General features: G+C 69.2%; 108 protein-coding genes and 1 pseudogene (1 of these 109 cut by a window edge). 45 read left to right on the top strand and 64 right to left on the bottom strand.

Annotated features, from left to right (window positions below; genetic code table 11):
• The 3 genes from HOV77_RS03580 to pyrR all read right to left on the bottom strand — a co-directional run.
• Positions 1-1,218: dihydroorotase (locus HOV77_RS03580; protein ID WP_290857490.1), on the bottom strand; the 1,218-nt coding region annotated here is incomplete at its 3' end.
• Complete coding sequence (locus tag HOV77_RS03585) at positions 1,215-2,135, bottom strand: aspartate carbamoyltransferase catalytic subunit (protein ID WP_290857492.1); 921 nt, start codon at positions 2,133-2,135, stop codon at positions 1,215-1,217. The genes HOV77_RS03580 and HOV77_RS03585, both read right to left, overlap by 4 nt.
• A gap of 1 nt (position 2,136) precedes the next feature.
• On the bottom strand, positions 2,137-2,682 hold the full coding sequence (gene pyrR, locus HOV77_RS03590) for a bifunctional pyr operon transcriptional regulator/uracil phosphoribosyltransferase PyrR (RefSeq protein ID WP_290857494.1): 546 nt from the start codon (positions 2,680-2,682) through the stop codon (positions 2,137-2,139).
• Positions 2,683-2,931: 249 nt separating this feature from the next.
• Here pyrR and HOV77_RS03595 point away from each other — a divergent pair, with 249 nt between their 5' ends.
• Positions 2,932-3,429: a transcriptional regulator gene (locus HOV77_RS03595; RefSeq protein WP_253762227.1), complete on the top strand. Its 498-nt coding sequence runs from the start codon at positions 2,932-2,934 to the stop codon at positions 3,427-3,429.
• Between the two features lie 149 nt (positions 3,430-3,578).
• Here the strand turns inward: HOV77_RS03595 and nusB are convergent, their stop codons facing one another.
• From nusB to HOV77_RS03620, 5 genes are all read right to left on the bottom strand, one after another.
• A complete protein-coding gene (gene nusB, locus HOV77_RS03600; protein ID WP_290857830.1) occupies positions 3,579-3,986 on the bottom strand; it encodes a transcription antitermination factor NusB in 408 nt (135 codons plus the stop codon).
• A gap of 23 nt (positions 3,987-4,009) precedes the next feature.
• On the bottom strand, positions 4,010-4,567 hold the full coding sequence (gene efp, locus HOV77_RS03605) for an elongation factor P (protein WP_290857498.1): 558 nt from the start codon (positions 4,565-4,567) through the stop codon (positions 4,010-4,012).
• 64 nt (positions 4,568-4,631) lie between these two features.
• Entirely contained in the window at positions 4,632-5,087 is a 456-nt protein-coding gene (gene aroQ, locus HOV77_RS03610) for a type II 3-dehydroquinate dehydratase (protein WP_290857500.1), read from the bottom strand.
• Entirely contained in the window at positions 5,084-6,151 is a 1,068-nt protein-coding gene (gene aroB, locus HOV77_RS03615) for a 3-dehydroquinate synthase (protein WP_290857502.1), read from the bottom strand. The genes aroQ and aroB overlap by 4 nt, the downstream gene beginning before the upstream one ends.
• Positions 6,152-6,188: 37 nt before the next feature.
• Entirely contained in the window at positions 6,189-6,503 is a 315-nt protein-coding gene (locus HOV77_RS03620) for a hypothetical protein (RefSeq protein ID WP_290857505.1), read from the bottom strand.
• On the opposite strand from HOV77_RS03620, the gene HOV77_RS03625 reads away from it, so the two are divergent.
• Complete coding sequence (locus tag HOV77_RS03625; protein ID WP_290857507.1) at positions 6,496-6,801, top strand: hypothetical protein; 306 nt, start codon at positions 6,496-6,498, stop codon at positions 6,799-6,801. The two genes, HOV77_RS03620 and HOV77_RS03625, sit on opposite strands and share 8 nt — an antisense overlap.
• A gap of 23 nt (positions 6,802-6,824) precedes the next feature.
• On the opposite strand, the gene HOV77_RS03630 is transcribed toward HOV77_RS03625, so the two are convergent.
• The 3 genes from HOV77_RS03630 to HOV77_RS03640 form a co-directional block, all read right to left on the bottom strand.
• Entirely contained in the window at positions 6,825-7,331 is a 507-nt protein-coding gene (locus HOV77_RS03630; protein WP_290857513.1) for a shikimate kinase, read from the bottom strand.
• Complete coding sequence (aroC, locus tag HOV77_RS03635) at positions 7,328-8,506, bottom strand: chorismate synthase (RefSeq protein ID WP_290857520.1); 1,179 nt, start codon at positions 8,504-8,506, stop codon at positions 7,328-7,330. The genes HOV77_RS03630 and aroC overlap by 4 nt, the downstream gene beginning before the upstream one ends.
• Before the next feature lie 336 nt (positions 8,507-8,842).
• On the bottom strand, positions 8,843-9,151 hold the full coding sequence (locus HOV77_RS03640; protein WP_290857523.1) for a hypothetical protein: 309 nt from the start codon (positions 9,149-9,151) through the stop codon (positions 8,843-8,845).
• A 25-nt stretch (positions 9,152-9,176) separates the two neighbouring features.
• Between HOV77_RS03640 and HOV77_RS03645 the strand changes: the two genes are divergently transcribed.
• From HOV77_RS03645 to HOV77_RS03665, 5 genes are all read left to right on the top strand, one after another.
• Positions 9,177-9,785 carry a class I SAM-dependent methyltransferase gene (locus HOV77_RS03645; RefSeq protein WP_290857525.1) on the top strand — a complete coding sequence of 203 codons (609 nt, stop codon included), beginning with the start codon at positions 9,177-9,179 and terminating at the stop codon, positions 9,783-9,785.
• A 36-nt stretch (positions 9,786-9,821) separates the two neighbouring features.
• Positions 9,822-11,069 carry an MFS transporter gene (locus HOV77_RS03650; protein ID WP_290857527.1) on the top strand — a complete coding sequence of 416 codons (1,248 nt, stop codon included), beginning with the start codon at positions 9,822-9,824 and terminating at the stop codon, positions 11,067-11,069.
• A gap of 36 nt (positions 11,070-11,105) precedes the next feature.
• Positions 11,106-12,326 carry a multidrug effflux MFS transporter gene (locus HOV77_RS03655; protein ID WP_290857530.1) on the top strand — a complete coding sequence of 407 codons (1,221 nt, stop codon included), beginning with the start codon at positions 11,106-11,108 and terminating at the stop codon, positions 12,324-12,326.
• Between the two features lie 277 nt (positions 12,327-12,603).
• Positions 12,604-12,960 carry a VOC family protein gene (locus HOV77_RS03660; RefSeq protein WP_290857534.1) on the top strand — a complete coding sequence of 119 codons (357 nt, stop codon included), beginning with the start codon at positions 12,604-12,606 and terminating at the stop codon, positions 12,958-12,960.
• A gap of 87 nt (positions 12,961-13,047) precedes the next feature.
• A complete protein-coding gene (locus HOV77_RS03665) occupies positions 13,048-15,396 on the top strand; it encodes an excinuclease ABC subunit UvrA (RefSeq protein ID WP_290857542.1) in 2,349 nt (782 codons plus the stop codon).
• Positions 15,397-15,487: 91 nt separating this feature from the next.
• Here the strand turns inward: HOV77_RS03665 and HOV77_RS03670 are convergent, their stop codons facing one another.
• The 10 genes from HOV77_RS03670 to HOV77_RS03715 all read right to left on the bottom strand — a co-directional run bounded on the left by HOV77_RS03670 (position 15,488) and on the right by HOV77_RS03715 (position 27,714).
• A complete protein-coding gene (locus HOV77_RS03670; protein WP_290857550.1) occupies positions 15,488-16,294 on the bottom strand; it encodes a shikimate dehydrogenase in 807 nt (268 codons plus the stop codon).
• 105 nt (positions 16,295-16,399) lie between these two features.
• Positions 16,400-18,139, bottom strand: a complete 1,740-nt coding sequence (gene mltG / locus HOV77_RS03675) for an endolytic transglycosylase MltG (protein ID WP_290857551.1) — start codon at positions 18,137-18,139, stop codon at positions 16,400-16,402.
• Positions 18,136-18,633: a Holliday junction resolvase RuvX gene (ruvX, locus tag HOV77_RS03680; protein ID WP_290857552.1), complete on the bottom strand. Its 498-nt coding sequence runs from the start codon at positions 18,631-18,633 to the stop codon at positions 18,136-18,138. The genes mltG and ruvX overlap by 4 nt, the downstream gene beginning before the upstream one ends.
• The gene (gene alaS / locus HOV77_RS03685) at positions 18,630-21,314 is read right to left on the bottom strand and encodes an alanine--tRNA ligase (RefSeq protein WP_290857553.1); all 2,685 of its coding nucleotides are present in this window, start codon (positions 21,312-21,314) and stop codon (positions 18,630-18,632) included. Before alaS ends, ruvX begins: the two co-directional genes overlap by 4 nt.
• Positions 21,311-21,637: a hypothetical protein gene (locus HOV77_RS03690; protein ID WP_290857555.1), complete on the bottom strand. Its 327-nt coding sequence runs from the start codon at positions 21,635-21,637 to the stop codon at positions 21,311-21,313. Before HOV77_RS03690 ends, alaS begins: the two co-directional genes overlap by 4 nt.
• 2 nt (positions 21,638-21,639) lie before the next feature.
• On the bottom strand, positions 21,640-22,095 hold the full coding sequence (locus tag HOV77_RS03695) for a DUF948 domain-containing protein (RefSeq protein WP_290857558.1): 456 nt from the start codon (positions 22,093-22,095) through the stop codon (positions 21,640-21,642).
• 87 nt (positions 22,096-22,182) lie between these two features.
• The gene (locus HOV77_RS03700) at positions 22,183-22,773 is read right to left on the bottom strand and encodes a hypothetical protein (protein WP_290857565.1); all 591 of its coding nucleotides are present in this window, start codon (positions 22,771-22,773) and stop codon (positions 22,183-22,185) included.
• Positions 22,743-23,888 (bottom strand): hypothetical protein, encoded by a 1,146-nt coding sequence (locus HOV77_RS03705; protein ID WP_290857570.1) that lies wholly within the window; start codon positions 23,886-23,888, stop codon positions 22,743-22,745. The genes HOV77_RS03700 and HOV77_RS03705 overlap by 31 nt, the downstream gene beginning before the upstream one ends.
• A 1,177-nt stretch (positions 23,889-25,065) precedes the next feature.
• Complete coding sequence (locus HOV77_RS03710; RefSeq protein WP_290857831.1) at positions 25,066-26,424, bottom strand: replication-associated recombination protein A; 1,359 nt, start codon at positions 26,422-26,424, stop codon at positions 25,066-25,068.
• A gap of 156 nt (positions 26,425-26,580) precedes the next feature.
• A complete protein-coding gene (locus HOV77_RS03715) occupies positions 26,581-27,714 on the bottom strand; it encodes an acyltransferase (RefSeq protein ID WP_290857573.1) in 1,134 nt (377 codons plus the stop codon).
• Between the two features lie 122 nt (positions 27,715-27,836).
• Between HOV77_RS03715 and HOV77_RS03720 the strand changes: the two genes are divergently transcribed.
• On the top strand, positions 27,837-28,280 hold the full coding sequence (locus tag HOV77_RS03720) for a hotdog domain-containing protein (protein WP_290857575.1): 444 nt from the start codon (positions 27,837-27,839) through the stop codon (positions 28,278-28,280).
• Positions 28,277-29,152: an MBL fold metallo-hydrolase gene (locus tag HOV77_RS03725; protein WP_290857581.1), complete on the top strand. Its 876-nt coding sequence runs from the start codon at positions 28,277-28,279 to the stop codon at positions 29,150-29,152. The genes HOV77_RS03720 and HOV77_RS03725 overlap by 4 nt, the downstream gene beginning before the upstream one ends.
• Positions 29,153-29,201: 49 nt before the next feature.
• Here HOV77_RS03725 and HOV77_RS03730 read toward each other — a convergent pair whose 3' ends face one another.
• Both HOV77_RS03730 and asnB read right to left on the bottom strand, forming a co-directional pair.
• Positions 29,202-30,140 carry a PfkB family carbohydrate kinase gene (locus tag HOV77_RS03730; RefSeq protein WP_290857587.1) on the bottom strand — a complete coding sequence of 313 codons (939 nt, stop codon included), beginning with the start codon at positions 30,138-30,140 and terminating at the stop codon, positions 29,202-29,204.
• A 7-nt stretch (positions 30,141-30,147) separates the two neighbouring features.
• Entirely contained in the window at positions 30,148-32,091 is a 1,944-nt protein-coding gene (asnB, locus tag HOV77_RS03735) for an asparagine synthase (glutamine-hydrolyzing) (protein ID WP_290857596.1), read from the bottom strand.
• A gap of 150 nt (positions 32,092-32,241) precedes the next feature.
• Between asnB and HOV77_RS03740 the strand changes: the two genes are divergently transcribed.
• Both HOV77_RS03740 and HOV77_RS03745 read left to right on the top strand, forming a co-directional pair.
• On the top strand, positions 32,242-33,735 hold the full coding sequence (locus HOV77_RS03740) for an aminopeptidase P family protein (RefSeq protein ID WP_290857599.1): 1,494 nt from the start codon (positions 32,242-32,244) through the stop codon (positions 33,733-33,735).
• 72 nt (positions 33,736-33,807) lie between these two features.
• Positions 33,808-33,933, top strand: a complete 126-nt coding sequence (locus HOV77_RS03745; protein ID WP_290857604.1) for a hypothetical protein — start codon at positions 33,808-33,810, stop codon at positions 33,931-33,933.
• A gap of 419 nt (positions 33,934-34,352) precedes the next feature.
• Here HOV77_RS03745 and pulA read toward each other — a convergent pair whose 3' ends face one another.
• Positions 34,353-39,950 (bottom strand): pullulanase-type alpha-1,6-glucosidase, encoded by a 5,598-nt coding sequence (pulA, locus tag HOV77_RS03750; RefSeq protein ID WP_290857611.1) that lies wholly within the window; start codon positions 39,948-39,950, stop codon positions 34,353-34,355.
• A gap of 241 nt (positions 39,951-40,191) precedes the next feature.
• Between pulA and HOV77_RS03755 the strand changes: the two genes are divergently transcribed.
• Positions 40,192-40,491, top strand: a complete 300-nt coding sequence (locus tag HOV77_RS03755) for a hypothetical protein (protein ID WP_290857616.1) — start codon at positions 40,192-40,194, stop codon at positions 40,489-40,491.
• Positions 40,492-40,513: 22 nt separating this feature from the next.
• Here the strand turns inward: HOV77_RS03755 and HOV77_RS03760 are convergent, their stop codons facing one another.
• The 3 genes from HOV77_RS03760 to HOV77_RS03770 all read right to left on the bottom strand — a co-directional run bounded on the left by HOV77_RS03760 (position 40,514) and on the right by HOV77_RS03770 (position 42,875).
• Positions 40,514-41,341, bottom strand: a complete 828-nt coding sequence (locus HOV77_RS03760; protein WP_290857620.1) for a phosphoribosylaminoimidazolesuccinocarboxamide synthase — start codon at positions 41,339-41,341, stop codon at positions 40,514-40,516.
• A gap of 10 nt (positions 41,342-41,351) precedes the next feature.
• Complete coding sequence (mmuM, locus tag HOV77_RS03765; protein WP_290857638.1) at positions 41,352-42,194, bottom strand: homocysteine S-methyltransferase; 843 nt, start codon at positions 42,192-42,194, stop codon at positions 41,352-41,354.
• A 69-nt stretch (positions 42,195-42,263) separates the two neighbouring features.
• The gene (locus HOV77_RS03770; protein ID WP_290857648.1) at positions 42,264-42,875 is read right to left on the bottom strand and encodes a PadR family transcriptional regulator; all 612 of its coding nucleotides are present in this window, start codon (positions 42,873-42,875) and stop codon (positions 42,264-42,266) included.
• Positions 42,876-42,930: 55 nt separating this feature from the next.
• On the opposite strand from HOV77_RS03770, the gene HOV77_RS03775 reads away from it, so the two are divergent.
• The gene (locus HOV77_RS03775; protein ID WP_290857658.1) at positions 42,931-44,133 is read left to right on the top strand and encodes an FAD-dependent monooxygenase; all 1,203 of its coding nucleotides are present in this window, start codon (positions 42,931-42,933) and stop codon (positions 44,131-44,133) included.
• A gap of 32 nt (positions 44,134-44,165) precedes the next feature.
• Here HOV77_RS03775 and HOV77_RS03780 read toward each other — a convergent pair whose 3' ends face one another.
• Both HOV77_RS03780 and HOV77_RS03785 read right to left on the bottom strand, forming a co-directional pair.
• On the bottom strand, positions 44,166-45,005 hold the full coding sequence (locus HOV77_RS03780) for a septum formation family protein (protein ID WP_290857664.1): 840 nt from the start codon (positions 45,003-45,005) through the stop codon (positions 44,166-44,168).
• 86 nt (positions 45,006-45,091) lie between these two features.
• On the bottom strand, positions 45,092-45,976 hold the full coding sequence (locus tag HOV77_RS03785; protein WP_290857673.1) for a septum formation family protein: 885 nt from the start codon (positions 45,974-45,976) through the stop codon (positions 45,092-45,094).
• 96 nt (positions 45,977-46,072) lie between these two features.
• Between HOV77_RS03785 and HOV77_RS03790 the strand changes: the two genes are divergently transcribed.
• On the top strand, positions 46,073-47,659 hold the full coding sequence (locus HOV77_RS03790; protein ID WP_290857679.1) for a gamma-glutamyltransferase family protein: 1,587 nt from the start codon (positions 46,073-46,075) through the stop codon (positions 47,657-47,659).
• A 336-nt stretch (positions 47,660-47,995) separates the two neighbouring features.
• On the top strand, positions 47,996-50,332 hold the full coding sequence (locus HOV77_RS03795) for a discoidin domain-containing protein (protein ID WP_290857684.1): 2,337 nt from the start codon (positions 47,996-47,998) through the stop codon (positions 50,330-50,332).
• A gap of 47 nt (positions 50,333-50,379) precedes the next feature.
• On the opposite strand, the gene HOV77_RS03800 is transcribed toward HOV77_RS03795, so the two are convergent.
• The 3 genes from HOV77_RS03800 to HOV77_RS03810 all read right to left on the bottom strand — a co-directional run bounded on the left by HOV77_RS03800 (position 50,380) and on the right by HOV77_RS03810 (position 52,239).
• Positions 50,380-50,868, bottom strand: coding sequence for a glutathione peroxidase (locus HOV77_RS03800; protein WP_290857688.1), 489 nt, complete (start codon positions 50,866-50,868; stop codon positions 50,380-50,382).
• Between the two features lie 48 nt (positions 50,869-50,916).
• Entirely contained in the window at positions 50,917-51,804 is an 888-nt protein-coding gene (locus tag HOV77_RS03805; RefSeq protein ID WP_290857694.1) for a septum formation family protein, read from the bottom strand.
• Between the two features lie 75 nt (positions 51,805-51,879).
• Positions 51,880-52,239 (bottom strand): glyoxalase, encoded by a 360-nt coding sequence (locus HOV77_RS03810; RefSeq protein WP_290857699.1) that lies wholly within the window; start codon positions 52,237-52,239, stop codon positions 51,880-51,882.
• A gap of 186 nt (positions 52,240-52,425) precedes the next feature.
• On the opposite strand from HOV77_RS03810, the gene acnA reads away from it, so the two are divergent.
• From acnA to HOV77_RS03825, 3 genes are all read left to right on the top strand, one after another.
• Positions 52,426-55,170 (top strand): aconitate hydratase AcnA, encoded by a 2,745-nt coding sequence (acnA, locus tag HOV77_RS03815; RefSeq protein WP_290857703.1) that lies wholly within the window; start codon positions 52,426-52,428, stop codon positions 55,168-55,170.
• 196 nt (positions 55,171-55,366) lie between these two features.
• Complete coding sequence (locus HOV77_RS03820) at positions 55,367-55,732, top strand: group 1 truncated hemoglobin (RefSeq protein WP_290857707.1); 366 nt, start codon at positions 55,367-55,369, stop codon at positions 55,730-55,732.
• 208 nt (positions 55,733-55,940) lie between these two features.
• Complete coding sequence (locus tag HOV77_RS03825) at positions 55,941-57,725, top strand: glycosyl hydrolase family 18 protein (RefSeq protein WP_290857713.1); 1,785 nt, start codon at positions 55,941-55,943, stop codon at positions 57,723-57,725.
• Here the strand turns inward: HOV77_RS03825 and HOV77_RS03830 are convergent, their stop codons facing one another.
• Positions 57,726-57,896, bottom strand: a complete 171-nt coding sequence (locus HOV77_RS03830; RefSeq protein ID WP_290857719.1) for a hypothetical protein — start codon at positions 57,894-57,896, stop codon at positions 57,726-57,728.
• Here HOV77_RS03830 and HOV77_RS03835 point away from each other — a divergent pair.
• From HOV77_RS03835 to HOV77_RS03845, 3 genes are all read left to right on the top strand, one after another.
• Positions 57,895-58,449, top strand: a complete 555-nt coding sequence (locus HOV77_RS03835; RefSeq protein WP_290857725.1) for a hypothetical protein — start codon at positions 57,895-57,897, stop codon at positions 58,447-58,449. The two genes, HOV77_RS03830 and HOV77_RS03835, sit on opposite strands and share 2 nt — an antisense overlap.
• A gap of 70 nt (positions 58,450-58,519) precedes the next feature.
• Positions 58,520-59,611 (top strand): glycerophosphodiester phosphodiesterase, encoded by a 1,092-nt coding sequence (locus HOV77_RS03840; protein WP_290857729.1) that lies wholly within the window; start codon positions 58,520-58,522, stop codon positions 59,609-59,611.
• A gap of 42 nt (positions 59,612-59,653) precedes the next feature.
• Positions 59,654-59,896, top strand: coding sequence for a hypothetical protein (locus HOV77_RS03845; protein WP_290857735.1), 243 nt, complete (start codon positions 59,654-59,656; stop codon positions 59,894-59,896).
• A 75-nt stretch (positions 59,897-59,971) separates the two neighbouring features.
• Here HOV77_RS03845 and HOV77_RS03850 read toward each other — a convergent pair whose 3' ends face one another.
• From HOV77_RS03850 to HOV77_RS03860, 3 genes are all read right to left on the bottom strand, one after another.
• Positions 59,972-61,450 (bottom strand): HNH endonuclease signature motif containing protein, encoded by a 1,479-nt coding sequence (locus tag HOV77_RS03850; protein WP_290857738.1) that lies wholly within the window; start codon positions 61,448-61,450, stop codon positions 59,972-59,974.
• Positions 61,451-61,556: 106 nt separating this feature from the next.
• Complete coding sequence (locus HOV77_RS03855) at positions 61,557-62,213, bottom strand: HAD family hydrolase (protein WP_290857739.1); 657 nt, start codon at positions 62,211-62,213, stop codon at positions 61,557-61,559.
• Between the two features lie 42 nt (positions 62,214-62,255).
• Positions 62,256-63,101, bottom strand: a complete 846-nt coding sequence (locus tag HOV77_RS03860) for a carbon-nitrogen hydrolase family protein (RefSeq protein ID WP_290857740.1) — start codon at positions 63,099-63,101, stop codon at positions 62,256-62,258.
• A gap of 93 nt (positions 63,102-63,194) precedes the next feature.
• On the opposite strand from HOV77_RS03860, the gene HOV77_RS03865 reads away from it, so the two are divergent.
• Complete coding sequence (locus HOV77_RS03865) at positions 63,195-63,767, top strand: TetR/AcrR family transcriptional regulator (RefSeq protein WP_290857741.1); 573 nt, start codon at positions 63,195-63,197, stop codon at positions 63,765-63,767.
• Between the two features lie 149 nt (positions 63,768-63,916).
• On the opposite strand, the gene HOV77_RS03870 is transcribed toward HOV77_RS03865, so the two are convergent.
• Entirely contained in the window at positions 63,917-64,336 is a 420-nt protein-coding gene (locus tag HOV77_RS03870) for a hypothetical protein (RefSeq protein ID WP_290857742.1), read from the bottom strand.
• Between the two features lie 203 nt (positions 64,337-64,539).
• Here HOV77_RS03870 and HOV77_RS03875 point away from each other — a divergent pair, with 203 nt between their 5' ends.
• Positions 64,540-65,451 carry an RIO1 family regulatory kinase/ATPase gene (locus tag HOV77_RS03875; RefSeq protein WP_290857743.1) on the top strand — a complete coding sequence of 304 codons (912 nt, stop codon included), beginning with the start codon at positions 64,540-64,542 and terminating at the stop codon, positions 65,449-65,451.
• A 280-nt stretch (positions 65,452-65,731) separates the two neighbouring features.
• On the opposite strand, the pseudogene HOV77_RS03880 reads toward HOV77_RS03875, so the two are convergent.
• From HOV77_RS03880 to HOV77_RS03890, 3 genes and pseudogenes are all read right to left on the bottom strand, one after another.
• A pseudogene (locus HOV77_RS03880) lies at positions 65,732-67,621 on the bottom strand (ABC transporter ATP-binding protein); the annotation flags it as partial.
• A gap of 73 nt (positions 67,622-67,694) precedes the next feature.
• A complete protein-coding gene (locus tag HOV77_RS03885) occupies positions 67,695-68,423 on the bottom strand; it encodes an enoyl-CoA hydratase/isomerase family protein (protein WP_290857744.1) in 729 nt (242 codons plus the stop codon).
• A 100-nt stretch (positions 68,424-68,523) separates the two neighbouring features.
• On the bottom strand, positions 68,524-68,751 hold the full coding sequence (locus tag HOV77_RS03890; RefSeq protein ID WP_027343421.1) for a helix-turn-helix domain-containing protein: 228 nt from the start codon (positions 68,749-68,751) through the stop codon (positions 68,524-68,526).
• A gap of 395 nt (positions 68,752-69,146) precedes the next feature.
• Between HOV77_RS03890 and HOV77_RS03895 the strand changes: the two genes are divergently transcribed.
• The gene (locus tag HOV77_RS03895; protein WP_290857745.1) at positions 69,147-70,208 is read left to right on the top strand and encodes a hypothetical protein; all 1,062 of its coding nucleotides are present in this window, start codon (positions 69,147-69,149) and stop codon (positions 70,206-70,208) included.
• Between the two features lie 3 nt (positions 70,209-70,211).
• On the opposite strand, the gene HOV77_RS03900 is transcribed toward HOV77_RS03895, so the two are convergent.
• The gene (locus HOV77_RS03900) at positions 70,212-71,813 is read right to left on the bottom strand and encodes an ABC-F family ATP-binding cassette domain-containing protein (protein ID WP_290857746.1); all 1,602 of its coding nucleotides are present in this window, start codon (positions 71,811-71,813) and stop codon (positions 70,212-70,214) included.
• A 96-nt stretch (positions 71,814-71,909) separates the two neighbouring features.
• On the opposite strand from HOV77_RS03900, the gene HOV77_RS03905 reads away from it, so the two are divergent.
• The 5 genes from HOV77_RS03905 to trxA all read left to right on the top strand — a co-directional run bounded on the left by HOV77_RS03905 (position 71,910) and on the right by trxA (position 75,357).
• Complete coding sequence (locus HOV77_RS03905; RefSeq protein WP_290857747.1) at positions 71,910-73,031, top strand: neutral zinc metallopeptidase; 1,122 nt, start codon at positions 71,910-71,912, stop codon at positions 73,029-73,031.
• 128 nt (positions 73,032-73,159) lie between these two features.
• Positions 73,160-74,305, top strand: a complete 1,146-nt coding sequence (locus HOV77_RS03910) for a geranylgeranyl reductase family protein (protein WP_290857748.1) — start codon at positions 73,160-73,162, stop codon at positions 74,303-74,305.
• A 51-nt stretch (positions 74,306-74,356) separates the two neighbouring features.
• Complete coding sequence (locus tag HOV77_RS03915) at positions 74,357-74,563, top strand: hypothetical protein (RefSeq protein ID WP_290857749.1); 207 nt, start codon at positions 74,357-74,359, stop codon at positions 74,561-74,563.
• Between the two features lie 34 nt (positions 74,564-74,597).
• Positions 74,598-74,945 (top strand): MerR family transcriptional regulator, encoded by a 348-nt coding sequence (locus HOV77_RS03920; protein ID WP_290857750.1) that lies wholly within the window; start codon positions 74,598-74,600, stop codon positions 74,943-74,945.
• 67 nt (positions 74,946-75,012) lie between these two features.
• Positions 75,013-75,357, top strand: coding sequence for a thioredoxin (gene trxA / locus HOV77_RS03925; RefSeq protein ID WP_290857751.1), 345 nt, complete (start codon positions 75,013-75,015; stop codon positions 75,355-75,357).
• On the opposite strand, the gene HOV77_RS03930 is transcribed toward trxA, so the two are convergent.
• On the bottom strand, positions 75,326-76,177 hold the full coding sequence (locus HOV77_RS03930; protein WP_290857752.1) for an MHYT domain-containing protein: 852 nt from the start codon (positions 76,175-76,177) through the stop codon (positions 75,326-75,328). The two genes, trxA and HOV77_RS03930, sit on opposite strands and share 32 nt — an antisense overlap.
• Positions 76,178-76,281: 104 nt before the next feature.
• Positions 76,282-79,041: a DEAD/DEAH box helicase gene (locus HOV77_RS03935; protein WP_290857753.1), complete on the bottom strand. Its 2,760-nt coding sequence runs from the start codon at positions 79,039-79,041 to the stop codon at positions 76,282-76,284.
• A gap of 122 nt (positions 79,042-79,163) precedes the next feature.
• Here HOV77_RS03935 and HOV77_RS03940 point away from each other — a divergent pair, with 122 nt between their 5' ends.
• Positions 79,164-79,889: an HAD-IA family hydrolase gene (locus HOV77_RS03940; protein WP_290857754.1), complete on the top strand. Its 726-nt coding sequence runs from the start codon at positions 79,164-79,166 to the stop codon at positions 79,887-79,889.
• Between the two features lie 45 nt (positions 79,890-79,934).
• Here HOV77_RS03940 and HOV77_RS03945 read toward each other — a convergent pair whose 3' ends face one another.
• From HOV77_RS03945 to HOV77_RS03975, 7 genes are all read right to left on the bottom strand, one after another.
• On the bottom strand, positions 79,935-80,819 hold the full coding sequence (locus HOV77_RS03945) for a YegS/Rv2252/BmrU family lipid kinase (RefSeq protein WP_290857755.1): 885 nt from the start codon (positions 80,817-80,819) through the stop codon (positions 79,935-79,937).
• A gap of 274 nt (positions 80,820-81,093) precedes the next feature.
• Positions 81,094-81,987, bottom strand: coding sequence for a twin-arginine translocase subunit TatC (gene tatC, locus HOV77_RS03950; RefSeq protein ID WP_290857832.1), 894 nt, complete (start codon positions 81,985-81,987; stop codon positions 81,094-81,096).
• 73 nt (positions 81,988-82,060) lie between these two features.
• Complete coding sequence (tatA, locus tag HOV77_RS03955) at positions 82,061-82,327, bottom strand: Sec-independent protein translocase subunit TatA (RefSeq protein WP_363259620.1); 267 nt, start codon at positions 82,325-82,327, stop codon at positions 82,061-82,063.
• Positions 82,328-82,462: 135 nt separating this feature from the next.
• Positions 82,463-82,729 (bottom strand): hypothetical protein, encoded by a 267-nt coding sequence (locus HOV77_RS03960; protein ID WP_290857756.1) that lies wholly within the window; start codon positions 82,727-82,729, stop codon positions 82,463-82,465.
• Between the two features lie 31 nt (positions 82,730-82,760).
• On the bottom strand, positions 82,761-83,168 hold the full coding sequence (locus HOV77_RS03965) for a hypothetical protein (protein WP_290857757.1): 408 nt from the start codon (positions 83,166-83,168) through the stop codon (positions 82,761-82,763).
• 18 nt (positions 83,169-83,186) lie between these two features.
• Complete coding sequence (locus tag HOV77_RS03970) at positions 83,187-84,149, bottom strand: YafY family protein (RefSeq protein WP_290857758.1); 963 nt, start codon at positions 84,147-84,149, stop codon at positions 83,187-83,189.
• The gene (locus tag HOV77_RS03975; RefSeq protein ID WP_290857759.1) at positions 84,146-85,174 is read right to left on the bottom strand and encodes a WYL domain-containing protein; all 1,029 of its coding nucleotides are present in this window, start codon (positions 85,172-85,174) and stop codon (positions 84,146-84,148) included. Before HOV77_RS03975 ends, HOV77_RS03970 begins: the two co-directional genes overlap by 4 nt.
• A 133-nt stretch (positions 85,175-85,307) precedes the next feature.
• Between HOV77_RS03975 and HOV77_RS03980 the strand changes: the two genes are divergently transcribed.
• Positions 85,308-86,384 carry a DUF3866 family protein gene (locus HOV77_RS03980; RefSeq protein WP_290857760.1) on the top strand — a complete coding sequence of 359 codons (1,077 nt, stop codon included), beginning with the start codon at positions 85,308-85,310 and terminating at the stop codon, positions 86,382-86,384.
• 30 nt (positions 86,385-86,414) lie between these two features.
• Here HOV77_RS03980 and HOV77_RS03985 read toward each other — a convergent pair whose 3' ends face one another.
• The 4 genes from HOV77_RS03985 to HOV77_RS04000 all read right to left on the bottom strand — a co-directional run bounded on the left by HOV77_RS03985 (position 86,415) and on the right by HOV77_RS04000 (position 89,230).
• The gene (locus HOV77_RS03985; RefSeq protein ID WP_290857761.1) at positions 86,415-86,642 is read right to left on the bottom strand and encodes a hypothetical protein; all 228 of its coding nucleotides are present in this window, start codon (positions 86,640-86,642) and stop codon (positions 86,415-86,417) included.
• A gap of 64 nt (positions 86,643-86,706) precedes the next feature.
• The gene (pafA, locus tag HOV77_RS03990) at positions 86,707-88,065 is read right to left on the bottom strand and encodes a Pup--protein ligase (RefSeq protein WP_290857762.1); all 1,359 of its coding nucleotides are present in this window, start codon (positions 88,063-88,065) and stop codon (positions 86,707-86,709) included.
• A 32-nt stretch (positions 88,066-88,097) separates the two neighbouring features.
• Entirely contained in the window at positions 88,098-88,694 is a 597-nt protein-coding gene (locus HOV77_RS03995; RefSeq protein ID WP_290857763.1) for a dTDP-4-dehydrorhamnose 3,5-epimerase family protein, read from the bottom strand.
• Positions 88,691-89,230 (bottom strand): class I SAM-dependent methyltransferase, encoded by a 540-nt coding sequence (locus HOV77_RS04000; protein WP_290857764.1) that lies wholly within the window; start codon positions 89,228-89,230, stop codon positions 88,691-88,693. The genes HOV77_RS03995 and HOV77_RS04000 overlap by 4 nt, the downstream gene beginning before the upstream one ends.
• Positions 89,231-89,582: 352 nt before the next feature.
• On the opposite strand from HOV77_RS04000, the gene HOV77_RS04005 reads away from it, so the two are divergent.
• Positions 89,583-90,851, top strand: coding sequence for a lipopolysaccharide biosynthesis protein (locus HOV77_RS04005; protein ID WP_290857765.1), 1,269 nt, complete (start codon positions 89,583-89,585; stop codon positions 90,849-90,851).
• A gap of 180 nt (positions 90,852-91,031) precedes the next feature.
• Here the strand turns inward: HOV77_RS04005 and rfbA are convergent, their stop codons facing one another.
• The gene (gene rfbA / locus HOV77_RS04010) at positions 91,032-91,898 is read right to left on the bottom strand and encodes a glucose-1-phosphate thymidylyltransferase RfbA (RefSeq protein WP_290857766.1); all 867 of its coding nucleotides are present in this window, start codon (positions 91,896-91,898) and stop codon (positions 91,032-91,034) included.
• Between the two features lie 46 nt (positions 91,899-91,944).
• Here rfbA and rfbB point away from each other — a divergent pair, with 46 nt between their 5' ends.
• The 5 genes from rfbB to HOV77_RS04035 all read left to right on the top strand — a co-directional run bounded on the left by rfbB (position 91,945) and on the right by HOV77_RS04035 (position 95,951).
• Positions 91,945-92,931 (top strand): dTDP-glucose 4,6-dehydratase, encoded by a 987-nt coding sequence (rfbB, locus tag HOV77_RS04015; RefSeq protein ID WP_290857767.1) that lies wholly within the window; start codon positions 91,945-91,947, stop codon positions 92,929-92,931.
• Complete coding sequence (gene rfbD, locus HOV77_RS04020; RefSeq protein WP_290857768.1) at positions 92,928-93,776, top strand: dTDP-4-dehydrorhamnose reductase; 849 nt, start codon at positions 92,928-92,930, stop codon at positions 93,774-93,776. The genes rfbB and rfbD overlap by 4 nt, the downstream gene beginning before the upstream one ends.
• Positions 93,777-93,846: 70 nt before the next feature.
• Complete coding sequence (locus HOV77_RS04025) at positions 93,847-94,212, top strand: DUF2304 domain-containing protein (protein ID WP_290857769.1); 366 nt, start codon at positions 93,847-93,849, stop codon at positions 94,210-94,212.
• On the top strand, positions 94,199-94,900 hold the full coding sequence (locus HOV77_RS04030; protein WP_290857770.1) for a glycosyltransferase family 2 protein: 702 nt from the start codon (positions 94,199-94,201) through the stop codon (positions 94,898-94,900). Before HOV77_RS04025 ends, HOV77_RS04030 begins: the two co-directional genes overlap by 14 nt.
• A gap of 1 nt (position 94,901) precedes the next feature.
• Positions 94,902-95,951: a glycosyltransferase family 2 protein gene (locus tag HOV77_RS04035; RefSeq protein WP_290857771.1), complete on the top strand. Its 1,050-nt coding sequence runs from the start codon at positions 94,902-94,904 to the stop codon at positions 95,949-95,951.
• Positions 95,952-96,093: 142 nt separating this feature from the next.
• Here the strand turns inward: HOV77_RS04035 and prcA are convergent, their stop codons facing one another.
• The 5 genes from prcA to dop form a co-directional block, all read right to left on the bottom strand.
• Positions 96,094-96,888: a proteasome subunit alpha gene (gene prcA, locus HOV77_RS04040; RefSeq protein ID WP_290857772.1), complete on the bottom strand. Its 795-nt coding sequence runs from the start codon at positions 96,886-96,888 to the stop codon at positions 96,094-96,096.
• A 63-nt stretch (positions 96,889-96,951) separates the two neighbouring features.
• A complete protein-coding gene (gene prcB / locus HOV77_RS04045) occupies positions 96,952-97,707 on the bottom strand; it encodes a proteasome subunit beta (RefSeq protein WP_290857773.1) in 756 nt (251 codons plus the stop codon).
• A 64-nt stretch (positions 97,708-97,771) separates the two neighbouring features.
• A complete protein-coding gene (locus HOV77_RS04050; protein WP_363259600.1) occupies positions 97,772-98,392 on the bottom strand; it encodes an endonuclease VII domain-containing protein in 621 nt (206 codons plus the stop codon).
• Complete coding sequence (locus HOV77_RS04055; RefSeq protein ID WP_253762112.1) at positions 98,389-98,604, bottom strand: ubiquitin-like protein Pup; 216 nt, start codon at positions 98,602-98,604, stop codon at positions 98,389-98,391. The genes HOV77_RS04050 and HOV77_RS04055 overlap by 4 nt, the downstream gene beginning before the upstream one ends.
• A 106-nt stretch (positions 98,605-98,710) precedes the next feature.
• Positions 98,711-100,222, bottom strand: a complete 1,512-nt coding sequence (gene dop, locus HOV77_RS04060) for a depupylase/deamidase Dop (RefSeq protein WP_363259602.1) — start codon at positions 100,220-100,222, stop codon at positions 98,711-98,713.
• A gap of 108 nt (positions 100,223-100,330) precedes the next feature.
• Between dop and HOV77_RS04065 the strand changes: the two genes are divergently transcribed.
• Positions 100,331-100,501 carry a hypothetical protein gene (locus HOV77_RS04065; RefSeq protein WP_290857775.1) on the top strand — a complete coding sequence of 57 codons (171 nt, stop codon included), beginning with the start codon at positions 100,331-100,333 and terminating at the stop codon, positions 100,499-100,501.
• A 143-nt stretch (positions 100,502-100,644) separates the two neighbouring features.
• On the opposite strand, the gene arc is transcribed toward HOV77_RS04065, so the two are convergent.
• On the bottom strand, positions 100,645-102,411 hold the full coding sequence (gene arc / locus HOV77_RS04070; RefSeq protein WP_290857776.1) for a proteasome ATPase: 1,767 nt from the start codon (positions 102,409-102,411) through the stop codon (positions 100,645-100,647).
• Between the two features lie 158 nt (positions 102,412-102,569).
• On the opposite strand from arc, the gene HOV77_RS04075 reads away from it, so the two are divergent.
• Complete coding sequence (locus HOV77_RS04075; protein ID WP_290857777.1) at positions 102,570-102,890, top strand: ferredoxin; 321 nt, start codon at positions 102,570-102,572, stop codon at positions 102,888-102,890.
• Positions 102,891-102,909: 19 nt separating this feature from the next.
• Here the strand turns inward: HOV77_RS04075 and HOV77_RS04080 are convergent, their stop codons facing one another.
• The 3 genes from HOV77_RS04080 to HOV77_RS04090 are packed head-to-tail and all read right to left on the bottom strand — an operon-like array spanning position 102,910 to position 105,538.
• A complete protein-coding gene (locus HOV77_RS04080; protein ID WP_290857778.1) occupies positions 102,910-103,440 on the bottom strand; it encodes a hypothetical protein in 531 nt (176 codons plus the stop codon).
• On the bottom strand, positions 103,437-104,375 hold the full coding sequence (locus HOV77_RS04085) for a tRNA (adenine-N1)-methyltransferase (protein ID WP_290857834.1): 939 nt from the start codon (positions 104,373-104,375) through the stop codon (positions 103,437-103,439). Before HOV77_RS04085 ends, HOV77_RS04080 begins: the two co-directional genes overlap by 4 nt.
• A gap of 5 nt (positions 104,376-104,380) precedes the next feature.
• A complete protein-coding gene (locus tag HOV77_RS04090) occupies positions 104,381-105,538 on the bottom strand; it encodes a site-2 protease family protein (RefSeq protein ID WP_290857779.1) in 1,158 nt (385 codons plus the stop codon).
• Positions 105,539-105,647: 109 nt separating this feature from the next.
• Here HOV77_RS04090 and HOV77_RS04095 point away from each other — a divergent pair, with 109 nt between their 5' ends.
• The 6 genes from HOV77_RS04095 to HOV77_RS04120 all read left to right on the top strand — a co-directional run.
• On the top strand, positions 105,648-106,517 hold the full coding sequence (locus HOV77_RS04095) for a PD-(D/E)XK nuclease family protein (RefSeq protein WP_290857780.1): 870 nt from the start codon (positions 105,648-105,650) through the stop codon (positions 106,515-106,517).
• A gap of 67 nt (positions 106,518-106,584) precedes the next feature.
• The gene (locus HOV77_RS04100) at positions 106,585-107,253 is read left to right on the top strand and encodes a response regulator transcription factor (protein WP_290857781.1); all 669 of its coding nucleotides are present in this window, start codon (positions 106,585-106,587) and stop codon (positions 107,251-107,253) included.
• A 125-nt stretch (positions 107,254-107,378) separates the two neighbouring features.
• Positions 107,379-108,161 carry an ABC transporter ATP-binding protein gene (locus HOV77_RS04105; protein WP_290857782.1) on the top strand — a complete coding sequence of 261 codons (783 nt, stop codon included), beginning with the start codon at positions 107,379-107,381 and terminating at the stop codon, positions 108,159-108,161.
• 4 nt (positions 108,162-108,165) lie between these two features.
• The gene (locus HOV77_RS04110; RefSeq protein WP_290857783.1) at positions 108,166-110,694 is read left to right on the top strand and encodes an FtsX-like permease family protein; all 2,529 of its coding nucleotides are present in this window, start codon (positions 108,166-108,168) and stop codon (positions 110,692-110,694) included.
• A 284-nt stretch (positions 110,695-110,978) separates the two neighbouring features.
• A complete protein-coding gene (locus HOV77_RS04115) occupies positions 110,979-111,764 on the top strand; it encodes an ABC transporter ATP-binding protein (protein ID WP_290857784.1) in 786 nt (261 codons plus the stop codon).
• Positions 111,764-113,953 carry the 5' portion of an ABC transporter permease gene (locus tag HOV77_RS04120; protein WP_290857785.1) on the top strand. Its footprint extends 360 nt past the window's final position, so the window shows 2,190 of its 2,550 coding nt (coding positions 1-2,190); its start codon is at positions 111,764-111,766; its stop codon lies beyond the right edge, outside the window. The genes HOV77_RS04115 and HOV77_RS04120 overlap by 1 nt, the downstream gene beginning before the upstream one ends.

The raw sequence follows: 113,953 nt of genomic DNA on the forward strand, positions 1-113,953 counted from the left end.
CTCCATCCCCGCGTACGGGGTGTTGGCGCTGAGGCTGGCGAGCGCGGCCGGATCGACGGTGAACCGGGCCTGCGGATCGATCAAAGTGAAGGTCGCCGGGGAACCCGGGACCGGGGTATGGCCGTGCTCGTCGAGCCCGGCGATGCGGGCCGGCGTACGCGACATGCGGTCGGCGATGCCGTCCCAGCCCAACTCGTCACCGACCGTGTGCAGCACGATGGGCAGCGCCGTCTCCAGGCCGAGCATGCCCGGCCGGGCGTACGCCCACTCGCATTCCTTGTCGTGCGCGGCGTGCGGGGCGTGGTCGGTGGCGACGACGTCGATCGTGCCGTCGATCAGCCCCCGGCGGAGTGCCTGCACATCGGTGTCGGTCCGCAGCGGCGGGTTGACCTTGAACACGGGGTCGTAGGGGGCGGTGCCGTCGATCGCACCGCCGACCGCCTCGTCGGTCAGCAGCAGGTGATGCGGCGTTACTTCGGCGGTGACGCGTACGCCCCGGGCCTTGGCCTGCCGGATGATGTCGACGCTGCCCGCCGTCGAGACATGGCAGACGTGCAACCGAGCTCCCGTATGCGCAGCGAGCAGCACGTCGCGGGCGATGATCGCCTCTTCGGCGACCGACGGCCAGCCGGTCAATCCGAGGCGGGCGGAGACGTCGCCCTCGTGCATCTGCGCGCCCTGGGTGAGCCGGGGCTCCTCGGCGTGCTGAGCGATGACGCCGTCGAACGCCTTCACGTACTCCAGGGCCCGCCGCATGAGCCGGGGGTCGTGCACGCACATGCCGTCGTCGGAGAAGATCCGGACGTTGGCCGCCGAGTCGGCCATCGCGCCGAGCTCGGCCAGCTGCTCGCCGCCGAGGCCGACCGTGACCGCGCCGATCGGCTGGACGTCGACCAGTCCGGCCTCGCGGCCCAGCCGCCAGACCTGTTCGACGACGCCGGCGGTGTCGGCGACCGGGCTGGTGTTGGCCATGGCGCACACCGCGGTGTATCCGCCGAGCGCGGCCGCCCGCGAGCCGGTCAGCACCGTCTCGGCGTCCTCCCGGCCCGGTTCACGCAGGTGGGTATGCAGATCGACCAGCCCGGGCAGGGCGATCAGCCCGGCGCCGTCCATGACCTCCTCGGTGCCGTCGGCGCTCTCGGCGATGACGCCGTCGCGGACGACCAGGTCGACGGGAGCACCGCCCAGCACGCTGATGTTGCGGATCAGGTAGCTCACGAACGACCTCCAAGCAGCAAGTACAGACAGGCCATCCGAACGGAGACGCCGTTGGCGACCTGTTCGACGATGGTGGAGCGGGGCGAGTCGGCCACCTCGGGCGCGATCTCGACGCCGCGGTTCATCGGGCCGGGGTGCATGACGATCGCGTGGTCCGGCATCCGGCGCAGCCGGGCGCTGTCGAGCCCGTAGCGCTTGTAGTACTCGTGCGACGAGGGGAAGAACGCGGCGTTCATCCGCTCCTTCTGGACGCGCAGCATCATCACCACGTCGGCGTCGGGCAGCACCGAGTCGAAGTCGTAGCTGACCCGCAGGCTCGGCGTGAGGTTGGCGAACGCGGGCGGCACCAGCGTCGGCGGGCCGACCAGCGTCACCTTCGCGCCCAGCGTGTGCAGCAGCAGCGCGTTCGATCGGGCCACCCGGCTGTGCAGGACGTCGCCGACGACCGCCACGTTGAGTCCCTCGACCTTGCCCATGCGGGAGCGCATCGTGTACGTGTCGAGCAGCGCCTGGGTGGGGTGCTCGTGCGTACCGTCACCGGCGTTGAGGACGCTGCCGTGCACCCAGTGGGTGAGCCGGTGCGGCGCGCCCGAAGCGGGATGCCGGATGACCACCGCGTCGGCGCCCATGGCCTGCAACGTCCAGGCGGTGTCCTTGAGCGACTCGCCCTTCTCGACGCTGGAGCCCTTGGCCGAGAAGTTCACGACGTCGGCCGACAGCCGCTTCGCGGCCACCTCGAAAGAGGTCCGGGTACGCGTGCTGTCCTCGTAGAAGAGGTTGACCACCGTGCGGCCCCGCAACGTGGGCAGCTTCTTGACCTCCCGGCCCGCGACGGTCGCCATCTCGGCGGCGATGTCGTGGATCTGGGTGGCGGTCGCGGCGTCGAGATCGGCCGCGGAGAGCAGATGCTTGATCACTTCACGCCTCCGTCGTTTCGCCGGTCAGCCGGACTTCGTCCACGCCGTCGACCTCGCTGAGCAGCACCTTGACCTGCTCGACGAGGGAGGTGGGGATGTTCTTGCCGACGTAGTCGGCCCGGATCGGCAGCTGGCGGTGGCCCCGGTCGACGAGGACGGCCAGCTGGACCGCCGCCGGGCGGCCGAGATCACTGATCGCGTCGAGCGCCGCCCGCACCGTACGCCCGGAGTAGAGCACGTCGTCGACGAGGATCACCTTGCCGCCGTCGATGCCACCGCTGGGCAGCTCCGTCCGGCCGACCGCACGGGTGGACTGCCGCCCGAGGTCGTCGCGGTAGAGCGTGATGTCGAGCGTGCCGACGGGGAGTTTCACCTGCTCGAAAGCGTTGATGCGGTCGGCCAGCCGATGGGCCAGCGGTACGCCGCGAGTGGCTACGCCGAGCAAGACGACGTCGCTCGCGCCCTGGGTCTTCTCCAGGATCTGATGAGCGATTCTGTCGAGAACGCGGTGAATGTCCGCTTCTGAGAGAATGACTTTGTAGGCCAACAGGGACCCCCTTCCCCGCCTCACGGGACGGGATTAAAGAGTGTCTGCAGAGATCTCACCGACCCTATCAAGGCGTACGTGAGCAGCCAATGTGAGGGTCGTCCCGCCGATTCAGGCAGGCCCGGGGAGACCGTTCGGCCCATGCGCGTACCAACAAGTGGGCTAGCAGCACTTGACCACAGCGCGTAACCGACGTACCGTCACGCTGCGTAACGATCACTCGTGGATCAGCACTGTGGGAGGGTCTGAATGTCGACGGAATACTCCAGGTCACTGGGTGCCCGGCTGCGCTCGATCCGCACTCAGCAGGGCCTCTCCCTGCAGGGCGTGGAGGAGAAGTCGAACGGCCGCTGGAAGGCCGTGGTGGTCGGCTCCTACGAGCGGGGCGACCGCGCGGTGACCGTCTCGCGCCTCGCCGAGCTGGCCGATTTCTACCGGGTCCCGGTCTCGGAGCTGCTCCCCGACGGTGCCGAGGTCAAGCAGAGCGAGGAGCGCGCCACCAAGATCGTTCTCGACCTCGAGAAGCTCTACGAGTCCTCGAACGAGGAGCTCGGCTACGTCGCCCGGTACGCCCGCGCGATCCAGCAGCAGCGCGGCGACTACAACGGCCGCATCCTGTCGATCCGCGCGGACGACATGCGAGCGCTGGCGATCATGTACGACAAGTCGCCGTCGGAGTTCACCGACCGCCTCGCCGAACTCGGCGTCCTCGTCCCGGACCCGCGAGCCTTCTTCGCAGGTAGCTGACCTGAAAATCGGCCGCCATTTGGCCCCTGGCTGCGTTGCTCGACACCTCGTTGGCCCGAGCCAACGTCGGCGTCGTGCGCCTTGCCAGATGACCAAATGGCGGCCGTTTTCTTACCTAGAGTTAGAAATAGACCCAGCAAGCCCCGCCGTTAATGGGCATAGTCGGCTATGCGGCCGAGAATTCCGTTGAGGAACCTGGGTGAATCGTCGGTGGAGAGCTCTTTCGCTAGCTCTACTGCTTCGGTGATCGCTACCGGGTCGTCGACGTCTTCGACGTAGAGCAGCTCGTAGACGGCGATCCGGGCGAGGTTGCGGTCGACGACCGGCATACGGTCGATCGTCCAGCCCTCCGCGTAGCTCGCGATCAGCTCGTCGATTCGGTCGAGGTGGGCGGCGACGCCCTCCACCAGCGACACGGCGTACGGCAGGTGCTCCGGGCGTGGAAATTCCAGGCGCTCGACATACTCCGACAGCGTCTTGGCGATGTTGCGGTCGCGCAGGTCGGCCTCGTAGAGGACGTCCAGAGCCCGCTTGCGCGCCTTGCGGCGAGCGGGCATCTGCGACTTCGGCGCCTCAGCCATCAGGAACGGCCCAGGTAACGCCCGTCGCGGGTGTCGACCTTGATCTTCTCGCCGGTGGTGATGAACAGCGGAACCTGGACGGTCGCGCCGGTCTCGATGGTGGCCGGCTTGGTGCCGCCGGTCGAGCGGTCGCCCTGCAGGCCGGGCTCGGTGTAGGTGACCTCGACCATGACCGACGTCGGGAGCTCGACGTACAGCGGGGCGCCCTCGTGGGTGGCGACGACCACCTCGGCCTCGGGCAGCAGGTAGTTGGCGTTGTCGCCCACGGTCGCACCGTTGACGTGGATCTGGTCGTAGGTGTCCAGATCCATGAAGACGTAGTCCTCGCCGTCGGCGTACAGGTACTGCATCGAACGCTTGTCGACGTTGGCGGTCTCGACCTTGGTGCCCGCGTTGAAGGTCTTGTCGACGACCTTGCCCGAGAGCACGTGCTTGAGGGTCGTCCGCACGAACGCGGGGCCCTTACCAGGCTTGACGTGCTGGAACTCGACCACGGCCCACAGCTCGTTGTCGAGGTTGAGCACCATGCCGTTCTTGAGGTCGTTCGTGCTGGCCACTGGAAAAGCTCCCGGGTATGCGAAATTGATAACGAACAAGCCGGACCAGTTTACCGGCCGGTCATCAGGCTGCTGGAGCCGAGGTGTCGGTGATCACCCGCGACAGGTGGGACAGCGCGAGCCGGTAACCGTCGACGCCGAGCCCGGCGATGACGCCCGTGGCCACGGCCGAGATCACCGAGTGGTGCCGGAACTCCTCGCGCGCGTGGATGTTCGAGATGTGCACCTCGACGAGGGGTGCCTTGAGCATGGCGCAGGCGTCGCGGAGGGCGTACGAGTAGTGGCTCCACGCCGCCGAGTTGAGCACCACCGGAACGGCCTCGTCCGCGGCGGCGTGCAGCCAGTGGATCATCTCGGATTCGTCGTCGGTCTGCCGGCACTCGACCTCGAGACCGAGCCGCTCACCCTCGGCGACGCACATCTTGACCAGGTCTTCGTAGCTGGTCACGCCGTAGATCAGGGTCTGCCGGGTACCCAGACGGCCCAGGTTCACCCCGTTGAAGACATAAACCTTCGTCACCGTACAAGCTCCTCGTAGGCGGCGCGTAGCAGCGCCTCGTCCTCGATCGGCACGGTCACCGGCTTCGCGACCTCGTCCAGCAGGACGAACCGCAGCGCGGCGCCACGCGCCTTCTTGTCCACGCGCATCGCGGGCAGCAGTTGCTCCCAGGCGTCCGCGCGATAGGTCACCGGCAACTCCAGCTCGGTCAGGATGCGCCGGGTCCAGTCCACCACGTCGACCCGGCCGGTACGCCGGGACAGCAGCGCGGCGTACACCATCCCGACCGCGACGGCGTGCCCGTGCGGCCAGGTGTAGCCCTCGACCCGTTCGATGGCGTGCCCGAGGGTGTGCCCGTAGTTGAGGATCTCGCGGCGGCCCTGTTCGGTCAGGTCCTCGGCGACGACCTCGGCCTTGACGCGTACCTTCCGCTCGATCAGCTCGCGCAGCACGGGCCCGGCGGGGTCGATCGCGGCCGAAAGGCCGGCCTCGAACAGGTCGAGGATCACCGGGTCGGCGATGAACCCGCCCTTGACCACCTCGGCGAGTCCGGCACGCAGCTGATCCGCGGGGAGGGTGTCGAGGGCGGACAGCTCGCACAGCACCCCGGCCGGTGGATGGAACGCGCCGACGAGGTTCTTCCCGGCGGCGACGTTGATCCCGGTCTTGCCCCCGATCGCGGCGTCGACCATGCCGTTGATGCTCGTCGACATCGGAATCCAGGCGACGCCGCGCAGCCAGCAGGCGGCCACGTAGCCGGCGAGGTCGGTCGCCGCTCCCCCGCCGACGCCGACGATGACGTCGGAGCGGGTGAAGCCGGCCGCACCGAGGGCATCCCAGCACAATTGCGCGGTCGCGAGCGACTTGCCCGACTCCGCGTCGGGGATCTCGACGGGCAGTACGCTCAGCCCGGCGTCGATCAGCGAGTGCGCTGCGTGCTGGGCGTAATGCTCGACCGAACGCGTGAAGATCACCGCAGCCCGAGTCGCCTTCCCGGTCAGCCGGGGCAGTTCATCGTGCAGCCCACGTCCCACGAACACGTCGTAGGGCTTCGGTCCGCCAACTGGAATGGCTGTCGTCTCCATCGTGGTCAGCGTATCGGATCACATGATCGTCAAGCTTTCACCGGTGGCCTTGTCTCATCCTCCGGATCGTCTTAGCGTGTGCCGCTGTGCGTCGGATCTTGTCAGTCTGGGTCGTGGTCATCGTGGCTCTCGCCGGTGCCGCAGCCTGCGGTCCCGAAGAACCCGTGACGGTTGCCCAGAGCACCCCGACGGTCGGCGCGGGCAGCAGTTCGTCTCCGTCGGCCAGCGCCGTCCCGACGAATTCGCCGACATCCAGCCCAGCCGCCAGCGGTTCGCCGAAGCCCACGAAATCGCCGAGCGCCGTCCGCACGACCACGAAGCCGCCGTCGCCGAAGCCCAAGCTCGTGATCAAGTCGGTCAAGCTGGCCGCCGCGTTCTCCGGTTCGACGTTCAACGTCACGGTCACCATTCAGACCACCGGTTACGGCTCCAGCTCGACCACGCTCATCATCAGCGGCATCGGCAGCGGCGGGGCCGGCCTGCAGCGGAACATCAGCGTCACCGGGACCGGCTCGAACACCTTCGTGAAGAAGTATTCATACGTTCCGCCGTGGTGCTCCGGCGGGGGCGGCGCCACGACCGCCTTCGCCGACATCCTGCCGGACTCCGGCTGGCCGAGCCCGGGCCTGGTCGAGAAGCCCTGCCCCTGACGGAGACGTCCGCCGGACACGCGTCAGCGGCCGAGCGCCCCGGCGAGTTCGGCGGCGATCTCGGCCGGCTCGCGGCCGTCGGTCTTCACCGTGATCGTCGCGACCTCTTCATAGAGCGGACGCCGTTGGTCCAGCAGGTACTTCAGGGTGGCCCGGGGATTCAGCTCCAGCAGCGGCCGGCCCTGGCCGAGCCCGATCCGGTGGACCGCGTCGGGGAGTTCGACGCTCAGATAGACGACGGTGTGCCCGGCCAGCAGCGCTCGCGTGGGCTCGGCCAGGATCGCCCCGCCGCCCAGGGACACCACGCCCTCGTGCTCAGCGAGCGCCGCGGCGACAGCAGCCCGTTCAAGCGTCCGGAAATGGTCCTCGCCGTCGTCGACGAAGATGTCGGAGATCGGCTTGCCGGCGCTCGCCACGATGTCGGCGTCGACGTCCCGGAACCGTACGCCCAGCGCCTCGGCGAGCAGCTCGCCGACGGTGGTCTTGCCGCTGCCGGGTGCGCCGACGAGCACCGCGACCGGGCGGCTCATCGGATCACCAGGTTCGCCAGGTAGCCGTCGAGGTTACGGCGGATCTCGGCGATCGAGTCCCCGCCGAACTTCTCCAGTGCCGCCTCGGCCAGCACCAATGCGACCATCGCCTCGGCGACCACGGCCGCGGCCGGCACCGCGCATACATCGGAACGCTGGTTGATCGCCGTCGCGGATTCGCCGGTCGTGACGTCGATCGTGTTCAGCGCCCGGTTGAGCGAGGAGATGGGCTTCATCGCCGCGCGTACGCGCATCGGCTGACCGTTGGTGATGCCGCCCTCGAGGCCACCGGCGTGATCGGTGTTGCGCAGTACGCCGTCCGGGCTCGGGAAGATCTCGTCGTGGGCCACCGAACCCCGTGAACGGGCCTGCATCCAGGCGTCGCCGATCTCGACGCCCTTGATCGCCTGGATCGACATCAGGGCGGCGGCCAGCCGGGCGTCGAGCTTGCGATCCCACTGTGTGTGACTGCCGAGGCCCGGCGGCACTCCGTACGCCAGCACCTCGACCACTCCGCCGAGCGTATCGGCGTCTTTCTTCGCCGCATCGACCTCGGCAACCATCGCCGCGCTCGCCTCCGGATCGAGGCAGCGCAACGGATCGGCGTCGATCCGCTCGGCGTCGGCCGGCACCGGCACCAGCCCCGGCTTGGCGGCGACCGATCCCAGCTCGACGACGTGCGAGACGATCTCGATGCCGAGTCCCTGGTGCAGCAGCGCCTTGGCGACCGCACCCACAGCGACTCGGGCCGCCGTCTCGCGGGCACTAGCGCGCTCCAGGATCGGCCGGGCGTCGACGTGCCCGTACTTCTGCATCCCGGCCAGGTCGGCGTGTCCCGGGCGCGGCCGGGTCAGCGGCGCGTTGCGGGCCTGCGCGGCGAGCAGCTCCGAGTCGACCGGGTCGGCCGCCATCACCGTCTCCCACTTGGGCCACTCGGAGTTGCCCACGATGATCGACACCGGGCTGCCGAGCGTCACCCCGTGCCGGACACCGCCGGTCACGGTGACGACGTCCTGCTCGAACGCCATCCGGGCGCCCCGGCCATACCCGAGCCGCCGCCGGGCCAGGTCCCGGCCGATGACGGCGCTCGTGATCTCGATTCCGGCGGGCAGGCCGTCGAGCACGGCGGTCAGCGACGGCCCGTGCGACTCTCCTGCGGTCAACCAACGCAACACCTGATCAGTCTGTCACGCGCTGTCGGCGGCCTCTGTCACGCCGTGCCTCGCGTCTCACATGCTGCCTCTCTTCCCGTTGATCATGAACCTCGAGCCTGTTGGCAAAGCGCGAGTGGCCATGACCGTCGGTTCCCGACAGTTTGGCGGATCGCGTACAGACGATCGTCGGCGTCCGACGTTCTTGGCGGAGATCAACGGAGAAAATGTGGGGTCATGGCACCGCGAATCTTCCACTGATCATGACCGCCCATGATCATGTTGGTCCCTCCGAGATTGATCATGGTTCTAGGGGGTGCGACACGCCGCCCGGTGGGACCTTAGGTTCATGATCAACGGTCAGGTGCGGTCGCGGAGGTACGCGAGCGCCTCGGCGAGTGTTTCGAAGACCTGGTCGTAGCCCGCATGGAAGTACTCGGGCTCGGTGATGACCGTGACGCCCCACTGCGACCGGTCGGCCATTCCGTCGAGGACGGCGACCCGGTTGTGGCGGTATATCGTCACGGCGATCGCACCGGTCGGATAGTCCAGCACGTCGACCGCGACGTCACCGAGGAACTCGATGACGAGTCGATGCAGCCGTTGCAGCTCCACGGCGTCCACCCGGCCTCCCACCAGCATCGTCACCCGCACGGAGAGCGGCAACATTAACGCCGGGCGTACCCTCCACGCCATGGCAGATGCGGTGTCCGTTACCCGATCGACGTATGACGAGATCGCCACCGGCTTCGCCCGGGCGCAGGCCGAGGGCTATCCGGAGCTGGCGGACGACCTGAACTGGCTGGCAAGTCGGATATCTGGCGATTCGCGGGTGGCTGACGTCGGCTGCGGACCCGGCCGCGATCTGGGTCTGTTGCGGGCGATGGGCTTCCGCGCGGTCGGGCTGGACCTTTCGGCCGAGATGCTGCGGGCCGGCGGGCGTACCGGAGTGGCCCAGGCCGACATGCGTACGCTGCCGCTGCGGGACGGCTCCCTCGACGGGCTGTGGTGCCAGGCGGCGTTGTTGCACATCCCGCATGCCGATGTCCCCGGCGTACTGGCCGAGTTCGCCCGGGTCGTCCGGCCGGGTGGAGCGGTGCACCTCGTGGTCGCCGAGGGCGACAGCGAGGGCTGGGAACGCCATGGCTACGGCGGCGACGGGCTGCGGTGGTTCGCGTACCACCGGCTCGAGTCGCTCTCCGTGTTGATGGCGGAGGCGGGGCTGACCGTAGTCGAGGCGGCGCACCGGTCGCATCACCGGGCGTGGCTGGGCGTACGCGCAGTTGCGGCTCGGTCAAACTAGTTTGATCACGGTCGGCGAAAACAGCAGGATGACGGCGTGACCACCGCCGACGCCGCCCCGCCGAGTTCGCCGAGTTATCGCGACCTGTTCGCGTACCCCCGCTATCTGACCTTCTGGCTCGGCCAGGTGACCAGCGTCGTCGGGAGTTCCGTCTCGCTGATCGCATTGCCCGCGCTCGTCCTGCCGGCTCGGGGTGCGACCGCGTTCGGTCTGGTCATCGCGGCCCAGGCGCTGGCCGGGGTGCTGCTGTTGCTGTTCGGCGGGGTGATCGCCGACCGCTACTCCCGCAGCATGGTCATGGCGATCTCGGACGCCATCTGCGTGGTCGGGGTGGCCGGGTTCCTCGCGTTCGCCCAGTCCGGGCCGCTCGCGCTGCTCATGGCGGCCGCCTGCCTGGTCGGCGTCGGCGGCGCGATCTACCAGCCCGCGCACCGGGCAGCCATGCCGCAGGTGGTTCCGGCGGAACTGCTGCAGAAGGCGAACGCACTCGAATCGGCTACCAAGCGGCTGGGCGCGGCCGGCGGCGCGCTGCTCGGCGGCGTACTGATCGCCACGGTCGGGGCCCGCGGCGCGTTCGCCGTCGACCTCGCCACCTACGCCGTCAGCCTGGTGACGCTGCTCTGGCTGCGGCTGCCCGCCCTGCGTACGGGGGACGTGACACCGGGCGTGCGCGCCGTGCTCGCCGAGGCGCGCGACGGCGTCCAGGAGGTACGCCGCCGCCCCTGGGCCCTGGTGATCATGATCCAGGGGACGTTGCAGGTGTTCTTCCTGTTCGCCCCGAACTACGCCCTAGTCCCGATCGTCAGCCAGCAACGGTGGGGGCCGGAGGCGTACGGATGGCTGTCCGCCTCCGCCTCGATCGGCATGATGCTGGGCTCGGCGGTCGCCGGGAAGATCCGCACGAAACGTCCCGGGTTGTGGGCGATGAACGCGCTGATGCCGTGCGCGATCCTGCCGCTGTGCCTCACACTGCCGGTGTCGCTGCCGCTGTGGTGCGGGGTCGAGGTGCTGGCCTGGGCCGGCATCGGCGTCTTCTTCGTGCTCTGGTTCACCGCGCTGCAGACGGAGTTCCCGGCCGAAGTCCACGGCCGGGTCTTCTCGCTGGAGTCCATCGGCAACTTCGCTCTCCAGCCGATCGCGATCGCGGTCGCGCCGCTGCTCGCCTCGACCATCGGCATGGGCGCTTTCGTGGCCGTCGCCGTCTTCGTGATGGTCGCCTCGACGTACGGCGTCTTCCTGGTGCGTGGCGTCACCCAGTTGCGCTCGCCCGAACGTGTCGTGTGACGACCGCTACTGTCTGCGTATCAAGAAATGGAAAGCGTGAGTGACGCGTTGGCCGAGCATGTGAGCGAGCGTTTGCGGCCCGGCCTGCTGGTGACCGTCCTAGCCGGACAGAGCGCGGTCGGGGCGTTCTCCTTCGACATGTACCTGCCGGCTTTCCCCGCGATCGCCGACGACCTGGCGGTGGCCCCGGCCCAGGTGCAGCTCACGCTGACCGCGGCGCTGGTGGGGCTCGGGATCGGGCAGCTGCTCGGCGGGCCGATCTCGGACCGATTCGGCCGCCGCGGACCTGCACTAGTGGGCACGGCGATGTTCGCGATCAGCTCGCTGCTCATCGCGTTCGCGCCCAGCATCCCGGTCCTGGTGGCGCTGCGGCTGCTCCAGGGCGTCGGCGGCGGGTTCGGGACGGCGATCTCGCGGGCGGTCGTCCGTGACCTGTACTCGGGCGCCGAAGCCTCCCGCTACCTGTCGCGCATCCTGCTCGTCTTCGGCGTCGCGCCGGTCGTCGCACCGACCGTGGGCGCGGCGGTCCTGCGGTTCACCAGCTGGCGGGGCATCTTCGTGGTGCTCGCGGCTTATGGCGTGCTGCTCGGCGTCGCGATCCTCCGCTTCCTGCCGGAGACCCTGCCCGCCGCGGTACGCCGGACGGGCGGGCTGACGACGGTGCTGCGCGGCTTCGGCCGGCTCGCCACCGATCGCCGCTACCTGGGGTACTCGCTGGCGGGCGGACTCAGCTTCGCCGGGCTATTCGCGTACCTGTCGGGCAGCTCGTTCGTGTTGCAGGACGTCTTCGGAGTGTCGCCGCAGACCTACGGGCTGATCTTCGGGCTCAACGCGATCGCCCTGGTCACCGCCGGGCAGATCTCGGCCCGGATCGTCGGCCGCCGTACGCCCCGCGCCCTGCTCTTCATCGCGCTGTTCATCGGGCTGGGAGCGACCGCCGTGCTGCTGGCCGGGGCGGAGACGGGCAGCCTGCCGCTGGTCATGCTGACGCTGTTCCTGTTCATCGGCAGCCTCGGCATGGTGTTTCCGAACAGCACCGCGCTCGCGCTCGACCAGCACCCGGAGATGGCCGGGACCGCCGCCGCCTTCATGGGCGCTACGCAGTCCGCCATCAGCGCTTTCGCTGGGCCGCTCGTCGCGGGTCTGGGCGCGGCCAGCGGCGTTCCCATGGCCGCTGTCATGCTCGGCTTCGCCCTCGCCTCGCTTGTCGTCGTCTCGCTGCTGACTCGGGAGCAGCTTCGGCCTGTCGCCGCCTGACGGCCCGGGGGTTTTCCGCGGTTCTCCGGGGCTTTCCGCGGTTCTCCGGGGCCTTCCGCGCGATCATGAACTTTCGGGCATGATCGGCCGGCGTGTCGCGTCCGTAGCACCCTGATCGACTCCCCAACTCCCTGATCGACAAGGAACTCGATCATGAGCTGTCGGCCCGGCCTCCTCGGCGGATGGCGTACGGGGATCGATCAGGAATGGAGAAGCACGGTCCACCCCGAGCACGTAGCGTGAGCTCAGAGGGCAATTACGCGAACTAGGAGTGACCATGACTGACGTCTCCAACGAGGGCATCAAGACCGTTCTGCACCCGGTGTCGGATTTGGCGGCCGCCAAGGCGGTCTACACCGCGTTGCTCGGCATCGAGCCGCAGGCCGACTCCGACTACTACGTCGGCTACGACGTGGCCGGCCAGCACATCGGGCTCGTACCCCAGGGTGGGCCGCAGAGCATGTCGTCGCCGGTGGCGTACTGGCACGTGTCGGACATCGCCGCCAAGCTCGCCGAGGTGACCGCCGCCGGCGCGAAGGTGAAGGACGAGCCGCGCGAGGTCGGACCCGGGCGTACCGTGGCGACCTTCACCGACACCGACGGGAACGTGCTGGGCCTCGTCGAGGACAAGTAGACCCCGCGACGCCGAGCCGGGTCCGCCGCGTGTCGGTGGGCCCGGCTACCTTGGTCGGGCCGATGCAACTGTGAGGACGGAGTGACGATGCACGCTGCCGACAGCCATGACTTGATCCGTGTGCACGGGGCGCGCGAGAACAACCTCAAGGACGTCAGCATCGAGATCCCCAAACGGCGGCTGACGGTCTTCACCGGCGTCTCGGGATCGGGTAAGAGCTCGCTGGTGTTCGACACGATCGCCGCCGAGTCGCAGCGGATGATCAACGAGACTTACAGCGCTTTCGTGCAGGGTTTCATGCCGACGCTGTCGCGGCCGGAGGTCGACGTCCTCGATGGGCTGACCACCGCGATCATCGTGGACCAGGAGCGCATGGGCGCCAACGTCCGCTCGACCGTCGGCACTGCGACCGATGCGAACGCGATGCTGCGCATCCTGTTCAGCCGGCTGGGCAAGCCGCACGTCGGTTCGCCGAACGCGTTCTCCTTCAACGTGCCGTCGGTGACCGGCACCGGCGCGATCACCGTCGAGCGGGGCGAAGCCAAGACGGAGACCTTCACCCGGAGCAGCACCGGCGGCATGTGCCCGCGCTGCGAGGGCATGGGCACGGTCAGCGATTTCGACCTGACGGCGTTGTACGACGCGGACAAGTCGCTCAACGAGGGCGCGCTGACCATCCCGGGATACAGCATGGACGGGTGGTACGGCCGGATCTATCGCGGATGCGGGTTCTTCGACCCGGACAAGCCGATCAAGAAGTTCACCAAGAAGGAACTCGACGACCTGCTCCGCAAGGAGCCCACCAAGATCAAGGTCGACGGCATCAACCTCACCTATGAGGGCTTGATCCCGAAGATTCAGAAGTCCTTCCTCTCCAAGGACGTCGACGCCCTGCAGCCGCACATCCGCGCCTTCGTCGAGCGGGCGGTCACCTTCACCACCTGCCCGGAATGCGAAGGCACGCGGCTCGCCGCGCCCGCCCGGTCGTCGAAGATCAACGGCATCAACATCGCCGACGCCTGCGCCATGCAGATCAGCGACCTCTCAGAATGGGTACGCAGTCTCGACGAGCCTTCGGTCGCGCCCTTGCTGACGGCGCTCCAGCAGTCGTTGGACTCGTTCGTCGAGATCGGCCTCGGTTACCTGTCCCTGGACCGGCCGTCCGGCACTCTGTCGGGCGGTGAGGCGCAGCGGACGAAGATGATCCGGCACCTCGGCTCGTCGCTGACCGACGTCACCTACGTCTTCGACGAACCCACGATCGGACTGCATCCGCACGACATCCAGCGGATGAACACGCTGCTCCAGCGGCTACGCGACAAGGGCAACACGGTGCTCGTCGTCGAGCACAAGCCGGAGGCGATCGCCATCGCCGACCACGTCGTCGACCTGGGACCCGGCGCGGGGTCGGCCGGTGGCGAGGTGATGTTCGAGGGCTCCGTCGAAGGGCTGCGCGCCAGCGGCACGCTGACCGGACGGCACCTCGACGACCGGGCTACCCTCAAGGCCAAGGTACGCAAGGCATCCGGCAAGCTCGAAATCCGCGGAGCCGGTACGCACAACCTCCAGAACGTCGACGTCGACATCCCGTTGGGCGTACTCGTCGTCGTCACGGGCGTGGCGGGCTCTGGGAAGAGCTCACTGATCCACGGCTCGGTGTCCAAGATGGACGGTGTGGTGAGCGTGGACCAGACCGGCATCCGCGGCTCCCGGCGCAGCAATCCGGCCACCTACACCGGCCTGCTCGACCCGATCCGCAAGGCGTTCGCCAAGGCCAACGGGGTGAAGCCGGCTCTGTTCAGCGCCAACTCGGAGGGCGCGTGCCCGGCCTGCAACGGCGCCGGAGTCATCTACACCGACCTCGGCATCATGGCTCAGGTGGCGACGGTCTGCGAGGAGTGCGAGGGCAAGCGGTTCCAGGCTTCCGTCCTCGAATACCGGCTCGGTGGCCGGAACATCGCCGAAGTCCTCGCGATGCCGGTGACCGAAGCCGAGGAGTTCTTCGGCTCCGGCGAGGCGCGTACGCCGGCCGCCCACGCGATCCTCGATCGGCTGGCCGACGTCGGCCTGGGCTACCTCAGCCTCGGCCAGCCGCTGACCACCCTGTCCGGCGGCGAGCGGCAGCGGCTGAAGCTCGCTGTGCACATGGCCGAGAAGGGTGGCGTCTACGTCCTCGACGAGCCGACGAACGGCCTGCACCTCGCCGACGTCGAGCACCTGCTTGGGCTGCTCGACCGACTGGTCGGATCCGGCAAGTCCGTCATCGTGATCGAGCACCACCAGGCCGTCATGGCCCACGCCGACTGGATCATCGACCTCGGCCCCGGCGCAGGCCACGACGGCGGGCGGGTCGTCTTCGAGGGAACACCGGCCGATCTCGTCGAGAAGCGCTCGACGCTGACCGGTGAGCATCTGGCCGCGTACGTGAACGGCTGACTGCGGAGGGCGCTGGATCAGGGTTCTCGGTCGAATCTTGCGGCAAGACTCGACCGAGAACCCTGATCCAGCGCGCTATGCGGCAGAAGAGCTAAGCAGCGGCGCTGTACAAAGCCGTCCGCATGGCCTCGACCGGCGCGCTGACCCCGGTGAACATCTCGAACTGATGCACCGCCTGGGCCAGCAGCAGGTCGAGGCCCGAGACGATCCGGCACCCGGCCGCGGCGGCGGATCCCGCCAACGGCGTCGGCCAGGGCTTGTAGACGGCGTCGAAGACGACCGTCTCCGGCCGCCACGACACGGTCAGGTCGTCGGCCACGCCGAACGGCAGCGTCGACACCACGACATCGGCCTCGGCGACCCTGATCGGAGACGGCCACTTCACGTGGACCAGCTCCCGCAGACCGAGCAGCTCCGCGACCGGACGCAGCTCGTCCACGGCTTCCGCGCGCCGGGCGTGCACCTCGATCAGGGCCGCCTTCAGCTCCCCCGCCGCCGCCAGCGCCGCCCGCGCGGTGCCACCCGCACCCAGGATCGCAACGCGCCGCGCGCTCGTCACCCCGGCCCACCCCAGCGCGTCGACCATGCCAGGCGCGTCGGTGTTCTCCGCACGCCAACCGCCGGACGGCAGGCGTACCAGGGTGTTGCAGGCTCCAAGCGCCGCGGCGGTGGGCGACACCTCGTCCGCGACGGTCAGCCCGGCCTCCTTGAGCGGCATCGTCAGCGACAGGCCCGCCCACTCCGGCCCCAGCTCCGCGATCAGCCCCGGCAAGCGCCCGATCGAGCATTCGATCCGCTCGTACGCCCACCCGGCGAGCCCGGCAGCGGCATACCCGGCGTTGTGGATCACCGGGGACAGCGAGTGCTCGATCGGCTGACCGAGGACGGCGGCCTTCATACGAATGGTCCGGCGGCGCTCGTGGAAGTCACCTAGGCATGGTAGCGACGGTCGAGTTCGGTCGAACAAGGACGGGCCCGGCCGCAGTGCGGCCGGGCCCGTTCGTCAGGAACACTTCTCGAGTCCGAGCCCGTTCTTGATCGCGACATCGATGTTCTTACAGTGGCCGGCCCAGGTCGTGGCGTACCCCATGGTGCCCGCCTTATCGATGGTCACGAAGAAGGTCCACGCCCCGGCCGCCGGGTGGATGGCGCCCTTGAGCGCTAGTTCGCCCGGGTTGCTGATCGGTCCGATCGGCAGTCCGGAGAACTTCGGCGCATCGAACGTGTTGTACGGGTCCTTCGGGTTGTGCTGCTCGCCCGCGAGGATCTGGCTGGAATCCTTGGGGACCTTTCCACTGATGCGGAGCCAGTAGTTGACCGCACTGTCGATCTGCAGGCACCGACAAGGGAACCCGTCTTTGTACACGCGGTTGTAGAGCGCCCGCGACACCTTCGGGTAGTCCTCGGCTTTGACGACTTCTGCCTGCCCGATCGACGCCGCGATGAGCGCCTCGTACGGCGAGATGTTGAGCGCCTTCGCCGCGTCGGCGAAGCCCATGTCGCCCGTCACCTTGAGGAAGTGATCCACCATGATCTTGATGACCTGCTCGGCGGTCGCCTTCGGTGGGAACTCGTAGGTTGCGGGGAACAGGAAGCCTTCAATCGCACCGACACCGGTGGCGACGCCCTTGCCGTCCAGCCGTTTGAACCACCAGTCCGGGATGAACTTCTTCGGGTTCGCTGCGGCCTTCTGGAAGTCCGCGACCGGGATACCGAGTTCTTTGGACAGCTTCTCGTAGATCTGGATCGTGATCATGCCCTCGGTGATGGTCACACCCTTGACATCACGGGTCTTCGGATCCAGCAACGCATTGACGGCGGCCTCGCCGCTCATCTGCTTGTGCAGTTTGTAGAACCCGGGCTGGATGTTCTTCGCCTTCGGATTCGCCTCAGCCGCCGACACGAACGCCTTGTAGCTCTTCACGACGTCGGCCGCGACCAGCGTATTGGCGATGTCGCCGAGCAACTGGTCCTGCTTGACCTCGATCATGACCGTCTCGGCGGTGCCCTCACCGTCGTAGTCCGGCGTCAGGAAGTAGCCCGCGACCTTGTCGTACGCCAGATAGACGCCGCCGCCGAGCGCGCCGAGCAGGATCAGAGTCAGGAAGAGCGCGAGGAAACTACGGCCACGCCGCTTCTTCTTGGTCTTCTTCGTGCGGCGCTTGCCACCACCGCCGTCGTCGTCACGGTAGTCACCGCCGCCGGGCAGCAACCCGCCGTCCTCGTAGCCTTCCTCGAGGAAGCCGCCACGCCGCGCATTGGTGTCGTAGTTCGGATCGAGCTTGCGGTACGCCCGCGATCCGGTGTCGTAGCGAGGATCGGGTTCGTAGCGAGGTTCGTCGTACTGGGGGTCGTAGCCACGCTGCGTACCGGTGTCATAGCGCGGATCCGGCGCGTATCGGGGATCTTGTGCGTACCGGGGGTCATAGCCACCCTGGTTGCCGGTGTCGTAACGGGGATCCGGCGCGTAGCGGGGATCTTGTGCGTACCGCGGGTCATAGCCACCCTGAGTGCCGGTGTCGTAACGCGGATCCGGCGCGTAGCGGGGGTCACTGTCGTAGCGGGGGTCGTAGCCGTCACGCGGCTGCGCGCCCGAACCAGCCCAACCACCCTGCTGCTGCCACTGGTCTTGACGCGCATCCTGCCGGCGGTTTTCGGCGCCGCTGTCCCAGCGCTCGGTCCGTCGGCGCCGGCCACGACCGCGATCATGATCCTCGAAGCCGAGGTTCAGGTCGTCGATCATCCTTGCCTCCGTCGACTCTCCAGGTAGTGCTGCAGGATCTCTACGGCGGCCGCCTGATCCACGACGGCTCGCTGGCGTTTTCCCTTCACGCCTCGATCGGAGAGCCTACGGGCTGCCGTAACGGTTGACATCCTCTCGTCCGCCATGACAATTGGGACAGGAGCGATGACTTCGGCCAGAACCCGCACATACTCGCGAACCTTTTTCGCGGCCGGACCCTCCATTCCCGCAAGGTTCACTGGTAAACCCACGACGACCTCTACGCTGTCATGTTCAGTCACGAGGTGCTTGATCTCCGCGATATCAGCGGGTACGCCGACAGTGGCGGACCGGATTGCGGCGGTGTCGAGGGCCGCGACGTCGATCGAGTTGTCCCGGGCGAGGGTGATGAGGGGGGTGGCGAGGATGCCGTCGGGGTCGCACTTGGCGACCCCGACGCGTACCGAACCCACGTCGATGCCGAGGCGTACGCCCCGGACCCACGGAGCACTCACGCGGCCTGCCGGACCGCGTCCTCGACGGCAGCGAGCAGCTTCGGCGCCTCTTCGGCCGGGAGACCGCCACCCTGGGCGAGGTCGGCGTTGCCACCGCCCCGGCCCGACAGCGCACCCTTGACGAGCGCGGCGGCGTCGAGGCCGCGAGCGCGGGCCGCACCGTTGACCGCGACGATCAGCGACGCCTTGCCGTTGGCACGGGCGGCCACCGCCACCACACCGGCCCGATCGGCCGCGATCTTGCCGCGGACCTCCTGGGCCAGGGTGCGTACGTCGTTGGCGGCCGCGCCCTCCGGTGCCTCGGTGCCGACGAACGCGACACCGCCGAGGTCGATCGCCGATCCGGCCAGCGACGCCGCCCCGGCGAGGACCATCTGCGCCCGCATCTTCTCCAGCTCCCGCTCGGCGTCGCGCAGCTGCGCCACCGTCTGCTCGACCCGGTCGGCGACCTGGTCGTTCGGCACCCGGTACAGCTCGGCCAGCCGGGACACCAGCAGATGCTCCTTGGCGAGGTAGCTGAACGCGTCCAGCCCGACGAGCGCCTCCACCCGGCGTACGCCGGAACCGATGGACGATTCGGACAGGATCTTCACCAGACCCAGCTGGCCGGAGCGCTCGGTGTGCGTACCGCCGCACAGCTCACGGGCGTAGTCGCCGACCTCGACGACTCGCACGACGTCGCCGTACTTCTCGCCGAACAGCGCCATCGCGCCCATCGCCCGCGCCTCGGCCTGCGAAGTCAGGAAGGCCCGGACCTCCAGGTCCTCCAGCAGCACCTCGTTGATCTTCTGCTCGACGTCGATCAGCACGCTGCCCGGGACCGCGCCCGGAGTGTTGAAGTCGAACCGCAGCCGGCCCGGCGCGTTGAGCGAACCGGCCTGGGTCGCCGCCTCGCCGAGGAAGTTACGCATCGTCTGGTGCACCAGGTGGGTCGCCGTGTGCGCCCGCGAGATCGCCTTACGCCGGGTGATGTCGATCTCCGCGAACCCGGCCTCGCCCGCCCGGACCTCGCCGGACAGCACCTTGACCTTGTGCACGATCAGCCCCGGGATGGGCTTCTGCACGTCGAGCACCTGCACCCGGCCGGAGCCGACGGTGATGTGACCGGTGTCAGCCTGCTGCCCGCCGCCCTCGGCGTAGAACGGGGTGGTGTCGAGGACCAGCTCGATCAGGTCGCCCTCGCCCGCCACCGCCAGCGTCTCCCCGGCCGGGGTCAGCAGGCTGCGTACGCGGGACTCACGGGCGATCTCGGCGTACCCGGTGAACTCGACCTCGCCGCCGGCCTCCAGCGAACCCCGGTACGCCGACAGGTCGGCGTGGCCGGTCTTGCGCGCCTGTGCGTCGGCCTTGGCCCGCTTACGCTGCTCGGCCATGAGCGACCGGAAGCCGTCGGTGTCGACCGACAGACCCTGCTCAGCTGCGATCTCCAAGGTGAGGTCGATCGGGAAGCCGTACGTGTCGTGCAGCTGGAACGCCTTGTCCCCGGACAGCTTGCTGCCGCTGGCGCGCTTCGTGTCGGCGATCGCGGTGTCGAGGATCGTCGTGCCGGCCCGCAGCGTCGAGAGGAACGCGTCCTCCTCCGCGTACGCGTACTGCGAGATCCGCTCGAAGTCGGTGGCCACCTCGGGGTAGGACGGGGACATGCAGTCGCGGGCCACCGGCAGCAGCTGCGGCAGTGCCGGCTCCTGCCAGCCCAGCAGGCGCATCGCCCGGATGGATCGCCGCATGATCCGGCGCAGCACGTAGCCGCGGCCCTCGTTCGACGGGGTGATACCGTCGCCGATCAGCATCAGAGCGGTGCGGACGTGGTCGGCGATGACGCGCAGCCGCACGTCGTCGGGGTGCGACTCACTGGCGGTGTGCGTATGCGTGACGTTGTACCGCTTGCCGGTCATCTCGCACGCCTTGTCGATCAGCGGGCGTACCTCGTCGATCTCGTAGAGGTTGTCGACGCCCTGCATGATCGAGGCCATCCGCTCCAGGCCCATGCCGGTGTCGATGTTCTTCGCCGGCAGCTCGCCCAGGATCGGGTAGTTCTCCTTGTCGGTGCCGGGGCCCCGCTCGTACTGCATGAAGACGTTGTTCCAGATCTCCATGTAGCGGTCCTCGTCGACGGCCGGGCCGCCTTCCTGCCCGTACGCCGGCCCGCGGTCGACGTAGATCTCGGAACAGGGACCGCACGGTCCGGGAATGCCCATCGACCAGAAGTTGTCGGCCTTGCCCCGGCGCACGATGCGCTCGGCGGGCAGCCCGACGTTGCGCCAGTATTCGATGGACTCGTCGTCGTCGAGGTAGACCGTCGCCCAGATCTTGTCCGGGTCGAGGCCGAACCCGCCCGCGTCGATCGGGTTGGTGATCAGCTCCCAGGACAGCTTGATCGCCTCGGCCTTGAAGTAGTCGCCGAACGAGAAGTTGCCGTTCATCTGGAAGAACGTGCCGTGCCGGCTGGTCTTGCCGACCTCGTCGATGTCCGGGGTCCGGATGCACTTCTGCACGCTGACGGCACGCGGGAACGGCGCCGGCTGCTGACCGAGGAAGTACGGCACGAACTGCACCATGCCGGCGTTGATGAACAACAGGTTCGGGTCGTCGATGGCGGGCAACGGGGCGCTCGGCACCACCGTGTGACCGTTCGCCTCGAAGTGGGCCAGGAACCGGCGCTTGATCTCGGCGGTTCTCATCGGCTTGTGTCACCTTCCTGCTGTTCTCTGAAGTACTGGCTCGAATAGAACTTCTCCCCGACGCCACGCGCCCAGGGCAGGGCGGTGGTGTCGTCGAACGCCACGCCGTCGGCGAACGCCCGCTGTATCTCATCTTCCCGCTCGGCCATGCCGTAGCGGACGTCCTCCACGTACTCACGCACGGTCTCGCCGAGCCCGCCGATCGAGGAGGACACGCTCTCGGCGATGCCACCCGGAGTCAGCCGCTGCATACGCTTGCTCACCGCGCGTACGACCAAGGCCCCGATGGCCAGCCCAGCACCCAGCCAGAGCAGCCGCTTCACCTCTACCGCCCCCTCGCTGCCTTGCGCTGCGCCTTGAGCGTCGCGCGGACCGCCTTCTCGTCGTCGGCCTGGCGGCGCGCGGCGTTGGCACGGCGGAAGCCGTAGCTGAACGCGGCCGCCTTGACCAGCGGGCTGGACGCGGCGGCCGAGACGACCCCGACCAGGTTGGCCACGTTGGCGGTGGCGGCCTGGGCGTGCTGCGTCATGGTGTCGACCCGGGCGAGCTGTACGTTGACGCCGTCGAGGGTGACCTGGACCTGGCCGAGCGCGGTGTTCACGTTGTCCACCGTGCCGTGCACCTCGTCGAGCAGCGGACCCGTACGCACCTGAACATCCTTCAGGGTCTGCGTGGCGGCGTCGATCGTATGCCGCAGCCGCAGCACGGGCACGACCAATGCGAGCATCAGCACCGCGAACGCCCCCGCGGCGACCAACGCCGCGATCTCCCAACCACGCATGGCGCGGCCTCCCTCGACTCAGCCCGACGTGCAGACCTTACCTTTTCGGCCGCGTTGCGCCCCTTGCGCCCCGCTGGATCTCGGGCGCTAGCCCGCCGGCGAGGCGGTCGCGTCGGCACCGGTCCGGGTGAGCCGGTCGTCGGCGATGGCGTTGTAGACCTTGAACGACACCAGGGAGCCGCTGCAGTCCGTCGCGCCCGGGGAGGCGGCCGTCGGTCCCGACGGGTCCGGCGCGACCGTCGGCCGGTTGCGCAGCAACTCGTCGGGACACGGCTTGGTCCTTACCCAAAGGTCGAGTGTGTACTCGTCCTTGCGCCAGCAGGAGTAATGGCCGTCCACAGTGACCCCAGCCGCCTTCATCGGGCAGTCCTGGACCACCCAACGCTGCCAACCGGCGTCCTGCAACGCGTTGACGTACGCCGTGTTCGTCTCGTCCGGCGACTTCTGCGAGGCCACGTCCCGCTCGCGGTATCGGCATTCGATGACGCACCACCGGCTGCCGTCCACCTCGTCGGAGTGGGTCGTCGCGGCCCAGGACGGCACGTCGAGCGCGTCCAGCGAGGTGAACACCGGGTCCCGCGTCGCAGCCTGCACCAGCAGGTACAGCGGCAACGCGCCGAGCATGGTGACGACGACCGCCATCAGGGTCAGCATCCGCAGCCGCTGGCGTTCCCGCATCCGTTTACGCAACTCGGACCGGGCGTCGCGGATCGCGCCCACCCCGGCCTGCAGACCGGCCCGGGCCGACCGCGGTCGCGGCGGGCCGTCGAAGCCGGGGAAGTCGTCCGGGCCACCCGGGCGCATCGGGCCGCCCATGCCGGGCGCATTGGGACCCATGCCGGGCGGCATCGCACCACCTGGAGGCATCGCACCACCGGGCGGCATCGAACCCGGAGGCATCGCACCGGGCGGCGCTGGAGGCGCGCCGAGCCCTGGGCCGGACGCCATCCGGTTGGGCCCGAGGTCGCCTGGGCGCTCCGGACCACGGCCCGGGGCGGCCGGACTGCCGAGGCCGCCACCCAGGCCGGGCGCACCCGGCCCACCGCCAGGTCCGCCAGGCCCACCAGGTCCGCCGGGACCAGCCGGTCCACCAGGCCCACCCGGTCCGCCGCCGCCGGGACCAGCCGGTCGGCTTGGTCCGCCGGGACCACCCGTGCCGCTAGGTCCACCAGGACCGCCAGGCCCAACCGACACACCGGGTCGTCCGGGCGCGGCCGGACCGCCGGGCCCACCAGATCCACCCGGGCCACCAGACACACCGGGTCGTCCGGGCGCGGCCGGACCGCCGCCGGGTCCACGACCGGGTCCGCCGACCGGTACGCCGCCGCGTCCCGGAGCAACCGGACTACCGAGTCCACCACCTGCACCGGGACCGTCCGGAGCACCAGTACGTCCCGGCCCACCCGGCTGATCACCACGCGGACCCACCGGTACGCCACCCCGACCGGGCGCGACCGGACTACCGAGTCCACCACCGGTACCCGGACCCGCAGGAGCTCCACCACGCGGTCCACTCGGTACGCCACCCCGTCCGGGTGCCACCGGACTGCCGAGTCCACCACCAGAACCGGGGGCGGTGGGCGTACTGCCGGGGCCGGAGGCCGGACGATTGCCGGGTCCGCCCGCTGCACCACGACCAGGTACGCCAGGAGCTCCTCGTCCGCCGTCGCGCGGGCGGTCGGCCGCCGGCGCGCCGGGTCCACTGGAGACACCCGGTCCGCCCGAACCGACAGGTCCGCTGGGGACACCAGGTCCACTGGGAACACCAGGTCCACTGGGAACACCAGGTCCACTGGGAACACTGGGGCCGGTGGGAACACCGCCACGGCCGGGCGCAGCCGGACCGGCTCCCCCGCGTCCGCCCGTCGGCTCGGCCGGGCTAGCGGCGTCGCCGCGCCGTCCGAGTGGGACGAATCGATCGCCGAGCGCGCCCGAACGGCGTCCGGGCGGCGGAGCGGCGGACGGCGGCTCGGCCGGAGTCGACTGTGTACTGCCGGCTGGGCCGGACCGGAACCCGCTCACGGCGTCGTCTTCGCGCCGATGCCCGGAGCGTGGGGGCTCCGGACCCTCGGCGGCCCGGCGACGGCCGCCACCGAACGTCGGCTCGTCGGCGGGTTCCTCGGCCCGGCGGAAACCCCCGGTCGGCGGCTCATCAGCTCGACGGCGACCCGCAGGCGGCGGTGCGGGAGCGTCTTCCGCCCGGCGACGGCCACCCATCACGTCACCCGACGGCTCATCCCCACGACGGAAACCACCCGAAACCGGCTCATCGGCCCGACGACGTCCGGCCGGAGGCGGCGACGCGGGAGCGTCTTCCGCCCGGCGACGGCCACCCATCACGTCACCCGACGGCTCATCCCCACGACGGAAACCACCCGAAACCGGCTCATCGGCCCGACGGCGACCGGCCGGAGGCGGCGACGCGGGAGCGTCTTCCGCCCGGCGACGCCCGCCCATCACATCGCCGGAAGGCTCATCCCCACGACGGAAACCACCCGCTGGAGGATCGTCCTCGCGACGGTGGCCACCCGAGATCGGCTCGTCCGCGCGTCGGCGGCCGCCGCCCATGACGTCGCCCGACGGCTCATCCCCACGACGGAAACCACCCGAAACCGGCTCATCGGCCCGACGGCGACCGGCCGGAGGCGGCGGGGGCGTGTCTTCGGTCCGTCGACGAGCCACCGGGGAACCGGGCATGGCGGGCGGAGGACCGCTGGGACCTGGGCCCGCAGGCGGTGGACCAGCCGCGGCGGGACCGGACTCGCCGCGCAAGGCGGCCCACCGGGAATCACCGGCTCCACCCCGCGTCTGCTCGCCCTTGCCGCCGGGGCCGATGTCGGCCTTGGCCTCCTTGGCGTGCCGCAGGTCGTCGAGCCAGCCGGTCTCCTCCTGGGGCACTTCCTGCGGCTCGCCGCCACGGCCTTTGCGACGGCCCCGGCCGTCGTCGGGTCGCTCCGCGTCGCGCGCCATCTAACGCCCCTCCCCTTTCTCCGGTTCTCGGTCCGCCGGAGTCTGGCCCGGTTCGATGCCCGAACCGGCATTCGCGCCATTGTGCCGGTCCGGCGGCGGCAGCGGCACACCGCGTACCACCGAACGGAGTTTGGGCAGCCGGGCGGCGACCGCTCGTTCCGCGCCATGATCGGTCGGCTCGTAGTAATCGGTCCGGGCGATCGCGTCCGGCGCGTATTGCTGGGTCACCACACCCCGGGGATCGTCGTGCGGGTAGCGGTAGCCGGAGCCGTGCCCGAGCCCGGCCGCCCCGCGATAGTGCGCGTCCCGGAGATGCTTGGGGACGCTGCCGGCCTGGCCTGCGCGTACGTCGGTCATCGCCTTGCCGATCGCGGTCGTGGCCGAGTTCGACTTCGGTGCGGTCGCCAGGTGGATGACGGCCTGCGACAGGTTGAGCTGCGCCTCGGGCAGGCCGACGAACTCGACGGCGTTGGCCGCGGCGGTCGCCACCATCAGCGCCGTCGGGTCGGCCATGCCGACGTCCTCGGAGGCGAAGATGATCATGCGCCGGGCGATGAACCGGGCGTCCTCGCCCGCGACGAGCATGCGGGCCAGGTAATGCAGCGCGGCGTCGACGTCGGAGCCACGCATGCTCTTGATGAACGCGCTCACGACGTCATAATGCTCGTCACCGGCCCGGTCGTAGCGCAGGGCCGCGGTGTCGACCGCTTTCTCCGCCAGCGGCAGGTCGATCTCGGTCACGCCCAGCTCCGTGGCCGACCCGGCCGCCGCCTCCAGCGCCGTCAGCGCTTTACGGACGTCACCGCCCGCGAGGCGTACCAGATGATCTTCCGCATCGGACGCGAGCGTGACGGCACCGCCCAGACCGCGCTCATCGGTGGTCGCGCGCCGCACCAAAGCGCGGACTCCGTCGTCGTCCAGGGGTTTGAGCGTCAGCAGTACGCAGCGCGACAGCAGCGGCGAGATGACCGAGAAGTAGGGGTTCTCGGTGGTGGCGGCGAGCAGCGTGATCGTGCGGTCCTCGACCGCCGCGAGCAGCGAGTCCTGCTGCGCCTTGGAGAAGCGGTGGACCTCGTCGAGGAACAGTACGGTGGCCGGGCCGCCCCGGCGACGGCGCTGGCGAGCGGCGTCGATCTCGGCCCGGACGTCCTTCACACCCGCCGTGAGCGCGGACATCGCCACGAAGTGACGCTCGCTCGCCCGGGCGACGAGGTGCGCGATCGTGGTCTTGCCGCTGCCGGGCGGACCCCAGAGGATCACCGACATCGGCGCGCCGCCACTGACCAGCCGACGAAGCGGCGCGCCGGCCGCGAGCAGATGATCTTGTCCGACCAGCTCGTCGACGCTTGCCGGCCGCATCCGGACGGCCAGCGGCGCGTCCGGGCCGGGCTCGGCGAACCCGGCGACAGGACCGCCGGGGCCGGGCGTCGTGGGGATGGCGAAGAGGCCGTCCATCTCCATGGGCTGGGATTCCATCGGCAGAAGGATACTCCCCGTAACCGACGTTTCCCGCGCTCAGCGAGCGCTGCGCATCGCCACCAGGGAGGACGTCGCGGCACGCTTGAGCCAGGCCGCGAGCGGTCGCTCGACGTAACGATGGACCAGCCAGGCCAGCCCCAGCAGTCCGGCGACTAGGACGATCACGAGCAGCCAGCCGGGCACGTGCGCGCGCAGTCCGCCGATCACCGTGACGCCGAGGGTCTGATGGAGCAGGTACAGCGGATAGGTCAGCGCACCCGCGGTGACCAGCCACGGCCAGCTGATCCGGCTGCCGTGCCCGGTCGCGATCAGGCTCATCACGGCGAAGCACCCGGTGATGATCAGCCCGGCGGGAATCCATTCGGCCGGGCCGTGCTCGCCCAGAGTGGCAGTGAGATGGGAGTCCACCCGATAGAGGGCGACCAGCCAACTCGCGATCACGATGCCCCACAGCAGCGGCGTACCGCCGAATCGGTGGACCAGGAACAACGCCAGGCCCGCCACGAAGTACGGGACGTTCTCGGCCGAGATGAGCCAGGCCAGCCACGGCTGCCCCGACACGAAGATCGAGACCGCCAGCCAGATGACGCAGAAGTAGACGACCCGGCGATAGGTCACGCCCAGCGCCACCACAATCGCGAAGAGCAGGTAGAACCGCAGTTCCACACCGAGAGTCCAGTACGACGGGTCCACGTCCGGGACGCCCAGCGGGTTCTGCAGCATCGTCAGGTTGGCCGCCGTCTGCGGCCAGGTCACTTCTCGCGTACCGAACAACGCCAGCACCGCCGCCGAGGCGAGCACGGCCAGCCAGTACGCGGGATAGAGGCGTACGACGCGGGAGGCGGCGAAGTCCCCGACCCGTCTTCCCCAGCTGCTCATACCGATGACGAAGCCGGAGATCAGGAAGAACAGCTCGACGCCGAGCCAGCCGTACCGGGCGATCCCGGCCAACGGCCCGAAGTCGGCGGCTCCGGCGTCGGCCCAGCCCGCCGTCGGCGCGGCGATCAGGTGCCAGCTGACTACGGCCAGCGCGGCCAGAAGCCGGAGTCCGTCCAGGATGCGCAGCCGGGGCCGGGCCGGTCGGTCCATTGGGCTCGGTTCGGGCGCGGTTTGCGCCATCGGTTCGCCGGGCTCGGCTTGCGCCGGGGGTGCCAACTCCTGGGACCGCATCGTGCCGAGCATAGGCGAGTCCCATCCAGTCGGTCATATCGGAGTCGCCCAGGTTCGGCGGGTGATTGTGGGAATTAGCCGGGAGAGTGGCTCGAGTCGGCTTCGTTGCCTAGAGTGATCGCATGGAGCACTCCCTGGCCGCCGGTCTGACCGCCCGGGTGCAGCTTCGCGTCTCCGACGCCGACACCGCCCAGGCCCTGGGCTCGGGTGACGTGCCGGTTCTCGGTACGCCGAGAGTGCTCGCCCTGGCGGAGGCGGCCACGGTCGCCGCGACCGCGCGGCACCTGCCGTCCGGGGCGACCACCGTCGGCGTACGCGCCGAGCTGGATCATCGTTCGCCGACAGCGGTCGGCCGAGTCGTCGTCGCCGAGGCGCATCTGGTCACAGTGGACGGTCGTCGGCTGATCTTCGACGTCGCCGTACGCGACGAGGATCTCCTCGTGGCGGACGGCCGGATCGAGCGGATCCTGGTCGACCGGCAGCGCTTCATCGCGAAGGCCACCGACGTGCCCTCGGCCGGAGACGGCGGGCCTGCGGCCGGAAACATCGAAGGAGCGGCCGGATGATCGCCTTCACCGAGATCGCCGACCGGGTTCTCGTCGCGGTCGAGCCGATCGTGAACGTGAACGTGACCCTCGTGGTCGGCGACGGTCAGGCGATGCTGATCGACACCTTGTCCCACGACGAGCAGGCTCAGGAACTCCTCAGCGCCGTGCGCGGTGTGACCGGAGCGCCGCTGGTCGTCGTCAACACCCATCACCACTTCGACCACGCCTTCGGCAATTCGGTGGTGGCCGACGGGACGGGCGGCGGACAGCCGCCGCAGGACGCCGCGATCTGGGCCCACGAGGAGGCCGCGACACTGCTGCGCGACAAGGGCACGGTGCTCCAGCGCGAGTGGTACGAGGAGTTACTCCCGCAGGACCTCGACTTCGCCGACGCTGTCGGCAAGTGCGCGATCCGGCCGCCCGACCAGATCGTGCACACGTCGGCGAGCCTCGACATCGGCGGCCGGAGCGTGACTCTCCGCCACCTCGGGCGTGGGCACACCGTCGGCGACCTCGTCGTCGAGATCCCCGACGCGGACGTCGTCGTCGCGGGCGACCTGGTGGAGGAGGGCGCGCCGCCGGGATTCGGCGACTCCTTCCCCGTCTCGTGGCCGGACACGCTCGCCGCCCTGCTCTCCAGGCTGGGTCCGGACACCCGGGTCGTCCCCGGTCACGGTGCGGTCGTCGGCTTCGACTTCGTCCAGGCGCAGCACGGCGAACTGAGTCAGCTGTCCTGGCTCATCCGCGAAGCCCACGGCGACGGCGGCGACCCGCTCAGGGTCGCCCAGAAGGCGACGCTGACCCGGTTCGGCGAGCGCGGGCTGGCCGAAGCACGGCATGCGGTCGTCCGTGGGTATGCCGAGCTCGAGCAGCCGTCGAACACCCGCTGATCCGCGCACCGCTTGAGACGGGACGCGAGACGGGCTACGGCGAGACGGGCTACGGCGAGACGTCGGCGAGCGAAGGCATGGCGACCGCGCCACCCGGCCGGGCGGCCACATGAGCCGCGACGCGCAACGCGAACTGCAGAGCCGAGATCCACGCCTGGTCCTCGTCCGGCAGCCCCGACGCCATCCGGTGCATCAACGCCGCCGCCACCGAGTCGCCGCATCCGGTCGTGTCGACCACCGGCCCCGGGTGGGCGGGCATACCGATGACGGTGTCTGTGTAGTGGATCGACGTCGCGGCGAACGCCGACGGCCGAGCGCCGCGATCGGGGCGTACCAGGACGGCACCGGCCGCTCCCAACGTCAGGACGACCGTACGCGCGCCGAGCGAGCGCAGCCGAAGTGCGGCGGAGACCGGCGAGAGATCCGGATAGAGCAGCCGCGCGTCGGCGTCGGATAGCTTCAGCAGATCCGCGGTCGCCACGAACTCCTCGACGATGGCGCGTACGCCGTCGACCCCGGCCGAGCCGAGCAGGAACGGCCGCAGGTTGGGGTCGAAGACCCGCTGCGGACCGGGAATCGCCCAGGCGGCCCGGGCGACCTCTACGAACGGAGTCAACAGCGCGATCGATCCACAGTAGAGGACCGCCGCCTCGGCGACCGTCACTGGATCGAGCTGCGGGATCGGCAGGTCGCCGTAGAACGAGAAGGACGGCTCAGCGCCTTGGAAGCTCGCCACCGCCAAAGGAGTCGGCCCGGGAGCCTCGGTGACGTCGGTCAATGCGACTCCGGCCGAGGTCAGCAGGCCCAAGACGGTGGTCGCGAACGGATCGGTGCCCACTCCCGAGACGAGGCGAGTGGGCGTACCGAGCCGGGCGAGGCCGGCGGCGACGTTGAGGGGCGCGCCGCCGACCGCCGGACGGAAACTCCCGTCCGGCTGTTCGAGCAGATCTATGAGTGCTTCACCGAGGACGACCGCCGAGGGGGGCATGGGCGGCTCAGGAGACCATGGATCCGACGACCGGCTTGGTGAGCAGTGCCGACTGGTTCCGGGAGATGCCCGGGTCGAGCGTCCGCGCGACGAAGATGGCGTGCCAGATGCAGAAGACCAGCACGGTCCAGATCTTGCGGGAGTGGTCGGCGGTGCCCGCCTTGTGCTCCTGCAGCAGCTTGTCGGCGTACGCCAGATCGAGCAGCTCGCCGGCGCCGGAGGTGGCCATGACGTGCCGGGCCCAGTCGTACATCTCGCCGGCCAGCCAGACGCGGGTGGGCGTCGGGAAGCCCAGCTTCTTCCGGTTGACGATGGCGGGCGGCACCACCTGCTGCAACGCCTGGCGCATCGCGTACTTCGTCTGCTCCGAACGCGGCGGCAGCTTCAGGTCGACCGGGATGATCGAGGCGATGTCGAAGACCTCCTTGTCCAGGAAGGGCACCCGCAGTTCGAGCGAGTGCGCCATGGACATGCGGTCGGCCTTGACGAGGATGTCCCCGCGCAGCCAGGTGTAAAGGTCGACGTACTGCATGGTGGTGACGTCGTCCAGGTCGGGGACCTCGGCGTAGATGGGCGCGGTGACGTCGGTGTAGCGGACCGACGGGTCGTAGCGGCGCATCAGCTTCTGCTTCTCGGCCTCGGTGAACATCCGGGCGTTGCCGTAGTAGCGGGCCTCGATCGGGGTGGTGCCCCGTTCCAGGAAGCTCTTGCCCTTGACGCCCTGCGGGATGACCTTGGAGACCGCGCGCAGGCCCTTCTGGACCGGGTCGGGCAGGTCGTTCACCATCGCAAGGGACAGCGGCTCGCGGTAGATCGTGTAGCCGCCGAAGAACTCGTCGGCGCCCTCGCCGGACAGCACGACCGTGACGTGCTCGGCGGCCTTCTTCGCAACGAAGTACAGCGGGACGAGCGCCGGGTCGGCGACCGGGTCGTCGAGGTGCCAGATGATCTTCGGCAGCGCCTCCATCATCTCGGCCGGCCCGATCTTGGTCGGGATCGTGGTGACGTCGAGGTGGCGGGCCGAGTCCTGGGCTACGTCGATCTCCGAGTAGCCGTCGACGTCGAAGCCGACCGTGAAGGTCAGGATGTTCGGGTTGAACTCGCGGGCCAGCGCCACCACCGCGGTCGAGTCGATGCCGCTCGACAGGAACGCGCCGACCGGCACGTCCGAGCGCATGTGCATGCGTACGCTCTCCCGCAGCGTCTCGCGAATGCGCGCGTACAGCAGCTCGGGGTTGTCGGTGGGGGTCGGCCGGAAGGTCGGCTGGTAATACCGGCGAGTGCGGACGCCCTCGGCGGCCGACCACGAGAGGCACTCCCCTGAACCGATCCGCGCGATGCCCTTGTGCAGGGTGCGAGGCTCCGGAACGTATTGCAGGGTCAGGTAGTGCGACAGGTTGGCGGCGTCGATCCCGTTGTCGCCGGCCTCCGCGGAGGGGGCGAACGGCAGCAGCGCCTTCTTCTCGCTGGCGAGGTAGAGCCCATCCGGGGTGGTCAGGTAGTGCATCGGCTTGATGCCGAACTGGTCGCGCGCGCCGAACGCGCGCTGCTCCTGCCGGTCCCAGATGACGAAGGCGAACATGCCGCGCAGCCGGTCGAGGACGGCCTCACCCCAGTAGTGGAACCCCGCGACGACCGCCTCGCCGTCACCGTTGGTCGAGAACTCGGCCCCGAACTCGCGGGCCAGCTCGTCGCGCAGCTCCAGGTAGTTGTAGATCTCGCCGTTGAAGGTCAGGACGTAGCGGCCGTGGAGGTAGTGGATCGGCTCGTGGGACAGTGCCACGTCGATGATCGACAGCCGCTTGTGGGCGAAGATCGCGTCCGCGCCGACCAGCTCCAGGCCGGTGTCGTCGGGCCCACGGTGGTGCAGGCACTCGAGCGCCCCGGACAGGGCCTGCTCGTGCCGGTACGCGTCGCCGGTGGCGCTGAAGAAGGCAAGGATCCCGCACATGGCCACCATCTTGTCACGCGAGTGATCGCGAGCGGGCCAACCCCCGCCGCCGAGACATCCCGGTCGGCGATTATGCGGCGTTCAAGATCCGGGTAGGGTCGAGACCAGGTGACACCACGGCAGGTGGACACCACAGGGAGGTACATCACCATGACCGAGGCCGACCAGGCCGCCCCGACCGCTGCCGACACCGAGGCAGGCAACGGGAAGACCAAATCCCAGCAGACCCACGACCCGGCGTACCCGGAGAAGTTCCTGGAGTTCATGCGGACCGGATGGCGGGACGCGGAGCTTTCGGTGACCGGAGCCGACGGAGCGCCGAACTACGCCGCGCGCCGCGCGCGGCTGGCCGCCGCCTTCCCGGGCGAGACGCTCGTGATCCCCAGCGGGCACGAGAAGGTGCGGGCCAACGACACCGGCTACAACTACCGGCCGGGCAGCGACTTCTTCTACCTCACGGGCGAGTTCGACCCCGAGAGCGTCCTGGTCGTCCGCCCCGACGGCGAGGCCACGCTCTTCGTCCGGCCGCGCTCCCCGCGCGACACCGACGAGTTCTTCAAGGACCGCATGTACGGCGAGCTGTGGATCGGCCGCCGGCACACGCTGTCCGAGAAGGCGGCCGAGCTCGGCGTCAAGACGGCCGACCTGGCCGGGCTGCCCGAGGTGCTGGCCGGGCTGACCGCCAAGGGCACCCGGGTGCTGCGCGGCTTCGACCCGGGCGTCGACGCCGCCGTGCTGCCGTGGAAGGCGGCCGACCTGGACCGCGACCGCGAGCTGGCTTGGACGATCTCCGAGCACAAGCTGGTCAAGGACGCCTGGGAGATCGCCCAGCTCCAGGACGCCATCGACGCCACGGTGCGCGGTTTCGAAGACGTCGCCCGCATTCTGCCGGCCGACAGCGCCGTGTCCGAGCGCCTCATCGAGGGCGTCTTCGGGCTGCGAGCGCGCCACGACGGCAACGACGTCGGCTATTCGTCGATCGTCGGCAACGGCGCCCACGCCACGATCCTGCACTGGATCCGCAACGACGGGCGTACGCGGCCGGGCGATCTGCTGCTCATGGACATGGGCGTGGAGAACCGCAACCTCTACACCGCCGACGTGACCCGGACGGTGCCGGTGAACGGCCGCTTCACCCCGCTCCAGAAGCAGGTCTACGACATCGTGTACGCCTCGCAGCAGGCCGGCATGGACTTCATCAAGCCGGGCGTGAAATTCGAGGACGTGCATACGACCTGCATGCGGGTGCTCGCCGAGGGCCTGCACGACCTGGGCATCCTGCCCGTCTCGGTCGAAGAGGCGATGGCGAAGGACTCGATGCTCTACCGCCGGTGGACGCTGCACGGCTTCGGCCACATGCTCGGCATCGACGTGCACGACTGCGCCAACGCCCGCACGGAGCACTACAACAAGGGCGAGCTCAACGAGGGTTACGTGCTGACGGTCGAGCCCGGGTTGTACTTCCAGGCCGAGGACGAGCTGGTGCCCGAGGAGCTGCGCGGCGTCGGCGTACGCATCGAGGACGACGTCATGGTGACCGCCGAGGGCTGCGTCAACCTTTCCGGCGAGCTGCCCCGGACCAGCGCCGAGGTCGAGACCTGGCTGGCCGAGCAGCGGGAAGCCGGGCCGCGTCTGCCCAGCTGAACCTTAAGACGAGAGTACGCGTACCTCCCTGCGCGAACTCTTTTCGCAAACACCCTCCACACCATCGACGATGTGCCTACGCTCAAGGCGAAGGCACTCAAGGTGTGGGGGGTGTTTCGCGTGTTCATCGGACTGTTCGTGGGTCTGGGTTGTCATCTGCTGCAGATCGGCCCGTTGTGGATCCACATCGGCGGATAAACACTTGACCGCCGCCCGCCGCCGTGACGTCGAGGCTCCGGCGGCGGTCGGCTGTCCGGACTCCTTTCCGTCTGGCCCGGCGACCCGCGTGTCTTGTCACGATATGTCCGACTTAGTTCACGTAGAGTGATCGCGGCCTGGGGAACGGCTCAACTACAAGGGAGTTCTCCGTGGGTCTCATCGGCAGTCTGCTCTGGTCGGTCGGCGTCACCGTGTACTCGGTGCTCTGCGCCGTCTTCCACATCCTCTGACGATCCCGCGGCGCGATCCGCCGCGAAGAGGGCGCTGGATCAGGGATCCGGGCCGAATCATCATCCAAGATTCGACCGAGAACCCTGATCCAGCGCCCGAAAAGCCAGCGCCCGAAAAGCCAGCGCCGGAAGCGCCGGCGCCCGAGAAGCCGGCGCCAAGCGCCTAAGTTACGGCGACACGAAGACCGTGACCGACCGAGCCGGCACGCTGAAAGCCGAGCCGAAAGCGGAGGCCGAGCGAAGCGAGGCGTCAGCGGACGAAGCGAGAACGGGGTGCAGCGCGAAGGACCAGCCCAGCCCCGGAATCGACTGCGTCACCGGCTCCGCCTTGCTGTTGAAGATCACCACGTACCGACCGAACCGGCCGCCGAGCCCCCGAGCGTCGAGCGACATCGCGATCACCCCGGCCTGAGCCGAAGAGGTGCCGGACACGGGGAACGACACCCGAGACTGCACCGACGCAGCCGTGGGCAGGCTGAACACCGGTGAGGACGACCGGATCCGCAGCAGTTCGGCGTACCGGGCGGCGGCCAGGTTGATCACGTCGCAGGAAGGCACCAGCGAGGGATCGGCCAGCAAGGGCCGCCCATAACTCCAGCGCGACGAGTTGTCGGCCGCCGTCGGGAGCCCACGGCCGAACCCGTTGCCGGACGAGCAATCCCATTGGACCGCATTGAACCAGTCCCCGGAGTTGTAGGAGTTCTTGTCCAGCGACTTGGAGCGCAGCCGGTCCGACCCCAGCGTCACGAACCCGGTGCCCTGCGAGAACACGACGGTGGACAACGCCAGCACCTGCATCCGCGCTCGATCGACCGGAGAAGTGGACCGAGGCAGCTTGTACGCCAAAGCGTCGTACAGGATCTCGTTGTCATGCGCGTCCACGTAGGTGACCGCCTCCGACGGCGAGGCTGCGTACCCGGCCGGGGACCCGTTGTAGTCGACCTGGTCACCGCGGACGAGAGCCCCCGACGACGACCGGAACTCGTAGGCGGCCAGGTTTCCCGCCAGCCCGAGCTGAATCAGATCCTGTGCGTGCGCCAACGCGGCCGGATCGGTCAGGCCGGAGGCGAAGCCCTGGATGCCGGGGTCGGCGTCGAACGGTCCGCCACCGCGTACGGCGTCGCGCAGCCGGTCGGTGAAGGTGCCGATCCCGGTGCCGGCCATGTTCCGCTGGGTCGCCTGGACGAACCGGGCGTTGTTCGCGACCTCTCCGAAATCCCAGCCTTCGCCGTAGAGCAGGATCGCCTTCCCGTCCACCCCGTCCTTCGCCGTCGTCAACGCGTCCAAGGCATGGCGTACGGCCAAGATGTTGGCGCGCGGATGGTGTCCCATGAGGTCGAACCGGAAACCGTCCACCTTGTACTCACGGGCCCACGTGACGATCGAGTCGACCACGAGCTTGCCCATCATGGCGTGCTCCGGAGCCGTGTTCGCGCAGCACGTCGAGTTCGCGACCGTGCCGTCGTCGAGCAGGCGCTGGTAGTAGCCCGGCACGATCTGGTCCAGGATCGAGCCCGGTGCGACGCCCGACGCCGAGGTGTGGTTGTAGACGACGTCCGCGACGACTCGCAGCCCGGCGTTGTTCACGCCCTGCACCATCTGCCGGTATTCCAGCGTGCGCGACGCGGGCGACACGGCGTACCCGCCCTCGGGGACGGTGTAATGCAACGGGTCGTAGCCCCAGTTGTAACCGTCCGTGTCGCGTACCGCCGCCACGCAGGCCTGCTGCTGGTCCGAGTCCGGCGCCATCGAGGCCAGGTCGCAGGCCGGCGTGGCCTGCGCCGACCGCTCCTCCGGGGTGGAGGCGAAGTCGAACGTCGGCAACAGATGCAGATGCGTCACGCCCGCCGCCGCAAGCTCCCGCAGGTGGGACATTCCCGCCGACGAGGACGCCATGAACGCCTGGTAGGTCCCGCGTGCGGACGAAGGAACGGTGGTGTCGGCGATCGAGAAGTCCCGCACCGAGACCTCCTGGATCTGCGGGCGGCCGGTCAGGGCCGGCTTGCGCAGGGAGTCCCAGCCGGCCGGCTTCTGATCGCCGAGCGAGACGATCTGGCTCGCAGAAGAGTTGACGGCCAACGCGAGCGAGTAGGGATCGGTCACGCTGGCGGTGACGAAGGTGTGGGTCGCCGGCTGCCACGCCGTCACCCGGAACCGGTAGAACTTCCCCTTCCACGACACCGGACCGGCCGCTCGCCAAACGCCCGTGGCGTCGTCGCGCGTCATCGGCACCAGGTCCGGCGTACCGGTCGGCGTCGACATCAGTTCCAGCTGCACGCGGCGGGCGGTCGGGGCCCAGACCGAGATCCGCGTCTGCTCCCGCGTCAGGGCCGGCCCCAGCTTCGTGCCGCTCGCGGCGGCGTACACGTCGTCCAGGACCCCGGGCAGCTGCACGCCCGTCGCCGACAACAGGTTGCCGTCGTGGTCGCTCTCGGCCACGACCAGCTGCGCGGTCAGCGCGGCCTTGATCTTCTTCAGGTCCGCGCTCAATCCAAAGGAGTGATACGCCCAAAGGTGCGGATAGGCAACGCGTTGTGCTTCGGTGAGCCCGTCGGCCCGCGCGTTCAACCGGATCGTGGTGAAGTCGCCGGTCAGGTGCCCGTCGGCCACCCCGAGACCACCGTCCGGGGCGATGACGAGGTCGTAGACCTTGCCGTCGGTTTCCCCCTTGTTCCATACGATCGTGGACCGGTCGATCCACTGCGCATAACTGTGACCGAGGTCGATGTCCTTCGGCGCGCTCTTCACCAGCGGACGCAGATAGCCGGGCGTCTGCTGCTGGAGCCAGACTTCGTTGCCGCTCGTGGCGAAGGTGAGCTTCTGGTCGGCTGGAAGATCCTTCTCGTCACCCTTGTGAAGGATGTAACTTAGTGCGGTGGCTCCGGCGGCCAGCGGCACCCGCCAGTACGCCCCGTAGGCGTCCGTGCCGGTGGGCGGCATCGGCGTACCCCAGTCGGTGGGAGCGGCCGCGCCGTCCCAGAGGTGGAGTCCCCAGCCGTCGTAGTCACCGGCCGACCGGCGGTAGTGCAGCACCGCCACATGCGAGGCGGCCGCCTCCGAGGCGTACACGGCGTTCTCGCCGCCGGTCACGAAGGCGTCCGCACCCTGCGTCGGGTCGACCGATTGGTCCGCGCCGGGGTCCTTCGCGTCTCCGTTGTGGACGATGAAATTGACCACCTTGCTGGGGTCGGTCAGCGGCACGTTCCAGTACGCCCCGAAGGAGTCCGTCCCGGTGGGCGGCATCGGGTTCGCCCAGTCCACGGAGATGCCGAGCCCGTCACCCCACAGGTGCAGGCCCCATCCGCCGTAGTTCCCGTCGGCGCGGTGATAGTGGATCGTCTGGTAGCCGAGCGCGGCCGCCGGTGAGGCATACACGTTGGCGTCGCCTTGTTTGAGCCAGATCTCGCCGACGCGACTGGGGTCGATGCTGCGATCGGCTTCGACGTCCTTGACGCCCTGGGAGTTCACGACGAGGAAGCCGACGTTGGCCGCACCCGGTTTGACCTTGACCCAGGCGAATCGGCCGTACGCGTCCTCCCCGGCGAACGGCTGCCCCACCGGCCAGTTGTGCTGCGACGACGAGTCGGAGTCGCCCCAGTTGTAGAGCCCCCAGTCGGCATAGTTCCCATCCGTACGCCGATAGTGCACGAGGACGTACTCCCGTTGCGCGCCTTGCACCGGAGTCGCCACCGTTACCTGCGACGTGTCGGTCGCCGTCACTCCCCCACTGTCCACCACCGCCTTGTACGCGATCGGCGTCGTCCCGCCGAGCCCGGTCAGGTCGTGGTAGACGGTGTACCGGCCGTCGGCGTCAGGCTGTGTGGCGGTGCCGAGCGCCTGCCAGCGGCCGTTCACCTGCGCCGAGAAACTGACCGTGGCGGTCGGCGACGCGTTGCCGACGGTCGCGCTGACCTTGGCGATGGTCGGAACCTTCGCACCGTCACCGGGCGAGTTGATCGTGATCGTCGGCGTTCCGGCGGCCGCCGCCACCGGCTGCTGCGCCTGCAGGACGACCGAGGACAGCGCCGGGATCGTCACGATGACCTTCCCGTCGCCGTCCGATACCGGGCCGTCGGCCAGACTCGGATAGATCCGGCTGAACCGCGTCCCGGGAGCCGATGCGGTCGACAGGGTCACCGTCTGCGACTGCGTCGACGAGTTCATCGCGACCACGTATTCGACCTGCTCACCGGAGTCGACCCGGCTGACCGCGAAGACTCCCCCGCCCGCGTGGCGGACTTTCTGCGTACCAGTCGCCAATCCTGGATGAGCTGCGCGAAGCCGGCTGAGAGCCGCGATGGTCTGGTAGATGGGATGCGTGGTCTCGTAGTTGTCCACGGCATGGGTGCGATCGGTGCCGAGGAGATCGTCGTCGAGGTAGTCCGGGGTTTTGCTCGCGAACATGTCCTGGCGGGCGTCCTTGTCGCCGCCGGGGCCGGTGAAGCCCTGCTCGTCGCCGGAGTAGACGACCGGCTGGCCGCGCGTGAGGAACATCAGCTCGTGCGCGAGCTCGTCCCGATCGAGATAGGTCGAGGCGTCCACACTGGACTTCTCAAGGAAGGAGCCGATCCGGCCCATGTCGTGGTTGCCGAGGAAGGTCGGCAGCGCGTTCGCGTCGGTGCCGGGCGCGGTGTAGTACGGATCCATCGCGTAGAGGTCGGCGAGGCCCTGGCCGCTGCCACCGGTGACGAAGCCCTGCGCGGCGGCCTGGAAGCCGAAGTCGAGCGTGGCCGGCAGCTTGCCCTGGCGCACGAAAGTCGACGCGTACGCCGCATCGGCGCTGTAGACCTCGCCGAACATGAAGAAGTTCGGTTTGCCGTGGTCCTTGGCGTAGCTGGTGATCCCCTGGCTGAACTGCGGCCAGAACGCCATGTCGACGTGCTTGACGGTGTCGAGCCGGAATCCGTCGACGCCGGTCGTCCCGATCCAGTCCTGGTAGATCTTCGTCATCCCGGCGACGACCTCGGGTCGCTCGGTCCACAGATCGTCCAGTCCATAGAAGTCCCCGTACGCCGAGTTCTCGCCGGAAAACGTCGAATCGCCACGGTTGTGGTACATCGAAGGATCGTTGAGCCACGCCGGTTTCTTCACCGTGCGGTCGGCCGCGTTCGCGAAGACCGGGGTGTACGCACCGGCAGTTCCGTCGACCTTCGGAAACCCTTGAGCGCCGTCGGCGTAGTTCGCGTCTTCGAACGAGCGTCCCTGCGTGTCCGTGTAGGGGCTCGTCTTCTTGTCCACGTAGTCGTACTTGTTCTCGGCGTACTTGATGACGTCGGCGGTGTGGTTGACGATGACGTCGAGGTAGATCTTCATCCCCCGGTCGTGCGCCTTCTGCACGAGGCGCTTGAGGTCGGCGTTCGTCCCGAAATGCGGATCGACCTGGGTGAAGTCGGTGATCCAGTAGCCGTGGTACCCGGCGCTGTCGCCCTGCACTGGGCGGTTCTTGAAGACGGGCGCGAGCCAGATCGAGGTCGTCCCCAGGCCCTGGATGTAGTCCAGCTTGTCGATCACGCCCTGCAGGTCGCCACCGTGATAGAAGCCCTTGTCCGTGGGGTCGTAGCCGGTCTTCGTACGGTCGCCCGCGTACCCGCCCTTGTCGTTGGACGGATCTCCGTTCGCGAACCGGTCGGGCAGGACGAAGTAGAACTGCTCCGCCCTCTTCGGCGCTGCTCGCTCAGGCTGCTGTGCGGCGGCTTGAGCCGGCAACGGCGGCACCACGGTCATCGGGAGGATCAGGACGAGCGGCAGCAACCTGCGGAGATTCATCGCGTACCTCGGGGGCTCGGTGGCACACATCACGGCGAAGCGTCCGCCGCAACATACGCGTTACTGAAAGCGCACCGCAAGACTTGCTCTTTCCCGGCAGGTTGTGCTGCAAGATCTTGCAACCTCCGCCCGCGTTGATCATGAACCTAGGGTCCCGCCGAACGGCGTGTCGCACCCCCTACGGCCTTGATCAACTCATCCATCCAGCCCCACGGGCTCCGCCTCGGCGCACAATGAAGGCATGTACGGAACGGTGATGATCGGCAAGCTGAAGGTCCCGTTCGACGAGGTCGTCCGGGCGGAGAAGAAGTGGGCCGAGGAACGTCAGGTACCCGGCTACGTCCGAGGTGACGTGCTACGCGCGGACGACGGTCAGACCATCGTGATGGCTGTCCAATTCGAGAGCAAGGAGCAGTACGTCGCCCTGGCCGACGACCCCAAGCAGGACGAATGGTGGCGTACGGTGATGGCGCCCATGCTCGACGGTGATCCACAGTGGATCGACGGCGTCTGGGAGGCCTCCGACCGCCCCGCCGCTTAGTCGCCCATGGCGGTCGAACGGCTTACCAGGTGCGGCCGGTGAGCCGCTCGTACGCTGCGACGTACCGAGCCCGAGTCTGCTCGACGATCGCCTCGGGCAGTTCCGGCCCGGGCTCGCTCTTGTTCCAGCCGGTCCCGGCGGCCCAGTCGCGTACGGGCTGCTTGTCGAAGCTGTCCTGGACCTTGCCCGGCAGGTAGTCCTCCGCCGGCCAGAAGCGCGCGCAGTCCGGCGTCAGCACCTCGTCGGCGAGGACGAGCTGGTTGGCGGCGTCCCAGCCCAGCTCGATCTTGGTGTCGGCGATGAGGATGCCGCGCTCGGCCGCGATCTCCGAACCCCGGCGGTAGACGGCGAGCGTGATGTCCCGCAGCTGCTCCGCGGTCGCCTCGCCGACGGTCGCGACCACCTCGGCGAAGGTCATCGGCTCGTCGTGTTCACCGACCGCCCCCTTGGTCGACGGCGTGAAGATCGGCTCGGCGAGCTGCGAGCTTTCGACCAGCCCCGGCGGCAGAGCGATTCCGGAGACGACGCCGGTCGCCTCATAGTCACGCAGGCCGGAGCCGGTGAGGTAGCCGCGGGCGACGCACTCGACCGGCACCATTTTCAGGCGGCGGCAGCGGATCGCCCGGCCGGCGAACTCGGACGGCACATCCTGCGAGATCACGTGGTTCGGCACCAGGTCGGCGAGTTGCTCGAACCACCACAGCGACAGCTGAGTGAGGATGGCGCCCTTGTCCGGGATCGGCGTCGGCAGGATGACGTCGAAGACCGACAACCGGTCGGAGGCGACGAGGATCAGATCGTCGCCGTCGGCGTACAGGTCCCTGACCTTGCCCGAGTGCAGCAGCTCCACGGAGAAGATCCTATGGTCTCGCCAGTTCCGCGATGTCCGCGGGCGTCACCCGGCAACAGCCGCCCAGCCAGTCGGCCCCCCAGGCACGAGCTCCGGCCAGCCATTTCCCGGCCTCACCGGTCCACTCCCGCGCCGTCGCGTCCCACTCTTCGCCGCTATTCGGGTACGCGATGACGGGCTTTCCGCTGGTACGCGCGATGGCGAGCGCGGGCCCGACATCGGCGGGGTCGCAGCAGTTCACCCCGACGGCGATGATCCCGTCGACTCCGGCGGCCAGCCCGAACGCCTCGGCGAGCGGCTGACCGGCCCGGGTCGTGTCCCCGGCGACCGTGTAGGACAGCCACGCCGGCGCGCCCAGCCCGTCGAGCGCGATCAGCAGCGCCTCGGCCTCGACGAGGTCCGGCACCGTTTCGAGGGCGAACAGGTCGGGGCCGGCCGCCGCCAGCACCTCCAGCCGGGGCCGGTGGAAGCGGACGAGGTCGCCGACGCTGAGCCCATAGTTCCCGCGGTACTCCGACCCGTCGGCGAGCATCGCGCCGTAGGGACCGACCGAGGCCGCGACGAGCGCGTCGACTCCGGTCTGCGTACTCGCCTGCCGGGCCAGCGTGACGCTTCGGGCCAGCAGCCGCTCGGTCTCGGCCCGGTCGATGCCGCTGCGGGCGAAGCCGTCGAAGGTGGCCTGGTAACTGGCGGTCGTACTGACGGTGGCTCCGGCTGTGAGGAACGCCGCGTGGGCGGCGACGATCGCCTCGGGCTCGTCGCGCAGCAGCCGGGCCGACCACAGGTGATCGCTGAGATCGTGCCCGTTGGCAGCCAACTCCGTGGACAGGCCGCCGTCGATGATCCGGGTCATGCGATCACCGACCTCCGGCCGGCGCTCGCATGATCAGACTGTGCTTGCCGATGATCGGCCTGCGGCCGCTCATGCTGCTGTTCCCTCGAACTTCCCCGCCAGCTCGAACAACATTTCGCGGCTCCAGGTCAATCGTCCCTCGGCGAGATCGGCGACCATCGACTGCACGAAGGTCAGCTCGGCGACCGTGACCGCCTGGGCGTACTCGTCTTCGACGACGAACAGGCGAGGCAGGCCCATCTCCTGGCTGGTACGCAGGCCGTCGGCGTACTGGTCGAGGCGGGTTCGCAGGACCTCGGCGCGTTTTTCCAGCTGCTCCTGGGCGTCGTGGGGGTCGAGGAGCATCACGAACGCGAGGGCGGCCCGGAACTCCGGGAATTCCCGGGCCGGCGCGGCGAGCATCGAGCGCAGCCACGCCTTCTGGGTCTCCCGACCGGTCTCGGTCAGCTCGTACACCGTGCGCTCGGGCCGGCCGGTGTCTCGGGCGGTATGGCGGACCTGCACGTACTCGTCCCGGACCAGCCGTTCGATCGCCTGATAGACGCTGTTGCGCTGGGCGACGTTGACGACCTCGTCCTTGTGCCAGGCCTTGATCTTCTGCTGCATGCCGTACGCGTGCATCGGCCCCTCGACCAGCAAGGACAAGATCACCATCGCCAGCGGGGAGCGCCGTTCTGCCATGGATCACATCGTACGACCTTGACCGGCCGATAGTCATGTCATGTATAGTTATCTCATGACTATCACGAACGCCAAGGTCAGGACAGCGGCGATCATCGGTGGCGGAGTCGCCGGTCCCGTCACCGCGATGGCCCTCCGCCGAGCCGGCATCGAGGCGACCGTCTTCGAGGCGTACGCACACGGCGCGGAAGGTGTCGGCTCGTTCCTCACGGTGGCGGTCAACGGCCAGCGGGCCCTCCGGGAGCTAGATCTGCTGGACCTCGTGCAGCAGCACGGGTTCGACTGCCCCCGGTTCGAGTTCGTCTCCGGCAAGGGCAAGCCGCTCGGCGGTTTCCCGGCCGCGCCGGAATCCCTGAAAGACGGCCTGACCAGCCGTACGCTTCGCCGCACCGACCTCTACACGGCGCTGCGCGACGAGGCGCTGCACCGCGGGGTGCCGGTGGAGTACGGCAAGCGCCTCGTGAACGCCGAGCGCACCCGTGACGGGGTGACGGCCGTGTTCGCCGACGGCTCCCGGTTCACCGCCGACATCCTCGTCGGGGCCGACGGCCTGCTGTCGCGTACGCGTGAACTGATCGACCCGGCCGCGCCGAAGCCGCGCTACGTCCCGCTGCTCAACACGGGTGGCTTCACCCGCGCATCCGTCCCCGGCGACCCGGGCACGATGGTGATGTACTTCGGCCGCGACGCCTTCTTCTGCCACATGCTCGATCCGCAGGGCGTCGTGTGGTGGTTCGCCAACATCCCGCAGGTACGCGAACTCACCCCGGCTGAGCTGGCCGCGATCACGCCGGAGCAGTGGCGCAAGCGCCTGGTGGACACCTTCGCCGTCGACGAGACTCCGGCGCAGGCGATCGTCGAGGCGACCGAGCAGATCGCCCAGCCGTGGAACACTTACGACTTCCCCAGCGTGCCGAACTGGCACAACGATCGCATGGTCCTGGTCGGCGACGCGGCCCACGCCGCCTCGCCGACCTCGGGCCAGGGTGCTTCGCTGGCCGTCGAGGACGCGCTCGTGCTCGCGAAGTCGCTGCGGGACGAGCCCAACGCGACCGCGGCGTTCTCCGCGTACGTCGGGCAGCGCCGGGATCGGGTCGAACGCATCGTCGCCCAGGCGAAGAAGCTCAGCTCCGACAAGATGCCCGGCCCGATCGGCCGGATCATCCGCGACATCGCCCTGCCGATCGTCTTCGCCAAGCGCGCCAAGTCAGGCGGCGACGACTGGGTGCTCACCCACGAGATCCGCTGGGCCGCCTGACCGCACGAAAGCCGGCTTCAGAAAAGCCGACTTCACGAGTAGCGCGGCGGCGCGAGCTTCTTCCCCTTGGCCGAGCCGGTCATCTTGGTCTTGCCGAGGTAGAGGAAGCAGCGTACGCCGCGCTCCCCCTTGTCCCAGTCGTTCGACACCACTCCGGCCAGGCCTGAATACTTGCCGGCGTACTGCGAGATCGAGACGCCGAGAAAGGCCGCGAGCAGCACCGCACACCGGTCGTGGATGGGTGCCCATTGGCTGTCGGTCTCCGGCAGCTTCGAGCCGGTGCCCGTAACGGAACCCACGTATTCGGCATTATGCTTCTGTCCACAAGCGACAGCCGTCAGCGTGTAGTCCTTGCCGCTGGCCTGGAAGCAGCCGAGGGCGAGCGCGTCCAGGCCGTCCTTCAGCCGCCCCGTCCGGGTCGCCGCCATTTCCTGCTCGATGTCCCTGACCTCGCGCACGTCGCAGCGGATCCACTTCGCGCCGGCCTTGATCGCGGCAACGGTCGGCAGAATCACCTCGAACGTCACCCGCAGGCCGCGCCAGTCCCGCCCCAGCGCCGCATTGACCTTCTTCTCGCAGAAGGCGAACTGATCGGCCTCCGAGCCGCCCGGGGAATCGCCGACGTACACGGTCTCGGCCTCGTGCGGCTGCGAGCAGTCGACGGGTGGCGCCGACTTCACCGAGGCCGTCCCGATCAAGTAGGTCAGGAAGCACGCGCCGTCGACCGGCTCGTAGCCCTTCGGCTCACCAGGCATCGCCCACGCGTTCGCCAGTTCGCCGTCGACGCCGCCGGGCAGCTGCGAGCACCCGCTCGCCCCGACCGCCATCACTAGTGCCACCGCGCTCGCGGCCAGCCATCGTCGCCCCGTCATGACTTCCTCCCAAGGTCAAGTGGGAGGAGTGTAGAAGGCCGGTACGCATTTCCGCGTACCGGCCTTCGTCGTGCTCAGTCAGATGGTCAGGCCCACTTCGGCACGGCGGTCTTCTTGCCCTTGGCCGAGCCGGTCATCTTGGCCTTGCCCAGCCACAGGAAGCAGCGGACGTTGTTGTTCCCGGCCGACCAGTACTTCTTCGACGTCGCCCAGGCGATCTCGCTGTAGCTCTTGTCGAACTGGCTCCCGGAGATGCCCAGGTACGCCGCCGCGATCTCGTCGCACTTCTCGTGCAGCACGTCCCAGCCCGCGTCGGTCGTCGGGTACGCCACCCCCGCCGCCGGTTCGAACGAGCCGACGTACTCGCTGTTGTGCGAAGCGGAGCACTCGACCTCGGCCATCGTCAGGTCGCCGCCGCTCTCGGTGGCGGTGAAGCAGCCGAGCGGAAGAGTCGGCAGACCGTCCTGGATGTTGGACATCCGCGACTTCGTCTCGGCGTTCTCGAGATCCGCCAGCTCGATGACGTCGCAGGCGAACCAGTGCGCGCCGCCCTTCCAGGCCGCGCTGGACGGCGTCACGAGCCTCAGCGCCAGCCGCAGGTCGCGCCAGTCGTAGCCGAGCACCTTGTTCACCTGCTCCTCGCAGGTGTCGAACGCGTCGGCGGCGTCCTTGGAGTCGGTCTCGGGCGGCGTCGACGCGCTCGCCACGCTGCCACTGAACTCGCCGACATACAGCGTCTCGGTCTCGTGGCTCTTCGTGCAGTCGACGACGGCGAACTCCGTCGCGGTCGCCGAACTGTCGGTCTCCTTCGCATGACAGCCGCGGTCGGGGACGAAGCTCTTCGGCGCGGGCAGCGCCGCCCAGTCGTCGGCCAGATCGCCGTCGGTGCCGGTCAACGCGCTGCATCCCGACAATGCGAGCCCACCCGCCAGTATCAACGCGACGGCTGCGATCCCACGCCTGCTTCTCATGAAGGGCCCCTCCCCAGGTCGTCCTCTGCCGGGCAGTCTAGGTCAGCCGCGCATCCGTCCCACCGCCGCCCCGGCGAAGGGGGCAGGATAGGGGTCGTGCGTTCGCCTGTCTACGCCCCGAACGGAGTGGTCGCCACCAGCCAGCCGCTGGCGGCGCAGGCCGGTCTGGCCATGCTGCGGGAGGGCGGCACCGCCGTCGACGCCGCGGTCGCCGCGGCCATCACTCTCGCCGTCGTCCAGCCCGGCTCCAACGACCTCGGCGGCGATCTGTTCGCGCTCGTCTGGGACGGCCGCGAGCTGCACGGGCTCAACGCCTCCGGCCGGTCACCCGCCGCGTTGACCCACCAGCTCATGGTGGCCTCCGCGCAGCCCCCGACGCCCGCGCTGGGCGGCGCGCAGGCCACGGCCGCCACCGCTCCCCCGGCTCGCGGGTGGCTTCCGGTCACTGTCCCCGGCGCTCCGGCCGGGTGGGCCGATCTGCACGCGCGATTCGGCCGGCTCCCGTTCGAACGGCTTTTCGACGATGCCATCCGGTACGCCGAGAGCGGCTTTCCGGTTTCGCCGGCCACTGCCCGGAATTGGACCGCGGCGGTACGCGTACAAGCTGGGTTGAAAGATGACGCGTGCGCGCATTGGCCGCGAACCTTCACCCTGGACGGACGTGCGCCGGCGGCCGGCGAGCGATTCGCGAACCCGGGCGCGGGACGGGCTCTACGGTTGATCTCCGGATCGCACGCGCGGGACTTCTACACCGGCGAGCTGGCGGCGGCCATGGTGCGGCACGCCTGGACCACGGCGGGGCTGCTCACCGGCGAGGACCTGGCGCGCCACGAGTCGACCTGGGTCGCGCCGATGAGCGCGCGGTACCACGGTTTCGAGGTGCACGAGCTGCCGCCGAACGGGCAGGGAGTGGCGGCGCTGCAAGCGTTCGCGCTGCTGGACGGGCTGCCCGGCGTCCCCGGTACGCACGAGCAGATCGAGGCGATGAAGCTCGGTTTCGCAGACGCGCACGCCTACGTGGCCGATCCCGCCTTCGGCGCTGTGCCCGACTTGCTGGATCCGTCCTACCTGGACACTCGCCGTACGCTCATCGGCGAACGGGCGGCCGCCCCGCAGCCCGGCGACCCGATGCGCGGCGGCACGGTCTACCTCGCCACCGCCGACGCGGGCGGCATGATGGTGTCGCTGATCCAATCGACGTACATGGGGTTCGGCTCGTTCGTCACCATCCCGGAGTACGGCTTCGGCCTGCAGAACCGCGGCGCGGGCTTCAGCCTCGACCCGGCCCATCCGAACGTCGCAGGCGGCGGGAAGCGCCCGTTCCACACCATCATCCCGGGATTCCTCAGCCGTGACGGCTCGCCGGTCGGTCCGTTCGGCGTGATGGGCGGGCACATGCAGCCCCAGGGCCACCTGCAACTCGTGACCGCCACAGTGGACGGTGGTCTCGACCCGCAGGCGGCGCTCGCCCGCCCCCGCTGGCACTGGACCAGCGGACTCGACGTGCTGGTCGAGCCGGCGTTCGATCCTTCCGTCGTGGCGGACCTGCTCTCCCGGGGACACCGGGTCACCGTTTCCGACGAACCTTCCGTCTTCGGCATGGGCCAAGCCATCTGGCGTACGCCGCACGGCTATGTCGCCGGCTCGGAGCCTCGCGGCGACGGCCAGGCCGCTCCCTGCTGACCCCTTCCGCTTTCCATGTATCCCCCTTCGAGTCGTTTGCTCGGCTCGGTGCGTTATCCCGGGATAACGCGGCATAGCGCGCACTTTTAAGCGCGTTATCCCGCATAACGCGCAGGACGCCCCTCACCGCAGCGCTGGTCCCGCTCGCCCGCAGGACACCCGCGCGACAGTCCGAGTGTCCAGCAGGCAGCACCCAGCCCCACAAGATTGCACGAACATCGTCAGGATGTTGCGTACGAATATCTAAGTATTGCGTTCCTGTGTCGACCGCTGGCATGATGACCCGGCGGCCGGGCGTCGCCGCATCCCTGTCCACATTCGACAAAAGGGAGCGCCATGACGGTCACACGCAGGCAGGTGTTAGCCGGAGCGGCAGTGGGAACGGCGGCCGCCGTCGGACTGCCGGGGCGTACGGAGGCGGCCAGCCCGCCCGGCGACGTCGTCGGCAAGATCTCGGTGGGCTATCAGGGCTGGTTCGCCGCTGCGGGCGACGGTTCACCGATCAACGGCTGGTGGCATTGGGCGCAGAACTGGGGCCAGACGCCGTCGCCGTCGAACAACTCGATCGTCTCCTGGCCCGACGTACGCGACTACACCCGCACCTATCCGACCGCGTGGGCGAGTCTCGGCAACGGACAGCCCGCCGCCTTGTTCTCCCATTACGACCAGCAGACGGTCGACACGCACTTCCAGTGGATGCGGGACAACGGCTGTGACACGGCGGCGTTGCAGCGGTTCAACCCGTTCGGCGGGGAGGGCGCGATCCGCGACGCCATGGCGGCCAAGGTACGCACCGCCGCCGAAGCGACCGGCCGCAGGTTCTACATCATGTACGACGTCACCAACTGGACGAACATGCAGTCGGAGATCAAGACCGACTGGACCCAGAAGATGTCGGCGCACACCGCTTCGGGGGCGTACGCGAAACAGAACGGCAAGCCGGTCGTCTGCGTCTGGGGCTTCGGCTTCAACGACGACGGCCGCCCGTTCAGCGCGGCGGCCTGCTTGGACGTCGTGAACTGGTTCAAGGCACAGGGCTGCTACGTGATCGGCGGCGTGCCAACCTATTGGCGGCAGGGCATCAACGACTCCCGCGCGGGCTACTTCGACGTGTACACGGCGTTCAACATGATCTCGCCGTGGATGGTCGGCCGGACCGGCACCCTCGACGGGCTGGACTGGTTCTACACCAACGTGAACCTCGCCGATCAGGCCGAGTGCAACGCCCGGGGCATCGACTATCAGCCGTGCGTCATGCCCGGTGACCTGTCGTCTCACCATCGGAGGCACGGCGACTTCTACTGGCGGCACCTCTACAACATGATCCGTCTGGGCGCGCAGGGACTCTACGTCTCGATGTTCGACGAGTACAACGAGGGCAATCAGATCGCGAAGACTGCGGAGTCGGCCGCCTTCATCCCGGCCGGGTCCAGTTTCGTGACGCTGGACGAGGACGGCACTGCCTGCTCGTCCGACTACTACCTGCGGATCACCGCCGACGGCGGCAAGATGCTCAAGGGCCAGATCCCGCTTACGGCGACCCGGCCGACCCAGCCCGTCGTCGGCACCCCACCCCCCACTGGGAATCTGGCACGGGGCAAGCCGACCAGCGAAAGCAGCCACAATCAGGCGTACGCCGCAGCCAACGCGGTCGACGGCGACCAGAACAGTTACTGGGAAAGCGTCAACAACTCGTTTCCGCAGTGGGCGCAGGTCGACCTCGGCAGCGCGGCCGCTGTCACCCGGGTTGTGCTCAAACTCCCGGCGTCCTGGGGCGCGCGTACGCAGACCTTGTCCATACAGGACGGAGCCACTGGGGCGGTCCTCGCGAGTGGGGCGTACGTCTTCGACCCCGCGAGCGCCAACACGGTGACCGTGACGATCGCACCGAAGACGGTCCGCTACGTCCGGGTGACAGTGTCTGGCAACTCGGGCTGGCCTGCGGCACAGCTGTCGGAACTCGAGGTCTACGGCAGCACCGGCGGCGACACCCAGGCCCCCGCCGCGCCGGCCAACCTGACCGTCACCGGCAAGACCGCCACCAGCGCCTCGCTCTCGTGGTCCGGGTCGACCGACAACGTCGGCGTCACCGCGTACCAGGTCAGGCAGGGCGGCGCCGTCGTCGCCACGGTCACCGGCACGAGCGCCACCATAAGCGGGCTCACCCCGGCCACCTCGTACACGTTCACGGTCACCGCGCAGGACGCCGCCGGGAACACCTCACCCACATCGAACGCAGTCAGCGTCACGACCGACGCCGCGCCCGCCACCAACCTCGCGCGCGGCAAGGCGACCAGCGAGAGCAGCCACACGCAGACCTACGGCTCGGCCAACGCCGTCGACGGCAACCCGGGCACTTACTGGGAAAGCGCCAACAGCGCCTTCCCGCAATGGCTCCAGGTCGATCTCGGCGCGGCGACGACGATCAGCCGGGTCGTGCTCAAACTGCCGTCGAACTGGGAGACGCGTACCCAGACGCTGTCGGTCCAGGGCAGCGTGGCCGGCACGTCGTTCACCACGCTCGCGAGCGGCGGCTACACGTTCAATCCCGCCACCGGCAACACGGTCACCGTCACGTTCGGGGCGGCGAGCGCACGCTACGTGCGCATCCAGGTCACGGGCAACACCGGCTGGCCCGCCGGTCAGGCTTCCGAATTCGAGGTGTACGCCTGACGCAGCGAGCGGTGCCGGCAATCCTGTGCCGGCACCGCTCGCTTCAGCTACTTGGCTGCGGAGACCAGCTTGTCGATCGCCGCGACCAGCTCGGGAGCGTCGGGCTCGACCCGGGGGTTGAACCGGGCGACGACCTTGCCGTCGGCGTCGACGAGGAACTTCTCGAAGTTCCACCGGATGTCGCCGACGTGGCCGTCGGCGTCGGCCACCCGGGTCAACTGCGCGTACAGCGGGTGCTGCCCGTCGCCGTTGACCTCGACCTTCTCGGTCATGGGGAAGGTGACGCCGTAGGTCGCCGAGCAGAACTCGGCGATCTCCTCGGCGGTCCCCGGCTCCTGGCCGCCGAACTGGTTGCAGGGCACCCCGATGACGGTCAGCTCAGGCGTCGCCTCGGCGAGCCGCTCCAGCCCGGCGTACTGCGGGGTGAGCCCGCAGCGCGAGGCGACGTTGACGATCAGAGCCGGCTTGCCGCGATGGCGGGCCAGCTCGCCGGGCTGCCCGGCCAGGGACGAGATCTCGATGTCGAAGACGGACATGCCGCCGAGCCTATCGCGCTGATCTCGGCGGGCTCATTTCGGCAGAGCTCATTTCGGCAGGTTCGTGCCGCGCTTGCCCTTGGCGGTGCCGGTCATCGACTTCTTCGCGCCGTACCAGAGGAAGCAGTGCACGTCCTGCCGCCCGGAGGCCACGTACGCCTCGTTGTAGCCGAACCAGACGTAGGTGCCGGTGAGGTACTTCACCTGGGCGGTGCCGACGCCGAGGTACGCGGCCGCGAGCGAGCGGCACTTGGTGTGATACGGCTCGTACTGCGCATTCGTGGTCGGCCGGGTCGCGGAGAAGGCGGTGAAGGTGCCGACGTACTCACCGTTGTGCTTGGTGGCGCAGTCGACCACCCGGGACTCGTCGTTGGCGAAGTTCATGCAGGCGATCGGGTAGGTGAAGCCCTTGAGGCTGCCCTCGCGGCTCTCCTCGTCGAACGAGTACCAGTCGACCTGCTGCAGCTCGCAGCGGTACCACTTGCGCCCGGCCGCCCAGGCCGCGTTCGTCGGCAGCGCGATGGTCAGATCGAGCCGCACGTCGTACCACGGGTGCCCGACGTACGCCGTGGCCTGCTTGCTGCATTCGGCGTACGCCTCGGCCTGGGCGGCGGCCGCCGCGCCGGTCGCGTTCTTCTGCAGCGTCGGCGGCGTGGTGAGCGCGGCCGAGGCGCCAATGAACTCGCCGACGTAGACGACTTCCCGGTTATGCGTTCCGGTGCAGGGCACCATCGCTTCGGTGACGGGGTTGACCTGCTCCTGAGTCGCAGTGCGGCAGTCGCCGACCTTGGCCTGGACCACCTGGGCCGCGGGTGGCATCGACCATTGGTTGGCCAGCTTCCCGTCGACTCCGTCCGGCAGGCCGCACCCGGCCAGCCCCAACAGCACCGCCGCCACCGCCAAGCCGGCCGCCAGCCGTCGCCCCTGCCCCGTCATGAGACTTCCTCCCCCAGGTCTACGGATGGTCCGCGGACGGCAGTGTAGAACCCTCCGGCGGTGCGGGGCGATCCGCTATTCGGCGTGAACGAACTCGAGCCGGTTGCCGTGGCAGTCGTTGGTGTGGAAACGCCGCAGACCGGGCTGCTCGGCCGGATCGGCCCAGACCACTGGATATCCGGCGGCGGTCAGCCGCTCGGCCAGCCCGTCGAGGTCGGCACAGGTGAGCGCGGGATGGGCCTTGCGGGCCGGGCGGAAGTCCTCCTCGACCCCGAGGTGCAGCTCGGCGCCTTCGGCGTCGGTGAACCAGCAGCCGCCCCGGACGGCCAGCAGCGGCGGCTTCGGCTTCTCGGTCATCCCGAGGACGCCGACGTAGTACGCGCGGAGGTCTTCTTCGCTGCCACGCGGGCAGGCGATCTGAACGTGATGCAGCATGATCCAGACGATAAGATGAGGTTGCCAAAAAAACAAGACGGACGTACGGTATGCATTGTTGGCATGCCACGACCGACCGCGCAGAGAAGTTGGGCAGTGGGGTTAGTCCGCCCTAACCGCCCCCGGCCGGCCCGGTGTGCGAAAGACTTGTGCCCAGTGGATGGTGTGACTTAAAGGAGCAAGACGGTGGCCAGCCTCGACACCTTCGGTGCGAAGAGCCAGCTCGACGTCGGCGACGCGAGCTACGAGATTTTCACGATCGACAAGGTCGCGGGCCACGAGCGCCTGCCCTACAGCCTGAAGATCCTGCTGGAGAACCTGCTGCGCACGGAGGACGGCGCCAACATCACCGCCGACCACATCCGCGCGCTGGGCGGCTGGGACGCGGCGGCCGAGCCGAGCGTCGAGATCCAGTTCACCCCGGCCCGGGTCCTCATGCAGGACTTCACGGGCGTGCCCTGCGTGGTCGACCTCGCCACGATGCGGGAGGCCGTCCGCGACCTCGGCGGCGACACCTCCAAGGTGAACCCGCTGGCCCCCGCCGAGCTGGTCATCGACCACTCGGTCATCGCCGACGTGTTCGGCCGCCCGGACGCGTTCGAGCGCAACGTCGAGATCGAGTACGGCCGCAACCAGGAGCGCTACCAGTTCCTGCGCTGGGGGCAGACCGCGTTCGACGAGTTCAAGGTCGTCCCGCCGGGCACCGGCATCGTGCACCAGGTCAACATCGAGCACCTCGCCCGCGTGGTCATGGACCGCCGCGGGCAGGCGTACCCGGACACCGTGGTGGGCACCGACTCGCACACCACCATGGTCAACGGCCTGGGCGTACTCGGCTGGGGCGTCGGCGGCATCGAGGCGGAGGCGGCCATGCTCGGCCAGCCGGTGTCGATGCTCATCCCGCGCGTGGTCGGCTTCAAGCTGCACGGCGAACTGCCCAGTGGCGCGACCGCGACCGACCTGGTGCTCACCATCACCCAGCTGCTGCGCAAGCACGGTGTCGTGGGCAAGTTCGTCGAGTTCTACGGCTCCGGCGTGACCTCGGTGCCGCTGGCGAACCGGGCCACCATCGGCAACATGAGCCCCGAGTTCGGCTCCACCTGCGCGATCTTCCCGATCGACGGCGAGACCATCGAGTACCTCCGCCTGACCGGCCGGTCGCCGGAGCAGCTCGCCCTCGTCGAGGCGTACGCCAAGCGCCAGGGCCTGTGGCATGACCCGGCCGTCGAGCCGGTCTACTCCGAGTACCTGGAGCTGGACCTGAGCACCGTCGTACCGTCGATCGCCGGCCCGAAGCGCCCGCAGGACCGGGTCGAGCTGAGCAACGCCAAGACGGCGTTCCGCTCGGTGCTGCCGGACTACGTGAAGAACGACGAGACCGACGAGGAGTCCGAGGAGAGCTTCCCGGCGTCCGACCCGCCCGCGTCGAACTCGCGCGCGAGCAACGGCCGGGCGACCAAGCCCACCCCGGTGACCGCCGCCGACGGCACGGTCTACGAGCTGGACCACGGCGCGGTCGTGATCGCCTCGATCACCTCCTGCACCAACACCTCCAACCCGCAGGTGATGCTGGGCGCCGCGCTGCTGGCCAAGAAGGCCGTCGAGCGGGGCCTGCACGCCAAGCCGTGGGTGAAGACCACGCTGGCCCCCGGGTCCAAGGTGGTCATGGACTACTACGAGAAGGCGGGGCTCACGCCGTACCTGGAGAAGCTGGGCTTCCACCTGGTCGGCTACGGCTGCGTGACCTGCATCGGCAACTCCGGCCCGCTGCCGGAGGAGATCAGCGCCGCGGTGCAGCACAACGACCTCGCCGTCGTCTCGGTGCTGTCGGGCAACCGCAACTTCGAGGGCCGGATCAACCCGGACGTCAAGATGAACTACCTGGCGTCCCCGCCGCTGGTCGTCGCGTACGCCATCGCCGGCACCATGGACATCGACCTGGCCCGCGACCCGCTGGGCACCGACCCGGACGGCAAGCCCGTCTTCCTCGGCGACATCTGGCCGAGCCCGGCCGAGGTCCAGGCGACGATCAACTCCTCGATCAACTCCGAGATGTTCGCCAAGGACTACTCGGACGTGTTCGCCGGCGACGAGCGGTGGCAGTCGCTGCCGACGCCGACCGGTGACACCTTCGCCTGGGACGGTTCGTCGACCTACGTCCGCAAGCCCCCATACTTCGACGGTATGCAGGCGCAGCCGGCCCCCGTCGGCGACATCGCCGGGGCGCGGGTGCTGGCCAAGCTGGGCGACTCGGTGACCACCGACCACATCTCGCCGGCCGGTTCGATCAAGGCGGACTCCCCCGCGGGCAAGTACCTCGCCGAGCACGGCGTCGAGCGCCGGGACTTCAACTCCTACGGTTCCCGCCGGGGCAACCACGAGGTGATGATCCGGGGCACGTTCGCCAACATCCGCCTCCGCAACCAGGTGGCGCCCGGCACCGAGGGCGGCTTCACCCGCGACTTCACCATCGCGGATGCGCCCGTCAGCACGATCTACGACGCCTCGGTGAACTACCAGGCGGCCGGCCTCCCGCTGGTCGTGCTCGCGGGCAAGGAGTACGGCTCGGGTTCGTCGCGCGACTGGGCGGCCAAGGGCACCGCGCTGCTGGGCGTCAAGGCCGTCATCGCCGAGTCCTACGAGCGGATCCACCGGTCCAACCTGATCGGCATGGGCGTCCTTCCACTCCAGTTCCCGGCCGGGCAGACGGCGGACTCGCTCGGCCTCACCGGTGAGGAGACCTTCTCGATCACCGGGGTGACCGCGCTGAACGACGGCGTGACGCCGAAGACCGTCCGCGTGGTGGCGACCGGGACGGGCGCGCCGGTCGAGTTCGACGCGGTGGTCCGCATCGACACCCCCGGCGAGGCGGACTACTACCGCCATGGCGGCATCCTCCAGTTCGTCCTGCGCAAGATGCTCGAGGGCTGACCGCCACCAGGCAATCTGCAATTTGCACGGAGGGCAATCATTCGGTTGCCCTCCGTGTTTTTTGTTGCTCGGGCTACTTCCCAGTAGCTCGATTGATCTCTATAGTCAATTCCACAAATGGATGGCACGACGTGCGGGAACGTCGCAGAACCATCACCCAATCGTCGTGTCAGAGCGGCATGGGCTGGAGGTTCTCATGACTGCTGTCGTGACCCACTTCGAACTGATCGGCGGGACCCCGGCGGTCCGCGAGGCGGTACGCCGCTTCTACGACCGGCTGGTCGCCGATCCCGAGCTCGCCGGCTTCTTCAGCGGCGTGGACCTGGTCAACCTGAAGCGGCATCAGGTGGACCTGCTCTCGATGGTCCTCGGTGGACCGAGCAACTACACGGGGCGGGACCTGGGTGAGGCGCATTCTCATCTGGCCATCGACTCCCAGACGTACGCGAAGGTCGGCGGGCATCTGGTCGCCGTGCTGGAGGAACTCGGCGTGCCCGAGCACGTGATCGCGTCCGTGACCGAGACGTTGACCTCGGTCTCCCCGCAGATCGTCACCCACTGATCGACAGCACGACCCGCGTACTCCCGGGCCCGTCGGCGACCTCAGCCACCGCCGCCGGACCCGGGAGTTCGGCTGAGAAACATCAGCCTTGGCACAGCGATCACTGGAAGGTCTCTTTACTGTAAGGGGAGTTTAATTTATCTTTGCCTGAGGGTTACCCCGATCCATGTGAATCTGTCCCCATTCCCCCAGGCAGGTGGCACATCAGATGAACCTCAGACATCTCTCCCCCCGGCTCAGGCTCGTGGCGGCGGCCGCGGCCGCCGTCCTCGCCGGCGGCGTCTCGCTGGTCTTCGCGACCACGGCCGACGCCGCGACCAATCTGCTCACCAACCCGGGCCTCGAAACCGGCGCACTGTCGCCGTGGACCTGTTCGGGCAACCTCGGCAGCGTCGTCGGCAGCCCTGTCCACAGTGGCACCAAGTCGCTCCAGGGCGCGGCGAGCTCCTCGGACAACGCGCTGTGCAGCCAGACCGTCGCAGTCCAGCCGAACACCGCATACACGGTGTCGGCGTGGGTGAACGGCGGAGGCGGCTACGTCTACCTCGGCGTCACCGGCGGCTCCGAAGTCTGGAACCCGGCCGCCGCAAGCGCGTGGACTCAGCTGAGCACCACGTTCACCACCGGCGCGTCGCAGACGTCGCTTACGGTCAACGTGCACGGCTGGTACGGCACCGGCAGCTACTGGGCCGACGACTTCGTCGTGACCGGGCCGGGTGGCAACCCGTCGCCGTCGGCCACCACGGCGTCGCCGTCGCCGTCCCGGACCACTTCGTCGCCGTCGCCGTCGCCCTCGCGGACGACCTCGTCGCCGAGCCCGAGCCCCACGACGGCCTCCCCGAGCCCGTCGGTGACCACCTCGCCGCCCGGCGGCGGTGGCAACAAGCTGCTCGGCTACTTCACCAACTGGGGCGTCTACCAGCGCAACTACCACGTGAAGAACATCGCCACCAGCGGTTCGGCGGCGAAGCTGGGCTACATCAACTACGCCTTCGGCAACGTGACCGGCGGCGCCTGCCAGATCGGTGACGCGTACGCCGACTACGACAAGTTCTACGACGCCGCCTCCAGTGTGGACGGCACCACCGACACCTGGGACGCGGGCGCCCTGCGGGGCAACTTCAACCAGTTGCGGAAGCTGAAGAAGCTCTACCCGAACATCAAGGTCATCTGGTCGTTCGGCGGCTGGACCTGGTCCGGCGGCTTCGGCCAGGCGGCGGCGAACCCGACGGCGTTCGCGAACTCCTGCTACAACCTGGTGGAGGACCCGCGCTGGGCGGACGTGTTCGACGGCATCGACATCGACTGGGAGTACCCGAACGCTTGTGGTCTGTCCTGTGACACCAGCGGCGCGGCGGCCTTCAAGAACCTGATGTCGGCGCTGCGGACCAAGTTCGGCTCCAGCTACCTCATCACCGCCGCGATCACGGCGGACGGCACCTCCGGCGGCAAGATCGACGCCGCCGACTACGCCGGTGCCTCGCAGTACGTGAACTGGTACAACGTCATGACCTACGACTTCTTCGGCGCCTGGGCCACGACCGGCCCGACCGCTCCGCACTCGCCGCTGACGTCGTACTCGGGCATCCCGATCGCCGGGTTCTACTCCGACAACGCGATCCAGAAGCTGGTCGGCAAGGGCGTACCGCGGTCGAAGCTGCTGCTCGGCATCGGCTTCTACGGCCGGGGCTGGACCGGCGTCACCCAGTCCACACCCGGTGGCACCGCCACCGGAGCCGCGCCGGGCACCTACGAGGCCGGCATCGAGGACTACAAGGTCATCTCGACGAAGTGCCCGCCCACGGGCACGGTCGCGGGGACCGCGTACGCCTTCTGCAGTGGACAGTGGTGGAGCTATGACACGCCCAGCACCATCGGCGGCAAGATGACCTACAGCAAGAACCAGGGTCTCGGCGGAGCCTTCTTCTGGGAGCTCTCCGGCGACACCACGGGCGGCACGCTCATCACCGCCATGAAGAACGGCCTCGGCTGATCACCAGGGCTCAGTCGAGGTGAGCTCGGCCGGTGCGGCATCCGTCGCACCGGCCGAGCAGTCTTTTGGCGCTCCAAGGCACCACGAGGCACCACGAGGCACCACGAGGCACCACCAGGCCCGGCTGAGCTGTTGCGAGAAGAGCCGCCGGGCGATATTCCTTACCCTCATGACCACCCCCTCGATCCCGTCCTCGCCGGGCAGCGCCGTGAAGGCGTTGCGGCCGCTGTTCGCCTGGGCGTTGCTGGGCTACGTCGCCCTGCACCTGTTCTTCACCTTCTTCGGCTGGCTGCTGCCGTCACCGGACTCCACGATCAGCTCCCGGTCGGTGTCGGCCGGCTTTGTCACGCTCTACACGATCGTCCTGCCGCTACTCGCCCTGCTGATCGCGACCCAGATCACGCCGATCCTGCCGATGAGCAAGCTGATGGCGGCGATCGCGCTGGTGGAGTACCTGGTGGCGATCTTCTTCGGATTCGTCGCCTTCGTGCTCGGCCTCGGCCGGGTCTTCGACTACGTCGGCAACGCCCGTTCGGCGCTCGGCGCGCTGGAACACCTCGTGATGGGCCTGGTCGACCTCGGCATCGCGGCGCTTGCGGCGTACGCCGTCCTCCGGATCTATCTGTCGCTCGGCGGCACCCTGCCGGACTTCAGCGCCCGGCATACGCCGCCGCCCGCCCCGCCGGCCTCCACCCCGGAGCCGCCCACGCAGCAATTGCCGTAGTCGCCGATGTTCGCCTGCCGGACAAGTGATCGCCTTTCGGCGTACCACTGAATGGTCTCAAATGGGCCGCATGGCTGACAGGCGTAGTTTGTTGAAGATGAGCGCGATCGCGGCCGGAGCCGCCCCCTTGCTGGCGGCCGCTCCGGCCGCCGCGTCCGACCAGCCGCGACGGCGCGGGCCGCTGGTGATCGGACATCGCGGGGCGAGCGGATATCGACCCGAGCACACGCTGGCCTCGTACGAGCTGGCGGCGCGGATGGGGGCCGACTTCATCGAGCCCGACCTGGTGTCCACGAAGGACGGTGTGCTGGTCGCGCGGCACGAGAACGAGATCTCGGGCACGACGAACGTCGCCGAGCACACCGAGTTCGCCGGTCGCCGGACCATCAAGCAGATCGACGGCGGCGCCGTGACCGGCTGGTTCACCGAGGACTTCACCCTCGCGGAGCTCAAAACGCTGCGCGCGGTCGAGCGACTTCCCGCGGTCCGCCAGCGCAACACGCTCTACAACGGACTGTTCGAGGTGCCCACGTTCGCGGAGGTCCTGCGGCTGCGCGAGCGCCTGAGCCGCGAGCTGGGCCGGGAGATCGGCGTCTATCCGGAGACCAAGCACCCGACCTACTTTCGCGCCGCCGGTCTCGCGCTCGAGGCCCCGCTAGTCCAGGCGCTCCGCGAGCACGGCCTCGACCGCCGAACCGCGCCGGTCTTCGTGCAATCCTTCGAAGCCGCGAACCTCCGCAAGCTTCGCGCCGAACTCGGCGTCCGCGTTCCGCTGGTCTTCCTGGCCAGTGCAAGTGGTACGCCGTTCGCCGATCCCAAGTCCTACAAGGAGTACCTCAGCCCGGCCGGGCTCGCCACGCTGGCCGAGTTCGCCGACGGCATCGGGCCGGACAAGTCCCTGATCATCCCGCGCAACGCCGACGGTACGCTGGCCGCCCCGACGTCCCTGGTAGACGACGCGCACGCCGCCGGCCTCGTGGTGCACCCGTACACCTTCCGCGCGGAGAACCAGTTCCTGCCCGCCGACTACCGGGTGGGCTCCGACCCCAACGCGTACGGTCGTGCGCTTGACGAGCAGGTGGCCTTCCTGCGTACGGGGATCGACGGGCTGTTCACCGACCAGGCCGACATCGGCGTCCTGGCCCGAACCCTCGCTAAGTGACCTGCACCAACCTTCGTGGCGGCGGGCGCATACGCTGGCGTAGTGAAGACGATCATTACGATCTTCGTGGTACTTCTCGTCGTGAGCGTTGTCCTGGGCCTGCTCGGTCGGGCCCGGGACAACGCGATGGCGCGCCGGATCGCAGATGAGGTGGCGGCCAGGATGGCGACCGATCCGGTCCTGCTCTTGGCCGAATTGGAGCGGCTGCGCCAAGTCGGCGCTGTCAACGACGAGGAGTACGCGCAGCAGAAGGCCCGGATATTGAGTTCCCCAGCTGGGCCGTGAGATCCCCGACTCCAGGCAGTACCACATCTGCAGCGGCAAGGAGGTGCTGATCGACTCGTAACATCGGCCGACTGTTCAGCAGCGTCTGTGCAGGGTGTTCTGCACGGGCCGCTGTTGCGGGTCGACGAAGGTGGGTGGGAGGAATTCGGGGAAGCCGTCGGTTCTGATGCGTACTTGCCAGTGTCCGTGGTGGATTTCGCGATGGTGGAAGCCGCAAAGCAGGACAGAGTTCGCTAAACAGGTGGTGCCGCCGTCTGCCCACGCTTGGACGTGGTGGCCGTCGCACCACTGCGGTGGGCGATCGCATCCGGGGAAGGCGCATCCGTTGTCTCGCAACACGAGCGCGCGTCGTAGTGGGCCGTCGATGAGGCGGCGGGCGCGGCCGACGTCGAGGACCTGACCGTCGCCGCCCAAGACGGCGGGGATGATGATCGCGTCGCAGGCGAGGCGGCGGACGGTTTCCGGGGTAAGTAGGTCGCCGGTGTCGAGCAGTCCGGCGCCGACTTTGGCTTTCAGCTGCTCCCACGGCAGGGTGACCGTGAGATGCGGTTTCTGGCCGCCGTTGTCCGGCAGTTCGCCCGCGTGCAGGATCCGCTCGCACAGCTCGATCAGCGCGTCCGCGCGGCGTGCACCGGCCGACCGCAGATCCGGATCACCCGGCAACACCCGGCCCGTCCGGCCACCCGCGCCGTGCGACGGATGCGCATCGCCTGCCGGATCCGCCTCGGCCGCGGTCGCCGCGCCGTCCGCCGGTGCCGACACGGGCCCGCCGAACGCGAGACCGAGCCTCGAACCGCCGCTGCCGCCATGCGGGGCTTCGCCGCCTGCCGCGTCTGCCTCTGCTTCGGCACCTGCTGGCACGGCGGTAGGTGCGGGCCGCCGTGGTGCCGAAAGTGGGTCCAATGCCGCGCGGAGGATCGCAGCCATCTCCGCGTCCAACACCCCGCGGATGCGGTATTCGCCTTCACCGTTCGGGATCAGGGTGAAGTCCCGCCGGTCGTGCGCCGACCGCTCGGCCCGTTCCAACTCCTTGCGTAGGCGTTGTTCGGCGATCTCCGGGGCCACCAGTTCAAGGATGTGCCGGCGGTGTTTATCGAGGACGTCCGGGCGCAGGTGGTCGTCGGCGGCCAGGCCGGTCAGCACCTCAGCCGCTTTGGTCTTACCGAGATCACCCACGGCGGCAGGCAGGTCGTGCACGGTCTTGGCGATCACCTGCGCCTGCCCCGGGTTGATCCGCCCATCGGCCAGAGCCTGCTGCGCGACCGGCACACCCGGCAGCAGACGAGCGAGTTTGACCTGTTCGACGGCGTCTTTATGCCGGATCGCCAGCAGAAACGTCAACCACGCCGCGGTCGTGGTCGCACCCGCGTTGTAGGCCATTTCCCGGTTGTCAGCCTCGCCGACCAAGCCCAGCATGCGGGCTGACAGCCGCCGCATGAGCACATCGACACGGCGTACCTCGTCGGTGATCTCCGCGTCGGACAACGTCCACAGGGGACCGGCAGCAAGCTCGGCAACATCCGCCTCTGCCTGCGCCAACACCCCCGTGCCCATGACCCAAATTTTAGAACGCCTGTCGGACCACTAACCGGGGGAAAACCCAACCGGCACACAAGATGCCGAGAAACGATCAACCCCTTGACCCGTCCACAAAAGATAGTCAGCGAGAGTGTGCCAAAGACATCACGGCGGCCACGGCTTGGATGACGCCGTTGACCGCGCGGGTCGGCGCGAACCGGCGTTCGGTCCACTCGCGACCTCGCCGGATCCAGATGCTGGGCAGCCCGAGGCCGGCCGCACCGCCGATGTCGGACTCCGGGCTGTCGCCGATCATCCACGCGCCGCGCAGGCGTAGCCGGGCGCGTTCGGCCGCGATCTCGAAGATCCGCGGGTTGGGTTTGCGGCAGTCGACCTCCTCGGAGATCACCCAGTCCGCAACGAATCGGTCCAATCCGGTGCGGCGGATCTTCGCCTCCTGCATACGGGTGCTGCCGTTGGTCACGATCACCGGGATCCAGCCCGCGTCAGCTGCGATCCGCAGGGCGGCACCCACCATCGGATCGAACCGGGTGTGCTCGATCATGCCTTCGAACAGCTCGTCGACCATATCGACGATGGACGCGCGGATGGCGTACCGGTCGCGGATGGCCTCGGCGACGTCCCAGCGGTCGGTCAGCCCGTCCGCGTCCACGTCCAGCAGCCAGTCCACGTCGTACGCGGGCGCACCGATCTCCGACAGGAACCATTCGGCCCAGGCCTTGAACGCCCCGGTGCGGTCGATCAGGGTGTTGTCGAGGTCAAGGAGCAGCAATGGCACGGCCGCACAATACGTGACCTGCGCCTCACTAGGAAAGGGTCCTCACGTATAGACCTGAGCGCGGGTGGCCACCGCATCGTTCGACATCTGCATCGGTCGATCGGTCAGCATCGTGTGCCCGGCCCGGGTCTCTGCCAGCGCCTCCGGGGAAAGCGTCGCCACCAGCACCGATGTGCCAGAATTCGGCCCTCGGACCACCGCGCGACCCTCCGGGTCGTACACCGCCGCGCCGCCGTTGAAGGTCCACGGCGCTGCGCCGTCGACCGCATTGGCATAGACGACGTAGCCGGTGTTGTCCAGGGCGCGTGCGGCGTAATAGACGTCCCGGCGGTGCTCCGAGCCGGTCACGTACGCCGCTGGGTAGACCATTCCGTGCACCTCGTCGGCCTGTGCCGCCCGGGCGTGCTCCGGGAAGCAGCCGTCGTAGCAGACGCCCAGCCCGAGCCGCCAGCCGTCGACATGCAGGGTTGCGCCCTGCGAACCGGGCACGAAGAGCGCCTTCTCCTCTGGTCCGCAGAGGAAGTTCTTCTCGTACGCCACTCGGACGCGTCCCGAGCCGTCGGCCACCACGATGGCGCACGTACGCCGGTCGTGCTCATCGCGTACCGCCGCTCCGGAAAGAATGACGATCTGCCGGTCACGCGCCGCGGCCCGGACCGGGTCGAGCCTCGCGTCCGCCACCTCACCGGCCTCTGCCGCGACATCCGTGACCAGGTCGGCGAGGGCCGGCGGATGGTACGCGGGCAGGAAGAGCTCGGGGAGTACGCACAACCGGGCGCCGCGATCGGCGGCCTGCCCGGCCAGCTCGGCGGCGGCCCGCGCGTTGGCCGCGACGTCGCCGGGGACCGAGGGCGCCTGGACGGCGGCGACGGTGAGCGGGGTCAGCATGCGGTCACGATAGTCCCCCTCGCGAAGCCGACGCGTCCCAGCAAGCCGTACGTACGGATTGCGAAGACTTGGTTGACCTGGGAGGATCGTAATGTGCCGAGGGTGAGTCAGGACCAGTTGGAAGCCCGGCGGGAGGAGATCCTCACCGCCGCCCGGGCCTGTTTCGCGCGCTACGGCTACGAAGGCGCGACCGTCCGGCGGCTGGAGGAGGCGACCGGCCTGTCCCGGGGCGCGATCTTCCACCACTTCCGCGACAAGGACTCCCTGTTCCTCGCGGTCGCCGAGGACGACGCCGCGGAGATGGTCGAGACCGTGGCCCGCAACGGGCTCGTGCAGGTCATGCGCGATCTGCTCGCCCGCGCCACCGATCCCGAGGCGTCCGGCTGGCTCGGCACCCAGCTCGAGGTCTCCCGACGCGTACGCACAGATCCCGGGTTCGCCGAGCGTTGGGTGCAGCGGACGAGCGCCATCGAAAGCGCGACCGCCGAACGACTCAAGCGGCAGCGCGACGCCGGGACCCTGCGCGACGACGTTCCCCTGGACGCGCTCATGCGCTTTCTGGAGCTGGCGTACGACGGGCTTGTGCTGCACCTGGCCATGGGGCGGCCGGCCGGGGACCTCGGTCCCGTGCTCGACCTCGTCGAGGAGACCGTCCGGAAGCGCTGACGCCTTGTCCCCGTTGACGCTTTCCCGTTGACGCTTTCCCGTTGACGCTTTCCCGTTGACGCTTTCCCGTTGATCATGAACTTTCGGTCATGCTCGACCGGCGTGTCGTGTCCCGATGGCCCTGATCGACTCCGCGACCGGGTGATCGACTAGTCGAGCATCCAGGCTTGGAGGTGCTGCCCGAGCGGCGTCATGATCAGCACCACCATTCCCGCACAGAGCAGCGTGGTGGCGGCGAGCGTCCAGAAGAGCCGGCGATTGGCGCGTACGGACGGACGGACGAGGTTTGCTCCACCGACGATCGCCAAAACCGGCGCGAAGACGAGTCCTGCCCCCACCGAGACGGCGACCGGCAGATAGAGCGGCCACAGGAAGGCCGGCCAGTAGCCCTTGGGATCGTGGTCCGGGCCCAGCCACCCGGGCCATCCGTTCTTGGCGCTGACGAGGAGATACAACCCACCTGCGCCGACGTAATAGCAGCAGGCCAGCGCGCTTTGCAGCACTACCAGGACAGTGACTCCCCGACTGCGCGGCGGTACGGCGATCATCGATACCTCGGCGGTCGACATGCTCGGAGTGTAGGGCGTCACGCGGAAAATCGGTTGACACTCCTGCGGCCGCGTCGCCTAGACTGGTCGGCGTTTGATCATGGCCGCCACCACGGCCTGTCTTGTTACGGCGTGGTGTGTGAGTGAGAGGAGGGGAGCCAGATGGCTGTCTTTGCCGTGCCCTGCGCCGTTCCCCTTTCCTCTTCGCTCAAGGAGCCGCTCAAGTGCGCAACAAGCGCAAATTCGACGACGACGACTTCTCGCTGACCGACACCGACACTTTCGAGAAGTTCCTCGACCACGATCCCGAATGGGATGAGAACCCGGACGGCCCGGAGACCGGCGATCGCTGGTCCACTTGGGATCTGTCCTCCCCCACCGAACGCGGCCCGCTGCCGCATCCCGAGTGGGTAGTCACCGAACTCGCCGCGGTCGACACCGAACGCGGCATGCTCAAAACGGGCAAGGAAGCCGACGTCTTCCTGATCCGGCGCGAGGTTCCGGAGACCGGATACGGCACGCTCATGGCGGCCAAACGGTACCGGGACAGCGATCACCGGATGTTCCACCGGGATGCCGGATATCTGGAAGGCCGGCGTACGCGCGACAGCCGGGTCAACCGAGCGGTCGCCGCTCGCACCGCGTTCGGCAAGGAGGCGATCGCCGGGCAGTGGGCGTACGCCGAGTTCGGGGCGCTCTGCAAGCTCTGGGAGACCGCCCAGACCCTGGACGTCGCCCCGTTCACGCCCTATCCGGTGCAGATCCTCGGCACCGAGATCCTCATGGAGTTCATCGGTACGCCGGACGGCGTGGCCGCGCCTCGGCTGGCCGCGATCCGCCCGGAAGACGCGGATCTGACCGATCTGTGGGAGCAACTGCTGATCGGGCTGCGCGTCCTGGCCCGCAGCGGGTACGCCCACGGCGACCTGTCGCCGTACAACATCCTCGTCCACGAAGGACGGCTCGTCGTCATCGATCTGCCGCAGATCGTCGACGTCGTCGCCAACCCGCATGGGCGGCGCTTCCTGACCCGGGACGTGCACAACGTGCTGACCTGGTTCCGGGCGCGTGGACTGTCCCACGTGGACGAACTCGAGGTCGTCCAGTTCCTGTGCGACGAGGCGGGGATCCGCTGAGGGTCCCCGCTCTCCGCCCGCCGCTGCCCCGCCCGTGCCGGCCACGCCCGTCGCTTCCCCGCACGGGCGGGCGCGGTGCGCGGGGTCGCGTGCGGGCGCACGGGCGCACGGGCGGATGCAGGGGCGCTTGTGCGCGCGACATCCGGGATAACGCGGTCTCGAACACTGTGCGAGGGGACGTTATCCCGGATATCGCGAACGATCATGCGAGCGCCAAGTGCCGGCGCGGAGTGCGGCTGGGTCAAGCGACGGACTTGAGCGGCGAGTCCACAGGAGACGAGCTGAACTGCGTCCGGTAGAGGTCGCCGTACAAACCACCGGCGGCGACCAGCTCGTCGTGGGTGCCCCGTTCGACGATCCGGCCGTCGTCGAGCACCAGGATCTGGTCGGCCTCCCGCACCGTCGACAGCCGGTGTGCGATGACCAGCGCCGTACGCCCGGCGAGCGCCACCGACAGCGCGCGCTGCACGGCAGCCTCACTCTCGGAGTCGAGGTGGGCGGTCGCCTCGTCGAGGATGACGACCGACGGCGCCTTCAGCAGGATTCGGGCGATCGCGATGCGCTGCTTCTCGCCACCGGAGAACCGGTAGCCGCGCTCGCCGACGACCGTCTCCAGCCCGTCGGGCAGCGCACGGACCAGTTCCTCGACCTGCGCGCCTCGCAACGCCGCCCAGATCTCGTCGTCGGTCGCGTCGGGCTTGGCATACCGCAGGTTCGCGGCGATCGTCTCGTGGAACAGGTGGGCGTCCTGGGTGACCACGCCGATGGTGTCGCGCAGCGACGCGAGCGTGGCGTCGCGTACGTCGATCCCGCCGACGGACACCGAGCCTTCGGTCACGTCGTAGACCCGGCTCACGAGCATCGATGTCGTGGACTTCCCGGCTCCGGAGGGGCCGACGAGCGCCACCATCTGGCCCGGCTCGACGGTGAAGGAGACCCCGCGCAGCACCGGTTCGGTCTGCTTGCGGTCGAGCGTCGCCACATCCTCCAGGGACGCCAGCGACACCTCGGCGGCCGTCGGATAGCGGAACCAAACGTCCCGGAAGTCGACTCTGCTGTTGCTCCCCTCCGGGAAGGTGCTGGAGCCCTTGGGGATCTCCACCGCCCCCGGCTTCTCGGCGATCGCGGGCGGCAGATCGAGGATCTCGAAGACGCGGTCGAAGCTGACCATCGCGCTCATCACGTCGACGCGTACGTTGGAAAGCTCGGTCAGTGGGCCGTAAAGGCGGGTGAGCAGCAAGGCCAGTGCGACGACGGTGCCCGCCGAGATCGTCTCGTGCACGGCGAACCAACCGCCGAGACCGTAGACGAGCGCCTGAGCCAACGAGGCGACCAGCATCATCGCGACGAAGAAGGCGCGCCCGTACATCGCCGAAGTGATGCCGATGTCGCGTACGCGGGCGGCCTTGTCGCCGAACCGCTCGGACTCGGCTTCCGGCCGGCCGAACAGCTTGACCAGCAGCGCCCCGGCGACGCCGAAGCGCTCGGTCATCGTGGCGTTCATCGTCGCGTTGAGCTCGTAGGACTCCTTGGTGATGGCGGCGAGCCGCCGGCCGACCCGGCGGGCGGGCAGGATGAAGACCGGCAGCAACACCAGCGACAGGGCGGTGATCTGCCAGTTCAGGCTGAGCATCACACCGGCGGTCAGGGCCAGCTGGATGACGTTGCTGACCACACCGGACAATGTGGACGTGAACGCCCGCTGCGCGCCCAGGACGTCGTTGTTGAGCCGGGAGACGAGCGCGCCGGTCTGCGTACGCGTGAAGAACTGCAGGGGCATCCGCTGGACGTGGTCGTAGACCTCGCTGCGCAGGCGGTAGATGATGCCCTCGCCGATGCGGGCCGAATACCACCGCTGGGCGAGCGACAGCCCGGCGCCGACGATGGCGAGTCCCGCGATGATCAGCGCCAGGCGGACCACCTTGCCCCCGTTGGCGGCGTCCGGCGGCGCGATCGCGTTCACGACGTCACCGGCGAGAACCGGGGTCGCCACGCCGATCGCGGCCGACACGACCACCGTCACGAGGAAGATCGCGATGTCCCGCCGGTAGGGCCGGGCGAACCGCATGACGCGCTTGAACGTGCCGCTGGTCAGCTTGTGCTGCTTGACCGCGTCCTCCTCGCGGAGGGCACGCATCATGCCCCAGCCTCCGCCGCCCCCGCCCATCATCGACACCAGTCCGCCTCCGATCAGTTCCGCAAGGAGAACCTATCGGGTAAGGCTGACATTCCCGATCGAGGGCTTACTCGCCCAGCCCGGCGATCTCCCGGATGCGGCGGACCTGAGCCTGCCGCTCGGCGAGCGCCTGCTCGGCGTACGACCGCTGGTGAGCGCCCGCGATCAGGGCCTTGATCTCAATGAGGGCGTTGCGGTCGGCCGCGACTAGCGCGGCCGCCAGATCCCGCGCGGCCCGGTCGAGTTCTGTTCGCTCTACGCGAACAGTGCCCAGCCCGATCCGGACGGCCTCCTCCGCGTCGACCGTGCGCCCGGTGGCGCACAGCTCGAGAGCGCGCGAATAGCCCACCAGATCGACGAGCCGCTTGGTGCCGGTCAAATCGGGCACCAAGCCCAGATTCACTTCTTTCATGGCGAATCGGGCATCGTCGGCGACGACCCGGAAGTCGCAGGCCAGCGCGAGCTGGAAGCCGGCCCCGACGGCGTGGCCCTGCACGGCGGCGATGGTGACGATATCGGTGCGGCGCAACCAGGAGAACGCCTCCTGGAAACGCCCGATCCGCGCTTCGGCCTCGTCGGGGGGCACCGCGGCGAGCTCACCCAGGTTGGCCTGGGCGTGGGCAAGGTCTAATCCGGCCGAGAAGGCCCGCCCCTCGCCGCGGAGCACCACCACTCTGACGTCGGCGCGCAGCGCCGAACCGATGTCACGCAGGCTTTCCCACGTCGCCGTGGTCTGCGCGTTGAGAACTTCGGGACGATCCAGCGTGATCGTCGCGATCGGACCGTCGGCCTCCATCCGTACACCGGCCGGCGGGGTGTCGCCGGCCGGGTGCACGTCCTGTGGCGATCGCGAGGTCATGCCTGCAGATCGTATCCGCTGTCGGGGAAGAAGGCGGTCAGGCCTTCTTGCGGCGACGCGCGCCGCCCCGCTGACGCAGCTGGACGCCCGCCTCGGTGAGCACCCGGTGGATGAACCCGTAGGAGCGGCCCGTCGACGAGGCCAGAGCACGGATGCTCTCCCCGGAGGTGTACCGCTTGACGAGGTCCTTCGCCAGGGTCTGCCGCTCGGTCCCGACGATCCGGCGACCCTTCTCTGTGGTGGTAGCTGTGCCGGTGGCTGCCATCGTGAATCCCTCACGTCCGAAAGATGGTGCGGTTACGCGGTCTCATCTATTAGACCGCCTGGAACGATCATGCGCTAGATATCAACTACACGCCAACCGACACGCACGCCACTGTCGGCTACCCGATAGCCTGATGCGCCGTGGTGAGCGAAGAGCCCGCAGGCGCGCGCAGACGTGAACGTGACGACCTTTTCACCTGGTTGGCGCTGGTCACCGTAGGTACCCTCGCGACCTGGCTCGCGGTGCGTACCGGAGTCGCACTCGGTACCGCGAGCGCGCCATTTCTCGGCCGTTATCGAGTTGAGATCGGTCCGGCCACGGTGCTGGCACCACTGATTGCGCTTTCGGTCCTTACTTTTGCGCATCGCGGCTGGTTCCATTCCGCACGGTGGGGAATGCTCGTAATCGTTTCCTATTGCGGATTGCTCCTGTGGTCCGTCGGTCTGGCCTACGTGGACGGTGCGGATGGATTCACCCGCGCGCTGCTGAGTCCGGACAGTTACCTGACCGATGTCACCGCAATGGGTGATCACCCCTGGGAGTACCTGCGCGCGTATACCGCGACGGTCGCGGAGAAGTCCATCGCGAGCCGCGGGCATCCGCCGGGTCCGGTGCTGCTGCTCTGGGCCTTGCAGCGGGCGGGATTGACCGACCATCTGCTGCTCGGACTGGCGGTCACGGCCCTCGGAGCGCTCGTCGCCCCGCTGGTGCTCGCCGCGGTGCGCGAAGTCTGCGGCGAGGTCGCCGCCCGCAGCTATGCCCCGCTGCTCATCCTCGCGACCTGGGCGGTCTGGCTGGCGGTCTCGATCGACGCCCTGGTGGGCACGCTGGGCGCGGCGATGATCGCCGCCGGGGTCCGGGCCACGATCAGACACGGCTGGCGGGCCTTGGCCTGGTCGCTGCTGTCCGGCCTCGCGCTCGGCACGGCCGCGCTCTTCTCGTACGCCGCTGCGTGGCTGGGTCTCACGGTGGTATGCCTCAACTTCGCCCGTCGGCGGGCCGCCCTGAACTGGGCAGGTGGCCTGGGCGCGCTGCTGCCCGTGCTGGCTGCCTGGGCGGCCGGGTTCAACTGGTTCGACGGGCTGCTCAGCGCGCACAACGATTTCGCCGCCCGAGTAGAACCGGCCCGGCCGGCGCTGCCCTGGGCGGCGATCAGCCTCGTCGCCCTTCTGCTGGCCGCGGGACCGGCTCTGGTGCCCGGGGTACGCAAACTCCGGAACACGCCTGGATGGCCCTTTCTGGCGGGCGCGGGAGCCGCTGTGGTGTTCTCGGTCGCCGCCGGGTTGGCCCGGGGCGGCGTCGAGCACGCTTGGCTGGCGTACTTCCCCTGGCTGACGGTCGCCGCGGTCGCCCCGGAGCGACGCGGTGGGTCGATCCCACCGCCGCCGCTCGTGCTGACTGCGGTCGGCGCGCTCACCGCGATCGTCGTGGAGGCGGTGCTGGCGACGCCCTGGTGACACTCAGGCCAGTTCGACGAGCTCCAGCAGGTCGTCGCTCCAGGCGTCCTCGACGCCGTCGGGCAGCAGGATCGCCCGGTCCGGCTTGAGCGCCGTGACCGCGCCCGGATCGTGTGTGACGAGCACGATCGCCCCCGGGTAGCGGGCGATCGCGTCGAGCACCTGCTCCCGGCTGACCGGGTCGAGGTTGTTCGTGGGCTCGTCGAGCAGCAGGACGTTGGCTCCCGAGCAGACCAGCGTCGCGAGCGCCAGCCGGGTCTTCTCGCCGCCGGAGAGCACGCCGGCCGGCTTGTCGACGTCGTCGCCGCTGAACAGGAACGCGCCGAGAATGCGCCGCAGGTCCGTGTCGGTCTGGTCGGGCGCGGCCGAGCGCATGTGCTCGAGGATGGTGCGCCCGACCTCGAGCTGCTCGTGCTCCTGGGCGTAGTAACCGATGCGCAGCCCGTGCCCGGCCAGCACCTCGCCGGTGTCCGGCTCCAGTACGCCGGCCAGCATCCGCAGCAGCGTGGTCTTCCCCGCACCGTTGAGGCCGAGGATGGCGACCCGGGATCCCTTGTCCACCGCGACGTCCACGCCGGTGAAGATCTCCAGCGACCCGTACGCCTTCGACAGCCCCGAAGCGGTCAACGGGGTCTTCCCACACGGGGCGGGCGTCGGGAACCGCACCTTGGCGACCTTGTCGGCGGAGCGCACCTCTTCGAGCCCGCCGATGAGCTTCTCGGCCCGCTTGGCCATGTTCTGCGCGGCGACCGTCTTCGTCGCCTTGGCTCGCAGCTTGTCGGCCTGCGCCATGAGCGCGCCGGCCTTCTTCTCGGCGTTGGCGCGCTCCCGCTGCCGTCGCCGTTCATCGGTCTGCCGCTGCTCCAGGTACTTCTTCCAGCCGACGTTGTAGACGTCGACGGTGGCCCGGTTGGCGTCGAGGAACCAGACCTTGTTCACGACCGCCTCCAGCAGCGAGGCGTCGTGGGAGATCACGACGAGGCCACCCTTGTGACCGGCGAGGAAGGCCCGCAGCCAGGTGATCGAGTCGGCGTCGAGGTGGTTCGTGGGCTCGTCGAGGAGCAGGATGCCGCCGCCGGGCTGACCCAGGTCGCGGAACAGGATGCGGGCGAGCTCGATCCGGCGGCGCTGACCGCCGGAGAGCGTACCGATCGTCTGGGCGAGCACGCGGTCGGGCAGGCCCAGGTTGGCGCAGATCCGGGCGGCTTCGGCCTCGGCGGCGTACCCACCGAGCGCGGCGAACTGGTCTTCCAGCGTTCCGTAGCGGCGTACGGCGCGATCGTCGCCGTCGGCCATGAGCTGCTCGAGTTCCTTCATCTCCCGCAGCAAGGCGTCGAGTCCCCGCGCCGACAGAACCCGGTCACGCGCGGTGACCTCCAGGTCCCCCGTACGCGGATCCTGCGGCAGGTAGCCGACCGGCCCCCGGCTCTCCAGCTTGCCGGAGTAGGGCTGGCCCTCCCCCGCCAGCACCTTCAGGGAGGTCGTCTTACCCGCGCCGTTACGGCCGACGAGGCCGATCCGATCGCCGGGCTGAACTCGGAGGGTCGCGTCGGAGAGCAGGATGCGGCTGCCGGCGCGCAGCTCGAGCCCGGTTGCGGTAATCATGGTGGCGCCAAGTCTACCGGGCCGCCCGAAGCGGTTTTCCGGCGCCGAGGCCGGGAAAACGCCCGCAAAACGCCTCTAACCGGCGACAATGGGCGCATGTCGCTCAACGAGAACGCCGATCTCGACCCGAGTCAAGTCGAGGACATGCGCGGCTCAGGCGGAGGCGGCGGGGGCGTACCGCCCAGCGGCGGCTTCCCCGGGATGAACTTCCCCGGCTCCTCCGGTGGCGGCGGAGGCGGGGGCGGCGGCGGTCTCGGCGGCGGCGGCGGCGCGGGCATGGCCGGCTGCCTCGGCGGGCTCCTGCCGATGATCTTCCGCGGTCGCGGTCAGACCGGTCAAGGCGGGCAGCCCGGCCAGCCCGGGCAGTCCGGCGGCAAGATGGGCAAGAGCACGCTGCTGATCATCGTTCTCGTCGCCGTCGTCTGCATCGGCCTGGTCTGCTGTCTCGGCCGGGGGAACCTGTCCGGCCTCGGCGACCTGGGCGGCCTCGGCGGCGGCACCAACCCGAGCCCGAACACCTCCTCGCTCGCCACGACGTGTGCGAAGAGCAATCCCAACCGGTTCAACGACCCGGCGTGCCGGAACCTGGCGTACATCAACTCGATCCAGGCGTACTGGCAGAAGTCGCTGCCGCAGACGATGGGCAAGAACTACGAGATCGTGCCGACCCGGTTCTTCTCCGGCCAGGTCTCGACGGCGTGCGGGGCGGCGACCTCCGGCGTCGGGCCGTTCTACTGCCCCGGCGACAAGCGCGTCTACATCGACCTGAGCTTCTACGACGAGCTCGCGAACCGGTTCGGCGCGGGCGGCAACTTCGCGCAGGCCTACGTCCTGGCCCATGAATACGGCCACCACGTGCAGAACCTGCTCGGCACCGAGGCCCAGGTACGCCGCGCGCAGCAGCGCGATCCGGCCAACGCCAACAAGTACTCCGTCGCGATGGAGCTCCAGGCGGACTGCTATGCCGGGGTCTGGGCCAAAGCCGCCTCCGGCACGACCGACGCCAGCGGCGTCCCGATCTTCAAGAGCCTCACCACCGCCGATCTCCAGGAGGCGCTGAACGCGGCCGCAGCAGTGGGCGACGACCGCATCCAGCAGCAGTCCGGCGGGCAGATCAACGAGGCGGGCTTCACCCACGGCAGCTCGGCCCAACGCCAGCAGTGGTTCACGCAGGGGTATCAGACCGGCGATCCCCGCCAGTGCAACACCTTCGGCTGAGCCGGCCCGCTACTGCTTGGCGGAGATCAACGGAGAAAATGTGGGGCTATGGCACCGCGAATCTTCCGCTGATCATGGCGGTTCACCCGGGCCACGGCGCGGCCGGGTCCACGCATATGCTGGCGAGCGTGACACGAGCGGCAGACTGGGACGTGGCGGTCATCGGATCGGGGCCCGCGGGCCTCGCGGCGGCGATCACCGCCGCACGTGGGGGCGCTCGCACCGTCGTTCTCGAACGCTCGACGCATCCGCGCTACAAGACCTGCGGCGGCGGGCTCGTGTCCACTTCGGTCGGTGTCGCATCGGGCTGGATCTCGGTGCCGGCCCGCGACCAGGTGCGCGCCTCGACCTTCACCTTGCGCGGGGCTCGCGAGTTCACCCGGGAAGTGGACCAGCCGCTGATCGCCATGGTGGTACGCGAAGAGTTCGACCACGCGTTGCGTAAGGCGGCGCAGGAGTCCGGCGCGGTCATCCGCGAGCAGGCGCTGGTGCGGTCGATCGGGCAGGACCCGGAACGCGCGGTCGCCCGGCTCGTCAGTGGAGAGACGGTGACCTCCCGCGTACTCATCGGCGCCGACGGCTCCGGCGGTGTCTCGGCCCGCCACGTCGGGGCCACGTACTCCCAGGTCGACGTCGGGCTGGAGGTCGAGCTGCCGGTCAGCCGAGCCCGAGCCCGCGAATGGGAGGGCCGGATGCACATCGACTGGGGCAAGCTGCCCGGGTCGTACGGCTGGGTCTTCCCGAAGGGGGATCGCCTCACGGTCGGCGTCATCGGGGATCGCACCGACGGGTCCGGGCTCAAGGCGTATCTCATGGAATTCGCGCGGAGACTGGGCCTCGACGGCCTGGAGCCGATGCACGACTCGGGCCATCTGACCCGGTGCCGCGCGGACGACTCGCCGCTGGGGCTGGACCGGGTGCTGCTGGCCGGCGACGCGGCCGGGCTGCTGGAGCCGTGGACGCGCGAGGGCATCAGCTTCGCGCTGCGCTCCGGACGGCTGGCCGGGCAGGCCGCCGCGACCCACCGGAACCGGCCCCCGGAGCTGGTCGGGGCGTACGCGCGGATGGTGAGCGAGGATCTGCTACCCGAGATGGTGGCCGGATCGCGGCTGCTGACGGCGTTCCGCAAGCACCCCGCGCCGTTCCACGCCGTCATGGCGACCAAGGCGGGCTGGCGCGCCTTCGCGGGGATGTGCCGGGGCGAGCTGACGTTCGCCGACGCCATGCAGCGCCGCTCCCTGCGCGCCGGAATGGCACTGCTCAGCGCCGTGTGAACCTGAGCGTCGGCTTGACCGTCCCGAAGGCCCGTTTTCTACCCTCTTCTGATGACCGTTGCGGGGCGCTGGATCGGCGACGTCGAAGGTACGCCGCTGGAGCTGCTCATCCGGAGCAGCCTTCTCGGAGCGTGGGAGGTCCGGCTGACCGAGCCGGGCGGCCGCCGGGCGATCCGGTGGTTCGACGACTCCGGGCAGGCGCGCGAGTACGCCGCGGGGGTGCTGTCGACCGGCGAATGGCGACCCGCGACACACTAGCCTTCACGCGGACGTCAAGGTTTACCGTTGCCGCATGCGCATTGGTGAGCTGGCCGACCGGGCCGGGACGAGCGCCCGCACGCTGCGGTACTACGAGGAGCACGGGCTGTTGAGCGCCCGGCGCTCCGCCAACGGCTACCGGGAGTACGCCGAGGACGACCTGCGGCTCGTCCGGGAGATCCGGTCGTTGCTGGAGATCGGGTTCTCACTGGAGGAGACCCGGCCGTTCGTGGACTGCCTCCGTTCGGGGCACGAGTCGGGCGCGCAATGCCCGGGTTCGGTCGCAGTGCTCGGGCGCAAACTCGCCGATCTCGACGCGAGCATCGGCCGGCTGGTGGAGATCCGCCGCCGGGTGAGCCTGGAGCTGGAGGAGAACTCATGAGCGGTCGCAGGCCGATCATCGGCTGGCACAACCATCGTGCGAGCGCCGGCCGCAGGCTGGTGATCGCATGACGTTGTCCGTCACCGACGCCGCTTTCGCCGACGAGGTGCTGGGGGCGTACGAACCTGTCCTGGTGGAGTTCTGGGCCGAGTGGTGCCCGCCGTGCCACAAGATGGCGCCGGTGCTCGACCAGCTCAGCGGGGAGTACGCCGGACGCGCCAAGGTGGCGAAGCTGAACGCGGACGAGAACCCCGCCACCGCGCGGGCGTACGGGGTGATGGCGATGCCCACCTTCGCATTGTTCTCGGGTGGGCAGGTCGTCTGGCAGGTGGTCGGCGCTCAACCGGCGAGCCGGCTGCGGAGCAAGCTCGACGAGGCGATCAGCGCAGCCGCGTCCGGCGTACGCCGATAGGCTGCGCCGCGGCCGTCGCCTGCTGCGCGGCGAGACGGTCGGCGGCCTGCCGGTCGAGAAAGGCGCGGGCCGCCGCGTCCTCCTCTTTCGGCTCGGAGAGCAGAGCGTAGAACAGCAGCACGACGACGAGCACGACGAGGACGATGATCGGCAGCAGCAACGTGCCGGCGGTCGCCCCGTGCAGGTGCAGCGTCGGCTGGGTGGACTCCACGCGTACGCCGGCCATTGCGGTGTAGTGCATTCCGCAGACGGCGACGCCCATGACCAGCGCGGACGCGAAGGTCGTCCCCGGTTTGCTGACTACGAGGGTGAACCACAGCGCGACGGTCGCCGCCACGACGGCGATGACGACCGAGGCGATGACGAGGTTCCGGCTGTGCGAGATGGTGCCGTCGACGCGCAGCGCCGCCATGCCGGTGTAGTGCATGGACGCCACGCCGAGACCGGTGAACAGGCCGCCGAGGAGCACCCGTACGACGCTTGGCTTGCCCAGTCCCACGATGAACAGCCCGATGCCGACGACCCCGACGGCGAGCACCGCTGAGGCCACCGTGATCGGGATGTCGAACCGCAGCGCGGCCCCGGCGACACCGAAGCCCAGCATCGCCATGAAGTGCATGGTCCAGATGCCGGTTCCGCCGATCGCCCACGCGGCCAGCATCAGCCAGCCGCCCCGGCGCGCGCCCGGATCGAGGCGTCGTGCGCGGGCGGTGCAGGTCAGCCCGAGCAGCGAGCCGAGCACCGACACCGCGTACGCGAGGATCGGTGTGATCGGACCGTATGTGAAATGGTGAACTTCAGCCGACAGCAGTCCGGCCATGCCTCCCCCTCGAACCCCCGGCTCTCGGCATCAGCAGGTTTCCTGCCGGTAACCAGAGCCCGGGTCAAGGTAACAGAGCCGGAAGGGGTCTCCGCCTCAGCCGATCACCCGACTGAGGTATAGGCCAGGACGCCACGATTGATCAGGTCCATGGCCTGACGGGCTGTCGTGCGTACGCCGTCGGGCGTGCCCTTCGCCTCCGCCATCTGGCCGAGGAGGTCGACGACCTGCCGCGCCCAGCGTACGAAGTCGCCGGCCGGCAGCTCGCCGTCGATGGCGTTCGCGCTGGCCAGAACCTTGGCGAGCGGCTCGCCCCGGGCCCAGCGGTAGATCGGCCAGACGAAGCCGAGGTCGGGTTCCCGGGTCAGTGGTAGTCCGCGTTCGCGCTCCTCGCCGATCAGTCCCCCGTAGACCCGCAGAACGCCCTCCACCGCGTCGGTCACCGGGCCGCGCGGCAATGACGTGCGATCCTCCGACTCGCGGCGGGCTTCGTAGACGACGACGGAGACGGCGGCGGCGAGTTCGGCCGGGGCGAGCCCGTCGAAGACGCCCTCGCGCAACGCCTCGGCGACGAGCAGGTCGGCCTCGGTCCAGATGCGCGCCAGCATGCGGCCGGCATCGGTGACCCCGCCGCCGTCCAGTGCCGACGCTCCACGCACGAGGTAGCCCCTCGAGGTGAGCAGGTCGCAGACCCGGTCGAAGGTACGCGCCAGCGACCCGGTCCGGCTGGCCACCTTGGCCCGCATCTGATCGGTGTCGCGTTCGAGCCGGTGCCGCCGCTCGGCCCAGCGGGCGTGGTCCTCCCGTTCGGGGCAGGCGTGGCAGGGGTGCTTGCGCATCTCGTGGCGCAGCCGCAGCAGCTCGTCGTCGTCGCCGGTGGCGGCCTTGGCCCGGCCCCGGCGGCCGGAACCCCGGCCTCGTTCGAGTCCCAAGGCCGCCAGGCTCGCCGCAATGTCCCGGCGCTCGCCCGGATTGCGATGGTTGACGTGCTTGGGCAGGCGTACGCGGCCGAGCACCTCGACCGCGACGCTGAATTCGCCCGCCGCCAGCCGCCCGGCCCAACGATCCTCGGTCAGCACCAGCGGCCGGGGTTCGCCGAAGCCGCCGACGCCCGGATCGAGGATCACGGCCAGCCCGGCCCGGCGGCCGGACGGCACCCGGATCACGTCGCCCGGTTTGAGCTGCTCGAGCGACCGCGAAACCTGCGAACGACGGTACTGCTGGGACTGCTTGGCCAGGTGGCGTTCCCGGTCGGCGATGGCCACGCGCAAGGCGAAGTACTCGGCGAAATCGCCCTTGTCGCATTCGGCCTCGTGGGCGTACTGGTCCATCGTCTCGATGTTGCGCTGGACCTGCTTGGCCACACCGACGACCGACCGGTCCGCCTGGAACTGGGCGAACGAGGCTTCGAGCAGGTCCCGGGCTCGATCTGCGCCGACCGAGCCGACGAGGTTGACCGCCATGTTGTAGGACGGCCGGAAGCTCGACCGCAACGGATACGTACGCGTCGACGCGAGCCCGGCGACATGCCGGGGGTCGACGTCCGGCCCCCAGACGACGACGGCGTGCCCCTCGACGTCGATGCCCCGTCGCCCGGCCCGGCCGGTGAGCTGCGTGTACTCCCCCGGCGTCAGGTCGACGTGGGCCTCGCCGTTGTACTTGACGAGTCGTTCGAGCACTACGCACCGGGCCGGCATGTTGATGCCCAGGGCCAGCGTCTCGGTCGCGAAGACCGCCTTGACCAGGCCCTTGACGAACAGCTCCTCGACGATCTCCTTGAACAGCGGCAGCAACCCGGCGTGGTGGGCGGCCAGGCCCCGTTCGAGGCCGTCGAGCCACTCCCAGTAGCCGAGGGCGTTGAGGTCCTCGCTGGGCACGCTGCTCATCCGGCGTTCGGCGATGGCGCGGATCTCGGCGCGCTCGTCCGGGCTGGTCAGCCGCAGTCCCGCCTGGAGGCACTGCTGCACGGCGGCGTCGCAGCCGGCCCGGCTGAAGATGAACACGATCGCCGGCAGCAGACCTTCGCGGTCGAGCCGCTCGATGATCTCCGGACGGTAGATCATCGCCTTGCGGCCGCGTCCGCCCCGGCCTCGCGCACCGCCGCGGATGTCGCCCATCTCCAGTCGCCGACTGACTTCGCGGGTGTACCGCAGCAGCTCCGGATGCACTTCGTGGGACCGGGCCGCCTCGGCGTCGTGGAACAGGTCGAACATCCGCTTGCCGACCAGCATGTGCTGCCACAACGGGACCGGGCGGTGTTCGCTGACCACGACCTCGGTCTGGCCGCGTACGGTGACGAGCCAGTCCGCGAACTCCTCGGCGTTGGACACCGTCGCCGACAGCGACACCAGGTTCACCGAGTCCGGCAGGTGGATGATGACTTCTTCCCAGACCGCACCGCGGAACCGGTCGGCGAGGTAGTGCACCTCGTCCATGACCACATAGGACAGGCCGTGGAGCGACTTCGACCCGGCGTACAGCATGTTGCGCAGGACCTCGGTCGTCATGACCACCACCGGGGCGTCGCCGTTGATGGCGTTGTCGCCGGTGAGCAGGCCGACCTTGGCCGCGCCGTGCACCTGCACGAGATCGTGGTACTTCTGGTTGGACAACGCCTTGATCGGCGTGGTGTAGAAGCATTTGCGGCCCTCACGCAGGGCCAGGTGCACCGCGAACTCGCCGACGACCGTCTTACCCGCTCCGGTGGGCGCGCAGACCAGGACGCCGGAGCCGCGCTCCAGCGCCTCGCACGCCTGCTTCTGGAAGTCGTCGAGCTGGAATTCCAGTCCGGCGGTGAACTCGGTCAGCCGGGGCGTCTCGGCCCGGCGCCTGGCCGCCGCGTACTGCTCCGCCGGGCTCGTCATCGCGGACTCCTCAGCTGGGTGAACCGATGGGAGATCCGGGGCCTCCGCGGGGAGGGGCGGCGCAACATACCGCCGAGCCTAGTTGCTGGGGTCCCCAACCTGCATGTAGGTATGGTGCTGGCGTGCCCAACCAAGTGTTCCGGGGAGTGCCCGATCGCCAGCTCGACGCCGTGATCTTCGACTTCCACGGAACGCTCGCCACGACCCAACCCCCGGTGACCTGGGTCGGAGCCGCCCTGGTCCAGCTGGGGGCGGCGCTCGACCCCGGCCGGCTCACCGTTCTCGCCGACCGGTACGCGACCGCGGGCGGACTGCCCGGCGTGGCGCAGCGGGACGCCCGGATCCCGGTCCACCTCGCCGAGGTGTGGGCCGACCGCGACCTGTCGGCGTACGCCCATCGCGCGGCGTACGTGGGGTTGTGCGACACGGTCGACTCCGGGGTGGACGGACTGTCCGAGGCGATCTACGAGCGCGTGCTGACGCCGGAGGGCTGGGTGGTCTACGCCGACGCCGTGCCGACGATCCGGGCGCTGCGCGAGGCCGGGGTGGCGGTCGGCGTACTGTCCAACATCGGGTTCGACATCCGCCCGCACTTGTCGGCCTGGGGCATCGGTGACGTGCCGGCGACCTTGTCCTACGAGGTCGGCCTGATCAAGCCCGATCCCAAGATCTTCCTGCGGGCGTGTGCCGCACTGGGCGCCGAGCCCGAGCGGACGCTCATGATCGGCGACACGCCCGCCGACGCCGGAGCCGTGCACGCCGGCCTGCGTACGCTCGTCCTGCCGGCCGCCGAGCCTGGTCAGGCGAACGGCTTGAGCGCGGCGCTGAACCTTGCCGTACCCCACTGAATAACACCAAAACGGGCAGGCCATGTCCCGCTCATACCCACTCCGTCAGCCGAGCACGCGCAGCGCTCCGGGCACGGCGGTGATCGTCACCGGCAGGGGCAGCGAGCGTTCGCCGTCGGCGTAGCTCGTGATCCCGTCGCACTCGACCGTCACGACGCTGCCGCGCAGTTGTCGTACCGCCGGGTGGGTGACGTGCGTTCCCGCGTACACCTTGGGTTTGATCCGCATGAGTGTGAACCGCGAGACCGGCCCGGCCAGGACCAGATCCAGCAGCCCGTCGGTCGGATCGGCGGCCGGGCAGATCCGCATACCGCCGCCGTACTGCGCGGTGTTGCCGACCGCGACCAGGACCGCGTCCAGATCCTCCGCGACGCCGTCGACGGTGATCCGGTAGCGGCGCGGGCGCATACGGGCCAGCTCCAGCACGATGGCGACGTCGTAGCGACGCGGGCCGCGCGGGAAGCGCATGCGGTTGGCCAGCTCGTTGACCAGCGTGTCGAAGCCCAGTCCGATGACCCCCGCGGACCAGCGCACGACATCGTCGCGCTCCATCTTCGCCAGGTCGAAATCCCTGGTCTGCCCGCTGGCCAGGGCGGCGGCCGCCTTCTCCAGGGCTTCGCGCGGATCGGCCGGCACGCCCAGGCAGGCGGCCACGTCGTTGCCCGTCCCGGCCGGCACGATGCCCAGCGGCACGCCCGTCCCGGCCACCGCCTGGACCGCGCGGTGCAAAGTCCCGTCCCCGCCCACGGTGATCAGGGCTCGCGCGCCGTCGGCGACCGCCGTCCGGCACGCGGCTTCCGCCTCCTCAGGGGTACGCACAGCGAGCAGCACGGCGTCGGGGCCGAGGACCTGTGCGACCTGGTCGCGCAGGCCCGCATGGCGACCCCGGCCTGCTGTCGGGTTCACCAGCACCGCCACCTGCCCCGCCATTCCCGCCCCTTTCCGCGCGGCCCCGCCCCTTTCCGCGCGGCCCCGCCCCTTTCCGCGCGGCCCCGCCCCTTTCCGCGCGGCCCCGCCCCTTTCCGCGCGATCATGAACCTTCGGCCATGATCGGCCGGCGTGTCGTGTCCCCAGCGCCCTGATCGTTCCCACGGGCGGGTGATCGACTTCGCCGACCGGCGTGGGGGAAGTATGCGTGAGCCCCCGCCTCTGTACGAGAGGCGGGGGCTCATCGACGGTCGGACCGACGGGGATCTGGAGCTGATCAGGTCATGTCGTCCCAGCGGTTCGGCTGACGTTCGATCCGCTCCGGCTGCTCGACCGGGGTCGGCTCGTCGATCACGGACGGGGCCGCGACCGGCTCCGATCCCTCGATCGGCTCGGGGTCGTACTCGAGCTCCGAGGCCTGGTCGTCGCCGAGATCGGGGAACTGACGACGGTGCTTGCGGTCACGCCGCTTGTCGTTGAGGATCGCGATCCCGCAAGCGATGAAGTAGAGCACCATCAGCGCGCTGGCGAGCAGCGTCATGCCGAACGGACCCGGGTCCGGCGTGGTGATCGCGGCGAACGCGAAGAACACGATGATGGCGACCCGCCACCAACCGAGCATGCGCTTGCCCCGGACCAGCCCGGTGAAGTTGAGAAGTAGCAACAGCACCGGGAACTCGAACGAGAGCCCGAAGAGTAGGACGAGGTTCGTGACGAACGACAGATAGCTGCTGGCTTCGAGCGAGGTCGCCTTGACCGCGCCGTGGGTGAGCAGGAACTCGAGGCCCTTGCTGACCACCAGTGAGGCGAGCACCGCGCCGGCGAAGAACAGCGGCACGGCGATCGCACCGAACATGTACGCCCACTTGCGTTCGTGCTTGTGCAGGCCCGGCGCGATGAACGCCCAGAGCTGGTAAAGCCAGAACGGCGCGGCGACGATCAACCCGCCCCACAGGGCGATCTTCATGCTCATCAGGAGCGGATCGGTCGCCTTGAGGACGACGAAGTCACACGTGCCGTTACCTGCGAGGTCCAGATTGCAGTACGGCTCTTTGATGAAGTCGAAGATCTGATCCGAGAAGTAGAAGGCGACGAAGAAACCGACCACGATCGCCAGGACCGCTTTGGTCAAGCGGCTACGGAGCTCCCGGATGTGCTCGATGAGGGTCATCGAGCCGTCGGAGGCTCGTTCGAATTGGGTCGGCTTCTGCCGACGTGCCGGGGTAGTCACGCCGGGGCCGACCTCAGCGGTCGGCGACGCGCTCGCGCTGCACCGGGTCGGCGTTCTGCTGAACCTCACCGGTCAGCGGCGCACGGCCCGACTGCGCGTCGGCCTTCTCACCCAAGTCGTCCTTGGGCTTGTCGTCGTCCATAAGACCCTTGGTCTCGGCCTTCATGATCCGCATCGACCGGCCGAGCGAACGGGCTGCGTCCGGCAACCGCTTCGAGCCGAAGATGACAACGATCACAACAACCAGAAGGATGATGTGCCACGGCCTGAGGGCGCCCATGTCGTGCTCCAAGTGTGATCAAGTTGAGGGGCTGGTGTTTCGGCCCCATCCTACGTGCGTTTCCCCGGATCGCCACGTCCCTTGGTGGCTACGTCCGCTCCGGCTGGTGAAGTGTTGACCATCACGTCCGCAACGTCAACTAACTCTTTGTTCCTTTTGGGCGCGTTTGGCCGCTATCTCCGCCACGCCCGCCTGGACTAGGGCGATCTTCTCCTGGAGGGCGACCGATTGCGCCTGCAGTCCGCTGAGACGTTCCTGGAGGCGCTGGGCGTCCGCCACCCGGCCGAGCAGATCGGTCTGGGCCTGCTGGAAGGCGGGGAGACGGCGTACGACCGAGCGCGCCGCCAAGGCGAGCACGGCGACGCTGACCACGACGATGGCGAGCACGATCCAGCCGATCACGCCCGCACCATACCCCCGCTGAGGGCTCCTCTCACTCGGCGGCGCGCCGCCGGCTCCAGTAGACCCCGAAGATCGGGATCACGGCGAACGCGGTCAGCCCGATGACCGCGCCGTGGAAGTGGCCGAGGAACTCCAGGCCCAGCAGTGCGAGCGGGGGCAGTACGCCGAGCACGACCAGTGCCGCGATGTCGGCGAACCGGATCGCCAGATGCTGGCCGAGCTGTTTGCCGAGCGGGCCGTCGGTTTCGGCGTACCAGGCGTCGATCGGGATGTCGCCGGAGTCGGCGACCCGCCGCCATTGCACGTCCAATCCGAGGCGACGGCCCAACGCCACTCGCAAAGCCTTGTCCCACCGTCGCCGGTAGACGATCGAGAGCACCAGGTACGCCGAAAGCCCAAGGACGGCAACGACCGCCTGGACGCCGAGGGGGATCTCCACGGCGAGAGGTTAAGCGAATCAGGCGTACGCCGCGAGGGCCTCCAGGACCGCTCCGCGTACCGATTCGGCGAGTTCCGCCGGGGCGATGACGTCCACACCCGGGCCGAGTCCGAGGACGAACCGGCGAGCCCAGTCCAGATCGCTGACCCGCAGCGTGACGAGCCACTCCTCGGGCGTGATCTCGTCGACCGTCTCGACCGGGTAGTACTCGGTGATCCAGCGGTCGCCGCGGCCGATCCGGATCGTGATCGTGGGCAGTTCCTGCGAGGGCCGGAAGACCTGCTCGTCCACCACCGTCGACTGAGCCTGCGGCGGCGGCGCGGCCGGCTCGTCCAACTCGTTCAGGGCGTCGATGCGATCGATCTTGAACAGCCGCACCGCGCCGGCCCGGCGGCACCATGCCTCCACATAGGAGCGGTCGGCCACCACGATGACGCGCATCGGGTCGATGACCCGCTCGGTCGACTCGTCGCGAGTCGCCGTGTAGTAGGTGATCCGCAGCGCTCGCCCTCGTTCGACCGCCGCGCGTACGGTGGCGAGCCGGTCGTCGGCCGAACCGCCGTCGGGTGACTGAACGGCGATCGGCGCGTCGGCGACGTCTCCGGCGGCGCTCTCGATCTTGGCCAGCGCCCGCAGAATGGCGTCCCGCTGGGCGATGCCCGGCGTCTCGGCCAGCATCCGCAGCGCCACGACCAACGCGGTCGCCTCGTCGGGCCGCAGCCGCAGCGGGCGGTCGATCCCGGCGTCGTAGGTGATGGTGACCCGGTCACCGTCGAACGCCATGTCGATAAGGTCGCCCGGACCATAGCCGGGCAGGCCGCAGACCCAGAGCAGCTCCAAGTCGTCGCGTACCTGCGCCTCGGTCGCGCCCAGGTCGGCGGCCGCCTGCGCGACCTCCACGCCCGGGCGGGCGAGCAGATAGGGCACGAGGTTCAGCAGCCGGGCGAGCCGCTCGGACGAGGTGGTCCCCGGGCGCGTCACGCGGCCACCCCCTGCTCGGAACGGGTTTGCTCCGGCAGCTCGGGGGACGCCAGCTTCTCGGCCAGCCCGGCCATGTCCCGGAGACGGCACACGATCGCTTCGCGGACTTCTTCGGGTTCCAGCACGATCACGTCCGGCCCGTACCGCACCAGCCACGCGGCCAGGCCGTGTGGTTCGGCGTACCGCAGGGTCAGGATGTCGCCGTCCGGCGTCGTCTCGACCTGCTCGGCCCAGCGGCGTACCCCTGCTGCTCGTCCTGGACGGGCCAGAACCCGCGCGGACCGGGTGCGCTCGTGCGGGCCGGACCAGCGCGCGACGTGGCTGATGAGATTGAGGTCGGCCGGCGGCGTGTAGGCGCCGGTGGGACCGACCAGCCGCACCGTGCCCGAGATCCGGGACAGCCGGAAGCAGCGCGTCGCGGCTCGGTCGGTGTCGTGCCCGACGACGTACCAGCGACCGCGCCAGCAGACCACGCCCCAGGGCTGAAGGTGCCGGATCGCGGACGCGTCCTGCTCGGGGACGCGGTAGTTGAAGGTGACCGCGCGGCGCTCGCGGGCCGCAGTGGCCAGCGGCGTGAACGCGGGGTCGACCGCGACGACCGGCTCGACGCCGAGCGTGGCCTCACCGTCCACCTCGACCCCGCCGGCGCGCAGCTTGGCCAGGCCCGAGCTCGCGGCGGCGGCCATGCCCGCGTGCCGCCACAGGCGCGCGGCCACGCCCACGGCGGCCGCTTCGTCCGGCGCGAGCGGGATCTCGGGGAGGCCGTAATCACGGCGGGCGATGCGATAGCCCGGCTCCGCGTCGAACACGCTCGCCGTGCCGATTTCCAGGGGTACGCCCAGCTCCCGCAGCTCTGCCTTGTCGCGTTCGAACTTGCGCTGGAAGGCCTCGTGCTCGCGGGGATCGTCGGAATCGTGCTCGTAACCGGGAACGGTCGCGGCGATCTGGGCAGCCGTGAGGAACCTGCGCGTTGAGAGCAGGCAGATCACCAAGTTGACGAGGCGTTCGGTGCGGCTGCGCGACACAGAGCAACGCTAGCAGCGTCTCGGCCCGGCGTCGCCCCCGGCTCCCGAAAAGATCGAACTAACGTTCGGAAGAGTGACAGTCCGTGTGCGAGCGCTGCGATACGAGCGACTCGTGTGCCGCTAGGGTGTCGTGGTGATCAGGTGGCGCGCGGGATCGGTGGAGTCGGTCGGCCGGCGGTGGCGGGGCGCCGTCGAGCTGGAGGTACGCCTCGATCGGCGGACGCCTGACGATCCGGCGTCGGTGCGCGCGCTGGCGTACCCGGCCATCGTCGGGGAACCGCACGAAGGTGACCGAGTGTTGCTGAACGCCACCGCCCTGGCCCTTGGCCTGGGAACCGGCGGGTACGCCCTGGTCGTGGCCCTGCCGGACCGGCTGCCGCCGGACCCGTCCGGCCCCGGCCACATCGTCAAATCCCGTTACACTCCGTTACAGACGGTGACGCTCGCGGCCGACGAAGAGGATTCTCCCTTTCGTTCGTCACTGGAGCGCGCCGACGATCTCGGTGGTATGCCGGTCGTCCTGGCGGATCTGCATTCGGCCCTTCCGGCGATCCTGGCCGGGGTGACCGCCACCCGCCCGGGTACGCGAGTGGCGTACGTCATGACCGACGGCGGGGCGCTGCCGGCCTGGTTCTCCCGGACGCTGTCCGAGCTGACTGAGCTCCCTGGGCACCTAGCCGGGATCGTGACCGCCGGGCAGGCGTACGGGGGTGATCTGGAGGCGGTCAACGTCCACAGCGCGCTCCTGGCCGCCCGGTACGCCCTCGACGCCGAGCTGACGATCGTGGCGCAGGGGCCGGGCAACCTCGGCACCGGAACGATCTGGGGCTACTCCGGGGTGGCCGTCGGCGAGGCGGTCAACGCGGTGGCCACCCTCGGTGGGCGGCCGGTCGGATCATTGCGGATCTCCGACGCCGATCCCCGGGACCGGCACCGGGGCGTGTCCCACCACAGCCTCACGGCGTACGCCCGCGTGGCGCTGGTCCCGGCGGACCTGCCCGTCCCCGCTCCCCTGGCCGCCGGGCTGGCGTCGGAACTGGCGCCCTTGCAGGGCAAGCATCGGCTCGTGGAAGTCGACTGCGCGGGGCTGGACGAGGCGCTGCGGGCGTCTCCGGTCAAGCTTTCGACGATGGGACGGGGGCTCGACGCGGACTACGCGTACTTCCTCGCGGCTGCGGCCGCCGGACGCCACGCCGCCGCCCTGCTCTGACCGCCGCCCTATGGGCGGGCGCGGGGCGGGTCAGGCGAAGATGACGAAGAGCGTGAAGCCGATGACGACCGCCGCGAGGATCGCGGCGAGCACCCAGGTCGGCACCTTGTACTCACCGCGCCGGTTCCGCTCGATCTCGGCGCGGATCTTCGCCTTCCGGCGCTCCCACCGGGGCTGAACCTCGTCGATCCGGCGGCCGAAGATGTCGCGCTGAATGCGCTGCCGCTGCTCGGGGTCGGGGGTCTCGTTGTCGCTCATGGTGCGCCGAAGCCTACACCCCGCCGCCCGCACCCGAGCCGGATGCGGGCGGCGGGACGGCCGGTCACATGCTGGCGATGAGGCGGTCCACCCGCTCGTCGTGGGCCCGGAACGGGTCCTTGCAGAGCACGGTGCGCTGCGCCTGGTCGTTGAGCTTGAGGTGCACCCAGTCCACGGTGAAGTCGCGGCGCTTCTCCTGGGCGTGCCGGATGAACTCGCCACGGAGCCGGGCCCGGGTGGTCTGCGGCGGCGTCTCCTTGGCCTCGTAGATGCGCAGGTCCTGGACGGCCCGTTCGACCTGGCTCCGCTTCTCCAGCAGCGGGTAGAGCCCGCGGCCGCGCCGGATGTCGTGGTACGCCAAGTCGAGCTGAGCGACGCGGGGATGCGCCAACGGGAGGTCGTTCTTGGCCTGGTAGCGCTCGATGAGACGCAGCTTGGTGACCCAGTCGATCTCGCGGGACACCGGCTCCAGGTCGCCGGTCTCGACGGCGGTCAGCACCCGGCCCCACAGTTCGATGACCTGCTTGGAGACGTCGTCGTGGGCCCGCTTCGCGACGAACTCGGCGGCCTTGGCGAAGTACTCCTGCTGGATCTCCAGCGCGCTGGCCTCCCGGCCACTGGCCAGCCGGATACGCCGGCGGCCGGTGATGTCGTGGGAGACCTCCCGGATGGCCCGGATCGGGTTCTCCAGCGACAGGTCGGTCATCGCGACCCCGGCCTCGATCATCCGCAGGACGATGTCGGCCGACCCCACCTTCAGCAGGGTGGTCATCTCGTTCATGTTGGAGTCGCCGACGATCACGTGCAGCCGCCGATAGCGCTCGGCGTCCGCGTGCGGCTCGTCGCGGGTGTTGATGATGGGCCGGCTCCGGGTGGTCGCGCTCGAGACGCCTTCCCAGATGTGCTCGGCGCGCTGCGACAGGCAGTACACCGCTCCGCGCGGCGTCTGCAGGACTTTCCCGGCCCCGCAGATCAGCTGCCGGGTGACCAGGAACGGGATGAGGACGTCGGCCAGGCGGCCGAACTCGCCGTGCCGGCTGACGAGATAGTTCTCGTGGCAGCCGTACGAGTTGCCGGCCGAGTCGGTGTTGTTCTTGAAGAGGTAGATCTCACCCGCGATGCCCTCGTCGTGCAGCCGCTTCTCGGCGTCGACCAGCAGTCCTTCGAGGATGCGCTCGCCCGCCCGATCATGGGCGACCAAGTCGAGCAGCGAGTCGCACTCAGGGGTGGCGTACTCGGGGTGGGAGCCCACGTCCAGGTAGAGGCGTGCGCCGTTGCGGAGGAAGACGTTGCTCGAACGGCCCCACGAGACCACCCGCCGGAACAGGTAGCGCGCCACCTCGTCCGGCGACAGCCGACGCTGCCCCCGATACGTGCAGGTGACGCCGTACTCCGTCTCGATGCCGTAGATGCGCCGGTCCATCCCCAAACAGTACGCGAGATCACCTGCGAAGGTCACGCACGTAGCGCGTCGACGTACGCTCGGTAGTCCGCATAGGACGGAAGCAGGCCCTGAGCGGCGGCTTCGGCGAGCGACGGCGCAGCGGCGTCCCGCGCCGACAGCAACGGCGTTTCGACCGGCCAGACGATGCCCAGCTCCGGGTCGAGGGCGTTCACCGCGAACTCCCGCCCGGGGTTGTAGACCTCCGAGCACAGGTACGTGATCGTGACGTCCTCCGACAGCGCGCAGAACCCGTGCCCCAGTCCTTCGGCCACGTAGACGGCGTTGCGCTCGGTCTCGTCCAGCCGGACGGAGGTCCACTCGCCGAACGTCGGGGACCCCACACGCAGGTCGACGATGACGTCCAGCACCGCTCCGCGTACACATGTCACGTATTTGGCCTGGCCGGGCGGCACCTGAGCGAAATGAATCCCGCGGACCGTGCCCCCGACGGACGTCGATAGATTGGCCTGCGCGAGCCGCAGAGGGTGCCCCACCGCGGCCTCGACCTGCTCGAACCGGTACCACTCCAGGAAGACGCCGCGCGGGTCGCCGTGCTGCACCGGGACGAACTCCCAGGCGCCCTCGATCTTGAGCTCGGCGACCTTCATCGCAGGCCGTCCCCGGCGGGCTTGCGGGCCACGGTCACGAACTCGTTATAGGTGAAGGACCGTCCGGCCGACCGCGGCAGGGGGAACGAGTACTGCCGCACCACCTCGAGGCCCAGCCGCTTGCAGTCCTCGGCCGCCTCGGCGAACCCGACGAACCGGACGTGAGTCGCGTCGCTGGCGTAACCGCGCTCCTGGGGCGTGATGAGCACGAGCCGCCCACCGGGCTTGAGACAGGGCAGATATGGGCCCATGACGTCGTCGAAGTCCGGCGCGAACATGTGCTCGGCCAGGTGGGCGGCCAGCAGCGAGTCGAAGGAGCCGGGCCGGGCGTGGCCGTCGCGGAAGAACTCCTCGCTCGTGTACGCCTCCAGCCCGAGCTCGCGGCACACGGCGATCGAGGTCGGGTTGTGGTCGACGCCCACCCCGCCGGGGCCCAGATGGGCCAGGTTCCGGCCGACGCCGCAGCCGACGTCGAGGGTGCGGCCGAGGCCGAGACGATGCAGATTCCACCGGTAGGGCGCCTGGACGTTGAGCACGCGCTTCCACCAGACACCGCTCTTGGTCGTGAGCCGATCGGTGTACGCCTGGGTCTCCGTGCCCGCCCCGGCGCGCGATGACGACGGCTCAGCCCCTGCGGGTGAAGCCCCTGCGGGGGAAGTCTCTGCGGGTGAAGTCTCCGCGGGTGAAGTCTCTGCGCGTGATGGCGACGGCGCTTGGTCGGTCACGGTCGATCTCCTCGTCTGATCTCGGCCTGCGGGCGCCGGGTCGACCGGCGGGCGGTCCCCGGACGTCGTCTACGCTGGCGCCTACTATGCCCTACTCCTCCTGCGCCGTGTACCGGACCTCCGCGCCGTACCGGACTGTCAAGCCGTACCGGACGGTCGAACCGTGAGCCAGACGCGGCTCGCCGACGACTCGGCCGTCTCCGCCTCCAGCGTCGCGCGCGGCGCGAGTTCGATCGTCGCCGGGCTGGCGGTGCTGGGCGCGGCCGGGTACGCGTTCCTCACGATCACCGCGAAGATGGTCACCCCGGCCGAGTACGCCACCCTGGCCTCGCTCTACCTGCTGATCGTGGTCTTCGGGGCGGGCCTGTTCGCCAGTGTCGACCTGGAGATCAGCCGGTTGGTCAGCCGGGGCCTCGCGCAGGGGCAGCCGACCGGCACCGCCGTCCGTCAGCTGCGGCTGATCGCCGTCGGGTTGCTGGCCACCGTGCTCGTGGTGCTGGCCGCCACGGCGAATCCGCTGTCGACGCGGGTCTTCGACGGCAATCACTGGCTCGTGCTCGGCCTGGCGCTGGCCTGCGCCGGATACGCGTTCATGAGCCTGCCGCGCGGCACCTTCGCCGGCCGCAGCCAGCTGCGCCGATACGCGGGCACCATCGGCGGGGAGGGCCTCGGCCGATTGCTGCCGTGTCTCGGCCTGGCGCTCGCGGGGGTCCATCTCGCGTCGGCGTACGGCATCGGGGTCGGCCTCGGTCCCCTGCTCGCGGCAGTCGCGTGCCTGCCCTGGGTGCGCCTCGGCCCGACCGGCGGGCACGTCCCGTGGCGCAGCCTGTTCGCGGCCGTCGGCTGGCTCGCCGCGTCCAACCTGCTCTCGCTCGGCATGGCCAACCTCGGTCCCGTCGTGGTCAAGGCCCTGCTCACCGGCGACCCCGGCCGCGCCGGGGTCTTCGCGTTCGCGTTCGTCCTGGCCCGCATCCCGCAATTCCTCTTCACCAGCGCGCAGACCGTGCTGCTTCCGGTCCTCTCGCGCGCTGCGGCCACCGGTGATCACCCTCTCCTGCGCCAAGGGGTACGCCAAGCGGCGTACCTGGTTTCGGCACTCGGCGCTCTGGGTGTCCTGGGAACGGCTGCGCTGGGCGGATTCGTGCTGCGAATGGTCTTCGGCGACCCGCACGGCATCGGCGCCCTGGATCTGGCTCTGCTCGCGGTGAGCGCCGTGTTCGGCATGGGAATCGCCGTTCTGCAGTCCGCTCTGCTGGCCCTGGCCCGGCACCGGGCCGTGACCGCTGCGTACGCGGTCGGCATGGTCAGTTTCCTGGTCTGCTTCCTGCTGCCCGTCGAACCCGTCGCCGCCGGGCTGACCGCGCAGCTCGTGTCCGCTGTCGTGACCGTCGGCTTCATGTACGCCGTCTTCCGCCGCGCAGCGGCGGACTGACAACTCAGTCGCCGCGCAGCGGCGGACTGACAACTCAGTCGCCGCGCCGCTCGCTGACGCCTGTATTCCGTGGCGTCTTGCCCGTTTTGCGCGCTTCTCTCGGGCATGATCATCGCGTTGTCCCGGGACATCGCGGCTTTGCCTGGCGCTGAGACCGCGTTATCCCGGGAGACGTTCGGCTCAGCCGTCGGCCAGCAGCCGCAGCAGATAGTCGCCGTAGCCGCTCTTGCGCAGCGGCTGGGCCAGCGACGCGAGGCGGTTGTCGTCGATGAAACCGGCCCGCCAGGCGGCCTCCTCGACGCAGCCGATCTTGAGGCCCTGCCGTTCCTCGATGACCCGGACGAACTCGGCCGCTTGCATCATCGACGAGAAGGTGCCCGTGTCGAGCCAGGCGGTGCCCCGGTCGAGCACGGTCACCGACAGCCGGTCACTACGCAGGTACGCGTCGTTGACCGCAGTGATCTCCAGTTCGCCGCGATCACTGGGCTTGAGGTTGGCCGCGATCTGCACGACCTCGTTGTCATAGAAGTACAAGCCGGGCACGGCGTACCGGGACTTGGGCTCGACCGGCTTCTCCTCGATCGACAGCACCCGCCCGTCCGGAGCGAACTCGACGACGCCGTACTCGCTCGGATTGGCGACCTGGTACGCGAAGATCCGGCCGCCGACGAGCTCGCCGTGCTCGCCCAGCTGCCGGCCGAGGCCGACGCCGTGGAAGATGTTGTCGCCGAGGATGAGCGCGACGGGCTCGTCGCCGATGAAGTCGGCCCCGATCACGAACGCCTGCGCGATGCCCTCCGGCTTGGGCTGAGTCGCATATCCGATGTTCAGCCCCCACTGCCCGCCGTCACCCAGCAGGCGCTGGAACTGCGTCGAGTCCTCCGGAGTGGTGATGACGAGGACATCTCGCACGCCCGCCATGACCAGCGTGGTCAGCGGGTAATAGATCATCGGCTTGTCGTAGACCGGCATGAGTTGCTTGGACACCGCCCGTGTGATGGGCCACAGCCTCGAGCCGGTGCCTCCGGCGAGCAGAATTCCGCGCATGAGGGGACAGGGTACTAGCCTGCTCGTCGGTTAGACTCCCGGACTTGTGAGACTCCTCGTCACCGGCGGTGCCGGCTTCATCGGCTCGGAATACGTCCGGAATCTCCTCAGTGGCGCCTACGGTCCGGCCGAGGCGTCCGTGACCGTGCTGGACGCGCTGACCTATTCCGGGAACCGGGCCAACCTCGACCCGGTCGCCGATCACCCCGGCCTGACCTTCGTGCACGGCGACATCTGCGACGCCGCGCTGGTGGACGACCTGATGCGCGGGCATGACGCCGTGGTGCACTTCGCCGCCGAGACTCATGTCGACCGCTCGATCACCGGCTCGGCCGCGTTCGTCCGGACCAACGTCCTCGGTACGCAGGTCCTGCTGGACGCGGCGCACCGGCACGGGGTCGGCCGTTTCGTGCACGTGTCCACCGACGAGGTCTACGGCTCCATCGACTCCGGCTCCTGGACCGAGGACTGGCCGCTGGCCCCGCGCTCGCCGTACTCGGCTGCCAAGGCGGGCTCGGACCTGCTGGCGCTGGCGTACTTCAAGACACATGAGCTGGACGTCGTGGTCACCCGGTGCTCCAACAACTACGGGCACTACCAGTTCCCGGAGAAGGTCGTCCCGCTGTTCGTGACGAACCTGCTCGACGGCAAGAAGGTCCCGCTGTACGGCGACGGCCTGAACATCCGCGACTGGCTGCACGTCTCCGACCACTGCCTGGGCATCCACCTGGCGCTGCAGAAGGGCCGGGCCGGGGAGGTCTACCACGTCGGCGGCGGCACCGAGCTGACCAACCGCGAGCTCACGGAGATGCTGCTCGCTGCGACCGGGCGGGACTGGTCCTCGGTCGAACCGGTCGCCGACCGCAAGGGCCACGACCGCCGGTATTCGCTGTCGATCGAGAAGATCCGCAACGAGCTGGGCTACGAGCCGCAGGTCACCCTGGCCGACGGGCTCGCCGCGACGGTCGCCTGGTATCGCGACAATCGGTCCTGGTGGGAGCCGCTTCAGGCGAAGGCTGCGCTGCTCAAGTGAAGTTCCTGATCACCGGCGCCGGCGGCATGCTCGGCCGGCGCCTTTCCGTTCTTCCCGGATGCTCCGGGCTGGATCGTTCCGCTCTCGACATCACCGACCGGTCCGCGGTCGCCGACGCCGTGACCGGCTTCGACGCCGTGATCAACGCGGCCGCGTGGACCGACGTCGACGGAGCCGAGACTCAGGAGGCCGAGGCGACGGCGCTCAACGGCGACGGCCCGGCGTACCTCGCCGAGGCTTGCGCCGCCAACGGGGCTGTCCTGCTGCACGTCTCCACCGACTACGTCTTCGCCGGTAGCGGCACGTCGCCGTATCCGGAAGACGCTCCGACCGCGCCGATCAACGCGTACGGGCGGAGCAAGCTCGCCGGGGAACAGGCGGTACTGCGGTCGCTGCCCGACCGTGGCTACGTCATCCGCACCGCCTGGCTCTACGACCGGGACGGCCGGAACTTTCTGACCACCATGCTGCGGCTGGCTGCCGAACGGGATCACCTCGAGGTGGTGGACGACCAGCGCGGACAGCCCACCGCGGCGCCTTTCCTCGCGGAGCAGCTGATCGGGCTGGCGACGGCGGCGGCCGACGGCCGGGCTCCGGCCGGGATCTATCACGGCACCGCTTCGGGTGAGACCACGTGGCTCGGGTTCGCCCGGGAGATCTTCGCTCAGTCCGGGCTCGACCCCGACCGCGTACGCCCGACGACGACCGACCGCTTTCCCCGGCCCGCGCCGCGTCCGGCGTACAGTGTCCTCGGTCACCGACGCTGGGCGGCCGCGGGAGTGCCCACCCAGCCCGGCTGGCGCGAAGAGCTGCGTGACGTCCTGACCGGAGGGCCCGTGACATGAGCGACCGCAGGTCGATCATCGATAGGCACAGTTTCACTCATGCGGTCGCCGGCCGCAGGACGGTGATCGCATGAGTTTGAATGTCACCACCATGATCTGCGGGCTGATCCTGCTCGTGGGCATTCTGGAGCTGTTGCGGCGGCGGCAGCTGCGGGAGAAGTACGGCATGCTCTGGATCGGCGTGGCGCTGGTCATCGTGCCGCTGTCGATCTTCCCGGGGTTGATGGACCGGGTCGCCGGATTCGTCGGCGTCGCCAGCGGCGTGAGCCTGGTGCTGTTCGCCGCGATCCTCTTCCTGCTGCTGGTCTGCCTCCACCTGAGCTGGGAGGTCAGCCGGCTGGAGGAGGAGACCCGCACGCTCGCCGAGGAGATCGCCCTCATCAAGATCAAGATCGACGACACCGCGAAGGTTGGTGCGCAAGATGATCGGGGGTAGGCGGGTCCTGGTGGTCATCCCGGCGTTCAACGAGGCGGGCGCGATCGCCGGAGTCATCGGCGAAGTCCGGCGTGAGCTGCCCGGGATCGATGTGCTCGTGGTCGACGACGGCTCAGCCGACACCACCGTCGTCGAGGCGCGCAAGGCCGGGGCGATCGTGGCACGGCTCCCCTACAACCTCGGCGTCGGCGGGGCTCGGCGGCTCGGCTTCCGCTACGGCCAGGATCACGACTACGACGTGGTCGTCCAATTCGACGCCGACGGGCAGCACGATCCCCGCTACATCCCGCAACTCGTCGAGGCCCTCGACGCCGCCGACATCGTGATCGGCGCCCGGTTCGCCGGGGAGGGCGACTATCGCGTACGCGGGCCGCGGGCCTGGGCGATGACCGTGTTGTCGGCCGTGCTCTCCCGGATCGCGAAGTCCCGGCTGACCGACACCACCTCCGGCTTCCGGGCGGCCAACCGCAAGGGCATCGACCTGTACGCGCAGTGGTTCCCGGTCGAGTACCTGGGCGACACCGTCGAGACGATCGTGCAGGCGGTCCGGGGCGGGCTGACCGTCCGGCAGGTCCCGGTCTCGATGCGGGCCCGGGTCGCGGGCAAGGCGAGCCACTCCCCCGTCAAGGCGACCGTCTACCTCGGCCGGTCCTTCGCGGTGCTGCTGCTCGCGCTGGTCCGGCGCTGACATGACGGCTTCCACCGGCACTCGGCCGGACGACGCCGGGCTGGGCGACCCCTCGTTGGACGTCGTCATGCTGGCCTACGGCAAGGAGCCGTGGCTCGCCGACGCGGTGGACGCGATCTTCGCCTCGACCGGCGTCGAGGTCACGCTGACCCTGGTGGACAACGGAAGCGAGTCGGTCGCCTCCATCACGCCCCGGCCTGGACTTCGGGTCCTGCACCCCAAGGAGAACACCGGATTCTCCGGCGGCTGCAATCTCGGCGCGGCCGAAGCCCGGTCCGACGCCGTCGCCTTCGTGAACTCCGACGCGATCGTGACGCCGGACGCGCTGGCCAAGGTCCGGGCGGTCGCGCTGGAGCCCGGCGTCGGCGCGGCGATGGCCTCGATCCGGCACGCCGACCGCCTCGAGGTCATCAACACCTCGGGCAACCCGTTGCACCTCGCCGGCCTTTCGTGGGCTGGCGGCAACGAGGAGCCGGCGTCTCGCCACGCGACGCGTACGACTGTGCCGTCGCTCAGCGGATGCGCGTTCGTCGTCCGGGCCGACCTGTGGCGGGAACTCGGCGGATTTCCGGCGGAGTACCTCGCGTACCACGAGGACACTGAGCTGAGCCTGCGGCTGTGGCAACGCGGCCTGGCCCCGGTTTACGTGCCGGATGCGGTCGTTGGGCACCATTACGAGTTCTCCCGCAACGACCTCAAGTTCTACCTGCTCGAACGCAACCGGCTGCTGACCGTTCTCACGCTCTACCGGGCGCGGACGATCCTGCTTCTGCTGCCTGTCCTGGCCCTGACCGAGGTCGCGATGCTGGCGACTGCGGTCGCCGGCGGCTGGCTGCGGCCCAAGGTACGCGGCTGGGGCTGGATCTGGCGCAACCGCGGCTTCGTGCGTACGCGGCGGCGGCGGTTGCAGTCGGAGCGGCTGGTCGGCGACGCGGCGTTGCCGCTCACGCCCGACTTCACGCCGTCCAATGTCGAGGCTCCGCCGGGGATGGGGCTCTACAACGCGTTCGTCCGCATCTGGTGGCGACTCGTACGCCCCCTCGTCCGCTGAGCGCTGTCCCTGCAGATCACGGTTATCCATGCCTCCAGGCCCGGTTCCGACCTGCGTAACCGTGATCTGCCGCGAACGGGGACGCTGGGAACGCAAAGCGCCCCGAGCCACAGCCGGCCCGGGGCGCTGTTTTGCGTAGTGCTCAGCTCTCGGTGTCGCCGGACTCCTCGGGCGAACCCTCGCCAGCCGGCTCGGCGGGCGTGGTCTCCGCGGCCGGTGCCACCGCAGCAGCCGCCGGCGCCGGGGTGAGCAGCGCCTTCAGCGCGTTCCCGGTGATCCGGCGGAACGCCCGGCCGCGCCGGGCCCGCTCCAGCACGGCCACTTCGAGCTGGTCGGCCGAGATCTGCCGGGCCGCCCCGTTCTCGCCGCCCACGCTGCCGAGCGCCTCGACCGCCAGAGACAGCGCCTCGCCGAGCGAGTGGGACTCGCTGTGCCGGTCCTTCAGCACGGTGGCGACCGCCTCCGCCTGACCGCCCATCACGAGGAAGCCGGGCTCGTCCTGGACGGAACCGTCGTAGGTGAGCCGATAGAGCTGGTCGTCGGCCGCGGTGGCGCCCACCTCGGCGATGCAGATCTCGACTTCCAGCGGCTTGCCGCTCTCCCCGAACAGGTTGCCCAGCGTCTGGGCGTACGCACTGGCCAGGGCCCGGCCGGTGACGTCACGGCGGTCGTAGGAGTAGCCGCGCATGTCGGCCATCCGCACGCCCGCCGAGCGCAGGTTCTCGAACTCGTTGTAGCGCCCGACGGCCGCGAATCCGATCCGGTCGTAGATCTCGCTCACCTTGTGGAGCGTGGTCGAGACGTTCTCCGCCACGAACAGGACACCCTGTTCGTAGGTGAGCACGACCACGCTGCGGCCGCGCGCGATCCCCTTGCGCGCGTACTCCGAGCGATCCCGCATGATCTGCTCGGGCGAGGCGTAGAACTGCATGGCCACGCGGCCTGCTCCCTTCCAGGTGAATCCTCAGTGGACTGACTACTGGTCACCGACCGGCGCCGGTCAGCCGCCGATGTTCTCGTGCCGCGCCGCGATGATCTCCTCGGCGATCGTCGCCGTCTGCTCGTCGGGCAGCCGGTGCGTGCCCTCGGCGGTGGCGGTCATGACGACCGGGAAGATGCGCCGGATGACGTCGGGACCGCCGGTCGCGGTGTCGTCGTCAGCCGCGTCGTAGAGCGCCTCGACCGCGAACTTGACCGCCTCGGCGGTGGTCAGCCCGGGCCGGAACCGCTTCTTCAGCGCGGACTTGGCGAACAGCGAACCGGAGCCGATGGCGTCGTATCCCGTCTCCTCGTAGACCCCGCCGGCCACGTCGAAGCTGAAGATACGGCCGACCTTGGCCGGGTCCTTCGCGTCGAGGTCGTAGCCCGCGAAGATCGGGATCGCGACCAGGCCCTGCAACGCCGCGCCTAGGTTGCCCCGGATCATCGCGGCCAGCCGGTTGGCCTTGCCGTCGAGCGAGAGCATCGCGCCCTCGATCTTCTCGTAGTGCTCCAGTTCCACCTGGAACAGCCGGATGAGCTCGATGCCGATGCCGGCGGTGCCCGCGATGCCGATCAACGAGTACGGGTCCGCCTCATGCACCTTCTCGATGTCACGGCTGGCGATCAGATTGCCCATGGTGGCGCGCCGGTCGCCTGCCATCACGACGCCGTCGGTGCAGCTCAGCGTCACGATCGTGGTGGCGTGCGGGGCGATCTCCGCGTGCGCGCCGGCCGGGAGCGGTCGCCGTCCCGGCAGCAGATCGGGCGCGGCCATGCTCAAGAACTCCGTGAACGAACTGATGCCCACCGCGTGGTAAGCCGCCGGAAAGCCCCGGGTGCTATCTGCTCCCAACGTCACGTCGTCCCTTCAGATACTCGATGGCTCGAGCGAGGAGTTCTCGGTCGTCCCGGAACTGACCCAAACCACCGTTGCAGTTGAAACACAATATGCCACGTACTTCACCGGTCACGTGATCGTGGTCCACGTGGTCCGGATTCGGGTCATGGCAGATGGCACAGCAGCCGCCCTGTTCGAGCAGCATCTCCTGAAACGCCTCTTCGCCGATCCCGTATCGATGTCGCAGGTGATATTCGCGAAAGCCGCCGTAAAGCCGCGTGGCAGTCTCGCGTGTGCGCAGCGTATGGCACGGTTTGCAGTAGGAGTGGAGGCCGCTTGTTTTCGCTCTCGTCCGGGGGAAGTCCTCGACCGACTTTGTCTCACCGCAATCTGGGCACCACTTGTTGCCAGGCGCGACCGGGACCTCTGGGCGTCGCGCTGCGGAAATGCCCCGCCTCCGTCGGCTAGCCTCGTTGCGTACCCGTGCGCATGATCTGCAGTAGAACGAGCGCCCATCCGGACGGCGTCGATCACTATGGAACTCGTCCAGCGAAAGTATCCGGGCACAGTCGGGAAACTTCTTCTTCGCGGCGGCGTCCGGGGAATCGGACATATGTCTCATTCCCCGCCTTTTTGTATGTATCCTCTCACGAACTCCTCGGCGTTCTCCTCGAGCACCGAGTCGATCTCGTCCAGCAGGTCGTCCACGTCCTCGCCGATCTGCTCGACCCGCTCGGCGATCTCCGGGTCGACCTCGGGCGTGACCGCCTCGTCGACCTCGTTCTCGCGCCGGCGACCGGCCTGACCCTGCCCACCTGTGTCCTGGCTGGCCATTGCGCCCCTCCCTGATGGCAAGGCCGGGACTTGTAGGTCCCGGCCGTCCGTCTTAGCTAAAACCTACCGCGCTCGACCGACAATTGCGATCAGCTACCAGCGCAAGTCAGGACGCGGCGGTCAGCGCCTCGAGCAGATCCTTCGCGCTCGCGCAGCGGTCGAAGAGCGGGCCCACGACCCGCTTGATGCCACGCTCGGGTTCCAGCATCGGTACGCGCACCAGCGATTCGCGGCCGATGTCGAAGATGACGGAGTCCCACGACGCGGCGACCACTTCGGACGCGTACTGGGCGAGGCAGCGTCCCCGGAAGTACGCCCGGGTGTCCTCCGGCGGCTCGGTCATCGCCCGGCGTACGTCCTCCTCCCGGAGCAGCGTCTTCATCGCACCCCGGGCCACCAGGCGGTGGTACAGGCCCTTCTCCTGACGGACGTCGGCGTACTGGAGGTCGACGAGGTGCAGCTTCGGCGAGGCCCAGCCGAGGTTCTCCCGCTCGCGGTAGCCCTCCAGGAGGCGCAGCTTCGCCACCCAGTCGAGTTCGTCGGCGCACGACATCGGGTCACGGCCCAGCTTGTCCAGTACGCCTTCCCACCGGTCCAGGACGTCCGCCGTCTGCTCGTCCAGCCCCCGGCTGTCCATGAAGGCCCGAGCGCGCTCGTAGTACGCCCACTGCACGTCCAACGCCGTCAGACGGCGGCCGTCACGAAGGCGTACGCGATGAGTCAACGACGGATCGTGACTGATCGCGCGGAGCTCGGCCACCGGGTCGGCGATGCTGAGATCGGGCGTGAGCGCCTTCTCCTCGATCATCGTGAGGATGAGTGCGGTCGTGCCCACCTTGAGGTAGGTGGAGATCTCCGACAGGTTGGCGTCACCGATGATGACGTGCAGGCGGCGATACTTGTCGGCATCGGCGTGCGGCTCGTCGCGGGTGTTGATGATCGGGCGCTTGAGCGTGGTCTCCAGACCGACCTCGACCTCGAAGAAGTCGGCGCGCTGCGAGATCTGGTACCCCGCCTGCGAGCCGTCGGCGCCGATGCCCACCCGGCCGGCGCCGCAGACCACCTGACGGGTGACGAAGAACGGCGTCAGATAGGTGACGATCTCGGCGAACGGCGTCTGCCGCCGCATGAGGTAGTTCTCGTGCGCGCCGAAGCTCGCGCCCTTGTTGTCGGTGTTGTGCTTGTAGAGATGGATCGGCGGCGCGCCCGGGATGGTGCCGGCCCGGCGGGCCCCCTCGGCCATCACCCGCTCACCGGCCTTGTCCCAGAGCACGGCGTCGAGCGGATTGGTCACCTCGGGCGTGGAGTACTCCGGGTGCGCGTGGTCGACGTAGAGCCGGGCGCCGTTCGTCAGGATGACGTTGGCCAGGCCCAGATCCTCGTCGGCGAGCGCCTCGGCGGGATCGAACACCGCGCCCGTGTACGTGAAGCCACGCGCGTCGCGTAGGGGCGACTCTTCCTCGTAGTCCCAGCGGGCCCGGCCGCCTCTGGTCAGCTCGGGTCGTGCGCCGTAGGCGTTGACTACCTGAGAGGAGGTCACCATCGGGTTGGCTTGAGGCTGTCCGGGCACGCTGATGCCGTACTCGACCTCAGTCCCCATGATCCGGCGCACTGTCATATCAATGAGCCTAGACGGTGCTCAGGCGATCGCACTCCCCGCTACCGGTCCGTGGCACTCCGCACCCGTCTTTCGGCGCCTCGTAGCGCTTGCGCGTTTGACCGCGCCGTGCTCGCGCGTCTGCCCGGCGTGCTCGGGCGTCTGCCCGGCGTGCTCGCGCGTCAGCCCGGCGTGCTCGCGCGTCAGCCCGGCGTGCTCGGGCGTCTGCCCGGCGTGCTCGGGCGTCTGCCCGGCGTGCTCGCGCGTCAGCCCGGCGTGCTCGCGCATTATCCGGGATAACGCGGCCTTGCCGCGCGCGAAAGCAGCAATATCCCGGGATATCGCGCGAGCCGCGCCACCCCAGACAACGCGCGAGCCGCGCCACCACCGGGGGAACGCGAAAGCGCCCCACCCACGTCAGCGGGCGGGGCGCTTTCAGGGCGTTACAGGTATTGGCCGGTGTTGGTGGCGGTCTCGATGGACCGACCGGCCTCGGTGCCCTTGCCGCCGGAGACGAGCGTACGGATGTAGACGATCCGCTCGCCCTTCTTCCCGGAGATGCGGGCCCAGTCGTCGGGGTTGGTGGTGTTCGGCAGGTCCTCGTTCTCCCGGAACTCGTCGACGCACGCGTCCAGCAGGTGCTGCAGCCGCAGCCCCTTGCGTCCGGAGGAGAGGAACTCCTTGATTGCCATCTTCTTGCCGCGGTCCACGATGTTCTGGATCATCGCGCCCGAGTTGAAGTCCTTGAAGTACAGGACTTCCTTGTCACCGTTGGCGTACGTGACCTCGAGGAAGCGGTTCTCCTCGGTCTCGGAGTACATCCGCAGGACGACCGCGCTGATCATCGCGTGCACGCACGCCTCGGCCGACCCACCGTGCTCGGCCAGATCGTCCGGGTGCAACGGCAGGCCTTCCACGATGTACTTCGTGAAGATGTCGCGGGCCGCCTCGGCGTCCGGCCGCTCGATCTTGATCTTGACGTCCAGGCGCCCGGGGCGCAGGATCGCCGGGTCGATCATGTCCTCGCGGTTGGACGCGCCGATGACGATGACGTTCTCGAGCCCTTCCACACCGTCGATCTCGGAGAGCAGCTGCGGGACGATCGTGTTCTCCACATCGGACGAGACACCGGAGCCGCGGGTGCGGAACACGGAGTCCATCTCGTCGAAGAACACGATGACCGGCGTACCCTCGGAGGCCTTCTCCCGAGCGCGCTGGAAGATCAGCCGGATGTGCCGCTCGGTCTCGCCGACGTACTTGTTGAGCAGCTCGGGGCCCTTGATGTTCAGGAAGAAGCTGGTCTGCCTCTCCTGGCCCCGCTTCTCCGCGATCTTCTTCGCCAGGGAGTTGGCGACCGCCTTCGCGATCATCGTCTTGCCGCAGCCGGGCGGGCCGTAGAGCAGCACGCCCTTCGGCGGCCGCAGGTGGTGCTCCCGGAACAGCTCGGCATGCAGGAACGGCAGTTCGACGGCGTCGCGGATCTGCTCGATCTGGTTGGAGAGGCCACCGATGTCGGTGTAGTCGACGTCGGGCACCTCCTCCAGGACGAGCTCCTCGACCTCGCTCTTCGGGATCCGCTCGTACGCGTACGCCGAGCGGGGCTCGATCATGAGCGAGTCGCCGGCCCGCAGCGGGGAGTCGATGAGACCCTCCGCCAGGAACACGATGCGCTCCTCGTCGGCGTGCGAGATGACCAGTGCCCGATCGCCGCCTTCCAGCAGCTCCTTGAGCATGACGACTTCGCCGCTGCGCTCGAAGCCGAGTGCGTCGACGATGTTCAAGGCGTCGTTGAGCAGCACCTCTTGACCACGCTGCAGAGCCGAGACGTCCAGTGAGGGCGATACGGCGACCCGCAGCTTGCGTCCCCCGGTGAAGACGTCGACGGTGCCGTCCTCGTGCCGGGTCAGGAAGATCCCATAGCCGCTGGGCGGTTGCGCCAGCCGGTCGATCTCCTCCTTGAGGGTCACGATCTGGGCGCGCGCTTCCTTCAGCGTGGCGACCAGTCGCTCGTTGTTCTCCGTGAGCCGGGCCAGCTGTGCCTGAGTCGCGGCGAGCCGCTCCTCCAGCTGGCGAACATGACGGGGGCTCTCAGACACCTTGCGTCGCAGCAGGGCGAGTTCCTCTTGAAGGAACGCGACCTGCGTGGAGAGATCGTTGGACTCCTTCTCCCACCGTGCGGCGCGCGCATCCGCGTCGTCGCTGCGTGCCACGTCCCACCTCCCCGGGGGTTGAGCCAGGTTGCGCTGTGCCTTAACACTAGCCGCTGTATGCCCCGATGAAACCCTCCCGACACGGCCATACGCAATCGTGATCTCACCGGCTGCGACCGCCCGCTGATCAACGATGGTCGGTGGAGTACCGTCGAGGCGTGGCAGACAGCGAACTTCAGGTCTGGGTGGATCAGGATCTGTGCACCGGCGACGGGTTGTGCGTGCAATACGCGCCCGAGGTCTTCGAGTTCGACGTCGACGGGCTCGCCTACGTCAAGGACGAGGCGGGTGAGCTGCAGCTGGCCAAGGACGCCAAGGTCGCGGTGCCGGCCCATCTGCGGCTGGAGATCCTCGACGCCGCCAAGGAGTGTCCCGGCGAGTGCATCCACGTGCGCCGGGCCGCCGACGCGTCGGCCGAGCCGATGAGCGAGGACGAACGCGACGAGATCCGGTCTCAGCTCGCCGCCGGCGCCGTCTGATCAGCGAGCGTCTAAAACTTCACAGCAGGGGCCGGCCGATCAACCCCGCGAGGAGTTCCGCGAACTCCTCCAGCCGGCCGATCTGCGCCACGCCGCCGTCGGTGAGGGTCTTGCCGAACCGCAGCGCGTCGTGCCGGACGCCCGGCCCGTCAGCGGCCTCCTCGACCGAGCTGAGCAGCAGGTAGACGTCGACGGCGTCGACCCGATGGCCGGTCGCGGTGCGGATCAAGCGCCGCCGGCAGCCGATCTCGGTCACCGCGGACAACGGCACCACGCGCAGCGAGGAGATCATCGATCCGACCGGTCCCTCGCCCGGCGCGGTGTCCTCGCCGTGCCACAGCAGCAGCCGCGAGCCGTCGCAGACCACGACTTCCTGCCAGACGCCGTTGTACTCGTTGACGAACCGCTCCAGCGTGAAGCCCAGGATCTGCGACCCGGCCAGCGCGCGGTTCAGGCAGTCCAGCGCCACCTCCGGGTCGCGGAGATAGGCCCGTGCGGCCGCGTCCAGCTCCTTGAACGGGGCCCAGTCAGGGAAGACTGCCTCGGTCACTCCTGATCACCGTCCGGGTCACCCTCCACGGCGACCTCACGGGCCGCGATGCGTCCCGCCTTCTTCAACTGGTACGCCTCAGCGCCCTTGCTGGGTTTGCGACGTCGTGGCGGGGGCGTGACGCCGGGGGCGAGTTTCCGGGATCGCACCAGGAAAGCGGTGTGCGCGATCATCCGGTGGTCCGGGCGTACGGCCAGACCGTCGGCGTGCCAGTCGCGGACCAGCGACTCCCAGGCGTACGGCTCGGTGAAGCAGCCCTTCTCGCGCAGGGCCTCCACCAGCTCCGACAGCTGGGGCGTGGTCGCGACGTACCCGATGAACACCCCACCGGGCAGGAGCGCCTTCTCGACCATGTCGAGAGCCTCCCACGGCGTGAGCATGTCGAGGATGATCCGGTCGAATCCGGTCTGGTCGCAGGAGGCGACGTCGGCGATGGTGAGTCGCCAGTTGGGCTGCTCCGCACCGAAGAAGGCGCTCACGTTCTTCTTGGCGACTGCTGCGAATTCTTCGCGCAGCTCGTAAGAGTGGACCTCGCCGTGCTCGCCGACGGCGCGCAGCAGCGAGCAGGTGAGCGCGCCGGAGCCGACGCCTGCCTCGAGCACCTTCGCCCCGGGGAAGACGTCGCCCATGGCCACGATCTGAGCCGCGTCCTTGGGATAGATCACCTGAGCGCCGCGCGGCATGGAGAGCACATAGTCGGCCAACAGCGGCCGCAGCGCCAGGTACGCCGTCCCCCCGGACGAGGTGACCACGCAGCCGTCGGGCTGGCCGATGAGCGCGTCGTGCTCCAGGATGCCCCGGTGGGTGTGGAACGCCTTGCCGGGCTCCAGCACGATCGTGTGCATCCGGTTCTTGGGGTCGGTGAGCTGCACCCGGTCGCCCACGGCGAACGGCCCGCGGCGGGCGGGCATCGCAGGGACGGTCAAATCGGGCATCTGGCTCACGGAGCACTCCTTCGGGCACGCGGGTCGAGCAGCTGAACGAGGTCCGCCAGGTGCAGGACCCCGACGACATCCTCTCCTGCGGTCACGAGGAACTCGTCAGCCGGGTGCTGCTGGACCGCCCGGATCACATCCTCGCCACGCAATCCGGCCGGGATGACGCCGACGCTGTCGATGTCGCGGGCGACCGATTCCACCGGCACCCAGGGCCGGCGCTGTTCGGGCACGGCCGCAGCCGCCTCCCGCTTGACGAGGGCGACCAGGCGGCCGTCCGCGTCGGCCACCCCCAGAGCGGCGGCCGGACGCCCCTGCTCGGCCGCCCGGCGCAGCGCCTCGGCCAGCGAAGTCCCGGTCGGCACCAGGAACAGCGGGCGGGCGAGGCGTACGGGGTCGATCAAGGGGAACCGCGCCATCACCTTGGCTTGGTTGATCGACGCCGTCGCACCCTGCCACAAGGTGAACGCGATCAACGCCGCGATGATGAGGCCGACCGCGCTGTAGAGGCCGGTCGCGTAGAGGACGAAGGCGACGACGACGGTGAGCACCGCGACGACGCGGCCCGACCAGCCCGCGACGACCGTCCCGGCGGTCTTGTCCCCGTTGATCGCCCAGACCGCGGCCCGCAGCGCCCGACCGCCGTCCAGCGGAAGCCCGGGCAACGCGTTGTAGACGGCCACGACGAGGTTGCTGAAGGCCACCTGCCAGACCAGGATGCGCAGCAGCGACGGGGGCATGAGCAGGCCGGCGACCGTGGCGAGCGCTCCGATCAGGAACGACACCGCCGGACCGGCCAGCGAGAACAGCAGCTCGGTCGACGGCTTGCGGGGATCGGTCTCCATCTCGGTGTAGCCGCCGAGCAGGTCCAGCGTGATACCGCGTACGCCGACCCCGCGCCAGCGGGCGACCAGGGCGTGCCCCAGCTCGTGCAACAGCACCGAGACGAGCAGCGAGAAGGCCATCGCAGCGGCGAGGGCGTACCCGATCGAGCCGTGCGAGTCGGCGAGCTGCGAGCCCCAGCTGACGATGATGAGCAGCGCCATGAGGAACCAGGACGGGCTCAGCCGGACGGGGAAGCCGAAGAACCGCCCCAGCGACACCCCGGGGCGTACCGGCACCGGCGGGGGTTCGGACGCGCGCGGTTCCGTCTCCTGGCTCATGACCGCTTCTCCATCGCCGCAATGCTACGCACCGCGTACGCGTCGCCGGGCGGCACGCCCGAAGATCCGCTGCCGCCGAACGTCGTACCCCTGCCTTACGGTGAGGGCCATGACGACGCCGCTGCCCACGCTCTCCCCCTCCCGGGCCGCCGACTTCAAGACCTGTCCCCTGCTCTATCGGCTCCGCAGCATCGACCGGCTCCCCGAGCAGCCGACGGTGGACCAGGCTCGGGGCACGCTGGTGCACGCGGTGCTGGAGCGGCTTTTCGACCTGCCCGCGGCGAGCCGGACGCTGGCGGAGGCGGCGTTGCTGGTGCGCCCGGCGTGGGAGGCGCTGCTGGCCGAGGCGCCCGAGCTGGGCACGCTCGCCGTCGACGACGGCTTCCTCGACGAGGCGACCCAGCTGTTGCAGGGCTACTTCACAGTGGAGGATCCGACTCGCCTGGAGCCCGCCGAGCGGGAGACCCTCATCGAAGCCACCCTCGACGACGAGCTGCTGATCCGCGGCTACGTGGACCGGCTCGACGTCTCCCCCGCCGGTGACCTTCGTGTGGTCGACTACAAGACCGGTGGCGCGCCCCGGGAGGCGTTCGAGGCGCGCGCATTGTTCCAGCTCAAGTTCTACGCGCTCGTGCTGTGGCGGACCCGAGGCATCGTGCCGCGCGTGTTGCGGCTGGTGTATCTGAAGGACCGGGAGGTCTGCGACTACACCCCCGACTCCGAGGAGCTGGAGCGCTTCGAGAAGACGCTGGTCGCCCTGTGGCGGGCGATCGAGCAGGCCGCGCAGGCCCGCGAGTTCCGCCCCAAGCCGAGCCGCCTCTGCAACTGGTGCTCGCACCAGGCGCTGTGCCCGTCGTTCGGCGGGACGCCGCCGCCGTTCCCGGAGGAAGCGGCGATCACCACCGCCATCGACGCCCGGACCGCCCGGCTGGCCGCCCAGCGTGGTGTCGACGGCGAACGCCTCGCCGACGTCCTGTAACCAGCGCGCGCAGCCGGCCTCGTCAAGATCGGTCAGGCCGCTGGCGCAGGCCCGGTAGTCTGCCCTCGTGACGTCCGGGCCGGTACGGGTGCTCCTCGCCGACGCTCAGCCGATGCTTCGCAGCGGCCTGCGCAGTGTGCTCGCGGCGTACGCCGACATCCATGTGGTGGGCGAGGCCGGGGACGGCGTCGAGGCGATCGAGCTGGCCCGGCGGCTGTTGCCGGACGTGCTGCTCGTCGAGGCCCGGCTGCCCCGGCGGGACGGGGTCGCCGTCGCGCGGGAGGTCGCCGGGGCTCGACTGCCCGTCGGGGTGCTCGTGCTGACGGCTGAGCCGGTCGGCGACCACGCCGTCGGCGCACTCCGGGCGGGCGCCCGAGGGTTGGTGGCGCAGGACGCGGCGGCCGAGGACCTCGTCGGGGCGGTACGCGCGGTGGCCGCCGGTCACGCCGCGATCTCCCCGGTGCTGCTGGGGCAGCTGCTGGCCCAGTTCGCCGCGCTGCCGGTGACGGCGGACGGCGTACCGGACGGATCGTCGGGGCTTACCGATCGGGAGCGGGAAGTGCTCGCCCAGGTCGCCCGGGGCTTGTCGAACGCCGAGATCGCCCGGGTGCTCACCGTCAGCGAGACGACGGTGAAGACGCATGTGGGTCATGTGCTCACCAAGCTCAAACTGCGTGACCGCGTCCAGGCAGTCGTCTATGCGTACGAGTCGGGCTTGATCAAACCGGGCGACTGACCGCACTCCTGGCGGCTCGGGGCAAGCCCTCCCCGGCGCTGGACTGTCCCGCGAGCAGGAAGGAAGCGCGGACAATTTAGCGGAGTTTGCCCGATTCGTCGGTTCGCTGCGGCAATATCTGGCCTATGAGCAGCGAAACCACCCAACCGGCCGCCGCGCGGGCCGATGGCATCTGGAAGGTCTACGGCCACGGCGAGGCGCAGGTCCACGCGCTGCGCGGGGTGAGCACGGCGTTCGACCGGGGGCGGTTCACCGCGATCATGGGGCCGTCGGGCTCCGGGAAATCGACCTTGATGCACTGTCTGGCCGGGCTGGACACGGTCGACGCCGGGCACGTGTTCATCGGCGACACCCAGGTCACCGGGCTGGGTGATGCGGGGCTGACCAAGCTGCGGCGGGAGAAGGTCGGGTTCATCTTCCAGCAGTTCAACCTGCTGCCGACGCTGACCGCCGAGGAGAACATCCTGCTGCCGATGGCGATCTCGGGGCGCAAACCGGATCCACAGTGGTACGACCTGGTGATCAAGACGGTCGGCCTGGGTGACCGGCTCAGCCACCGCCCGACCGAGCTGTCCGGCGGTCAGCAGCAGCGAGTGGCGTGTGCGCGCGCGCTCGTCGCCCGGCCCGAGGTGATCTTCGCCGACGAGCCGACCGGAAACCTCGACTCCCGGTCCAGCGGCGAGGTCCTGAACTTCCTGCGCAGTTCGGTGCACGACTTCGGGCAGACCATCGTGATGGTCACCCACGACCCCCGGGCCGCCTCGTACGCCGACCGCGTGATCTTCCTCGCCGACGGCTCCATCGTGGACGAGCTGGAGAAGCCGACCGAGGGCAGCGTGCTCGACAAGATGAAGAGCCTGGATCCGGGGCAGAGCCCCGATGCCGCGACCGGTGGCGCCGATGTTTAAGGCGATGCTGCGCGGCTTGCTCGCGCATAAGTTGCGGCTGCTGCTGTCCGCGCTGGCCATCATCCTCGGCACGATGTTCATGTCCGGCGCGTTCATCGCCGGGGACACCATCGCGCAGGGGTTCACCGGGCTGTTCTCGACGATCAACTCCGATCTCGACGTTCAGGTGACCGGCAAGTCGCAGGTCGACGACCAGCAGTCGGGCGTGGTGACCGCGACGGTGCCCCAGCGGGTCGCCGACTCCGTCGCCGGGGTGGACGGCGTCGAGAAGGCGACGCCGCAGGTCGCCTCGGACGGCGCGCGGGTGATCGGCAGCAACGGCAAGGTCATCCCGACCTCCGGCCCGCCCCGGCTGGGGGTGGGCTGGACCGGCGAGGACGGGCTGGTCGAACTGCGGGACGGCACCGGGCCGGCCCAGCCCAACCAGGTCGCGTTGTCGGCGAACCTGGCCGAGCAGGCCGGCAAGAAGGTCGGTGACCAGGTGCAGATCCTCACGCTGCAGCCGGAGAAGACGTTCACCGTCGCCGGGATCTTCGGCTACGAGGGCGACCGGGACTCCCTCGCCGGCGAGATGACGGTCGCGTTCACCATGCCGGTCGCGCAGGAGCTCATGCTGGGCAAGCTCGGCGAGTACACCAGTGTGGACGTCAAAGCCGCGAGCGGGGTCGGCGACTCCGAACTCCGGGACCGCATCGCTGCCGTGGTGGGCCCCGCTTACGACGTACGCACGAACAAGGAAGCCACCGAGGCGGCCTCCGACGGCATCCAGCCCTTCATCACCGTGCTCAAGACCGGGCTCACCGTCTTCGCCCTCATCGCCTTGATCGTGGCGATCTTCCTGATCTTCAACACGTTCTCGATCCTCGTCGCGCAGCGTACGCGTGAACTGGCCCTCTATCGCTCGTTCGGCGCCTCGAAACAGCAGGTCCTCCGCTCGGTGCTGACCGAGTCCGCCTTGCTGGGCTTCGTGGCGGCGCTGGTCGGGCTGCTCGTCGGCTGCGGGGTGGGCTGGCTGGGCAAGAAGGGCCTGGAAGCGCTGTCCAACACGAACCTGCCCGTCAACGGCATCGTCGTGAAGCCCTACGTCATCATCGTGACGCTGCTCGTCGGAGTCCTCGTGACGGTGGTCTCGGCGCTGGTCCCGGCGTTGCGGGCGTCGCGCGTACCGCCGATCGCGGCGATGCGGGACGCGGCGGTTCCCGACAAGCCGCTGCGCAAGCTCACCGTCGCGGGGCTGATCGTGCTGCTCGCCGGCATCGCGTTCCTCGTGCTCCGGCTGACCAAAGTGTGGAAGGACCCGCTTTGGCTGGTCCTCGGCGGTGGTGCGCTGCTGGTGTTCATCGGCGTGATCATGCTGGCCCCGGTGCTCAGCCGGCCGGTGACCCGCGCGCTCGGCGCGCTCTTCGGCACCTCGGTCCCGGCCCGGCTGGGCACCCGCAACACCGGGCGCAACCCCCGGCGTACGGCGTTGACCGCGGCGGCGCTGATGATCGGCGTGACGCTGGCCACGGCCGGTGGCGTGTTCGCCTCGTCGGCCAAGGCCGGGCTCACCGACGTCTTCACCAACGACGTCCAGGCTCAGCTCATCGTGCAGGTCGACTTCTCGGCCGGAGCCACGGCCGGCTTCGACCCCGCGATGCAGAAGCAGATCCGGGAGATCCCCGGAGTCTCTCAGGCGGTCGCGTTCCGCACCGACACCGCCCGCGTCGGCGGGCAGGCTTCGCAGGTGCTCTCCGGCGATCCGGTCGCTTCGGCCGAGATCTTCACGCTGAAGGCCGCCTCCGGCGACATCCGGCCGCTGACCGCCGGGGAGGTCATCCTCGACGACGCGACGGCGAAGCGGCTCAACGCGACGACTGGATCGACGGTCGACATCGTGACCGCCCGCGGCGGCCCGAAGCAGGAGAAGGTCGTGGCCACCCTGGAACCGTCGAGCGCCTGGTCGGGTCCGCTGCTCAACGAGGCCGACGCGACCGGATTCACTTCGCCCAACGCACAGGCCGCCTACGTGCAGGTCGCCTCGGACGATCAGGTCGAATCCGTACGCACGCAGCTCGAGTCGCTGTTCGCCGACAACAAGGAAGTCACCGTCGTCGACCAGAGCCAGCTGCTGGGCACGGTCACCAGCGTCCTCGACATCGTCCTGGTGATCCTCAACGTCATGCTGGGGCTCGCCATCATCGTGGCCCTGCTCGGAGTCGTGAACACACTGCTGTTGTCGATCTATGAGCGTACGCGGGAGATCGGGATGATCCGCGCGATCGGCCTCAGCCGGGGCTCCACCGCCCGCATGATCACCGTCGAGTCGATCCTGATCTCGGTGTTCGGAGCGCTGCTCGGCATGGCGGTCGGCGTCGGCCTCGGCGTCGCGGCGGTGAAGATCTTCGGCGGGGATTACCTCAAGCTCACCATTCCGTGGGGCTACCTCATCGCCACGCTCGTCCTCGCGATCGTCGCCGGCATCCTCGCTGCGGTACTTCCCGCGATCCGGGCTGGGCGGCTCAATGTGCTGGAGGCCATCGCCTACGAGTGACGTCATTCCCTGCAGATCACGGTTACACAGCCCAAATTCGCGCGGGAGGCATGCGTAACCGTGATCTGCAGCCGTCAAAGCGCCGTCAGAACGGGGCCGGGAGCCGCCGGTGACTCAGGGGCTACCCCGAGATCGTCTCGGGGGCGTCCCCCGGCGCAGATCTCGGGTGCCGGTCCGACTTTGGTCTGACGATTCCCGCGTGCCCGGCCGGAACTATGAGAGTCGCCGGCCGGGCACCGCCTTGCCCGGCCGGACCATCTCGATTCCGTGCAGGGGGAACTCCAATGACAATCACCGCACACCCGCCCGTTCGCGTGGCCGTCGCCGCGCGGGCCGTGGACGTCTGGAAGGTGTACGGCTCCGGCGAGGCCCAGGTCGTCGCGCTCCGGGGGGTCAGCATGGAGGTGGCCGCCGGCCGCTTCACCGCGATCATGGGCCCGTCCGGCTCCGGCAAGTCCACGCTGATGCACTGCCTGGCCGGCCTCGACTCGGTCACCCGCGGCGAGGTGCACGTCGGCGACACCAAGCTCACCGGCCTCGGCGACGCCGGGCTCACCAAGCTGCGGCGCGAGCAGGTCGGGTTCATCTTCCAGCAGTTCAACCTGCTCCCGACGCTCACCGCCGAGGAGAACATCCTCCTGCCGCTGGCCATCGCCGGGCGCAAGCCCGACCGCGAGTGGTTCGACACGGTGATCGACACGGTCGGTCTGCGTGACCGGCTCGGCCACCGCCCGAGCCAGCTCTCCGGCGGCCAGCAGCAGCGCGTCGCCTGCGCCCGCGCCCTCGTGTCACGGCCCGAGGTGGTCTTCGCCGACGAGCCCACGGGCAATCTCGACTCTCGCTCCGGCGCGGAGGTGCTGTCGTTTCTCAAGGCGTCGGTACGCGAACACGGGCAGACGATCGTGATGGTCACGCACGACCCGACCGCCGCGTCCTATGCCGACCGGGTGGTGTTCCTCGCCGACGGCCGCATCGTCAACGAGCTCACCGAGCCGACGCCGCAGAAGGTGCTGGACGCGATGCAGTCGCTGGACCGGCTCGTGGCCGAGACCGCCGGAGCGGAGTCCTGATGCTGCGCGCCACCCTGAAGAGCCTGCTGGCCCGCAAGCTGCGGCTCGCCCTGTCCGCGTTCGCGGTCATCCTCGGCGTCATGTTCGTCGCCGGGTCCTTCGTCCTGACCGACACCCTCGGGCGGTCGTTCGAGAACATGTTCGACTCGGCGTACGCGCACACCGACGTGGTGGTCGCGCCGAAGCCGAAGGTCGACGGCCAGTACGCCGGCGACAGCTCTCCCGTGCCCGGTGTGCTGACCGCCGCCGACCAGGCGAAGATCGAGGCGGTGAGCGGCGTCGTCGCGGCCCACCCCATCGCCGAGGCGGAGGGCGCCCGGGTCATCGGCAGCGACGGCAAGGTCGTCACAACGGTCGGCCCGCCCCGGCTCGGGAGCAACTGGATCGACGGCGTCGGCGGAGCCGAGATCCGCGACGGCCACGCCCCGCAGAACGACAACCAGGTCGTGCTCAACGTGGAGCAGGCGAAGAAGGCCGGCCTGAAGGTCGGCGACCAGGTAACCGTGCTGACGCCGGGGGGCAAGCGGACCTTCGAGCTCGCCGGCACCTTCGGGTACGCCGGTGGCCTGGACGGGCGCGGCGGCGTACTGGAGGTCCGGTTCACCGACAAGGTCGCCCAGGAGCTGATGCTGGGTGAGCCGGGGGCGTACACCTCGTTCGACGTGGACGTCGCACCCGGCCAGAGCGCGGCGGCCGTCCGGGACGCGATCGCCGCCCAGACCGGTGGCGCGTACGAGGTCAAGACGGGGGCCGAACTGGCCAAGTCGATCGCCGATCAGTTCAAGTCGGTGCTAGACGGGCTGAACAAAGTCCTGCTCGGGTTCGGCGGGGTCGCCTTGTTCGTCGGGACCTTCCTGATCCTCAACATCTTCTCGATCACGGTGGCCCAGCGGACCAAGGAGCTGGCGCTGACCCGGGCGCTCGGCGCAAGCCGCCGCCAGATGATCGGCTCAGTGCTCGCCGAGGCGCTCGTCGTGGGCCTGACCGGGTCGGTACTCGGCCTGCTCGCCGGGCTCGGCGTCGGCTGGGTGCTGGCGATGGTCGCGGCGAACGTCTCCGGGCTGATCCTGGCCCCGATCGCGCTGCCGATGTCGGCCGTGATCGCGGCGTTCTCGGTCGGCATCGTGATCACCGTGCTGGCGGCGCTGCTTCCGGCACTCCGGGCCAGCCGGGTGCCGCCGATCGCGGCGCTGCAAGAGGTCGCGACGCCGGACCGGCCGCTGACGAAGCTGTCGGTCGGCGGCGGCCTGGTGACCGCGGCCGGGGTGGCGCTCATGGGGTACGGCCTGACCGGCGACGGTCACCTGTGGCCGATGCTCGGCGGCGTGATGTTCGCCTTCATCGGGGTGGCCCTGCTCAGCCCGCTGGTGGGCAAGCCGGTGGTCGCCGCGCTCGGCCGGCTCTTCTCCTGGTCGGTGGCGGGCAAGCTCGGCCGGCTCAACTCCGGCCGCAACCCGCGGCGTACGGCGATCACGGCGGCGGCCCTCATGATCGGCATCGCGCTGATCACGGCGGCGAGCACGGTGCTCACCTCGGGCGACGAGAGCCTGCGCGGCGCGGCCAACCGGGAGGTCCACGCCGATCTGCTGGTCACCGGTCAGAACAGCACCGACGTCATGCCGACGTTCACGCGGTCCACGATGGACGACATCCGCAAGATCCCGGGCGTGGCGAGTGCCACGAGCGAGGTCTACGCGCGGGCGATGATCGGCAAGAACGGTCACGGGGTCTCGATCATCGACGACCTGCCCGCGATGGCGGCCCAGTTCAGCCTGAAGCCGGCGAGCGCCACCTCGGGGACGCTCAGCGCGCTCGGGCCGAACGACGCCATCGTGGACACCGAGACCGCGGTCGACGAAGGCGTACGCGTCGGCGACACCGTCAAGGTGGTGCTGCCCAAGGGTGATCCGGTCGAGTTCCGCATCGCCGCGATCTACGCCGAGAACGACTTCTACGGCGGTTACCTGCTCGGCTCGGCCGCGTTGACGCACCTCGTGAGCCCGGACCCGGCCGTCGCCACCATCACCCTGGCCGGCGGCGCTTCCGAGTCGGCGGTACGCGACCAGGTCGGCCGGCTGCTCGCGGACAACCCGGAGGTCAGCGTGATGACCAAGGGCGAGTACCTGGATCAGGCGTCGGGCCAGATCGGGACGCTGCTGACGATGGTCACGATCCTGCTGGCGCTCGCC

The sequence above is a fragment of the Hamadaea sp. genome, from assembly GCF_013362815.1.
Lineage (GTDB): Bacteria > Actinomycetota > Actinomycetes > Mycobacteriales > Micromonosporaceae > Hamadaea.

Excerpts from the sequence above, each read along its gene's own strand:
- HOV77_RS03595 (WP_253762227.1), top strand. The coding sequence starts at position 2,932 with ATGTCGACGGAATACTCCAGGTCACTGGGTGCCCGGCTGCGCTCGATC.
- nusB (WP_290857830.1), bottom strand. The coding sequence starts at position 3,986 with ATGCCCGCTCGCCGCAAGGCGCGCAAGCGGGCTCTGGACGTCCTCTAC.
- aroB (WP_290857502.1), bottom strand. The coding sequence starts at position 6,151 with ATGGAGACGACAGCCATTCCAGTTGGCGGACCGAAGCCCTACGACGTG.
- HOV77_RS03630 (WP_290857513.1), bottom strand. The coding sequence starts at position 7,331 with ATGAGCCGCCCGGTCGCGGTGCTCGTCGGCGCACCCGGCAGCGGCAAG.
- HOV77_RS03640 (WP_290857523.1), bottom strand. The coding sequence starts at position 9,151 with ATGTTGCCGCTCTCCGTGCGGGTGACGATGCTGGTGGGAGGCCGGGTG.
- HOV77_RS03645 (WP_290857525.1), top strand. The coding sequence starts at position 9,177 with ATGGCAGATGCGGTGTCCGTTACCCGATCGACGTATGACGAGATCGCC.
- HOV77_RS03660 (WP_290857534.1), top strand. The coding sequence starts at position 12,604 with ATGACTGACGTCTCCAACGAGGGCATCAAGACCGTTCTGCACCCGGTG.
- HOV77_RS03665 (WP_290857542.1), top strand. The coding sequence starts at position 13,048 with ATGCACGCTGCCGACAGCCATGACTTGATCCGTGTGCACGGGGCGCGC.
- HOV77_RS03670 (WP_290857550.1), bottom strand. The coding sequence starts at position 16,294 with ATGAAGGCCGCCGTCCTCGGTCAGCCGATCGAGCACTCGCTGTCCCCG.
- mltG (WP_290857551.1), bottom strand. The coding sequence starts at position 18,139 with ATGATCGACGACCTGAACCTCGGCTTCGAGGATCATGATCGCGGTCGT.
- alaS (WP_290857553.1), bottom strand. The coding sequence starts at position 21,314 with ATGAGAACCGCCGAGATCAAGCGCCGGTTCCTGGCCCACTTCGAGGCG.
- HOV77_RS03695 (WP_290857558.1), bottom strand. The coding sequence starts at position 22,095 with ATGCGTGGTTGGGAGATCGCGGCGTTGGTCGCCGCGGGGGCGTTCGCG.
- HOV77_RS03700 (WP_290857565.1), bottom strand. The coding sequence starts at position 22,773 with ATGCGGGAACGCCAGCGGCTGCGGATGCTGACCCTGATGGCGGTCGTC.
- HOV77_RS03710 (WP_290857831.1), bottom strand. The coding sequence starts at position 26,424 with ATGCGGCCGGCAAGCGTCGACGAGCTGGTCGGACAAGATCATCTGCTC.
- HOV77_RS03715 (WP_290857573.1), bottom strand. The coding sequence starts at position 27,714 with ATGCGGTCCCAGGAGTTGGCACCCCCGGCGCAAGCCGAGCCCGGCGAA.
- HOV77_RS03720 (WP_290857575.1), top strand. The coding sequence starts at position 27,837 with ATGGAGCACTCCCTGGCCGCCGGTCTGACCGCCCGGGTGCAGCTTCGC.
- HOV77_RS03725 (WP_290857581.1), top strand. The coding sequence starts at position 28,277 with ATGATCGCCTTCACCGAGATCGCCGACCGGGTTCTCGTCGCGGTCGAG.
- HOV77_RS03730 (WP_290857587.1), bottom strand. The coding sequence starts at position 30,140 with ATGCCCCCCTCGGCGGTCGTCCTCGGTGAAGCACTCATAGATCTGCTC.
- asnB (WP_290857596.1), bottom strand. The coding sequence starts at position 32,091 with ATGTGCGGGATCCTTGCCTTCTTCAGCGCCACCGGCGACGCGTACCGG.
- HOV77_RS03740 (WP_290857599.1), top strand. The coding sequence starts at position 32,242 with ATGACCGAGGCCGACCAGGCCGCCCCGACCGCTGCCGACACCGAGGCA.
- pulA (WP_290857611.1), bottom strand. The coding sequence starts at position 39,950 with ATGAATCTCCGCAGGTTGCTGCCGCTCGTCCTGATCCTCCCGATGACC.
- HOV77_RS03755 (WP_290857616.1), top strand. The coding sequence starts at position 40,192 with ATGTACGGAACGGTGATGATCGGCAAGCTGAAGGTCCCGTTCGACGAG.
- mmuM (WP_290857638.1), bottom strand. The coding sequence starts at position 42,194 with ATGACCCGGATCATCGACGGCGGCCTGTCCACGGAGTTGGCTGCCAAC.
- HOV77_RS03770 (WP_290857648.1), bottom strand. The coding sequence starts at position 42,875 with ATGGCAGAACGGCGCTCCCCGCTGGCGATGGTGATCTTGTCCTTGCTG.
- HOV77_RS03775 (WP_290857658.1), top strand. The coding sequence starts at position 42,931 with ATGACTATCACGAACGCCAAGGTCAGGACAGCGGCGATCATCGGTGGC.
- HOV77_RS03780 (WP_290857664.1), bottom strand. The coding sequence starts at position 45,005 with ATGACGGGGCGACGATGGCTGGCCGCGAGCGCGGTGGCACTAGTGATG.
- HOV77_RS03785 (WP_290857673.1), bottom strand. The coding sequence starts at position 45,976 with ATGAGAAGCAGGCGTGGGATCGCAGCCGTCGCGTTGATACTGGCGGGT.
- HOV77_RS03795 (WP_290857684.1), top strand. The coding sequence starts at position 47,996 with ATGACGGTCACACGCAGGCAGGTGTTAGCCGGAGCGGCAGTGGGAACG.
- HOV77_RS03800 (WP_290857688.1), bottom strand. The coding sequence starts at position 50,868 with ATGTCCGTCTTCGACATCGAGATCTCGTCCCTGGCCGGGCAGCCCGGC.
- HOV77_RS03805 (WP_290857694.1), bottom strand. The coding sequence starts at position 51,804 with ATGACGGGGCAGGGGCGACGGCTGGCGGCCGGCTTGGCGGTGGCGGCG.
- HOV77_RS03810 (WP_290857699.1), bottom strand. The coding sequence starts at position 52,239 with ATGCTGCATCACGTTCAGATCGCCTGCCCGCGTGGCAGCGAAGAAGAC.
- HOV77_RS03820 (WP_290857707.1), top strand. The coding sequence starts at position 55,367 with ATGACTGCTGTCGTGACCCACTTCGAACTGATCGGCGGGACCCCGGCG.
- HOV77_RS03825 (WP_290857713.1), top strand. The coding sequence starts at position 55,941 with ATGAACCTCAGACATCTCTCCCCCCGGCTCAGGCTCGTGGCGGCGGCC.
- HOV77_RS03835 (WP_290857725.1), top strand. The coding sequence starts at position 57,895 with ATGACCACCCCCTCGATCCCGTCCTCGCCGGGCAGCGCCGTGAAGGCG.
- HOV77_RS03830 (WP_290857719.1), bottom strand. The coding sequence starts at position 57,896 with ATGAGGGTAAGGAATATCGCCCGGCGGCTCTTCTCGCAACAGCTCAGC.
- HOV77_RS03840 (WP_290857729.1), top strand. The coding sequence starts at position 58,520 with ATGGCTGACAGGCGTAGTTTGTTGAAGATGAGCGCGATCGCGGCCGGA.
- HOV77_RS03850 (WP_290857738.1), bottom strand. The coding sequence starts at position 61,450 with ATGGGCACGGGGGTGTTGGCGCAGGCAGAGGCGGATGTTGCCGAGCTT.
- HOV77_RS03860 (WP_290857740.1), bottom strand. The coding sequence starts at position 63,101 with ATGCTGACCCCGCTCACCGTCGCCGCCGTCCAGGCGCCCTCGGTCCCC.
- HOV77_RS03870 (WP_290857742.1), bottom strand. The coding sequence starts at position 64,336 with ATGTCGACCGCCGAGGTATCGATGATCGCCGTACCGCCGCGCAGTCGG.
- HOV77_RS03885 (WP_290857744.1), bottom strand. The coding sequence starts at position 68,423 with ATGGAGGCCGACGGTCCGATCGCGACGATCACGCTGGATCGTCCCGAA.
- HOV77_RS03890 (WP_027343421.1), bottom strand. The coding sequence starts at position 68,751 with ATGGCAGCCACCGGCACAGCTACCACCACAGAGAAGGGTCGCCGGATC.
- HOV77_RS03895 (WP_290857745.1), top strand. The coding sequence starts at position 69,147 with ATGCTCGTAATCGTTTCCTATTGCGGATTGCTCCTGTGGTCCGTCGGT.
- HOV77_RS03900 (WP_290857746.1), bottom strand. The coding sequence starts at position 71,813 with ATGATTACCGCAACCGGGCTCGAGCTGCGCGCCGGCAGCCGCATCCTG.
- HOV77_RS03905 (WP_290857747.1), top strand. The coding sequence starts at position 71,910 with ATGTCGCTCAACGAGAACGCCGATCTCGACCCGAGTCAAGTCGAGGAC.
- HOV77_RS03915 (WP_290857749.1), top strand. The coding sequence starts at position 74,357 with ATGACCGTTGCGGGGCGCTGGATCGGCGACGTCGAAGGTACGCCGCTG.
- HOV77_RS03920 (WP_290857750.1), top strand. The coding sequence starts at position 74,598 with ATGCGCATTGGTGAGCTGGCCGACCGGGCCGGGACGAGCGCCCGCACG.
- trxA (WP_290857751.1), top strand. The coding sequence starts at position 75,013 with ATGACGTTGTCCGTCACCGACGCCGCTTTCGCCGACGAGGTGCTGGGG.
- HOV77_RS03930 (WP_290857752.1), bottom strand. The coding sequence starts at position 76,177 with ATGGCCGGACTGCTGTCGGCTGAAGTTCACCATTTCACATACGGTCCG.
- HOV77_RS03935 (WP_290857753.1), bottom strand. The coding sequence starts at position 79,041 with ATGACGAGCCCGGCGGAGCAGTACGCGGCGGCCAGGCGCCGGGCCGAG.
- HOV77_RS03945 (WP_290857755.1), bottom strand. The coding sequence starts at position 80,819 with ATGGCGGGGCAGGTGGCGGTGCTGGTGAACCCGACAGCAGGCCGGGGT.
- tatC (WP_290857832.1), bottom strand. The coding sequence starts at position 81,987 with ATGACCCTCATCGAGCACATCCGGGAGCTCCGTAGCCGCTTGACCAAA.
- tatA (WP_363259620.1), bottom strand. The coding sequence starts at position 82,327 with ATGGGCGCCCTCAGGCCGTGGCACATCATCCTTCTGGTTGTTGTGATC.
- HOV77_RS03985 (WP_290857761.1), bottom strand. The coding sequence starts at position 86,642 with ATGAGCGACAACGAGACCCCCGACCCCGAGCAGCGGCAGCGCATTCAG.
- pafA (WP_290857762.1), bottom strand. The coding sequence starts at position 88,065 with ATGGACCGGCGCATCTACGGCATCGAGACGGAGTACGGCGTCACCTGC.
- HOV77_RS03995 (WP_290857763.1), bottom strand. The coding sequence starts at position 88,694 with ATGAAGGTCGCCGAGCTCAAGATCGAGGGCGCCTGGGAGTTCGTCCCG.
- rfbA (WP_290857766.1), bottom strand. The coding sequence starts at position 91,898 with ATGCGCGGAATTCTGCTCGCCGGAGGCACCGGCTCGAGGCTGTGGCCC.
- HOV77_RS04025 (WP_290857769.1), top strand. The coding sequence starts at position 93,847 with ATGAGTTTGAATGTCACCACCATGATCTGCGGGCTGATCCTGCTCGTG.
- HOV77_RS04030 (WP_290857770.1), top strand. The coding sequence starts at position 94,199 with ATGATCGGGGGTAGGCGGGTCCTGGTGGTCATCCCGGCGTTCAACGAG.
- HOV77_RS04035 (WP_290857771.1), top strand. The coding sequence starts at position 94,902 with ATGACGGCTTCCACCGGCACTCGGCCGGACGACGCCGGGCTGGGCGAC.
- prcB (WP_290857773.1), bottom strand. The coding sequence starts at position 97,707 with ATGGCCGCGCCCGATCTGCTGCCGGGACGGCGACCGCTCCCGGCCGGC.
- HOV77_RS04050 (WP_363259600.1), bottom strand. The coding sequence starts at position 98,392 with ATGAGACATATGTCCGATTCCCCGGACGCCGCCGCGAAGAAGAAGTTT.
- HOV77_RS04055 (WP_253762112.1), bottom strand. The coding sequence starts at position 98,604 with ATGGCCAGCCAGGACACAGGTGGGCAGGGTCAGGCCGGTCGCCGGCGC.
- dop (WP_363259602.1), bottom strand. The coding sequence starts at position 100,222 with ATGACAGTGCGCCGGATCATGGGGACTGAGGTCGAGTACGGCATCAGC.
- HOV77_RS04085 (WP_290857834.1), bottom strand. The coding sequence starts at position 104,375 with ATGCCCGATTTGACCGTCCCTGCGATGCCCGCCCGCCGCGGGCCGTTC.
- HOV77_RS04090 (WP_290857779.1), bottom strand. The coding sequence starts at position 105,538 with ATGAGCCAGGAGACGGAACCGCGCGCGTCCGAACCCCCGCCGGTGCCG.
- HOV77_RS04095 (WP_290857780.1), top strand. The coding sequence starts at position 105,648 with ATGACGACGCCGCTGCCCACGCTCTCCCCCTCCCGGGCCGCCGACTTC.
- HOV77_RS04105 (WP_290857782.1), top strand. The coding sequence starts at position 107,379 with ATGAGCAGCGAAACCACCCAACCGGCCGCCGCGCGGGCCGATGGCATC.
- HOV77_RS04110 (WP_290857783.1), top strand. The coding sequence starts at position 108,166 with ATGCTGCGCGGCTTGCTCGCGCATAAGTTGCGGCTGCTGCTGTCCGCG.
- HOV77_RS04115 (WP_290857784.1), top strand. The coding sequence starts at position 110,979 with ATGACAATCACCGCACACCCGCCCGTTCGCGTGGCCGTCGCCGCGCGG.